This is a genomic window from Serratia sp. PF-27, from assembly GCF_030053255.1.
Taxonomy (GTDB): domain Bacteria; phylum Pseudomonadota; class Gammaproteobacteria; order Enterobacterales; family Enterobacteriaceae; genus Serratia; species Serratia bockelmannii.
Window position 1 is genome coordinate 412295 of record NZ_JASGBT010000023.1, and the last position, 93265, is coordinate 505559.

General features: G+C 59.5%; 86 protein-coding genes (1 of these 86 only partly in view). 49 read left to right on the plus strand and 37 right to left on the minus strand.

What is annotated here, in order from left to right:
- Window positions 1-734: the 5' portion of a class I fructose-bisphosphate aldolase gene (locus QMZ29_RS25335; protein WP_261423603.1), read on the minus strand. 109 nt of this gene lie to the left of the window's left edge; 734 of the gene's 843 nt are visible here — the first part of the coding sequence; its start codon is at window positions 732-734; its stop codon lies beyond the left edge, outside the window.
- Between the two features lie 484 nt (window positions 735-1218).
- On the opposite strand from QMZ29_RS25335, the gene QMZ29_RS25340 reads away from it, so the two are divergent.
- The 5 genes from QMZ29_RS25340 (at window position 1219) to QMZ29_RS25360 (ending at window position 6654) form a co-directional block, all read left to right on the plus strand.
- Entirely contained in the window at window positions 1219-2148 is a 930-nt protein-coding gene (locus QMZ29_RS25340) for a sugar ABC transporter substrate-binding protein (protein WP_025302465.1), read from the plus strand.
- Between the two features lie 75 nt (window positions 2149-2223).
- On the plus strand, window positions 2224-3708 hold the full coding sequence (locus QMZ29_RS25345; protein WP_025302466.1) for a sugar ABC transporter ATP-binding protein: 1485 nt from the start codon (window positions 2224-2226) through the stop codon (window positions 3706-3708).
- 15 nt (window positions 3709-3723) lie between these two features.
- A complete protein-coding gene (locus QMZ29_RS25350) occupies window positions 3724-4764 on the plus strand; it encodes an ABC transporter permease (RefSeq protein WP_049204184.1) in 1041 nt (346 codons plus the stop codon).
- A 65-nt stretch (window positions 4765-4829) separates the two neighbouring features.
- Window positions 4830-5750, plus strand: a complete 921-nt coding sequence (locus tag QMZ29_RS25355; RefSeq protein WP_043141597.1) for a sugar ABC transporter substrate-binding protein — start codon at window positions 4830-4832, stop codon at window positions 5748-5750.
- Between the two features lie 139 nt (window positions 5751-5889).
- Window positions 5890-6654, plus strand: coding sequence for an SDR family oxidoreductase (locus tag QMZ29_RS25360; protein WP_049204173.1), 765 nt, complete (start codon window positions 5890-5892; stop codon window positions 6652-6654).
- 46 nt (window positions 6655-6700) lie between these two features.
- Here the strand turns inward: QMZ29_RS25360 and metQ are convergent, their stop codons facing one another.
- Window positions 6701-7516 carry a methionine ABC transporter substrate-binding lipoprotein MetQ gene (gene metQ / locus QMZ29_RS25365; RefSeq protein WP_060559320.1) on the minus strand — a complete coding sequence of 272 codons (816 nt, stop codon included), beginning with the start codon at window positions 7514-7516 and terminating at the stop codon, window positions 6701-6703.
- Between the two features lie 237 nt (window positions 7517-7753).
- Here metQ and QMZ29_RS25370 point away from each other — a divergent pair, with 237 nt between their 5' ends.
- Together QMZ29_RS25370 and QMZ29_RS25375 are read left to right on the plus strand one after the other, a co-directional pair.
- On the plus strand, window positions 7754-8272 hold the full coding sequence (locus tag QMZ29_RS25370; protein ID WP_049202527.1) for a hypothetical protein: 519 nt from the start codon (window positions 7754-7756) through the stop codon (window positions 8270-8272).
- Between the two features lie 147 nt (window positions 8273-8419).
- The gene (locus tag QMZ29_RS25375) at window positions 8420-8845 is read left to right on the plus strand and encodes a universal stress protein (protein ID WP_015377548.1); all 426 of its coding nucleotides are present in this window, start codon (window positions 8420-8422) and stop codon (window positions 8843-8845) included.
- Between the two features lie 43 nt (window positions 8846-8888).
- Here the strand turns inward: QMZ29_RS25375 and ygjK are convergent, their stop codons facing one another.
- A complete protein-coding gene (gene ygjK, locus QMZ29_RS25380) occupies window positions 8889-11252 on the minus strand; it encodes an alpha-glucosidase (protein WP_261423602.1) in 2364 nt (787 codons plus the stop codon).
- A 17-nt stretch (window positions 11253-11269) separates the two neighbouring features.
- Complete coding sequence (gene ygjJ, locus QMZ29_RS25385; RefSeq protein WP_261423601.1) at window positions 11270-12340, minus strand: protein YgjJ; 1071 nt, start codon at window positions 12338-12340, stop codon at window positions 11270-11272.
- 337 nt (window positions 12341-12677) lie between these two features.
- On the opposite strand from ygjJ, the gene ebgR reads away from it, so the two are divergent.
- The 7 genes from ebgR (at window position 12678) to QMZ29_RS25420 (ending at window position 20308) form a co-directional block, all read left to right on the plus strand.
- A complete protein-coding gene (ebgR, locus tag QMZ29_RS25390; RefSeq protein WP_141969382.1) occupies window positions 12678-13658 on the plus strand; it encodes a transcriptional regulator EbgR in 981 nt (326 codons plus the stop codon).
- A gap of 166 nt (window positions 13659-13824) precedes the next feature.
- Complete coding sequence (gene ebgA, locus QMZ29_RS25395) at window positions 13825-16914, plus strand: beta-galactosidase subunit alpha (protein ID WP_261423600.1); 3090 nt, start codon at window positions 13825-13827, stop codon at window positions 16912-16914.
- Entirely contained in the window at window positions 16911-17363 is a 453-nt protein-coding gene (locus QMZ29_RS25400) for a beta-galactosidase subunit beta (protein WP_197769324.1), read from the plus strand. The genes ebgA and QMZ29_RS25400 overlap by 4 nt, the downstream gene beginning before the upstream one ends.
- 58 nt (window positions 17364-17421) lie before the next feature.
- Entirely contained in the window at window positions 17422-18924 is a 1503-nt protein-coding gene (locus tag QMZ29_RS25405) for an amino acid permease (protein WP_049204167.1), read from the plus strand.
- A 104-nt stretch (window positions 18925-19028) separates the two neighbouring features.
- Window positions 19029-19343: an ArsR/SmtB family transcription factor gene (locus QMZ29_RS25410; RefSeq protein WP_025302473.1), complete on the plus strand. Its 315-nt coding sequence runs from the start codon at window positions 19029-19031 to the stop codon at window positions 19341-19343.
- Window positions 19340-19669 (plus strand): SRPBCC family protein, encoded by a 330-nt coding sequence (locus QMZ29_RS25415; RefSeq protein ID WP_025302474.1) that lies wholly within the window; start codon window positions 19340-19342, stop codon window positions 19667-19669. Before QMZ29_RS25410 ends, QMZ29_RS25415 begins: the two co-directional genes overlap by 4 nt.
- A 45-nt stretch (window positions 19670-19714) precedes the next feature.
- A complete protein-coding gene (locus QMZ29_RS25420; RefSeq protein WP_049209211.1) occupies window positions 19715-20308 on the plus strand; it encodes an ATP-dependent Clp protease proteolytic subunit in 594 nt (197 codons plus the stop codon).
- A gap of 43 nt (window positions 20309-20351) precedes the next feature.
- On the opposite strand, the gene QMZ29_RS25425 is transcribed toward QMZ29_RS25420, so the two are convergent.
- Window positions 20352-20768: a hypothetical protein gene (locus tag QMZ29_RS25425; protein WP_046686881.1), complete on the minus strand. Its 417-nt coding sequence runs from the start codon at window positions 20766-20768 to the stop codon at window positions 20352-20354.
- A gap of 621 nt (window positions 20769-21389) precedes the next feature.
- Between QMZ29_RS25425 and QMZ29_RS25430 the strand changes: the two genes are divergently transcribed.
- From QMZ29_RS25430 to hutU, 8 genes are all read left to right on the plus strand, one after another.
- Entirely contained in the window at window positions 21390-22466 is a 1077-nt protein-coding gene (locus tag QMZ29_RS25430) for an LLM class flavin-dependent oxidoreductase (RefSeq protein WP_072271514.1), read from the plus strand.
- 45 nt (window positions 22467-22511) lie between these two features.
- The gene (locus QMZ29_RS25435; protein ID WP_261423599.1) at window positions 22512-23126 is read left to right on the plus strand and encodes a cysteine hydrolase family protein; all 615 of its coding nucleotides are present in this window, start codon (window positions 22512-22514) and stop codon (window positions 23124-23126) included.
- On the plus strand, window positions 23123-23980 hold the full coding sequence (gene trpD / locus QMZ29_RS25440; RefSeq protein ID WP_261423598.1) for an anthranilate phosphoribosyltransferase: 858 nt from the start codon (window positions 23123-23125) through the stop codon (window positions 23978-23980). The genes QMZ29_RS25435 and trpD overlap by 4 nt, the downstream gene beginning before the upstream one ends.
- Window positions 23919-24212 (plus strand): hypothetical protein, encoded by a 294-nt coding sequence (locus tag QMZ29_RS25910; RefSeq protein WP_283003196.1) that lies wholly within the window; start codon window positions 23919-23921, stop codon window positions 24210-24212. Before trpD ends, QMZ29_RS25910 begins: the two co-directional genes overlap by 62 nt.
- Window positions 24172-25392, plus strand: coding sequence for a phosphoribosylanthranilate isomerase (trpF, locus tag QMZ29_RS25445; RefSeq protein ID WP_197769325.1), 1221 nt, complete (start codon window positions 24172-24174; stop codon window positions 25390-25392). Before QMZ29_RS25910 ends, trpF begins: the two co-directional genes overlap by 41 nt.
- Window positions 25393-25409: 17 nt before the next feature.
- Window positions 25410-26642 (plus strand): MFS transporter, encoded by a 1233-nt coding sequence (locus QMZ29_RS25450; RefSeq protein WP_049204159.1) that lies wholly within the window; start codon window positions 25410-25412, stop codon window positions 26640-26642.
- Window positions 26643-26654: 12 nt separating this feature from the next.
- The gene (locus tag QMZ29_RS25455; protein WP_197769326.1) at window positions 26655-28067 is read left to right on the plus strand and encodes a UbiD family decarboxylase; all 1413 of its coding nucleotides are present in this window, start codon (window positions 26655-26657) and stop codon (window positions 28065-28067) included.
- A 79-nt stretch (window positions 28068-28146) separates the two neighbouring features.
- Window positions 28147-29841, plus strand: a complete 1695-nt coding sequence (gene hutU / locus QMZ29_RS25460; protein WP_147823380.1) for a urocanate hydratase — start codon at window positions 28147-28149, stop codon at window positions 29839-29841.
- A 140-nt stretch (window positions 29842-29981) separates the two neighbouring features.
- On the opposite strand, the gene QMZ29_RS25465 is transcribed toward hutU, so the two are convergent.
- Genes QMZ29_RS25465 through QMZ29_RS25490 form a run of 6 tightly spaced genes read right to left on the minus strand, consistent with a single transcriptional unit; the run spans window position 29982 to window position 36922 of the window.
- Entirely contained in the window at window positions 29982-30854 is an 873-nt protein-coding gene (locus tag QMZ29_RS25465; protein WP_261423597.1) for a hypothetical protein, read from the minus strand.
- Window positions 30855-30900: 46 nt separating this feature from the next.
- Window positions 30901-31653 carry a fimbrial biogenesis chaperone gene (locus QMZ29_RS25470; RefSeq protein ID WP_261127631.1) on the minus strand — a complete coding sequence of 251 codons (753 nt, stop codon included), beginning with the start codon at window positions 31651-31653 and terminating at the stop codon, window positions 30901-30903.
- The gene (locus tag QMZ29_RS25475; RefSeq protein WP_197769328.1) at window positions 31653-32993 is read right to left on the minus strand and encodes a fimbrial protein; all 1341 of its coding nucleotides are present in this window, start codon (window positions 32991-32993) and stop codon (window positions 31653-31655) included. Before QMZ29_RS25475 ends, QMZ29_RS25470 begins: the two co-directional genes overlap by 1 nt.
- 28 nt (window positions 32994-33021) lie before the next feature.
- A complete protein-coding gene (locus tag QMZ29_RS25480) occupies window positions 33022-35556 on the minus strand; it encodes a fimbria/pilus outer membrane usher protein (RefSeq protein ID WP_197815020.1) in 2535 nt (844 codons plus the stop codon).
- A gap of 20 nt (window positions 35557-35576) precedes the next feature.
- The gene (locus QMZ29_RS25485; protein WP_230490452.1) at window positions 35577-36329 is read right to left on the minus strand and encodes a fimbrial biogenesis chaperone; all 753 of its coding nucleotides are present in this window, start codon (window positions 36327-36329) and stop codon (window positions 35577-35579) included.
- A gap of 59 nt (window positions 36330-36388) precedes the next feature.
- Complete coding sequence (locus QMZ29_RS25490) at window positions 36389-36922, minus strand: fimbrial protein (RefSeq protein WP_049209198.1); 534 nt, start codon at window positions 36920-36922, stop codon at window positions 36389-36391.
- A gap of 375 nt (window positions 36923-37297) precedes the next feature.
- On the opposite strand from QMZ29_RS25490, the gene QMZ29_RS25495 reads away from it, so the two are divergent.
- Window positions 37298-37978, plus strand: a complete 681-nt coding sequence (locus tag QMZ29_RS25495; protein ID WP_261127633.1) for a helix-turn-helix domain-containing protein — start codon at window positions 37298-37300, stop codon at window positions 37976-37978.
- Window positions 37979-37985: 7 nt separating this feature from the next.
- Here the strand turns inward: QMZ29_RS25495 and QMZ29_RS25500 are convergent, their stop codons facing one another.
- On the minus strand, window positions 37986-38480 hold the full coding sequence (locus QMZ29_RS25500; RefSeq protein ID WP_197769330.1) for a winged helix-turn-helix transcriptional regulator: 495 nt from the start codon (window positions 38478-38480) through the stop codon (window positions 37986-37988).
- Window positions 38481-38646: 166 nt separating this feature from the next.
- On the opposite strand from QMZ29_RS25500, the gene QMZ29_RS25505 reads away from it, so the two are divergent.
- Window positions 38647-39093, plus strand: a complete 447-nt coding sequence (locus tag QMZ29_RS25505) for a tautomerase family protein (protein ID WP_197769331.1) — start codon at window positions 38647-38649, stop codon at window positions 39091-39093.
- A 134-nt stretch (window positions 39094-39227) separates the two neighbouring features.
- Window positions 39228-39449, plus strand: a complete 222-nt coding sequence (locus tag QMZ29_RS25510) for a hypothetical protein (protein WP_072070360.1) — start codon at window positions 39228-39230, stop codon at window positions 39447-39449.
- Between the two features lie 73 nt (window positions 39450-39522).
- Here the strand turns inward: QMZ29_RS25510 and QMZ29_RS25515 are convergent, their stop codons facing one another.
- Together QMZ29_RS25515 and ychF are read right to left on the minus strand one after the other, a co-directional pair.
- Window positions 39523-40065 (minus strand): hypothetical protein, encoded by a 543-nt coding sequence (locus tag QMZ29_RS25515; protein ID WP_197769332.1) that lies wholly within the window; start codon window positions 40063-40065, stop codon window positions 39523-39525.
- Window positions 40066-40340: 275 nt separating this feature from the next.
- Window positions 40341-41432 carry a redox-regulated ATPase YchF gene (ychF, locus tag QMZ29_RS25520; RefSeq protein ID WP_049211448.1) on the minus strand — a complete coding sequence of 364 codons (1092 nt, stop codon included), beginning with the start codon at window positions 41430-41432 and terminating at the stop codon, window positions 40341-40343.
- Between the two features lie 334 nt (window positions 41433-41766).
- Between ychF and QMZ29_RS25525 the strand changes: the two genes are divergently transcribed.
- Window positions 41767-43296, plus strand: a complete 1530-nt coding sequence (locus tag QMZ29_RS25525; protein WP_025302490.1) for a SulP family inorganic anion transporter — start codon at window positions 41767-41769, stop codon at window positions 43294-43296.
- Between the two features lie 37 nt (window positions 43297-43333).
- Here the strand turns inward: QMZ29_RS25525 and pth are convergent, their stop codons facing one another.
- A complete protein-coding gene (pth, locus tag QMZ29_RS25530; RefSeq protein WP_004941053.1) occupies window positions 43334-43924 on the minus strand; it encodes an aminoacyl-tRNA hydrolase in 591 nt (196 codons plus the stop codon).
- Window positions 43925-44225: 301 nt separating this feature from the next.
- Between pth and ychH the strand changes: the two genes are divergently transcribed.
- On the plus strand, window positions 44226-44504 hold the full coding sequence (gene ychH, locus QMZ29_RS25535) for a stress-induced protein YchH (protein WP_025302491.1): 279 nt from the start codon (window positions 44226-44228) through the stop codon (window positions 44502-44504).
- A 185-nt stretch (window positions 44505-44689) separates the two neighbouring features.
- Here ychH and prs read toward each other — a convergent pair whose 3' ends face one another.
- From prs to lolB, 3 genes are all read right to left on the minus strand, one after another.
- The gene (prs, locus tag QMZ29_RS25540) at window positions 44690-45637 is read right to left on the minus strand and encodes a ribose-phosphate diphosphokinase (protein WP_004941061.1); all 948 of its coding nucleotides are present in this window, start codon (window positions 45635-45637) and stop codon (window positions 44690-44692) included.
- A gap of 174 nt (window positions 45638-45811) precedes the next feature.
- Window positions 45812-46678, minus strand: a complete 867-nt coding sequence (gene ispE / locus QMZ29_RS25545; protein WP_049207164.1) for a 4-(cytidine 5'-diphospho)-2-C-methyl-D-erythritol kinase — start codon at window positions 46676-46678, stop codon at window positions 45812-45814.
- Window positions 46675-47298 (minus strand): lipoprotein insertase outer membrane protein LolB, encoded by a 624-nt coding sequence (gene lolB, locus QMZ29_RS25550; RefSeq protein ID WP_025302493.1) that lies wholly within the window; start codon window positions 47296-47298, stop codon window positions 46675-46677. Before lolB ends, ispE begins: the two co-directional genes overlap by 4 nt.
- A 467-nt stretch (window positions 47299-47765) precedes the next feature.
- On the opposite strand from lolB, the gene hemA reads away from it, so the two are divergent.
- The 6 genes from hemA to kdsA are packed head-to-tail and all read left to right on the plus strand — an operon-like array spanning window position 47766 to window position 53140.
- Complete coding sequence (gene hemA, locus QMZ29_RS25555) at window positions 47766-49028, plus strand: glutamyl-tRNA reductase (protein ID WP_025302494.1); 1263 nt, start codon at window positions 47766-47768, stop codon at window positions 49026-49028.
- A gap of 31 nt (window positions 49029-49059) precedes the next feature.
- A complete protein-coding gene (gene prfA / locus QMZ29_RS25560; RefSeq protein ID WP_016928099.1) occupies window positions 49060-50145 on the plus strand; it encodes a peptide chain release factor 1 in 1086 nt (361 codons plus the stop codon).
- Window positions 50145-50978: a peptide chain release factor N(5)-glutamine methyltransferase gene (gene prmC / locus QMZ29_RS25565; RefSeq protein ID WP_127146177.1), complete on the plus strand. Its 834-nt coding sequence runs from the start codon at window positions 50145-50147 to the stop codon at window positions 50976-50978. The genes prfA and prmC overlap by 1 nt, the downstream gene beginning before the upstream one ends.
- A gap of 41 nt (window positions 50979-51019) precedes the next feature.
- Entirely contained in the window at window positions 51020-51421 is a 402-nt protein-coding gene (locus QMZ29_RS25570; protein WP_169541429.1) for a SirB2 family protein, read from the plus strand.
- Window positions 51418-52227 carry an invasion regulator SirB1 gene (gene sirB1, locus QMZ29_RS25575; protein WP_016928096.1) on the plus strand — a complete coding sequence of 270 codons (810 nt, stop codon included), beginning with the start codon at window positions 51418-51420 and terminating at the stop codon, window positions 52225-52227. Before QMZ29_RS25570 ends, sirB1 begins: the two co-directional genes overlap by 4 nt.
- Window positions 52228-52285: 58 nt before the next feature.
- On the plus strand, window positions 52286-53140 hold the full coding sequence (gene kdsA / locus QMZ29_RS25580) for a 3-deoxy-8-phosphooctulonate synthase (RefSeq protein WP_025302497.1): 855 nt from the start codon (window positions 52286-52288) through the stop codon (window positions 53138-53140).
- 47 nt (window positions 53141-53187) lie between these two features.
- Here kdsA and dauA read toward each other — a convergent pair whose 3' ends face one another.
- On the minus strand, window positions 53188-54876 hold the full coding sequence (dauA, locus tag QMZ29_RS25585; RefSeq protein ID WP_060442610.1) for a C4-dicarboxylic acid transporter DauA: 1689 nt from the start codon (window positions 54874-54876) through the stop codon (window positions 53188-53190).
- 232 nt (window positions 54877-55108) lie between these two features.
- A complete protein-coding gene (locus tag QMZ29_RS25590; protein ID WP_282980752.1) occupies window positions 55109-55561 on the minus strand; it encodes a heme-degrading domain-containing protein in 453 nt (150 codons plus the stop codon).
- A gap of 198 nt (window positions 55562-55759) precedes the next feature.
- Between QMZ29_RS25590 and QMZ29_RS25595 the strand changes: the two genes are divergently transcribed.
- Complete coding sequence (locus tag QMZ29_RS25595) at window positions 55760-56860, plus strand: GGDEF domain-containing protein (protein ID WP_043141520.1); 1101 nt, start codon at window positions 55760-55762, stop codon at window positions 56858-56860.
- 32 nt (window positions 56861-56892) lie between these two features.
- On the opposite strand, the gene mfd is transcribed toward QMZ29_RS25595, so the two are convergent.
- Together mfd and QMZ29_RS25605 are read right to left on the minus strand one after the other, a co-directional pair.
- Entirely contained in the window at window positions 56893-60366 is a 3474-nt protein-coding gene (gene mfd, locus QMZ29_RS25600; RefSeq protein WP_261423594.1) for a transcription-repair coupling factor, read from the minus strand.
- A gap of 10 nt (window positions 60367-60376) precedes the next feature.
- Window positions 60377-60637, minus strand: a complete 261-nt coding sequence (locus QMZ29_RS25605) for a hypothetical protein (protein WP_016928090.1) — start codon at window positions 60635-60637, stop codon at window positions 60377-60379.
- A gap of 38 nt (window positions 60638-60675) precedes the next feature.
- On the opposite strand from QMZ29_RS25605, the gene lolC reads away from it, so the two are divergent.
- From lolC to cobB, 5 genes are all read left to right on the plus strand, one after another.
- Window positions 60676-61878 (plus strand): lipoprotein-releasing ABC transporter permease subunit LolC, encoded by a 1203-nt coding sequence (lolC, locus tag QMZ29_RS25610; protein WP_261423593.1) that lies wholly within the window; start codon window positions 60676-60678, stop codon window positions 61876-61878.
- A complete protein-coding gene (gene lolD / locus QMZ29_RS25615; protein WP_004941120.1) occupies window positions 61871-62575 on the plus strand; it encodes a lipoprotein-releasing ABC transporter ATP-binding protein LolD in 705 nt (234 codons plus the stop codon). The genes lolC and lolD overlap by 8 nt, the downstream gene beginning before the upstream one ends.
- Window positions 62575-63822: a lipoprotein-releasing ABC transporter permease subunit LolE gene (lolE, locus tag QMZ29_RS25620; RefSeq protein ID WP_025302503.1), complete on the plus strand. Its 1248-nt coding sequence runs from the start codon at window positions 62575-62577 to the stop codon at window positions 63820-63822. Before lolD ends, lolE begins: the two co-directional genes overlap by 1 nt.
- A gap of 53 nt (window positions 63823-63875) precedes the next feature.
- Entirely contained in the window at window positions 63876-64793 is a 918-nt protein-coding gene (gene nagK / locus QMZ29_RS25625) for an N-acetylglucosamine kinase (protein WP_060432902.1), read from the plus strand.
- Window positions 64794-64884: 91 nt separating this feature from the next.
- Entirely contained in the window at window positions 64885-65721 is an 837-nt protein-coding gene (cobB, locus tag QMZ29_RS25630; protein WP_016928086.1) for a Sir2 family NAD+-dependent deacetylase, read from the plus strand.
- A gap of 48 nt (window positions 65722-65769) precedes the next feature.
- Here cobB and potD read toward each other — a convergent pair whose 3' ends face one another.
- Window positions 65770-66813, minus strand: a complete 1044-nt coding sequence (potD, locus tag QMZ29_RS25635; RefSeq protein WP_049207158.1) for a spermidine/putrescine ABC transporter substrate-binding protein PotD — start codon at window positions 66811-66813, stop codon at window positions 65770-65772.
- The gene (locus tag QMZ29_RS25640) at window positions 66743-67060 is read right to left on the minus strand and encodes a hypothetical protein (RefSeq protein ID WP_127146172.1); all 318 of its coding nucleotides are present in this window, start codon (window positions 67058-67060) and stop codon (window positions 66743-66745) included. Before QMZ29_RS25640 ends, potD begins: the two co-directional genes overlap by 71 nt.
- Here QMZ29_RS25640 and QMZ29_RS25645 point away from each other — a divergent pair.
- Entirely contained in the window at window positions 67050-67760 is a 711-nt protein-coding gene (locus QMZ29_RS25645; protein ID WP_049295425.1) for a MurR/RpiR family transcriptional regulator, read from the plus strand. The genes QMZ29_RS25640 and QMZ29_RS25645 overlap by 11 nt on opposite strands.
- Before the next feature lie 17 nt (window positions 67761-67777).
- Here QMZ29_RS25645 and QMZ29_RS25650 read toward each other — a convergent pair whose 3' ends face one another.
- From QMZ29_RS25650 to QMZ29_RS25675, 6 genes are all read right to left on the minus strand, one after another.
- Window positions 67778-69163, minus strand: coding sequence for a family 4 glycosyl hydrolase (locus tag QMZ29_RS25650; RefSeq protein WP_049207157.1), 1386 nt, complete (start codon window positions 69161-69163; stop codon window positions 67778-67780).
- A gap of 24 nt (window positions 69164-69187) precedes the next feature.
- The gene (locus QMZ29_RS25655; RefSeq protein WP_025302508.1) at window positions 69188-70747 is read right to left on the minus strand and encodes a PTS transporter subunit EIIC; all 1560 of its coding nucleotides are present in this window, start codon (window positions 70745-70747) and stop codon (window positions 69188-69190) included.
- A 217-nt stretch (window positions 70748-70964) separates the two neighbouring features.
- Entirely contained in the window at window positions 70965-71747 is a 783-nt protein-coding gene (potC, locus tag QMZ29_RS25660; protein ID WP_141969331.1) for a spermidine/putrescine ABC transporter permease PotC, read from the minus strand.
- A complete protein-coding gene (gene potB, locus QMZ29_RS25665; RefSeq protein ID WP_025302510.1) occupies window positions 71744-72604 on the minus strand; it encodes a spermidine/putrescine ABC transporter permease PotB in 861 nt (286 codons plus the stop codon). The genes potC and potB overlap by 4 nt, the downstream gene beginning before the upstream one ends.
- Window positions 72588-73703 carry a spermidine/putrescine ABC transporter ATP-binding protein PotA gene (gene potA / locus QMZ29_RS25670; protein WP_060432905.1) on the minus strand — a complete coding sequence of 372 codons (1116 nt, stop codon included), beginning with the start codon at window positions 73701-73703 and terminating at the stop codon, window positions 72588-72590. Before potA ends, potB begins: the two co-directional genes overlap by 17 nt.
- A gap of 25 nt (window positions 73704-73728) precedes the next feature.
- Window positions 73729-74001 (minus strand): hypothetical protein, encoded by a 273-nt coding sequence (locus QMZ29_RS25675; protein ID WP_101456414.1) that lies wholly within the window; start codon window positions 73999-74001, stop codon window positions 73729-73731.
- A 57-nt stretch (window positions 74002-74058) separates the two neighbouring features.
- Here QMZ29_RS25675 and pepT point away from each other — a divergent pair, with 57 nt between their 5' ends.
- The 5 genes from pepT (at window position 74059) to QMZ29_RS25700 (ending at window position 80639) form a co-directional block, all read left to right on the plus strand.
- Window positions 74059-75288 (plus strand): peptidase T, encoded by a 1230-nt coding sequence (pepT, locus tag QMZ29_RS25680; protein WP_004941154.1) that lies wholly within the window; start codon window positions 74059-74061, stop codon window positions 75286-75288.
- 313 nt (window positions 75289-75601) lie between these two features.
- A complete protein-coding gene (locus QMZ29_RS25685; protein WP_060432907.1) occupies window positions 75602-76729 on the plus strand; it encodes a tail fiber domain-containing protein in 1128 nt (375 codons plus the stop codon).
- Between the two features lie 157 nt (window positions 76730-76886).
- Window positions 76887-79031: an S-type pyocin domain-containing protein gene (locus QMZ29_RS25690; RefSeq protein ID WP_230201379.1), complete on the plus strand. Its 2145-nt coding sequence runs from the start codon at window positions 76887-76889 to the stop codon at window positions 79029-79031.
- Window positions 79031-79288, plus strand: coding sequence for a hypothetical protein (locus tag QMZ29_RS25695; RefSeq protein ID WP_060432908.1), 258 nt, complete (start codon window positions 79031-79033; stop codon window positions 79286-79288). Before QMZ29_RS25690 ends, QMZ29_RS25695 begins: the two co-directional genes overlap by 1 nt.
- Before the next feature lie 262 nt (window positions 79289-79550).
- Window positions 79551-80639: a malate/lactate/ureidoglycolate dehydrogenase gene (locus tag QMZ29_RS25700; protein WP_049188248.1), complete on the plus strand. Its 1089-nt coding sequence runs from the start codon at window positions 79551-79553 to the stop codon at window positions 80637-80639.
- Between the two features lie 41 nt (window positions 80640-80680).
- Here the strand turns inward: QMZ29_RS25700 and QMZ29_RS25705 are convergent, their stop codons facing one another.
- The 3 genes from QMZ29_RS25705 to phoP form a co-directional block, all read right to left on the minus strand.
- The gene (locus QMZ29_RS25705) at window positions 80681-81802 is read right to left on the minus strand and encodes a ribosomal protein uL16 3-hydroxylase (RefSeq protein WP_004941161.1); all 1122 of its coding nucleotides are present in this window, start codon (window positions 81800-81802) and stop codon (window positions 80681-80683) included.
- An 84-nt stretch (window positions 81803-81886) separates the two neighbouring features.
- Window positions 81887-83344 carry a two-component system sensor histidine kinase PhoQ gene (gene phoQ / locus QMZ29_RS25710; RefSeq protein ID WP_033638202.1) on the minus strand — a complete coding sequence of 486 codons (1458 nt, stop codon included), beginning with the start codon at window positions 83342-83344 and terminating at the stop codon, window positions 81887-81889.
- A 5-nt stretch (window positions 83345-83349) separates the two neighbouring features.
- Window positions 83350-84021 (minus strand): two-component system response regulator PhoP, encoded by a 672-nt coding sequence (gene phoP, locus QMZ29_RS25715; protein WP_025302513.1) that lies wholly within the window; start codon window positions 84019-84021, stop codon window positions 83350-83352.
- Between the two features lie 378 nt (window positions 84022-84399).
- On the opposite strand from phoP, the gene QMZ29_RS25720 reads away from it, so the two are divergent.
- Window positions 84400-85419 (plus strand): ADP-ribosylglycohydrolase family protein, encoded by a 1020-nt coding sequence (locus QMZ29_RS25720; protein WP_025302514.1) that lies wholly within the window; start codon window positions 84400-84402, stop codon window positions 85417-85419.
- A gap of 4 nt (window positions 85420-85423) precedes the next feature.
- Here QMZ29_RS25720 and QMZ29_RS25725 read toward each other — a convergent pair whose 3' ends face one another.
- The 4 genes from QMZ29_RS25725 to QMZ29_RS25740 all read right to left on the minus strand — a co-directional run bounded on the left by QMZ29_RS25725 (window position 85424) and on the right by QMZ29_RS25740 (window position 90093).
- Window positions 85424-86188 (minus strand): GntR family transcriptional regulator, encoded by a 765-nt coding sequence (locus QMZ29_RS25725; protein ID WP_060432909.1) that lies wholly within the window; start codon window positions 86186-86188, stop codon window positions 85424-85426.
- Window positions 86189-86303: 115 nt separating this feature from the next.
- Window positions 86304-87578: a c-type cytochrome gene (locus QMZ29_RS25730; protein WP_025302516.1), complete on the minus strand. Its 1275-nt coding sequence runs from the start codon at window positions 87576-87578 to the stop codon at window positions 86304-86306.
- A 17-nt stretch (window positions 87579-87595) separates the two neighbouring features.
- Window positions 87596-89374 carry a GMC family oxidoreductase gene (locus tag QMZ29_RS25735; protein WP_025302517.1) on the minus strand — a complete coding sequence of 593 codons (1779 nt, stop codon included), beginning with the start codon at window positions 89372-89374 and terminating at the stop codon, window positions 87596-87598.
- A 2-nt stretch (window positions 89375-89376) separates the two neighbouring features.
- Window positions 89377-90093 carry a gluconate 2-dehydrogenase subunit 3 family protein gene (locus tag QMZ29_RS25740; protein ID WP_025302518.1) on the minus strand — a complete coding sequence of 239 codons (717 nt, stop codon included), beginning with the start codon at window positions 90091-90093 and terminating at the stop codon, window positions 89377-89379.
- A gap of 299 nt (window positions 90094-90392) precedes the next feature.
- Here QMZ29_RS25740 and pdxR point away from each other — a divergent pair, with 299 nt between their 5' ends.
- The 3 genes from pdxR to QMZ29_RS25755 all read left to right on the plus strand — a co-directional run bounded on the left by pdxR (window position 90393) and on the right by QMZ29_RS25755 (window position 93201).
- Window positions 90393-91913, plus strand: coding sequence for a MocR-like pyridoxine biosynthesis transcription factor PdxR (pdxR, locus tag QMZ29_RS25745; RefSeq protein ID WP_173888656.1), 1521 nt, complete (start codon window positions 90393-90395; stop codon window positions 91911-91913).
- 115 nt (window positions 91914-92028) lie between these two features.
- Window positions 92029-92481 carry a GNAT family N-acetyltransferase gene (locus QMZ29_RS25750; protein ID WP_049295429.1) on the plus strand — a complete coding sequence of 151 codons (453 nt, stop codon included), beginning with the start codon at window positions 92029-92031 and terminating at the stop codon, window positions 92479-92481.
- A gap of 15 nt (window positions 92482-92496) precedes the next feature.
- A complete protein-coding gene (locus tag QMZ29_RS25755; protein WP_261423590.1) occupies window positions 92497-93201 on the plus strand; it encodes a GNAT family N-acetyltransferase in 705 nt (234 codons plus the stop codon).
- Window positions 93202-93265: the final 64 nt, after the last annotated feature.

Genomic DNA, 93265 nt, shown 5'->3' on the forward strand with positions numbered 1-93265 from the left:
CGGCCATAGACCATGCCGGAAGCGCCCTGGGCCATCAGCGCGGCGGATTTTTCCAGCACCGGCCCCAGCTCCCCCTTGCCGCCGCCACGCACCAGCGTCGGGCAGCGCGCCGCTTCCACCACGCGGTGGAAGTCTTCCACCCGTTCGGTCGGGTCAGCCTTGATGATGTCGGCGCCCAGCTCGCGCGCCAGCCGCACCAGCGGCACGATCTTCTCCACGTCACCCAGTGAACCGTAGGCGGCGCCCTGGCCGGCCGGCGCCATCACCAGCGGTTCGATCATCAGCGGCATGGCGTAGCGATCGCAGGCGTGGCGCAGGCGGCCGATGTTCTCCACGCACTGGCGGAAAATACCAGGCTCATCCGGGATCATATACAGATTGACCACCACCGCGGCGGCGTCCATTTGCAGCGCCGCCAGGATCGGCGCCTCCGGGTTGTGCAGCACCGCCCACATTTCGCGGTGGCGCGCGGCGTTATAGGCGTTGCCGACGTCGGTGCGCATCACCAGCGCCGGTTTTTCGCGCTGCGGCGCGCGCTGCAGCAGATCCGCCTGACCGTAGTTGACCTGAATGGCGTCGGGGCGCGCGGCGATCAGGTTGCCCATCACTCGTTCGATATCTTCCAGACCGATCAAGAAATCCGGTTCGTTGGCGATGCCGTGATCGATCGCCACATCCAGGCATTTGCCGTTATTGAACAGGCGGTTCATCCGCACCTTACTGCTGAGCTGCATGTCAGGTCCTCCTGAGATAGGGATATGTCCATTATTGCCGAGTAAGGATGGTCAGGAAACGCGGAAACCGCAAACTGCGTGGCCGCTCGCAGTTTTTGCCGGCGCACGAAAGGGGAACGCTCGCCGGCGGCTTTCATTTCATTTGTTAGATCCGTGTCATGTTTTTGTTAATAAGCCATTCCAAAATGCATGTTTCGCTTGTTTGGGTTAAAAAGTTTCAATAATCTCAATTATGAAATAAACATTTAAAAGCGCGCTAAAGACGCCGTTTGTTATGCCAGGGGTTTATTTCAATTGATTGTTTTTAATCTATTTTGAGATATCGATCACCATTTTGTCTACGGCCTTAATACGGCGATAACACGGTAAATTCGCCGTATCAAAGGGATAACACCGACCGTAATGTTGTTTGAATGTAAAAAATATTTTTCATTAGCTGTCAACCAACAGACCTCTTCATTCTAACGATTAAAGGGTAACGAACATGAAGCTGAAGAAACTGATCGCCGCCTCGGTATTGATGTGCATGCTGCCGGCCAGCGTGTTGGCGAAAGACATCAAGATCGGCGTTTCCATGGCTTACTTCGATGACAACTTCCTCACCATTCTGCGCCAGTCGATGCAAAGCAAAATGAAGGCCGACGGCAACGTCAGCGGCCAGTTCGAAGACGCCAAGGGCGACATCGCGCAGCAAATTCAACAAATCGAAAACTTCGTCAGCCAGGGCGTCGACGCCATCATCCTCAACCCGGTGGATACCCAGGGCGTTAAGCCGATGATCAAGCTGGCCGAGAAGGCCAAGATCCCGCTGGTGTTCGTCAACCGCAAGCCGGAAGTGGCGCTGCCGGCCGGCATGGCCTACGTCGGCTCCGATTCCAAGCTGGCCGGCAAGCTCCAGATGGAAGAGCTGGCCAAGCTGATGAACGGCAAGGGCAACGTGATGATCCTGATGGGCGAGCTGTCGAGCGAAGCCACGCGCGACCGCACTCGCGGCGTGGAAGAGGTGGCGGCCAACTACCCCGGCATCAAAATAGTCGACAAACAAACCGCCAAGTTCTTCCGTAAAGAGGCCGTGGACGTCACCACCGACTGGATTTTGTCCGGCCAGCAGATTGACGCCATCGCCTCCAACAACGACGAAATGGCCATCGGCGCTATTTTGGCGCTGAAGCAAGCCAAAAAATCCGGCGTGTTGGTGGCCGGCGTTGACGGCACGCCGGACGCGCTGGAGTTCATCAAGAAGGGCGATCTGGCGTTGAGCGTATTCCAGGACGCCAAAGGCCAGGGTGAGGGCGCGGTGCAGACCGCCGTTCAGCTGGTGAAAGGCGAGAAAGTGGAGAGCAACGTGCTGATCCCTTACCAGCTGATCACCCAGGCCAATTACCAGCAATTCGCCGATAAAAACAAGAAATAAGCCTTGAAGCCCGCCGCGGGCGCCGGTGTGGGGCGATCGCGGCGGAAAACGTGGGTCAGTGCGGAGGTAAGCGGTATGTACCCTTATGTTCTTGAGGCCGAAGGCATCAGCAAGCAGTTCCCCGGCGTCAAAGCGCTGGATAAGGTCTCGATTAAAATCAAACCCGGCAGCGTGCACGCGCTGATGGGGGAAAACGGCGCGGGCAAATCGACGCTGATGAAATGCCTGATCGGCATCTACCACCCGGACGAAGGCTCGATCAAAATCAAAGGCCGGCCGGTCACCTTCAGCGACACGCTGCAGGCGCTGCATTCGGGCATTTCCATGATCCACCAGGAGCTGAACCTGGTGCCTGACATGACGGTCGCGGAAAACATCTGGTTGGGGCGCGAGCCGGCGCGGCTGGGGTTCGTCAACCACGAGCAGCTGAACGAACAGACCCGCGAGCTGCTGGCGCGGCTGAACATCAAACTGCAGCCGGATACGCTGGTGGGTGAGCTGAGCATCGCCAATCAGCAGATGGTGGAGATCGCCAAGGCGGTGTCCTACAACGCCGACGTCTTGATCATGGATGAACCGACCTCGGCGCTGACCGAAGGCGAAGTGGTGCACCTGTTCGCCATCATCCGTGAACTGCGCGAGCAGGGCAAAGGCATCATCTATATCAGCCACAAGATGGACGAGATCTTCGCCATCACCGACGAAGTGAGCATTTTCCGCGACGGCACCTTCATCGCCTGCGACAAAACCGAAAACCTGACCAAACAGTCGCTGATCACCATGATGGTGGGGCGCGAACTGACGCAGATGTTCCCCAAATTCAACAACAATATCGGCGAGGAAGTGCTGCGGGTGGCGGGGCTGCGCCGCAGCGGCTGGTTTCATGACGTGTCGTTCAGCGTCAAACGCGGCGAGATCCTCGGCGTCGCCGGGCTGGTGGGCGCCGGGCGCAGCGAAGTGATGGAAAGCCTGTTCGGCATGCACCCGGCGGACGGCGGCGAGATCTTTATCGAAGGCCAGGCGGTGAAGGTGGATTCCCCGGCGAAGGCGATCGAGAGCGGGCTGGCGTTTCTCACCGAAGACCGCAAGAAATCCGGCCTGTTTCTGGTGCTGTCGGTGGTCGAGAACATGAGCATCGTCAACCTGTCGGAATACATCGGCAAGAACGGTTTCGTCAGCCATGTGCAGATGGCCAAAGACTGCATGGATCAGATCAAAAAGCTCAACATCAAAACGCCGACCATGGATCAGATCATCAATAACCTCAGCGGCGGCAACCAGCAGAAGGTGCTGATCGCGCGTTGGCTGTTGGCGCAGCCGAAAATCCTGATCCTCGACGAACCGACGCGCGGCATTGACGTGGGGGCGAAAGCGGAAATCTACCGCCTGATCAGCGAGCTGGCCAACCGCGGCGTCGCCATCATTCTGGTCTCCTCCGAGCTGCCGGAGATCCTCGGCATGAGCGACCGGGTGATGGTGATGCACGGCGGCCGCATCACCGGCATTTTGGACAAAGACGACGCGGACCAGGAGAAGATCCTGGCGCTGGCCTCAGAATAACGAAGGGTGAACATCATGAGTAACGTAAAGATTGAGAAGCCGCTCTCCGCCGATTCAACGGGCAAGGGAGGGCTGTTCTCCGGGCTGAGCGGCAAAATGCCGAAGGACACCGGTATCTTCATCGTGATGATCGGCATCGCGCTGATCTTCGAAATCCTCGGCTGGTACATGCGCGATCAGTCGTTCCTGCTGAACCCGAACCGCCTGCTGCTGATCGTGCTGCAGGTGGCGATCATCGGCATCATCGCGGTGGGCGTCACCCAGGTGATCATCACCACCGGCATCGATCTCTCCTCCGGCTCGCTGATTGCGCTGACCGCGGTGGTGGCGGCCAGCCTGGCGCAGACCTCGGACAGCATCTCGCCGATGTACCCGGGGTTGCTCGATCTGCCGGCGGCGATCCCGATCGGCGCCGGGATTGGGGTGGGCATCGTCTGCGGCTTTATCAACGGCTTCCTGATCACCCGCACCGGCATTCCGCCGTTCATCGCCACGCTGGGGATGATGGTATCGGCGCGTGGCCTGGCGCAGTACTACACCAAGGGGAACCCGGTCAGCTTCCTGTCGGACGGCTTCACGTCAATCGGCCAGGGCGCAATGCCGGTGATCATCTTCCTGGTGATTGCGGTGATCTTCCATATCGCACTCAAACACACCCGCTACGGCAAATACATCTACGCCATCGGCGGCAACATGACCTCGGCGCGGGTCTCCGGCATCAACGTCAATAAGTACCTGGTGACGGTTTACACCATCGCCGGCGGCCTGGCGGGGTTGGCGGGCGTGGTGCTGGCGGCTCGCGTCAGCAGCGGCCAGTCGAGCATGGGGATGTCGTACGAGCTGGACGCCATCGCCGCGGCGGTGATCGGCGGCAGCAGCTTGATGGGCGGCGTCGGGCGCATTACCGGCACGCTGATCGGCGCGGTGATCCTCGGCCTTATCAAAAGCGGCTTCACCTTTATCGGCGTCGACTCTTACATTCAGGACATTATCAAAGGCGTGATTATCGTCGCCGCCGTGTCTATCGACATGCGGCGCAACCGCAAAAAACACTGATTGCCGTGAATTGCCGCCGGCGCCAAGGTGGGCCGGCGGCGTTTTTTTACCCGGGGGAACACATGATGAATTACCTGAAAGGGCTGTGGCTGGCGGTGGCGCTGTGTGCGTCCACTTCGGCATGGGCGCAAACCATCGGCGTATCGATGGCCTATTTTGACCAGAACTTCCTCACCATTATCCGCCAGGCGATCGACAAGGAGGCCAAGGCGCGCGGCATTACCGTACAGTTCGAAGACGCGCGCGGCGACGTCGGCCGCCAGACCGATCAGGTGCAGAGCTTTATCAGCGCCGGGGTGGACGCGATTATCGTCGATCCGGTCAACTCGGCCAGCACCCCGGTGATGACCAAAATGGTCCAGGCCGCCGGCGTGCCGCTGGTGTACGTGAACCGCACGCCGGGCGACGCCAAACTGCCGCAGGGCGTGGTGTTCGTCGGCTCCGACGAGCGGGAGTCCGGCACGCTGCAGATGGAAGAGCTGGCGCGGTTGGCTAACTATCAGGGCAACGTGGCGGTGATGATCGGCAACCTGACCGACGCCGGCGCGCTGCAGCGCACCAAAGACGTGGAGCAGGTGGTGGCCAAGTACCCGAAAATGAAGGTGGTGCAGAAGCAAAGCGCCAACTATTCACGCAGTGAAGGCATGGATCTGATGATGAACTGGCTTACCAACGGCGAAGCGATCGACATCGTCGCCGCCAACAACGACGAGATGGCGATCGGCGCGATCATGGCGCTGCAGCAGGCGGGCAAGGCGGATAAGAAAGTGCTGATCGGCGGCATCGACGCCACGCCGGACGGCCTCAAGGCGCTGGCCTCCGGCAAGATGCAGGTCACGGTGTTCCAGGACGCGGTCGGCCAGGGCAAGGCCTCGGTCGATGTGGCGCAGCGCATGATCAACGGTGAAAAACTCGAGCCGTATTACTGGATCCCGTTCGAGCTGGTGACGCCGGCCAATCAGGGGAAATATGCGGCCAGGCCGTAAGTTAACCGCCAGGTTCGCGTTGCCGGGGCGCTGCTTGCAGCGCCTTTCTTATTGGCGCCAGTTACATGTCCGCTTGCGGCCAGCGCGGCGCCGAATCTTGCCTCACACTGAGGATCTTTAAACAGCGAGAGGATGGGCGATGAACGCATTAAACGGCAAGGTGGCGGTGATCGGCGGCGCCAGTTCGGGGATCGGCAAAGCGGCGGCGCTGCTGTTTGCCCGGCAGGGCGCAGCGCTGGTGTTGGGCGCGCGGCGCGAGCCGCTGTTGGCCGAGCTGGTAGAGGACATTCGGCGCGAGGGCGGCCGGGCGTTGGCGGTAGCCGGTGACGTGCGCGACGAAGCCTTCGCCGAACGGTTGACGGCGACGGCCGTCGATGAGTTCGGCGGGCTGGATATCGCTTTCAACAACGCCGGCACGTTGGGGCCGCTGGGGCCGTCGCTGGCGCTCAGCGCGTCAGAATGGCGCGACGTGCTGGAAACCAATCTATCCAGCGCTTACTACAGCGCCAAATATCAAATCCCCGCCATGCTGGCGCGCGGCGCAGGCTCGGTGATCTTCACCTCCACGTTCGTCGGCCACACCGCGGCGTTTCCCGGTACGGCGGCCTATGCGGCCAGCAAATCGGGGCTGATCGGCCTGACGCAGGCGCTGGCGGTGGAGTTCGGCGGGCGCGGCATTCGGGTGAACGCGCTGCTGCCGGGGGGCACCGACACGGCGATGGGGCGGCAGATGAGCAATACCCCGGAAGCGCTGGCGCAGGTGGCCGAACTGCACGCGCTGAAGCGGCTGGCGATGCCGGAGGAGATCGCGCAGGCGGCGCTGTATCTGGCGTCTGACGCCTCCTCATTCGTCACCGGCACCGCGATGCTGGTGGACGGCGGCGTTTCCATCCAGCGCGGCTGAGGTTGGCAGGGCCCGTGGCCGGGCGCCACGGGCCCTACGTGAGGCGTTACCAGCCTTTGACGGCGTCGCCCTTGTAGATGTCGGCGGCGCTGGCCGCCACTTCGTCGGTCTGATAGGCCTTGACCAGATCCTTCACTTTCTCGCTGTCTTTATTGTCGATGCGGCTGGCGAAGATGTTGACGTACGGCGAGTTTTTGTCTTCGACAAACAGCCCGTCCTTGGCCGGCGACAGGCCAATCTGGCTGGAGTAGTTGGTGTTGATGATCGCCAGCGTCACCTGTTGGTCGTCCAGCGCGCGCGGCAGCTGCGGCGCTTCAATCTCGACGATCTTCAGCTTTTTCGGGTTGCTGACGATGTCCAGCGCGGTCGGCAGCAGGCCGACGCCGTCTTTCAGAGTAATCAGCCCCTGTTTTTGCAACAGCAGCAGCGAGCGGCCCAGGTTGGTCGGATCGTTCGGCACCGCCACCTGCGCGCCGTCCGGCAGTTGGCTGAGTGCGGTTATCTTCTTCGAATAGCCGGCGATCGGGTAGACGAAGGTGTTGCCTACCGCCGCCAGCTTGTAGCCGCGCTCCTGCATCTGTTTGTCCAGATACGGTTTGTGTTGAAAGGCGTTGACGTCCAGATCGCCGTTGTTCAGCGCTTCGTTCGGCAGCACGTAATCGTTGAAGGTCACCACCTCCACGTCCAGATCGTATTTCTGCTTGGCGACCTTTTGTACCACCGCCCACAGCGACTGATCGATACCGGCGCTGATGCCGACCTTGATGTGGTGATCGTCCTGTGCCGTCGGGCCACAGGCGGTCAGCAGCAGCGTGCCGGCGGCGGCCAGCGCCAGGGTGAGGTTTTTCAGCGTAAATGTCATTTTCCCCAGGGTCCTTGTCAACATTGCCTGCTAATTTTGGCGGGCAGAATAGTGGCAGTGACTGTAGGTAATCGCTGGGCTAAAACAAAATACTGATTCACTATGACTCATAGCGATTAGCTATGAGCGGCCGCCGCCTGGCGCGGTGCGGATTGTTTTGACGGCGAATCGGCGGGCTTATTATGATAGCCGTTGGCCCGTGAGGGCAGACTGGGTACTGAAACGAAGGAAAAGACAATGCGATTGAACACTTGGAGCAAGGCGCTGCTGCCGCTGGTGGTGTTGGCCTGCGTCTCGGCGACTCAGGTTCGGGCGGCGGAGAGCGATACCGGGCCGATCCCCAAACAGCTGCTGGGCAACTGGCGCGTCAGTAAAATTGTGCCGACCCAGACCACCGGCTGCTGGGATCAACAGCAGGCGCAGAGCCTGATCGGCGGCAAAATCAGCTACAAAGCGGATGCGTTCAGCTGGAACGGCACGGCGCTGAAAAGCGAAGGGGCCACCGTCAGCACCGTAGAAGCGCAGGAGTTTGTCGAGGACAATTCCGGCAGCAGCTCCTACATCGATTTCCCGATGCTGGGCATCAGCACGCCGTCGGTCGAACGCGTGGCCATTCAGCACGCGGATACCGCCATCAAAGGCATCACCGATCAGGGCACCGATGGGGTGCCCGGCGATAACGTGCTGGTGAAAGACGCCAACACGCTGATCCTGTCGCTGTGCAACGTCTGGTTTGAGGCGCAGCGCGAGAAGTAATTTTTGCCTTCAGCCCCGGCAACGGGGCTTTCCCACCGCGTCGCCACCCGTCATACGCGCCATTTCTGAACTAAAATTAACCATAACGATATGACCCCGGTGTGATATCGGAGCCTCGGCTCTACCGAGTCCATGACAGGAGGCGCTATGTGTTACCACCATATTGTCATCGCCACCGATCTGAGCGATGACGGCAAACGGCTGGTCGAAAAGGGGGCGCTGCTGGCGGAGGCGCTGCAGGCCAAACTCTCACTGATCTATGTGGACGTTCACTACGACACCTACCACGCGGCGATCGGCTTTTCGGAGCGCAGCTATGACGGTGTGCCGTTCGAAGAGAAGATCCGCAAAGAGCTGGAGCCCACCACGCAAAACGTCAATTACCCGATCGCGGAAGTGATTATCGGGCGCGGCGGCTTCGTTGACGAACTGCGCACGGCAGTCGTGGATAAGAACATCGATCTGCTGGTGTTCGGCCATCACCACGATCTGTGGAGCAACCTGTTCTCTTCCACCCGCAATGCCATCAACCAGTTGAATATCGACGTGCTGGTGATCCCGATCCGTTCATAAACGCGGGCCACCGCCGGGTAACGATGGCGGTGGCCGCTGCGGCTTATTGCGTGAAGAAGTCGTTATACAGCATGTACAGGTGCGCCGCGCTCCAGGAGAAGTTCGGCGCGCCTTGCTGCTTGCCGGTGAGCGGGTTGTAGTTCTCGCGGATCGGCCCGTCGGCGACCAGACCGTCGGCGTGGCGGAAGAAGGCCTGCGCCATCGCCACCGCGTCGTCGCGATAGCCGTAGCGCTCCATGCCCTTGAGACCGAAATACACCTGATCGACCCACACGCGGCCGCGCCAATAGATATCCGCGCCGAACGCCGGATTGGTCAGCGCCGCGGTGCCGAGCGGCACGTAGGTATTGAACTCGCGCGGATCCTTCATCACCTTGACCACCGCATCGGCGTGCGGTTGGCTGGCTGCGCCGTTGAACAGCGGCGACCAGCCTTCCGGCCCTTTGCCGCGTTCGACGATCGGTTTGCCGGCGCAGCCGTTGGCCAACGGCCGGCTTTCGATGCGGATGTCATAGAAGAAACCGCTCTGCTTGTCGAACATGCAGGTGTTGATGTAGGTCGCCAGCCGGTCGGCTTTGGCGCGGAAGGCAGCGGCCTCGGCGCCGCGGCCCAGAATATCGGCCATCTCCGCCAGGTAGCGGTTGTCGCTGTACATGTAGCTGGCCTGATCCACCGATTCCTGCAGCAGTGAGTAACCGAGCAGCGTGCCGTCCGGCGCGCGGTTTTCGGCGAATTTTACCTGCCAGTCTTCGCGTTTACCGCCTTGTGCCACGTAGCGCGCCAATTGATCCGGATCGATAAAGCCGAATACCGCCGCGTCGTCGCGGCCCGACTCCCATGAGGCGGCGGTCTGCGCCGGGATCTCGATGCTGTCGTACCGCCCCTCGCGCACGATGCGATCGTAATTGTCGAGGCCGGCCAGCGTTTGCTCGCGCTGCCCACGCTTGACGGTGAACAACATGCGCCCGTCGGGGGTATTGTGCGCTTTGTCGCGAGTGGCGCCGTACTCCGGCACGCCGTTGCCGTTGTGGTCACGGTTGCGCAGCCACCAGTCATGGTAGGCCACCAGCCTCGGGTACATCTCCGCCAGCCAGCCCTTATCGCCGGTGACGCGATACACCTCCATCACTGCCCAGGCCGCCAGGCTCGGTTTGGTGTTGCGTTCGTTCCAGTTGCCGCCGTCGCCGCCGCGCTCCGGGCTGGGGTTGTAGGCGATAAGGTCGGGCAGAAAACCGGTATCCCACGGGCGCAGGGCGTCGCCCGGCCGGATCTGGTAGGCGAACACCGCGCGAATGTTGTCCTTGGCCACGTCCGGGTTGAAGTGCGCCATGGCGTAGGCCTGTTTCCAGGTGTCCCACGGCCAGGTTTGGTTGCCGGAGAACCAGCGCCCGGTAACCGACGGGGTGACCGAGTCGAACTTCATCGCCCCGGCTGCGCCGCGCCAGTTGCCGTTCAGCGTTTCTATCGCTTTGACCGCCACGCGGGTTTGTTCCGCCGTGGCGTGTGGGTTGCTGAGCCCAGTGGCGAGATAGCGTTCCCAACGCTGGGCCGACGCGGCCATATAGCGCTGCGGGTGAGCGAGGATGTCGGCGATAGTGCGCTGTTCGCGCTGCGTCTCTTCGGCGGTGAGCAGGTGCGAGTAGGTGGTATACAGCGTGGTGGAGCCGGCGATGCGCGCCGTGGCGCGGAAGCGGTGGCCGTCGACCGTGGTGCGCTGCGGCAGCGATTTGTGGATCTGATACTCGGACTGCCCGGAGGTCATCAGCTGCGACGGCGCGCGCACCTTGCCGAAGGTGACGCGCAGGCCGTCCGCCGTCGGCACAATGCGGCGCGTGTAGTTCGGGAATGCCTGCTCGAGGGTCGCCGGCGGCAGCGGTTTTTGCTCTTTGGCGGCGTAGCGCTCCAGCAATTCGCCGTCCCACACCAGCTCCAGCGGCGCGTCGGTCAGGATCTGGGTTTCCAGCAGCGAGGTGCGCGCGGCAGCGAAGCGCAGCGTCAGGTTGACGGTCACGCCCGGCGCGCTGAGCCGCTGCACCAGGGCGCCGGGCAGGCTGTAGGCCGTCATGGTGAAATGCACCGGTTTACCGTTTCGATAGACGGTGAGCCGATCGAAATTGTTGGCCATAAAGTTGATGTACTCTTCGGTCAGCAGCGCCGGGCCGGGGAAGCCGCCCATGCCTTCCGGCCCGCTCGGCAACAGGTGGCCGTGCCAGGCGCCGAGATCGAAGAACGGATTGAAGCGCTGGTGATCGTCGAAGTCGTAGTCGAGCATAAAATGCGGCGCACCGTGGCGGTCGATCACGTTTGGGTAGCGCTCGGCGAGCGGGGCGTCGGGCGTTTTCGGCGCGCAGCCCGCCAGCATCAGCACGAGGGCAGTGGCCAGCGGGGTCAGGGGAGTCATGTTCATCGTAGGAGCCTCAACGGTTACCAATAGAAATATTGCATCAGAAACACCGAGTTGCTGGCGCCGGTGCTGTCATTGCGCATAAAGAATTTGCTGTCCAGTGCGGTGGCCAGTTTGCCGCCGGCGTATTCGTACCAGACGCCAAACTGGGCGTAGGAGGTGGCGGTATCCGCCGTGTTATCAAACCGGTGGCGGGCGTAGCTGTAGGCGGTGGAGAGATACAGCCCTTTGGCGGTTTCCGTCATCGCGCTGAGCATCAGGCCCGATTCGCTGCCGGGGTGGCCGCCGCTGTCGCCTTTGCCGGTGTGGTGCCAGACGCGGCCAGCCAGGTGTTTGCCGCGCAGCCCCAGCAAAAACAGCTGCCCCAGGCCGCCGGTCACTTCCAGGCCGTTCAGCAACGTCAGATTGTCCTGCAGATCGTATTGGGTGTAGCCGTTGACCATCGCCCGGTAGGTATATTTGTCGGAATAGCGGTCGTATTTGCCGAAGTGCAGCAGCGCCTTGCTCTCGTCGATGCGGCTTTCCGGCGCCGCCGTCACGCTGTAGCGAAAGCGCCCGGTCAGGTTTTGCAGCTTGGCGGCGTAGCTGAGATCGCGGGTATTGGGGATCACGTAGCCATACTCCGGCGTGAAGTCGCCCCACCATTGCAGATCGTCGAGCGACGAATCGTTGCGTACGCTAAGCATCATCTCGGTGCCGTCGTCGGTGCGGTAACCGCCGTAAAAGCGGTTTAACCCACCCTCGAAGCCACCCCAGCCGTGGCCTGGCGTCCAGGCATGGCCCTTGCTGTCCGCCTGCACGGTCCAGCCTTCACCGTAAATCAGGCCGAACCAGTGGCCCCGTTTGATCTCCAAGCCGCCTTCGATATAGGTGCCGTCGCTGTATTGATGCTGATGTTCGCCGTTCAAATAGACGCTGCCACCGATGCCGAGCTCGCCGTAAAAGCGCAGGGCGGTCGCGGCGGTTTCGGACAACGGCGGCGGCGGCAGCTGATTGCGCTCCGCCGGGGTGACAGGTTCTTGCTCCGCCCAGACGGGCGCGCTAACGAGCAGCAACCAGGGCAACAGGGCGTGATGATTTAGTGATTTCATGGGGCATAGGCCTGGTGTTGGATGGAACGGAACGTCAGCCGAGCGGCGGCTCACGCGAGGTCGCTCCCGGATCCCTGGGAGAAGAGAAAACGTCCGCCCGTAGAGAGCGGTAAACGGCAGGTATATTAGTAAAATATTTAGTAAAAAATACTCTTTAATCAGTAAAGCGTTAACTTGATCACAGCGGACGAAATGGGTATCTTTCGCTGCAGGCGCCCGGCAACGGCTGGCATGAGCGTGCTCTGGCCCGATTTGGGAAGGAGAGGGCGCGGGCGGCGCTGTACGCCGCGGCGCTATCCGATTAAGCTACCGTTTTTCGTCTGTGCATTGGGACTCTATGGCCACACTGAAGGAAATTGCTGAAGCCGCTAATGTGTCCGTCGCCACCGTTTCGCGCGTGTTGAATGACGACCCCACCCTGAGCGTGAAGGCGCAAACCCGCCAGAAGATCCTGGAAGCGGCGGAGCGCCTCGAATACAAGATTGCGCCTTCCAAACGGCAAAGCGGGCAACGCCTACAATTCGCCGCGCTGTTCACCTATACGCAGGGCGTGGAGATCAACGATCCCTATTACCTGGCGATGCGTTACGGCATCGAAACGCAGTGCGAAAAGCTGGGCGTGGCGCTGAGCGCCGGTTACGACTTCAACGGCGACAAGGCGCTGCCGTCGGCCGACGGCCTGCTGGTGATCGGCCGGCCGCAGCCCGCGCTGTATGAGCAGCTCAGGCAGCAGGAAACGCCGGTGGTATTCATCGACGGCGTGGTGGACGACGAGCGTTTCGACTGCGTCAATGTCGACCTGTACAAGATCAGCCGCAAGGTGATCGACTACTTCATCGGCCGCGGCTATCAGCGCATCGGCTTTATCGGCGGGCGCGACGATCCGGCCGGTATCGACCAGCGCGAGCAGGCGTTCGTCGAGTATGGGCGGCAGCAAAACGTGGTACGGGCGCAGGATATTTACCACGGCGATTTCAGCAGCCAGTCGGGCTACCAGTGTGCGAAAGCGATGTTGCAGAGCAAGGCTGGCTATCCGCCGGCGCTGCTGGTGGCGACCGATTCGATCGCGATCGGCGTGCTGCGCGCGCTGCATGAACACGGCATTCAGGTGCCGGGGCAGATCGCGCTGATCAGCGTCAATGATATTCCCACCGCCCGCTTTATTTTCCCCGCCTTGTCCACGGTGCGCATCCCTTCGGAAACCATGGGCGCACAGGCCGTCAACCTGCTGGCGGAGCGGCTGCGCGATGAGCGCACCGTGCCGCTGTCGATCTTTGTTCCCAGCTCGCTCCAGCTGCGCGACACCACCGTCGCCTGATTGGCCCCCGCCTTGGCGGGGGCGTTGGCGCTCAAAATTAACGTCATGATAAAAAAAGGCATTTGAGATTTATTGTGATCCTGTCGTCATTTGGTAAATATCAACTGTAGTTTTTACTAAATATTTACTATCGTTTCCGCATTGCACAGGTGTCGGGAGACGTGACGTGAATAATTGGGAAAACATTGAAAAACAGTCTGAGCACCGGTTGGCGCCGCGTGCGAGCTTCTTCAGCTATGCGGACGCCGGGCAGGCGCTGAGCTTCGATCGCAACGCCAGCCGACGCTTCCAGCTGCTGAGTGGCCGCTGGCGCTTTCGCTTCTTCGAGCACCCGGCGCAGGTGCCGGCGGCGTTTTACCGTGAGCCGATGAGCGACTGGGGCGATATGGCGGTGCCGGGCATGTGGCAGTTGGAAGGGCATGGCCACCTGCAGTACACCGACGAGGGCTTCCCGTTCCCGATCGACGTGCCTTACGTGCCGACCAATAACCCCACCGGTGCCTATCAGCGCCACTTTACGCTCGACGCCGGCTGGCAAGATCAGCAAGTGCTGATCAAATTCGACGGCGTGGAAACCTACTTCGAGGTGTACGTCAACGGCAACTATGTCGGCTTCAGCAAGGGCAGCCGGCTGTGCGCCGAGTTCGATATCAGCCCCTATGTGCGGCAGGGCGAGAACCTGCTGTCGGTGCGGGTGATGCAATGGGCCGACTCCACCTATATCGAAGATCAGGACATGTGGTGGATGGCCGGCATCTTCCGCGACGTCTATCTGATTGGCCAGAGCGCCACCCACATTCACGACCTGACGCTGGTCACCACCTTCGATGAACGCTACTGCGATGCGCTGTTGGCGATCAACGCCGAACTGCATCATCTCGGATCGCAGGCCGCCGAGGGCTGCCGCCTGCAGGCGCAGCTGTTCGACGGCGATCGCTGCGTGGCTGAGCAGTGGCGCGACGATCTGCGCATCGAGCAGGCGTTGAACTGCCGTTTCGAGCTGCCGGTCAGCCGCCCGCAGCAGTGGAATGCGGAGAATCCCTATCTGTATCAACTGCTGCTCAGCCTGTATGACGGCGTCGGCAACCTGCTGGGCGTGGTGCCGCAGCGGGTGGGCTTCCGTGAGATCGCGGTGCGCGACGGGCTGATGTACGTCAACGGCCGCTACTTCAAACTGCACGGCGTCAACCGCCACGATCACGATCACCTTAAAGGGCGCGCCGTCGATATGGCGCGGGTGGAGCGCGATATCGTGCTGATGAAGCAGCACAACATCAACTCGGTGCGTACCGCCCATTACCCCAACGATCCGCGCTTTTACGAGTTGTGCGATCTCTATGGCCTGTTCGTGATGGCGGAGACCGATCTGGAAAGCCACGGCTTCGCCAACGTCGGTGATCTCAGCCGCATCACCGACGATCCGCGCTGGGAACATGCCTACGTCGAGCGCATCGAGCGCCACGTGGTGGCGCAGAAAAACCACCCGTCGATCATCATCTGGTCATTGGGCAACGAGTCCGGCTACGGCTGCAACATTCGCGCCATGGCCCGGCGCTGCAAGGCGCTCGATCCGACCCGTCTGGTCCACTATGAAGAAGATCGCGACGCCGAAGTGACCGATGTGATCAGCACCATGTATTCCCGCGTGGCGATGATGAACGCCTTCGGTGAATACCCGCACCCCAAACCGCGCATCCTGTGCGAATACGCCCATGCCATGGGCAATGGCCCCGGCGGGCTGTTCGAATACCAGTCGGTGTTCAACCGCCACGCCAGTTTGCAGGGGCACTACATCTGGGAGTGGTGCGATCATGGCCTGCTGAGCCACGACGAGCAGGGACGCGAGCGCTACCAGTACGGCGGCGATTACGGCGACTACCCGAACAACTACAACTTCTGCATGGACGGCCTGCTCTACCCGGATCAGCGCCCCGGCCCCGGCCTGCGTGAATACCAGCAGGTGCTGTGCCCGGTGGAGGTGACGGCGGAAGAGGGCGCAGGCGACGTGCTGCGGGTGAAAAACCGCTATTGGTTCAGCTCGCTGGCGGACATCACGCTGAAGGTCAGCGTCAAGACCGACGGCCGCCAGGTGGCAAGTTACGAATTCAAGCTGCCGCATCTGCAGCCGGGCGAGAGTGAAGACATGCACCTGCCGGTATTGGCGCTGGGGCAAGGAGAAACGCTGATCGACGTGGCGGTGCATAAGGACAGCGCCACCCGTTACAGCGAGAGCGGCCAGCGGCTGGGGCATTATCAGCATCTGCGCCAGACGGCGACGCGGCTGCCGGCTCCACCGCTGGCCGATGCGCCGGCGCTGCAATGCCGCGAGGAGAATCATCAGCTGATCGTCAGCGGCGGCCGGTTCCAGCTGGCGTTCTCGCTGCTGAGCGGCGAACTGCTTTCGTGGCGGGTAGACGGTGAAGACGTGGTGGGGCGCGCGCCGCGCATCACCTTCTTCAAACCGGTGATCGATAACCATAAACAGGAATATGAGGGAATTTGGCTACCGCATCATTTCCCCATCATGCAGCAGCACTTCCGCCGCCTTAGCCGGCAATGGCAGGGCGAAGATCTGCTGCTCGAGGTACACAGCCTGATTGCGCCGCCGGTATTCGACTTCGGCATGCGCTGCACCTACCGCTGGCGCATCTCCCCGCGGGGCTACGTCAGCCTGGATCTGGCCGGTGAGCCTTACGGCGATTTCCGGCAGATTATCCCGAAAATCGGTCTCGATTTCGGCATCAGCCGCCGCTTCGAGCAGGTGGAATACTACGGCCGCGGACCGGGCGAGAACTACCGCGACAGCTGCCGGGCCAACCTTATCGGCCACTACCGGCAGCGCGCCGACGCGCTGTTCGAACACTATCCGTTCCCGCAGGACAACGGCAACCGGCAGGATGTGCGCTGGCTGAGCCTGCTGGACGCGGCGGGCAAGGGGATCTTCATCCAGCCGCGGCGGCCGATCAATTTCAGCCTGTGGCCTTACAGCGCCGAGAGGCTGCACCAGGCCCAACACATCAACGAGCTGGAACCGAGCGACTGCCTGACGCTGAACCTGGACGACCAGATCCTCGGCCTTGGCTCCAACTCCTGGGGCTCCGAAGTGCTGGATACCCACCGGGTTTATCTGGCGCCGTTCAGCTACGGCTTCACGCTGGTGCCGTTCGACGGTCGGCAAACGCAGGGCGCCGCGCTCGCCGGTTATGACTTCACACCCGCTCATCACCACCCGCAGTCTGCGGAGGAAAACGCATGATCATTCTCGAATCCCTGGCGGAATTTCAGCGCATTTATCACAGCGGCAAGAAGTGGCTGCGCTGCATGGAGGCGATCGCCAATGTCGATCGCATCAGTCCGAACGTATGCCACTCGATCGGCGACTCGCTGACGTATCGGCTGAGCGTCGGCGCCGGCCGGCAGCACGGCTGGCTGGAGGGCAACCGCCGTTACTTCGACGTGCACTATTACCTCGACGGGGAAGAGACCGTCGAGGTCGCCGACAAGCGGGCTCTGGTGACGGTGGCGCCCTATCAGGACGAAACCGACCGCGAGTTTTTCAGCGGCGAAGGCGAGCGGCGCCGGGTCGGTAAAGGCAACGTGGTGATTTTCGAAAACCACCAGGCTCACCGCTTCACAGAAAGCGGCAAGATAAAAAAAGTCATTTTAAAAGTGACGGTGGAAGACAGCTATTTCGTCAATAAATAGCGCGCCCGCCGAACAATAACAACAAACCGAAGTCCCCTACACCATTCGGAGAATCTCTATGGCTGCGTCGAACAGAAACACCATCGGCAAGTTTGGCCTGCTGTCGATGACGTTTGCGGCAGTGTTCAGTTTCAACAACGTGATTAACAACAATATTCAGCTCGGGGTCGCTTCGTCGCCGGTATTCCTGGTGGCGACGATCATTTACTTCATTCCCTTTTGCCTGATCATCGCCGAATTCGTCTCGCTCAACCGCAATTCCGAGGCCGGCGTCTATGCCTGGGTGAAAAGCGCGCTCGGCGGGCGCTGGGCGTTTATCACCGCCTACACCTATTGGTTCGTGAACCTGTTCTTTTTCACCGCGCTGCTGCCGCGCGTCATCGCCTACGCCTCTTACGCGTTTTTAGGCTATGACTACGTGTTTACGCCGCTGACCACGGCGATCATCAGCATCTTCCTGTTCGCCTTCTCGACCTACATCTCCAACAGCGGCGCAAAACTGCTGGGGCCGATGACCTCGGTGACCTCGTCGCTGATGCTGCTGCTGACGTTTTCCTACATCATCTTGGCGGGCGCGGCGGTGCTGGGCGGCATTGAGCCGGCCGATCCGATCAACGTGCAGGCGATGACCCCGAACTTCAACTGGGCGTTCCTCGGCATTACCGCCTGGATCTTCCAGGCGGCGGGTGGGGCGGAATCCGTGGCGGTGTACGTGAACGATGTGAAAGGCGGCAGCCGCGCTTTTGTTAAGGTGATCATCGTTTCCGGGCTGTTCATCGGCGTGCTGTACTCGGTGTCTTCGCTGCTGATCAACGTGTTCGTGCACCGCACCGACCTGCACTTTACCGGCGGTACGGTACAGGTGTTCGAAGGCCTGTCGGCGCACTTCGGCCTGCCGACGGTGCTGATGAACCGCTTTGTCGGCATTGTTTCCTTCACCGCCATGTTCGGTTCGCTGTTGATGTGGACGGCGGCGCCGGTGAAGATTTTCTTCACCGAAATCCCGAAGGGCATTTTCGGCGAGAAAACCATTCGCCTGAACCGGCACGGCGTGCCGACGCGCGCGGCCTGGATCCAGTTCTTCATCGTTATCCCGCTGATGCTGATCCCGACGTTGGGTTCCAGCAGCGTGCAGGATTTGATGAACACGCTGATCAACATGACCGCCGCCGCCTCGATGTTGCCGCCGCTGTTCATCATGCTGGCCTACCTGAATCTGCGGCTGAAGTACGACCGTGTGGCGCGCGATTTCAAAATGGGCTCGCGGCTGCAGGGCATCGCCATCGTCAGCGTGCTGATCGCCATCTTCACCGTCGGTTTCTTCGCCTCGACGTTCCCGACCGGCGCCAGCATCATGACTATCGTGTTCTATAACGTCGGCGGGTTGGTGGTGTTTCTGGGCTACGCCTGGTGGAAGTACAATCGCTACTCGAAGACCCTGAACGCCGAGGCGCGCTACCACGAAGACATGCCGCTGGCGCGCCTCGCGCTGGAAGCGCAGGAAGGGGCGCCGGCCGGGCAACCCACGTTGACCACGCCCGCTTGCAATAAGCCGCTGTAATCTCTCCTCTATCGGCTCCGCGTTCCGGCGCGGAGTCTCGTTTCACGGAAAAAATTCCTGCCCCGGCGCTTGCATAATACATAAGTAAATACTAATGTGTTTGTATGAACGAAAATGACATCTTCAAGGCGTTGGCCGATCCGACCCGCCGCGGCATCTTCGACAAACTTGCCGCCGGCAGCATGAACGCCAGCGCGCTGCGCGAAGGGCTGACCATCAGCCAGTCGGCGATGTCGCAACACCTGGCGGTGCTGCGCAATGCCGGGCTGATACGTGAGGCGAAGCAGGGGCGCTGCGTTAATTACCAGGTCGACCCGGACGGGCTGGCGCAGATCGCCCAGTGGCTGGCGAAGTACCGCGCCTATTGGCCGGCGCGCATCGACGCGCTGCAAACCTTGCTGAAGGACATGGATCAATGAATAAACGGGTTGAGCCGCCGCCGCGCGATCGGCTGGTATTGGAGTATGCGCTCGAGGCGCCGCCGGAAAAAGTGTGGCGGGCGCTCAGTATTCCCGAACTGCGCGAGCAGTGGCTGCCGCCGGGGGATCTGGCGCAGGCCGAGCCGTTGGCCACTACGCCGGGCGAAGCCGTGAGCTATCGCCTGCGCGACGACCAGCCGCCGTTTCTCGAAAGCGTCGTCACCCTGCAGATCGTGCCGGATGCCGGCGGCGGCAGCCTGTTGCGGGTGATCCACCGGCTCGACGCCGTCAACGACGGCCCGACGATGATGATGCGCGCCGCCTGACGCGTTAAACACATTTCTCTTTGTTGCCAACCCAGGAGTTCACCGATGCGTGAGAAGATGATGCTCGTCCCGATGGTGGTGGAGCAGACCAGCCGGGGAGAACGTTCCTTTGATATTTATTCGCGCCTGCTGCGCGACCGGATCGTGTTCCTTAACGGTGAGGTCAATGACGACGTGGCCGAAATGCTGTGTGCCCAGTTGCTGTTTCTGGAGGCGGAAAACCCGGAAAAACCGATCCACCTGTACATCAACTCGCCGGGTGGGGCGATCACCAGCGGGCTGGCGATTTACGACACCATGCAGTACATCCGTGCGCCGGTGCATACGCTGTGCATGGGCACTGCGCGTTCGATGGGCTCGTTCCTGCTGATGGCCGGCGAGCCGGGGCACCGTATGGCGCTGCCCAATGCCAGCCTGCACGTGCACCAGCCGCTGGGCGGCTTTCAGGGGCAGGCGTCCGACATTCTGATCCAGGCAGAGGAAATGAAACGCACCAAAGACCGGGTGATCCGGCTGTATGCCCAACATTGTGGCCTGAGCGAAGAGGAAGTGGAGCGGGTGTTGGATCGCGATCGCTTTATGACCGCCGACGAAGCGGCGGCCTGGGGATTGATCGATCGGGTATTGCGGGCGCGGTGAGTGTCGGCTCCGATAGCGGAATGAAGGGGGCAATATCACTCGATTATTGGTAGGTGAGCGCCGTTGAGGTGATCCAGCCACGCTGACCGGCACATTCGCCGGTAATGATGGAGATTTCTTTCCATTCCGCATTGCCGATGTCCATTGCAGCGCTTTTACCTGTCAATGCGACCTGTGTGCCGGCGATGAGCTGGCAAATATGTTTGGTGGGTTCCAACAAGTTACCCATATTGGGTTGAGCAATTAAAGGCATCGGCCGCTTCAGCACTAGCTGAGGCGCCTTTTCACCCGGTGTGTTAGTGATGGTGATATTTCCGCTATTACTACCAATCGTCGTATTCGCGCTGCCATTAACGAACTGACTGCGTGTTTCCGTTGAAGATGAAAAGGCAGAATAACCAGCGAAGAGGGTGCCGATAATTGTGGCTATGCCCGCGAGGATGGTGAGTTTATTTTGCAAGATATTTCTCCAGAGATATTTATTATATTGATGTTTGGTAAATATACCTTTCTCAATAAAATGGGTAAAGCGTAAATAAAAATATAATCCATCATATTTAAAAATGCATTTATGTTTAATTATTCACTTGGAATATAACTACAAATGCGTGTCATTCTAATTATTGTATTTGGTTGTTTCCTTATGTTAATAAACCAAGTTGGGAGAAATGTTTCATCTTTCTCACAATCATTCACGCGGGGATGTTTGTTTTTTCTTTATTTAACAGTAAGGTTAGCCATTTTTTGTCTCACTTTTGCACACTTCACGTTGCCTCTTTTTTTGAACCAGTAATGTCTTTTTTTCTTCATGGCTAATTGTTATAAATTTGTTATTGATCACAAATTAAGCAATTCCGTGTTGCCATTGCCTTGTCTATACAACTATATACTTAAGGGGAAAGTAATGTTCAATAATCATCTTAACTTTTCGTGGTTAACTTTTTCAGGTGTTTAATTTTACGACTTAATAATGTCTAAGTATTAATTCATTTTTAATTTGAATGAAATTGATGGGTTGAATGTCAATTTGCCGTATATCACGTGCTAATCGGGATTTTACGCTTCAAGGAGATAATCGAACATGAAACTTGGCGCATTTTTAATGCCGGCACATCCGCGTTATCGCTCGTTGCACGATGGGCATTACCACGATCTTGATACCTTGAGGTTTTTGGACAAAATCGGTTTTGATGAGGCCTGGATTGGCGAGCATTATACGATGCCGGCTGAACCGTGCCCTTCTCCAGATTTGCTCATCGCTCAAGCCATTTTGCAGACTGAGCGCATAAAATTGGCGCCGGGCGCCTTTATGCTGCCGTTTCATCATCCAGCCGAGTTGGCTCATCGCATTTGTTGGCTGGATCATATATCGAAGGGGCGATTAATGGTGGGAATTGGCGCCAGCGGTACCACGTTGGATCTCGACATGTTCGACATAGATCATAAGTCGGGTGTGCATCGGGAGATGACGGCAGAATCGATAGCGATCATGATGCGATTTTGGAATAGCGATGGGCCATTCGAATTTAAAGGTAAGTATTGGACAGCGCGTCGGCCGGCGGATCAGTGGGATAAAACCTCCGGTTATCACCTCAAGCCCTATCAATCACCCCATCCGCCAGTAGGCGTGACCGGCCTTTCACCTTCATCCTCGACGTTGAAGATTGCCGGTCGTAATGGCTGGATCCCTATCAGCTTTTGTTTTACGCCGCAGTATCTCCATACCCATTGGCAAGTTGTTGAAGAGGGCGCCGCATTGAATGGAAGGGTTCCTCCGGCCAGGGATACATGGCGTGTCAGTCGTCCTATTCTGATCGCCGACACAGATGCGCAAGCATGGCGGCTTGCTGTCGAAGGCGAAATGGGACGTTACTTTCGTGAGGATTACTTGCCGATGATCGCCGGCAACAAGGCGCTTGGTTTGTTCAAACATCACCCGGATGTACCCGACAGTGAAGTCACCGTCGAGTATTGCGCCAAGCATTGCTGGCTCCTTGGATCGCCGGAGACGGTACGTGAACGCATAGAAGAAATGCAATCGCTGTCTGGCGGATTCGGTGTGTTGCATGTCATGGGGTTCGATCATTTGGATGAATTGAAACCCGTACGTGAAAGCCATCGCGCATTGCAAGAGATCGTCACGACGTATTTCGCCTGACCCAGACCGAATATCGGCACCGTGCGGTCATTCATGGAGAGAAAGATGCAACGTCAAAAAGCAACTCAGCCCCCCAATCGGACACGTCGATTTGCCGTTTTGGTGATCGACATGCAATACGACTTTCTGGATGAAGATGGTCCTGTTCCTTGCGAAGGAGGGCGGGAGATTATCGCGTCGCTTCAAGTTTTGTTGAGCTTTGCGCGCGGTGCGGGCATCCCGGTGATCTATACCCAGGAAAGTCACCGCGTCAACCGTGTGGACTTCGGCCGGGAGCTTGACTACGGCGAGACACTTCATTGCCTCGAAGGGAGTCGTGGCGTTGAGATCATCGCAGACTTGTCCCCACAGGTTGGCGATCAGGTATTAATCAAACGCCGTTACAGTGCGTTCTTCGCCACCGACCTGGATCTTCTGCTGCGTGGAATGGGGGTAGATACCGTCGTTCTGACCGGTGTTGCCACGGATGTTTGTGTTCGTGCGACTGCTCAGGATGCCATGCAATTAGATTATCGCGTCATCGTGCCGCGCGAGTGCGTCGCGGGGACGCGTCATGTGCGACATGAGGCGGCGCTTGAGAACATCGGTTATGTATTTGGCCGTATTCAGAGTTTGACTGAGGTTATGAATCTCTTGCGGGCGGGATTGGAGGAGACATGAGCGCAACGCTGTCGATAAAACCGCTGGAAGAGAGATTCAGAAACGTCTTGCAAATCTTGGTTGAAAAACGGCTTAGCTTGAGCCGGGAACAGACCCGAGATCTGGTCCAGGCCATGCTGGGACAGCAATTGGATGATATGCAGATCGGCGCGTTGCTCGTCGCTATGGCACAAAAGGGCGAGTCCGCTGACGAGATAGCCGGTGCGGTTGACGCAATAGCGGCACGTTGCCGGCCATTGGTAAGCGGTTTGCCGCTTACGTTGAATATCGGTGGTACTGGAGGAGACCGGAGCGGGACCTTCAATATTTCCACAACGGCAGCCTTGGTTGTGGCCGCAGCTGGTGTGCCAGTGATCAAGCATGGCAATAGTCGCGTGACCAGCGTCAGCGGCAGCAGCGACATGATGTCGGCGTTGGGCATTGATGTTTCGCGCAAGGGTGATGAAGCGTGGCTGCGGCGATCGTTGGCAACGAGCAACTTCGCGTTTCTCTCTACTTCGTCTTGGTATGCGTTTCCTGAACGGCTGACTGCTGTACGGCGCGCTTTGGGTGTTCGTAGCCTGTTTAATCTGAGTGGGTCGTTGGTTCATCCTGCTAACGTGACGCACCAACTGATAGGCGTTGCGCATGCTTCGCTTTTGTATCCCATGGCTGAGGCGCTGGTGAGGTTGGGCGAGGTGACGGCTTTTATCGTACATGGTGCCGGAGATTTGGATGAAGTCAGTTGCTTGGGAGAAACCCAGGTCCTGTGTGTAAGTGATGGCTGTATAGGTCGGTTTTCCGTGCGGCCGGATGATTTTGAGGTCCCTGCCTGTGAATTACGGGCGTTGCGAGGGGGGGGCTGCGGAGCGTAACGCGAAAATCTGCCTGGCAGTGCTTAACGGCGAGCGGGGGGCCTATCGCAACGCGACTATAGTGAGCGCCGCGACGGCGCTGGTGTTGGCCGGCAAGACGCGCTCCTTTGGCGAGGCGGCGAAACTCGTGCGGCAAGTATTGGATAACGGGCGGGCGTATCAGGTTCTTAAACGATTCAAGGAGACGATGAATGAGAACGAGAGTGAAAGTCTGCGGCATCACGCACCTTGAGGATGCTCTGGCGGCATTAAACGCGGGGGCCAATGCATTGGGGTTCATTTTTTCACAAAGTCCACGTCAGGTTTCGCCCGACGAAGCCCGTTCGATCATTGAACGATTGCCGCCTTTTACTCAGGTGGTCGGCGTGTTTGTCAATGAACCCAGGGAATGGGTGCAAAACATTATATGTTATTGCGGCCTGGCAGCGATTCAGCTTCAGGGTGACGAAACGAATGAGTATTGCCAGGCATTTGATGTTCCGGTCATTAAGAGTTTCCATCTCGACAGCACTTTGGCGCTGGAGAGGATAAACGGTTATCAAGTCAGTGCATATCTATTGGACACGCAGGTTGAGGGGATAAGCGGCGGTTCTGGAAAGCCATTCGACTGGGCTTTATTGAAAAACAAAACATTTGTGCGGCCGGTAATTGTTGCGGGCGGACTGCATACCGGCAATGTCAGCCATCTGATTCAGCACTGCTTCCCCACGGCCATTGATGTCTGTTCTGGCGTCTCCCGGTCCGCGCGCCGTAAGGACCCTGTGCGACTCCAAACCTTTTTTGACGCTGTCGCCGATGCCGATCGCCTTCGCGTGCAGGTGCCGGCTGAGAGTGGGCAAGGGGACATCCTCAAGGCGTCTTTTGATCGGCAGCCTTTGGTGGAGATTCAAGGGCGGCGATTTCTGCTGAATGCTCTGACGGAACAGATCCCGGCAACCCCGGCTGAACTCTTGCGTGAAGCAGCCAGGCGAGTCTGTTATGCGGCGCAATTTCCACCTGGTACCAAGTTGGTGGGGGAAGAAGACAAAGGAGGCGGTTTATTGGCTGCCGTTTCGCTGCTTTCAGGCCTGCCATACGGCATTGCCCGCTGGTACCCATCCGGTCTTGAAGGACAGGTTCAGGTTGATTTCGATTGCGAATATACCGACGGCAGCCTCTTTTTGAACGGCGTGGAGCCCGGCGATAACGTTTATATCGTGGACGATCTCATCAGCACTGGCGGAACATTGGTGGGGTTGGTTTGTGCAGTGCGGAAAGCAGGGGCTGATGTATCAGGCATCTTATGCGTGGTGGAAAAACGCAATTATGGTGGAGCCAGGCGCGTGTTCGAGGCGACGGGGATCTCGGTGCAATCGCTTATTGAAGTGGATGTGAGCGGCGAGCATTCGGTCGTTGTCGGCGTCAATTATTAAATAAAAAGGAGGCTGTGATGATCAAGGAAAGGAAATTCCGCGGTTGGTACATGGTAGGCGCCGTTCATCTTTTGCTGGCGGTTATTTTCGGTGCGGCCTATTCATTTGGCGCATTTTTTACTGCATTACAGGCGAATTTTGACGCGGGGCGTTTCTCTACCGCCTCAATATTCTCGTTGACGGCGTTAATTTACTACGTCGTCGGCGTATTTTCCGGTGCCTGGAGCGATCGTACTTCAGTAAGGACGGTAACCGGCATCGGTATTTTACTGCTTTCCCTAGGCTTTTTGGGCAGTAGCCTGCTGGCGTCGACACTGACGGCGTTTTTGTTCACGTTTTGCCTGTTGGTTGGCGGGGGAGTCGGGTTGGTTTACGTGCCGGCGGTTTCAACCATTCAACGCTGGTTCGTCGTTCATCGAAGTTCGGCTTCCGGCTTAGCGCTGGCTGGCACCGGTTTGGGAACGCTGGTGGGGCCGATGGTGGCTGGTGGGTTGATGCAGCATTTGTCCTGGCAAAGCACCCTACAAGTTTACGCCGTCGCTATCGCTGCGCTGGGATTATCTGCCGCCTTCGTCTTGCGAGGCAGGCCAGAGGACGTGGGAGAATATCCCGATGGGCTTCGTCCCGTAGAGGTGGCATCAATACCGGGTTCCGCGTTTAACGGTAGCGTTACGTTGCGAGAAGCGGCGAGACAGGCTCAGTTTTGGTGGTTTTTTATCGCGATATTTTTCGGCTCTATCGGACTGTTCCTGGCGTTGGTTCATATTAATCCTTATGCACAACAACAGGGGCTAAATGCAACGCAGGCCAATCTGCTCATCGGTTTGATCGGCGTGGGCAATATCGGCGGCCGTCTGGTTTTGGGGCGGATAGGCGACCGTATGGGCGCGCGGCGTTTTTTGGTTATCGTCACGTTGAGTTTGGCCCTGTTATGCGGTTTTTGGAGTGTCGCGCACAGCTTTACCGCGCTGGCGATTTTCGCGCTGCTGTTCGGCGCGGCCAACGGCGGCTGTATTGCGCTGTACCCGGCAGTGGCCAGTACATGGTTCGGCACCGCCAATCTGGGCGCCATTCTGGGGGCATTGTATATCGCCGTGGGGATCGCCGCCGTTGGCGGGGGTAGCGCCGCCGGTTGGCTGTATGACCTGTATCAGAGTTACACGTTGTCTATTGCGTTGGCCGGCATGGCGGCGCTGCTGTCTGCGTTGGGGATCGTCTTGGCTTCTCGCTGTACTTCCCGGATGGGATGAGGGAGGAGTCAAATGCTATTGCCTAATGACTTGCGCTCTGCCTTGGCGTTGTTGCGGCAAGCAGTGGATGAGATTACCCCGGTGGAGAGATCGATTTCTCCCGAGGTGGAGATGATTGAAGATTTTCTCGATGCCTATCGCCAGCCTGGCGGTTCCTGGTTTGCCGATGAGCAACCGTTACGGCTTTATCGACGACCAACACGGGGCGAGTTTCCCGTTTTGATGGGGATGTTTGGCAATCGTCGCCGTTGTAGGTTGTTTTTGGATCCCTTCGGACGTTATTCCGCAGACATATCAAATGCTCAGTTGTTGCTGCAGGCGGCGAGTAGGCCGATAGCGCCCAGATTACTGGGCGGGGAGGAACGCAACTTTCACAACGTGCGTAAGCCTGCTGAAATCCTGGCTTTGTTGCCGATCCTACGTTATCTGCAAGATGATCCTGGGCCGACGGTGACGTTGGGGTTGATCTATGCACGCGATAATCGAACCGGAGCCGCGAATTGTTCTTACCACCGAATTACCTTCAAAGAGGATTCGGTAGTGGTGGCGATTGACTCTCGTGGTCACTTGCAACGTATGCTTTCGGCACATCTGGCGCGCGGAGAGCAACTGCCTATTTCCGTCAATATCGGGCTTGATCCTGCCATTTATCTGGCTTCGGTATTGACTCGGCCTTGTCTTTCTTACGGTAGCGACGAGTTAGGCGTTGCGGGGGCTCTGCGCGGCAATGCGGTGGAGGTTGCGCCATGTTACGCCAATACGGGGCGATATATCGCCCATGCCGAGATCGTTATAGAAGGGATGTTGGGTGCGGAAAAAGAACCGGAGACAGCGGAGGTGGCCGGTTTTACCTTACCTGAGTATCTGGGTTATCGCTCGCCATGTGGTATGGCCACAACACTGGAGGTTCAGGCGGTAAGTCACCGCGCCGGGGCGATATATCAGACGCTGTCGGGTCCTGGTGTGGAGCAATCCATTTTACTTGGTTTAGGCCAAGAGTGTTCGCTGCTCGCCCGACTAAAAACAGAGGGACTTGAGAGGCTGTTTTGTCGCGTCGCGGCTCTGCCTTCCGGCGGCGGTCACTTGTTTACCGTATTGCAAGTCGCTAAACGCGCTTGCGGTGATGACCTGCGCGTTATCGACGCAGCTAAGAGATTGCTCGGCGAGGTGCCATCACTCAAAAATGTGTTACTGGTGGATGAGGATGTTGACCCTTATTCGGAGCGTGATGTCCTCTGGGCTATGAGTACGCGCGCCCGACTTGAACACGATATTCACGTCAGCGCTTTGCTGCCCGGCACTTCCCTTGACCCCTCGCAATTGCCGCTTTATGGCGGGAGTGATGCGAATGGGCTCGTCAATAAATGCGTCGTTGATTGTACGGTTCCTTTTAGCTCTCGGCGGCGTTTTCAACGGGCGTTTTAATGTGAGCGGTACGCCTTTCTGTAGCCTGCCTGACCAGGCTGGCGAACCATGATGTCTGTCATGTTGAAGGAGACAAACCATGACGAATACTCTCGATCCTCGTTTCGATTCCACCCGGAATATTTGTGCCCCTAGGGGCAACGAATTGACCTGCAAAAATTGGCTGACCGAGGCGGCCTATCGCATGATTCAAAATAATCTGGATCCCGACGTCGCCGAAAACCCGCAAGGGCTGGTTGTGTATGGCGGTATCGGTCGCGCTGCGCGCAATTGGCAATGTTACGATCAGATTTTGGCCTCACTTAAAGAGCTCAATGAAGACGAAACTCTGTTGGTTCAATCCGGAAAACCGGTTGGAGTATTCCGCACCCATACTGATGCTCCCCGAGTGTTAATCGCCAATTCTAATTTGGTTCCACAGTGGGCCAATTGGGAACACTTCAGCGAGCTTGATCGCAAGGGATTGTTCATGTACGGGCAAATGACTGCCGGTAGTTGGATCTACATCGGTAGCCAGGGCATTGTGCAGGGTACGTTTGAAACGTTTGCCGAAGCGGGCCGCCAGCACTATGGCGGGGATCTGACCGGACGCTGGATCCTCACCGCCGGGCTGGGGGGGATGGGCGGGGCGCAACCGTTAGCAGCGACATTGGCCGGCGCGGTTTCGTTGAATATAGAGTGTCAGCAGAGTAGCCTGGATTTTCGTTTGCGTACGCGCTATCTCGATAAACAGGCAAAAGATCTGGATGAAGCTATCGCCTTGATCAAGGAGCACACGGCGGCCGGACAGGCGGTTTCTATAGGCCTGCTAGGCAATGCCGCAGAGGTGTTACCTGAACTGGTCAAACGCGCGCATGCAGGCGGTATCCGACCCGATCTGGTTACCGATCAGACGTCTGCGCACGACCTGATCCACGGTTATTTGCCGGTGGGATGGAGCGTGGCGCAGTGGAAAGCAGCGCAACGCGATCCGGGGCAGCATGCCAGGTTGGCTGACGCCGCAGCCGCTAGCTGCGCCATTCATGTGCAGGCAATGCTTGATTTCGTTGACATGGGTGTGCCGGCTGTTGATTACGGTAACAATATTCGCCAGGTCGCACGCGATATGGGCGTGGAAAATGCTTTCGATTTTCCTGGCTTCGTACCGGCTTATATTCGCCCCCTGTTTTGCGAGGGCAAAGGGCCGTTTCGCTGGGTGGCGTTATCTGGCGATCCGGAAGATATCTACAAAACGGACGCCAAGGTTAAAGCGCTGTTTCCTGAAAACCAGCATATCCATCGTTGGCTGGATATGGCGCGTGAGCGCATTGCTTTCCAGGGATTGCCGGCGCGTATCTGTTGGTTGGGGTTGGGCGAGCGTCATCTGGCAGGCCTGGCTTTCAACGAGATGGTGCGTAGAGGGGAGCTTAGCGCGCCGGTTGTTATCGGCCGAGATCATCTGGATACTGGCTCCGTCGCCAGCCCCAATCGTGAAACCGAAAGCATGAAGGATGGAACCGATGCCGTTTCCGATTGGCCGTTGCTGAATGCATTGCTCAATACTGCGGGCGGCGCTACCTGGGTGAGTTTGCATCATGGTGGCGGTGTGGGGATGGGATATTCGCAGCATTCGGGAATGGTGATCGTGTGCGATGGCAGTGAGGAGGCTGACCGGCGGCTTGCTCGGGTGTTGGTCAACGACTGCGGTTCCGGCGTGATGCGCCATGCCGATGCTGGCTATGAGCAAGCCGTTGCTGCCGCGAAAAGGTTTGGATTGAAACTGCCGATGCTTTGAGAATAAGAGCATATTGAGGCTTTATAGCGGTTCTTATAAGGTAGAACCGCTATTTCTCTATAGGATGATTTTTACACTGTATTGCCTGTCTTGTGAGTATTTCACCTCTTGGCATGTGACGATTTAGTCTTGGCGTCAACTTACGGTTTTGCTGTCTGGCCTTCTTGCCAGTTTTGCCAAACCCATTCAAGCCCGCATTCGACCATCGCGAAATAGAGGCTGAAGTAGCGCTCCGCCATGATAAAGAACGAGCTGTTGAGTTCGATCACCACGTTATTGGTGGTGGTCAGCAGGCCGGATTTTTCCGCCGCCTGCAGAATGCGATTCACGTGCGCGCGTGAGACGGAGCACGACTTGGCGATTTTCGCCGAGGAGAGCAGCAGAAAGGGGGAGTCCTGCCGGATGCTTTCGATATGCAGCATCAGCAGCACCATGTGGCCGGCGTCCTTGCTGATAAACAGTCCGGATTGCGGCACCAGATCGATCAGGTAGATCTCCTTGAGCATCAGCTGCCCGTAGGCGGCGAAAAAGGTGGGCAGAAAGTCGGGCGCCGCCAGCAGCGTCGCGATGGGCATCTGTGGCGCCAGCGCCTGATAGGGCCGCGCCATGGAGGCGATCAGCGCCTGAGTTTCCGCCAGCGCGTGCGGCGTAGGTTTATAGCGCAGCTGGCGTTTGTCATGTTCGCAGGGTTTGACCTCCAGTCTACGGCCGACCCGCAAAAAAAACAGAAAGGAGTCCAGGGAGTTCTCGCTGATCAAATTTTTCCCTTTAAAAAAGGCTTTGATGTCTTTCAGCCCGGCGGCGGGCTGGTGGTAATAAATGGACAGGATAGTGGAGCAAATGATGAACCGGCTGTTCCTGAAGATGATTTTATAAAACAGCGGATGTTTCTTGTAGGTCTCTTTTAATAACTCCCCGTGTTTGACGATGGCGGCGTGAAACGCCGGTGACTGCCTGATGATGTTGGCCTGTTTCTCCAGGTGAAACTGTAGCTGGAATCTGCTTAGACTCATTTTCCCTATTTCCTGTACTTAAAAAAAAATGTGCTGCTTTTTATCGTTATGGGTTTGCTGTGTATGACTTGACGATCTGTTGGCCTTGGTCGTTGATGAGGGTGGCCTGAACGGTGATCTGAGAGGGGAGCCCCGACGCCGCAACGCCGTCGAGGTGATAATCCCGCGTGCTGAATGGCGCGGTCATCATGTCGCTTTCTTGCTGCACCGGGGCATCGCGCCTGTCGGTTTGCACGGCGATGCGAGCGAAGGAGAGATAAAACGCCGACCGGTTGTGACAGCGCAGCAGATAGCCACGCGGTGATTTTTGCAGCGTGAACGAAACGGCCTCGGCCGCGTTGTCGGCGTTACCCTTCAGCGCTTTGGGGCGGTAGAAGATTTTCATCTGCGTGTTCATCGCCAGCGTCACGTGCGACGCCAGCGGCGGCGTGGTCGGTCGGCTGGGCGGGATCTCATACAGGTTAAGCCAGAACACCGATTCTCTGTCGGTGGGCAGGGCCGCGCCGGCAAACAGGATCCGCAGCCCTTTCAGCGCCGAAGGCTGCAGGGCGAATACGCTGGGCAGGGTGACAAACGGTGCGCGGGACAGTTCGGGTGCGGCGTTGACATCGCCGTTATCGACCCAGGTTTGCGCTACGATCGGATAGCCGTTGGTGTTGAGTAACATCAGGGTTTTTTCCGTGTCTCCCTCGCGGAAAATCACCCGGGTGGCCGAGGCGATGATGCCCGCCTGCGCGCCCATGGCCGTCAGCGCCAGCAGCAGAGCGCATCCCATCGTCAGATATTTCTTTCTCATCATTATTGCACCTTAACCCAGACGTAGGCCCTGGCGTCCACTTTGCCGGCGGTGACAGTTTGCCCGGGCAGCCGGGCGAGCGTGGCGGTCAGTTGAGTGGTGTAGTGGGTGAATCCCGCCGCGGTGCTGCCGCCGCCGCTGGCGCCGTTGAGCACCGGGTACCAGCCGGCGTCGTTGCCCTGCGGGCATTGCCCGGCGCTGCAGCGCGCCCAGCCGACGAAGTTCATCGGCGCGCCGTTGCCGGCGTTGGCGAGCGCGATACCCACGCCGGTGGCGACGCTGCTGTCGGTGCCGTAGCCGCTGGAGAGCAGGTAGCTCACGCCGCCGTTGGCACTGACCAGCCCGAGTTGCTGCGCCGCGACATAGCTTTCATACGGCACCTGCAGGCCGAGGGCGGTATTGTTGCTGCTGACGCCGGAGACGGCGGCGTTGTCACATTCGATATTGATGGTGAACTGCGCCTGTGAGGTTTGCCCGGCGGTCAACTGGCTGATGGAGAGGGTCGGCAGGATCACCAGCGGCGTGACGTTGCGCGCCACGCAGGTGGCGGTATAGGTCAAGGAGGAGATCGGTGCGGTGCCCATGCCCATCGCGTTCCAGCGCCCGGTGCCCCAGGTGGCGTAGTTGGTGGCGGAGTCGCTGCCGATAGGATCCGAGGCGATGCCGGGCCCCTGAAAGGTGACATAGCCGTTCGGCTGCGTGCAGGTATAGTTCGAATTGCCGGTGGTCGAGGCCATGCCCACCAGCGGGTTGCCGGCGCTGTAGCCACAGTAGTTGCTGGCACCCGCGCCCGGCAGCGAACTGATGCGGATCAGGTCGGCACGGATGGCGCTGAAGTCTTTCACCCGGATCTGAATTTTGCTGCCGACGGTGGCGTAGCGGGTAATCGGCGCCGACTGCCAGTAGCGGGTAAAAACCTTGCCGGAATCCAGGTGGGTCAGGCGGATACCGACGTAAGGGAAGTAGGTGGCGTAGTAGTTGGGGTTGCCGTCTTGGGCGCCCAGATCGTAATAGCCGCCGACGCGATCGTCGCCGTTGGTGGCGAAGACTTCATAGATCTGCCCCGCATCGCTGGCGTCGCACTCATACAGCACCTTGTTGGGATCCGGATAGCGCGTGCCGGACGTAAGATCGAACACGCTGGTGCCGAGCGGCGTACCGACGGGCTGCAGGTAAGTGCTGGTCAGATTGACCCGGCCCAGCGCCGTGCCTACCCCGCAGGGATCGCAACCGGAATCGATCCAGGGGGCGACTCGGGTGCATTGGGCCAGCGCGGCGGGCGCGCCGAACAGCGACAGAGCAAGCAGCGCCAGGGCGGCGATCGGGTAAGCAATACGTTTCATCGTCTCTCCTGAGAATACGTTTAATGGGCTAGCGACATGGGGCGCTGAGCCGCTGAATCGGGCCGTCTTCCCCGGCGGGCAAGCGGTAATGCAGCGTGCACTGCTGGCTGGGCGCGTCGCCCCAGTTCAGTGTCAGTTCCCCGGCGCGCTTATCGCTGCGCAGATATACCTGATTGGCCTGGCCGACCATGCCCACGCTGTTGCCTGCCGCGTCAAAGACGTTGGCGCCCATCGGGATCGGTGCGTTATCGGGCCGCTGCGCGGTGATCAGCAGCGCCTGGCCGCGCACGGTGTTGAAGTGCAGGCGCACCGTGGCGCCGGCGTACGGGGCGACGCGGCGCTGGCCGTCTTCCAGTTCCGCTTTGTCGTTCATGCCCTCGGGGTTCAGCGCGACGGTGTTGTAGTGATAGGGCACCAGCGACGGCGCCAGGGCGTAGCCGAAGCGATCGACGCGCGCACCCTGGCCGTCCATCACCCGTGCGCCGCTGGCGCCGGGCGCCTCGATCAGGGCGAAGGTGTCGCCGACATACGGCCCTAATGTCACGCCGCCGCGGTGCGCCACCACGGCGCCCTGCAGCGACAGGGAGCCTTGTCGGTACTGGCGCGCGGTGGAGAACGAGCCGGTGACGTTGGCGTAAGGCAGGCGGGTTTGCAGGTTGCCGCCCCAGATGCTTTGTTGGCGATCGTCGTCGGTGGTGAAGTTCAGGCCGTAGCTGACCGGCTGCTCGTCGCCGACGCTGCCCGACAGCGCAGCCTGATAGTTGCCGCCCTGACCCTGGCTGTGGTTGGCCAACAGCGAGACGCTGGGGGCGGATGATGAACGTCCGAGCGGGAAGCTCAGCGACAGGGCGGTGACGGTTTGCGTGTTCTGCGCCAGCGGCGCACTGTAGACGTTGTCCAGCGGCCTGTAGCCGCGGTAGTCGCCGTTGCTGTCGCCCAGGCTGCGGGTGCGCGTGACGGAGAGGTTAAGCGCCACGCCGTTGCCGAAGGTTTTTCCCCAGCCCAGTTGGAGCTGATTGTCGCGGCCGCGCTGATCGCGGTAGTCCTGGGTCGAGCCGGACATCGTCAGGCTGCCGAATGCCCCCATCCCCTGATTGACGGCGACCTCGAAACGCGAACGTTGGCGGTAGGAGTCGGACTGCCAGTTTTGGCCAGTAGTGGCGGCGCGCCGCACGCCGAGCACGTCGCTGAGATCGCGAAAGCCTTCAGTAGAGTAGCGGTAGCCGGCGATGGATAAGGTGGTGTCCGTCGGGCTGAAGGTTCGGCTGTAAGAGAGGTGCAGCATCCAGCCGGAGGCGCCGCCGTCCGGCAGGCTGGCGTGGGAATAGGTGGTATCCATGCCGAAGGCGCCCAGCCAGCTGCTGTACACGCCGCCCAGCATCATCGCCTGGTAGCCGTCCGCCAGCTGGTTGCCGAGGTTGAAGGTCAGGGCGTTGGTCAGGCCGTGCTGCCAGGTCACTTCGCTGAACAGATCGTTGTCGCCGACGTAGCGGGAACGGCCGACGATCGCGGAGTAGCGCGACTGGCCGGGGCGGATGGATTCCGGCACCGCGGCGAACGGCACGGTGAAGGTGCTGACGCTGCCGTCGGCTTCGGTCACCACCACGGTGAGATCGCCGGCGTAGTTGGTGGCGTACAGATCGTTGATGGCGAACGGCCCCGGTGCGACGGTGGTTTCATACAGCGTGCTTTTGCCCTGCAGCACCGTCACGCGCGCGTTGCTTTTCGCCACGCCGCGCACCACCGGCGCATAGCCGCGCTGTGAATCCGGCAGCATGCGGTCGTCCGAACTGAGCTGAATGCCGCGAAAGCCCAGGCCGGAGAAGAAGTGCCCGTCGGTAAACCCTTCGCCCAACAGCATTTCGCTGCGCCAGGGCAAGATCGCGCGCTGCACGTAGCGGCGGCTGGTGTCCAGGTGGCCGCCGAACTCCCGATCGTAGCGGTAGCTGGACTGCTGGCGGTAGCGCCATAGCCCGAGGTTGAACCCGCCGTTCAGGTTGGCGTAGGTCGAGTCGAGATCGCGGGTTTGCCCCTGTCGGTAGCTGACGTGGTACTGGTTGAGGTTGTAATTGACGAAGGCCATCGATTCGCCGCTGTCCAGGCTGGCGGGATTGACGCTGCCGCGCGGCTGGCCGTTCAACAGCGCCTGCGGAATGCTGAGATCCAGCCGCAGCCGCGAAATGTCCGCGCTCACCGCGATGTCCTTCAGATCCCGCCCAGGCAGCAGGCATTCTGCTTCGGCGGCCGCCGGCGGATTTTTCAGCCCGAAGCGCGTCAGCTGCGGCCGATCGAAACAGGGCAACACCTGCTTGCCTTCGCGCACGAAGCGAATTTGATCGCGCTCGAGAAACTGGCCGTTGAGATACAGATCGATCTGATAGCTGCCGGGGGCGACGGCGTCCTGTTGGTTGAACTGGCTCAGGGCGCTGTTGCTCAGCACGCTGCCGCGCAGCAGCGTGGGATCGAAGGTATAGCCGTCGGCGGCGGCGCAGCCCAGCGGCAGCGCCAGCAGCGCGCAACACCAGCGTGCGGGCAGCGGCGTCGCTTTGCGAGCATCGAACATGAAAACCTCCCTGTCTGGCGTCAGCGCGCGACGCTCAGGGTGCGTGTGATTTCCACCCCATAGTCATTGATGACGCGCAGTGCGACCTGCCGCACCTCCCCGTTCACCGGCCAGCTGGCCTGCGAAAACGGCGGGATCAGATCCGCCTGCGGGATCACGGTGCGTTTCGCGCCGCTGAGGATCGCGGCCTGGCTGACGTTGGCGTAGTAGCCGGTCGGGTTGTCGACGTGCAGCGCGTTGCCGGCCTGGCGCAGGCTGAGCCGATCGATAACGTGGTTGGCGTCACCGGCCAGCCCGGCGGGGCGATAGAACACCTTCAGCCGATTGGTGACCACCAGCAGCAGTTTGTTTTTGTCGCTGTCCGTCTGGCGCACCGCGGGCACCTGCAGGAAGTTGAGGTAGAACAGCGATTCGCGATCGCGCGGCAGCGGCTGGCCGACGAACGACAGCCGCACCATCTGCCCGCTGTGCGGATTCATGCGGAAGATTTGCGGCGAGGCGACAAAGGGCGCATCGGCGTTTTCCGGCGTGGATTTGGGGTTATTGATGTCGAGCCAGATTTGCATCAGCGCCGGGGTGCCGTCGTCGTTGGTGAACTGCAGCGTTTTTTCCCGTGCCTCGGCGGGGTAGATCACGCGGTTGCCGAGCAGCGTCACGCTGGCCGACGCGTGGGTAGCGGCAAAACTTATCAGGCAAAGCGACAGGGCGGCCCATCGGCGGGCGGAGCGGGTTATCTGCGGCATAAACGTGAACCGATAAAGGGAGCGAGTCATTCAGCGCCGCCCGGCGAAGGGCGGCGCTGGCATCAACAGGTATGGCGCCTGACGCCGGCTTATTTGTAGCTAATGGCGAACTGTGCGGTGGCGATCACCGAACCGGCCGCCACGCCGGTGTCTTCCGCGTAGTAGCGGGCCACCAGGTTCTGCGAGGTGGAGGTGGCGTCTTTCGCCAGCGTCATCGCCGACGTGGTGACGGTCGAACCGCTGGCGAATGACAGCGGCGTGGTGGCGTCACTGTCCAGCAGTTGAATGGACACTTTGGCCGCATCGCCCGCGTTGCCCAGGTTGCCGTTGGTGGTTGGGTTGTTGCCCGCCAGCACGGTTTTGATCGCCGTATCGCTGGTTGCGGCCGCACAGCCGGTCACGTTGACGGTAAAGGTGGTGTCGCCGGCGGTGGCGCCTTTGGCGGCGAGCTTGCTGGCGGCGACGGTCGGCAGCAGAACGACCGGGTTGGATTGGTTGCCGTTAATATTCACCGAGCAGGTTTGCGTGCTGACTTCGCCTTTAAATTGCACCGTATTGGACGAAGCGGCCGCACAGGTGCCGGAGAGAGCCAGCATGGATAATGCGACTAATTTAACATTCATGTGAAATGCCCTTTAATTTACTTTAGAGAAAAGCTTTCCTGACAGTAATAAATTACTGACGTGCGGTTGTGGGTTAATCATGTTGCGCAATTGTTTTTTAAACGCGTCGGCAAACATGGATTTTCATCCTAACAAACTAAGAATTTTCCCTATAGGTGTTTTGAATAAGGCAATAAGACGAGAAAGCCTGCTGTTACATTTTTTTTCATTTGCGCTTATATCATACAAAATAGAAAATAGATCTATATCATCGCGTTGCGATTTTATTGGATTACCAGTTTTTGTGATTGAAATAATTTGAAGCATTCATGCCTTTTTTGCGTATTAATCAACGTGCTGACGGTTGCCTGATTATTTGAAAAACATGTTATCAAGATGTTTTATATCGGTGTGCTTTGCAGGCGAATTACCCCAAAAAAGAGCAGCGACAAGCCGCCTGAGATGTGGAAGCATGCGTCCATGCTGATAAGGAGAATTAAAGTGAGAGTGATTTATATCGACGGTTCACCGCTGTGCCGGTTGGGCATGAAAACATTATTAGGCGGTGGGGTGATAACCTTATCTTCGCCCAATATTAACATCGTTAAAAATATAAGCCCGGCGCCTGATTTAATTATCATGGATTTTCCCCATGAAATTTATCGATTCGAAGCCTATTTGACGTTTATTCACCTTTGCCGCGCTGAATATAAAAATGTCCGGATATTGTTCTTCGTCGATAAGACTTCGCCGCTGATCCTGGAATTTATCGCGGCGGCGCAGCCGGATGCGATTTTGCACAAACGGGAAGCGCTACAGGTGGTGCGAGAGACCTGCGCAACGCTGGCCCACCAGGAGACGAGCGAACGGCACGTGGTGAACCGGCAGCGGGCGGCGGCGATCACGCCTGGCGAAGCGGCGGTGCTGTGTGAAACCGCCCGCACCGAAGATATCCGCCTGACCGCTCGGCGGCTTAACCTGCACCCGAAAACCGTTTATTCGCACCTCAACAATGCCGGCAAAAAGTTCGGCATCCGCAATCGGGTCGAACTACTGAAGATGATAGCGCTGTTGTAGCGCACCGTTAGCGGGTTTTGCCGACGGCCAGCCGCCATTGCGTCATTTCGTCGGCGCCCGGCCCGGCCGCCAGCGCCAGGTTTTGCGCCGGCAGCGATTCGCCGGTCACGGCATCCACCGCGCGCAGGGTGGCAGGGTGGCCGGTTACGCGGTCAACCACGCGCAGCGGCGGCCCGGCCAGCTCGGACAGATTCCATTTATCGCCAATCTGAATCATCGCCATCACCAGCAGCCCGAGATCTTTTCCCTTCTCCGTCGGCAGGTACTCGTAACGATCGGGGCGCGTCTGGTATTGCCGCTTTTCGATAAGGCCATGGTTTTCCAGGGCCTTGAGCCGATCGGTCAGCGTATTGTTGGTGATACCGGTCGACTGGCGCAAATCGTCATAGCGCGAGAGCCCCAGCAGCAGATCGCGCATGAGGATCGCACCCCAGCGATCGCCCAATGCCGACAGCACGTGCGCCACCGAGCACGTCATGCCTTCAAACCCTTTTGCTTTCACGTTGCCTTACCTCTGTTTGACGCCCGAATGCGGATAATTTTATCGCCTCGGCTTGATAACTTCAATAATTGGAGTTATTACTCTTATTATTGGAGTATCTATTTAACAGCGGCTGATGGCCTGAACGCCGGCCGGAAACCCACGCCTTCACCGAGGAGAAAACGTTATGCCACTGTGGCAGATTTACCATCCTGAGCCGGCCTTCAGCGCCGCCGATAAACGCGCGATTGCGCAGAAGGTCACCGCCCTGTACCAGGATTTTTTGCCGCGCTTTTACGTCAACGTGTTCTTCCACGCGCTGCCGCCAGGTTCGGCCTATCTCGGCGGCGAACCGGCCGATGATTTCGTACGGGTGACCATCGACCACATCGCGCGCGCCATGGACAACGACGCGGAGCAGCAGCAATTCCTGGCGGCCTGCACCCGCATCCTGCAACCCTACATCGCCGCCCGCGGGTTGCGCTGGGAACTGCACGTCGACGAAACGCCGTTCTCGCTGTGGACGATTGACGGATTAAAACCGCCGGCGCCGGGGACGGCGGCAGGCGAGAAGTGGCGCAGCGAGAACCGGCCTTCGGTATGGGAGTGGGATAACCGCGAGAAATGGACATAATGAGCACCGGTAATGCTTGTGGACTATGAAATAATGCGTACTGTATCTGCCGAAAAAAATTGAAAGGCAGCCTCCAAGAGGCTGTTTTTCGGAAGTGTTAGAATGGATAAAAATGTCGCTTGCAGGGAGAAGCCATGTCTCATTCATCAGCGAGGAAAAAAGTGTTGAATACAGCAATGTCGCTGGCACACAGAGCGTCTCACGCGCGCAGTTGTGCTAACCATGTGGCGAACCGATTGGGAATGACTCGCAGTGAGCTTCTGATAAAAGTTGAGAAAGAGTCAGGCTCAAATCTGGAATCACCGTTAACTGAAGAAGAGCTGATGAACGCATTCAACTATATGGAAAGCCTTTAGCTGAGGCCGCTGTGGGTGATATACGGACTCCACATTCAGCGTTCAAATTGAAAAGAAGTGGAGGGCGCGTTGATTAAGGATTAATCATGGGTATGGGATACTTTAACTCTATTTCAGGCGCATCAGCTAAATGCCTGCCAGAGCGGGCCATTAAATAGCCGGCAATCTCTTCGGTTGTCAGGTCAACATGGAACATATCAGGATCCTGGAACCATTCATCCGGCCAAAAAATGAGGTCTGATGGATTGCCATCAAAATTTTTCTCAAGCAGTGCAAGAGCGAAATTTTGTTCGGATTCCTTACTTTTGGCATCAGACACACAGCGAAGTGTTTGAACCAATTCATCCCAGGTAAAATCCACATAGAATTTTTCCAGATTGAAAGCCATGCGGGTGAACTCCTTGGCACTGGTCCAGGAGGAGAAATCTCTGAAATCTGAAAACGCATAGGGGCATGCAACCTGGCTGTTCCATTCGACTATCATTGCTTCTAAAACGGAATCTTGTTCGTCAAAACCTTCGTCAATTCTTGAAAGTATCTGCTTAACTTTGTTTGCCAGCTCATTGATCTTTTTGCTACTGACTTTTGTGGGTCTCATTCGGTTAGGTAGAGGCATCGCTATTATCCCTGTCTAGCTTACTCATATCCAATAGGGAACTATTTTACTGCAGTTGCGGAAGTATTAAGTAGCATAAAATTCAATCATGCTGGATGAGGGGCTCTACTAAATAAAACTGTCCGTTGCTCATCGTAACGTTCAGTGCGTTGTGCCTTTGACATTAGATTCTTATCCAGAGCGCTAACACGCGGAATCGCGAGACAAAAAAAATCCACGCCGAAGCGTGGATTTTTCCGTTTCCGGCAGCGGAGAAAAACGCTGCGGGGAAGGAATTAGACGTTGAACAGGAAGTTCATCACGTCGCCGTCTTTGACGATGTAGTCTTTACCTTCTGAGCGCATTTTGCCGGCTTCTTTGGCGCCTTGCTCACCCTTGTAGGTGATGAAGTCGTCAAAGGCGATGGTTTGCGCGCGGATAAAGCCTTTCTCGAAGTCGGTGTGGATCTTGCCGGCAGCCTGCGGGGCGGTGGCGCCGACCGGGATGGTCCAGGCGCGCACTTCTTTCACGCCGGCGGTGAAGTAGGTTTGCAGGTTCAGCAGCTCGTAACCGGCGCGGATCACGCGGTTCAGGCCCGGCTCTTCCAGGCCCAGTTCTGCCATGAACTCGTCGCGATCTTCGTCTTCCAGCTCGGCGATGTCGGATTCCACGGCGGCGCACACGGCAACCACCACGGAGCCTTCGGCGTCGGCGATTTTACGCACGGTGTCCAGGTACGGGTTGTTCTCGAAGCCGTCTTCGTTGACGTTGGCGATGTACATGGTTGGCTTCAGGGTCAGGAAGCTCAGGTATTTGATCGCCGCTTTGTCTTCGTCGCTCAGATCCAGCGCGCGCAGCATGCCGGCGTTTTCCAGGTGCGGCAGGCATTTCTCCAGCGCCGCCAGCTCGGCTTTGGCGTCTTTGTCGCCGCCTTTGGCTTTCTTCTGCACGCGGTGGATGGCGCGCTCGCAGGTGTCCAGGTCAGACAGCGCCAGTTCGGTGTTGATCACGTCGATGTCTTCGGCCGGATCGACCTTGTTGTTGACGTGAATGATGTTGTCGTTCTCGAAGCAGCGCACCACGTGGCCGATGGCTTCGGTTTCGCGGATGTTGGTCAGGAACTGGTTGCCCAGGCCTTCACCCTTGGACGCGCCTTTCACCAGGCCGGCGATGTCGACGAATTCCATGGTGGTCGGCAGAATGCGCTGCGGCTTGACGATCTCGGCCAGCTTATCCAGACGCGGATCGGGCATCGGCACCACACCGGTGTTCGGTTCAATGGTGCAGAACGGGAAGTTGGCTGCTTCAATGCCCGCTTTGGTCAACGCGTTGAACAGGGTGGATTTGCCTACGTTAGGCAGGCCGACGATACCGCATTTGAATCCCATGTTGTAATCACCTTAAATATCTTAACTATCAGTCGGTTAGATTTAACCAACTGCATAAAGGGCAAAATAATGCCGCTATTATACACGTAATGGGCGTTTATCTCGATCAGACTTGCTTGGCCGGGGCGAATGCAGCGCGGGCGACCGGTTTTTGATTGAGATTTGGATCACATTTAACCATACTGGCCGTTCCGATTAACCGACAGGAAACGCGCCGGATGTATTTCTTGCCTACGCCACCCTGAGCTGTGCCCGCCTGCAGTCTGCCGCCCCTTGCGGTACCCCATACCCGCTACGCGGGGAGATGATGTCATCTGTCATAAGTGAATAATGCATGTTTAACCTGAGTAACGTCAGGATCGCGGACGTTAAAAATGAAGTCCTGGCGGGCTTTGTGGTGGCGGTTTCGATGATCCCCGAGGCGGTCGGCTTTTCGCTGGTCGCCGGTCTTTCGCCGATCGTCGGTTTACATACCGCGTTTATTATCGGCCTGGTCACGGCGCTGTTCGGCGGCAAGCCGGGCATGGTTTCCGGCGCCGCAGGTTCCATTGTGGTGGTGCTGATGAGTCTGGCGGCGCAGTACGGCATGGGTTACGTGCTGTGGGCCACGCTGTTTGCCGGGGGGATTCAAATCCTGATCGGCGCCTTCCGGCTGGGCAAGTTCATTCGCCTGGTGCCGCTGCCGGCGATCCACGGCTTCGTCAATGGCCTGGCGATCGTCATCATGCTGGCGCAGCTGAAGATGATCGCCGGGCAGGGGCCGCTGATGTACGGCCTGGTGGCGCTGGCGATTGCGGTGGTGGTGCTGTTCCCGCGCCTGACCAAAGCCATTCCGTCTTCGCTGGCGGCGCTGCTGGTGGTTTCGGCGTTGGCGATCGGCCTCAATCTGCATACGCTGCGGGTGGGCGATCTGGCGGACATTTCCGGCGCGCTGCCGCACTTCAGCCTGCCGACGGCGCCGTTTACCCTGGAGATGGTGCGGGTGGTGCTACCCTATGCAGTAGTGATTGCCCTGGTCGGTTTGATTGAATCGCTGCTGACTATGACGGTGCTGGATGAAATGGGCGGCAAGAAGGGCAACGGTAACCGCGAAAGCATCGCGCAGGGCGCCGGTAACGCGGTGTGCGGCCTGTTCGGCTGCTTCGCCGGTTGTGCGATGATCGGTCAGTCGATCATCAACTTCACCTCGGGCGGGCGCGGGCGCATCTCCGGCACGGTGGGCGCTATCCTGCTGATTTTATTTGTGGTTAGCCTGTCGCGCTATATCGGCCTGCTGCCAGTGGCGGCGCTGGCCGGGGTGATGCTGGTGGTGTGTTACAACACTTTCGAGTGGAGTTCGCTGCGCCGTTTGCGTCGTATGCCGAAGGCGGACGCGCTGGTGATGATCGCCGTCACGTTGATCACCATCTTTACCGATCTGGCGGTGGCGGTGATCAGCGGGGTGATTATCTCGGCGCTGGTGTTCGCCTGGCAGCAGGCACGCATCCGCGTGCGCCAGCGGCAGGTGACGGGCGACGTGGCGGTGTATCGGCTCGATGGTCCGCTGTTCTTCGGCTCGGCCGCGGCTTTTGCCGAGCTGTTCGAGCCGCAAGGCGATCCGCAGAACGTGGTGCTGGACTTTGCCGGCACCCGGGTGATGGATTCCAGCGGCGTAGAAGCGATCGATAAGCTGACGGCGCGTTATCTGGCGGCGGGGAAAAGCATTCGTCTGCGCCACCTGAGCGGTGACTGCGTGCGCCTGCTCAAGCGCGCCGGGCCGTTTTGCAGCCATGAACTGGACGATCCGCAGTATTACGTGGCGGAAGAGGGGTTCGCCGCCGATGATCGCCGCGTGGGCGAGGAGACCTTCAACCCGCGCGGCTAAAAGCCGGCAGCGGGCAGGGCGCCCGCTGCGGTAAGGTTCAGGCCTGCGCCTTGAAGCTGTGCAGGCGCTGAACGGTTTTTTCCAGCCCGTCCTTCATCAGCATCTCGGTGCAGCGCAGCGACTCGTCGATCGCTTCGTCAATCATCTTCTGCTCGCTGGCCGGCGGCTTGCCGAGCACGAAGCCCACCACCTTGTTCTTGTCGCCCGGATGGCCGATGCCGATGCGCAGGCGGTAGAAGTTCGGGTTATTGCCGAACTTGTTTTGGATGTCTTTCAGGCCGTTGTGGCCGCCGTTGCCGCCGCCGAGCTTGATTTTTGCCACGCCGGGCGGCAGATCCAGCTCGTCGTGCGCCACCAGGATCTCGTTGGGTTCGATGCGGTAGAAATTGGCCATCGCCAGCACCGCTTTGCCGCTCAGGTTCATGAAGGTGGTCGGCACCAGCAGGCGCACGTCGTTGCCCGCCAGATTCAAACGGGCGGTGTAGCCGAAGAACTTGCTCTCTTCTTTCAACTGCTGATTGTGGCGCTGTGCCAGCAGATCGACGTACCAGGCGCCGGCGTTGTGGCGTGTCTGGGCGTATTCCGCGCCCGGGTTGGCCAGGCCGACTATCAATTTAATACTGCTCACTGGGAGATTCACTATGATCAGGGTAATGGAAAGGGCCTTAGTCTACCTGTCGGGGCGGTGAATGACAAAATCCGATCTCTGCCTTCGGCGTTGGTAAGAAAGACGAATGATTCATTAGCTGAATCATTCAATTTGTCTGCTAATTTTCAGTGGCGTGTTAAGAAGTGTCAATAATTCTTTACCATTTGTGATCGCCTCCGCAATCCCCTTGCCATAACAAGGACTATACTTAACTTATCAAAGTGGGTTAACAAGTTGCAGCGTTATCCCGGTTGGCACATGGCAATCATGGAGGTGGCATATGAAACGTAGAAGCGCGGACAGAATGGGCAACTTTTTTATGGGGCTGGGGCTGGTCGTGATGATCGGCGGCGTTGGATACTCCATTATTGCTGAAGTTTCCCAGTTCAATTTACCGCAATTTTTCGCCCACGGCGCCATCATGAGTATCTTCGTCGGCGCGCTGTTATGGCTGGTGGGCGCGCGTATAGGCGGCCGCGAGCAGGTGGCGGATCGCTACTGGTGGGTAAAACACTTTGATAAACGGTGCCGTAACGACCAACATCGTTCGTCGCATTGATTAAAAAATCAGAAGGGAAGCAAGAGCAGGGCAAGGGAATATCTGCCGTGCATTAAGGTCTGAGGTCATGTTGGACTACGAGTAGAAAACCCGTTGTTGCTCACGCACCAACGGGTTTTTCTTTTTCTGCTGTCGGGCTCGCTATCTTTCCGGCACGGTGGGCACCGCACCGGAAAGACGACGAATCAATGCTCGAACATCGCAGAGATCGACTCTTCGTTGCTGATGCGGCGGATGGCTTCAGCCAGCATGCCGGACAGGGTCAGAGTGCGAACGTTTTTCAGTGCCTTGATTTCCGGCGACAGCGGAATGGTGTCGCAGACGATCACTTCATCAATCACCGAGTTCTTGATGTTGTCCACGGCGTTGCCGGAGAAGATCGGGTGCGTCGCGTAGGCGAATACGCGCTTGGCACCGCGTTCTTTCAACGCTTCAGCCGCTTTACACAAGGTACCGCCGGTGTCGATCATGTCGTCGACCAGCACGCAGTCGCGGCCTGCCACGTCACCGATGATGTGCATCACCTGAGAAACGTTCGCGCGCGGGCGGCGTTTGTCGATGATGGCCATGTCGGTGTCGTTCAGCAGTTTGGCGATGGCGCGAGCACGCACTACGCCGCCGATGTCCGGGGAAACCACGATCGGGTTTTCCAGGTTCTGCTGCAGCATGTCTTCCAGCAGGATCGGGCTGCCGAACACGTTGTCTACCGGTACGTCGAAGAAGCCTTGAATCTGCTCAGCATGCAGATCCACCGTCAGAACGCGGTCAACCCCTACGCTGGAGAGGAAATCGGCAACCACCTTGGCGGTGATGGGTACACGCGCGGAACGCACGCGGCGATCCTGGCGGGCATAGCCGAAGTAAGGGATAACGGCGGTAATACGACCTGCGGAGGCGCGACGCAGGGCGTCGACCATCACAACCAGTTCCATCAGGTTGTCGTTGGTCGGGGCACAGGTGGACTGGATGATGAAAATATCACCGCCGCGTACATTTTCGTTGATTTGCACGCTCACTTCGCCGTCGCTAAAACGACCTACAGCGGCGTCACCAAGGCTGGTGTACAAACGGTTGGCAATACGTTGTGCTAGTTCCGGGGTGGCGTTACCAGCAAAAAGCTTCATATCAGGCACGAGAAGAACCTCAGGCTTGCGTCCAGAGAAGATATTGTCATGCGACATCGCCAAGGGGCAGTCGGCGACGCCGGCGCAATATACATACGGGTATGTAAAACTAAAATTGAGACCGCAGGCAGCGCAGGGATAACAGGGCCAGGTGTGCATGACCCTGCGCAGCGAAACGTTGGGCTACGACTCAAACCGCCCGGAACGAATGCGATGTAGTGGGGAGACGTTAACGCCGCGCGCTACAAAACCACACAACCACTCCGGGGCTTGATTTAACACCTGACGGGCGGCGATTTCTGTGTCGAATTCAGCAAACACACAAGCACCTGTGCCAGTCAGGCGTGACGGGGCGTATTCTAACAGCCATGAAAGAAGCTGTTCAACCTCGCGAAAACGTTTTCTTGCGATCGGTTCGCAATCATTTGCGTACGGCGCCTGCAACAGCTCACTTAAGGAGCGAACCGGGGTGTTTCTTTTTAATTCGGGGTCGCCGAAGATAACCGGCGTCGGGATGCCGACGCCAGGATGCGCCACCAGATACCATTTTTCCTGCGGCTCGGCCGGCTGCAGGCGCTCGCCGATGCCTTCGGCGAAGGCGGCGTGGCCGCGCACGAACACCGGCACGTCGGCGCCGAGGCTGAGCCCCAGCGCTGCCAGTTGGTCGTCGCCAAGACCGCAGCGCCACAGTTCGTTCAGCGCCACCAGCACGGTGGCGGCGTTGGAGGAACCGCCGCCCAAACCGCCGCCCATCGGCAGGCGCTTGTCGATGCTGATGTCGGCGCCGCGCGGCGCGGTTTGCAGGCCGCGTTCATCGCAATAGCGCTGCAGCAGGCGGGCGGCGCGCACGATCAGGTTCTGCTCGTCTGGAACGCCGTCGACCGGCGTCAGCAGATGAATGCGGTCGTCCTGGCGAGGGTCGATGGTCAGGGTATCGCCGTAGTCCAGAAACTGGAACAGCGTCTGCAGCAGGTGATAGCCGTCTTCACGACGGCCGGTGATGTACAAAAACAGGTTGAGTTTCGCGGGGGAGGGCCACTGGCGGATCATTTGAGCGTCCAGTTATCCATCTTCAGCTTGATGCGCTGGTCGCCCTGCTGCAGCTCCAGGCGGTTCGGCAGCGTCGGCTGCACCTCGTTGCTGTAGCCCTGGTAATCCACTTTCCAGGTCTGGCCGCCTTGCTGGTAGGTCAGCTTGCTCAGGCGATATTGGTCATCCAGCGCAAAATCGCTGGCTTCGCCCGGCAGGCCGAGCATCCACTGGCGCAGGTTGTTCAGCGGGATCGCCATGCCGGTCAGCTTGCGGATCATCTCTTCCGGGTTGTCGCTGACGTAGCGTTTGCCCTGGTTGTCGGTCAGCTGCACCACGTTTTTCTGCACGTTGAGATCCATTTCCGTGCTGCCCAGCGGGTTGGTCAGCAGCAGGCGGTAGCGCTCCGGCGAGAACTGCTGCCAGAAGAAGCGGGCGTAGACTTTTTTCTGATCAGACAAGTAGGCGAAGGAGCCGCGGGTCTGATAGGTGCTGAGCTGTTGCACTGCCTGCTCATGGGCGCGCCACTGCGGTGAAGTCGGGCTGGTGGCCGGGCCGGTCGGCTTGGTGGTGGTACAGGCGGCCAGCACCAGGCTGGCCAGCGGGATCAGACGGAGCAAACTAACTTTGCGTATTGGCATAACTTTCTCTTGTCCTTTTGTCCTTGCGGGCATGCGCGACGAAACCCGGATTCAGCGCTCACGCTAACGGGGCGGCGGCGGCGCGTCAATTTTTTGCTGCATCGCGTTGAATCTTTCCGCTTTTGCCGGCGCAATGCCAACCCGGTACGCGCGTCGGGGTCGCCATTAAGCGTAACACAATCGCCTAAAGGCGGGGAGGCGCGCCCGATAAGCGGTGCCGGAGTTGCGCAAACGCCGCCGTTGCGTACGCCGAATAGCGTGCGCGTTATCGCAAACTGCGCTAAAATTTAAGCAATCAACCTAGCCTATGACTATTTATCCCGCTGTATTTATTGCTTATTCATTAATTGATGTCATCTATGACAGCGATTGAACGGAAGATGCGGTTGTTACTTTTATTGATCCCGCGCATCAAGTAGAATGCCGTTCAACGAGAACCCGTACCAAGATAAGTATTACTCGAAGCAATGACCCTGCTGGCGTTAGGTATAAATCACAAAACCGCTCCGGTTTCTCTGCGTGAAAGGGTGACCTTCTCGCCAGAGTCCATCGATGAGGCGCTGACCAGCTTGCTCCAACAACCGTTGGTGCAGGGCGGTGTCGTGTTGTCCACCTGCAACCGCACCGAGCTGTACCTCAGCGTAGAGCAACAGGAACACATGCACGAGCAGCTGGTCGCCTGGCTGTGCGCATATCACAACCTGCGCCCGGAAGAGGTGAAGAAAAGCCTGTACTGGCATCAGGGCAACGACGCGGTCAGCCATCTGATGCGGGTGGCCAGCGGGTTGGACTCACTGGTATTGGGCGAACCGCAGATCCTCGGCCAGGTGAAAAAGGCCTTCGCCGAGTCGCAACGCGGCCAGTCGCTGTCCGGCGAGCTGGAGCGTCTGTTCCAGAAATCCTTCTCCGTCGCCAAGCGCGTGCGCACCGAAACCGAAATCGGCGCCAGCGCGGTCTCCGTAGCGTTTGCTGCCTGTACCCTAGCGCGGCAGATCTTCGAATCGCTGGCCGATCTCAACGTCTTGCTGGTGGGCGCCGGTGAAACCATCGAGCTGGTGGCGCGCCACCTGCGCGAACACAAAGTGCGGCACATGATCATCGCCAACCGCACCCGCGAGCGCGCGCAGCTGCTGGCGGACGAGGTGGGCGCAGAAGTGATCACCCTGCCGGAGATCGACGAACGCCTGGCGGACGCCGACATCATCATCAGCTCCACCGCCAGCCCGCTGCCGATCATCGGTAAGGGGATGGTGGAGCGCGCGCTGAAGGCGCGCCGCAACCAGCCGATGCTGCTGGTGGATATCGCCGTACCGCGCGATATCGAGCCGGAAGTCGGCAAACTGGCCAACGCTTATCTGTACAGCGTGGACGATCTGCACGCCATCATTCAAAGCAACCTGGCGCAGCGCAAAGCGGCGGCGGTGCAGGCGGAGTCGATCGTGCAGCAGGAAAGCATCAACTTCATGGCCTGGCTGCGTTCGCAGGGCGCGGTGGAAACCATCCGCGACTACCGTTCGCAGGCTGACCAAATTCGCGCGGAAATGGAGGCCAAAGCGCTGGCCGCCATCGCGCAGGGCGCCAACGTGGAGCAGGTTATTCACGAGCTGGCCCATAAACTGACCAACCGTCTTATTCATGCCCCTACCAAATCCCTCCAGCAGGCCGCCGGCGACGGCGACGTGGAGCGGTTGCAGTTATTACGCGACAGCCTCGGGCTGGATCAGCATTAGTTTTCTCTATTAACAGGGTTTATTACCACGCATGAAGCCTTCTATTGTTGCCAAACTGGAAGCGTTACAAGAGCGCCATGAAGAAGTGCAGGCGCTGCTCGGCGATGCCGGCGTCATCGCCGAGCAAGACCGGTTCCGCGCGCTGTCGCGAGAATACGCGCAGCTGACCGACGTCAGCCGCTGCTTCCTGGAATGGCGTCAGGTGCAGGAGGATCTGGAGACGGCGGAAATGATGCTGGACGATCCGGAAATGCGCGAGATGGCGCAGGAAGAGCTGAAACAGGCGCGGGCGACCAGCGAAGCGCTGGAGCAGCAGCTGCAGGTGTTGCTGCTGCCGAAAGATCCGGACGATGAGCGCAGCTGCTTCCTCGAAGTGCGCGCCGGCACCGGCGGCGATGAGGCGGCGATCTTTGCCGGCGATCTGTTCCGCATGTACAGCCGCTATGCGGAAAGCCGCCGCTGGCGTGTCGAGGTGATGAGCGCCAACGAAGGCGAACACGGCGGTTTCAAAGAAGTGATTGCCAAAGTTTCCGGCGATGGCGTGTACGGTCAGCTGAAGTTTGAATCCGGCGGGCACCGCGTGCAGCGCGTGCCGGAAACCGAATCCCAGGGGCGCATCCACACCTCCGCCTGTACCGTGGCGGTGATGCCGGAAGTGCCGGAAGCCGAGCTGCCGGACATCAACCCGGGCGATCTGAAAATCGACACCTTCCGCTCCTCCGGCGCCGGCGGCCAGCACGTTAACACCACCGACTCGGCGATCCGCATCACCCACCTGCCGACCGGCATCGTGGTGGAGTGCCAGGACGAACGTTCGCAGCACAAAAATAAAGCCAAGGCGATGTCGGTGCTGGGCGCGCGCATTCGCGCCGCCGAGATGGCCAAGCGCCAGCAGGCCGAGGCGTCCACTCGCCGCAACCTGCTGGGCAGCGGCGATCGTTCCGACCGCAACCGCACCTACAACTTCCCGCAGGGGCGGGTAACCGACCACCGCATCAACCTGACGCTCTACCGTCTGGACGAAGTGATGGAAGGCAAACTGGACATGCTGATCCAGCCGATCGTGCAGGAGTATCAGGCCGATCAGCTGGCTGCGCTGTCCGCCGAGCAAGAGTGATGGATTATCAATACTGGCTGAAAGCCGCCGCCGCGCGTTTGACCCACAGCGACAGCGCCCGGCGCGACGCGGAAATCCTGTTGGGTTTCGTGACCGGCAAGGCCAGAACCTTCCTGATGGCGTTCGGCGAAACCCTGCTGACGCCGCCGCAGCAACAGCAGCTGGAGACGCTGCTGGCGCGCCGCGAACGCGGTGAGCCGGTGGCCTATCTGGTGGGCGAGCGCGAGTTTTGGTCGCTGCCGCTGTCGGTTTCGCCGGCGACGCTGATCCCACGCCCGGATACCGAATGCCTGGTGGAACTGGCGCTGGCGCGCCTGCCGCCGCAACCCTGCCATTTCCTCGATCTCGGCACCGGCACCGGCGCCATCGCGCTGGCGCTGGCCAGTGAGCGCCCGGATTGTTCGGCTATCGGCATCGATGTGCAGCCGGAGGCGGTTGCGCTGGCGCAGCACAATGCGCACAAGCTGAAGATCGACAACGTCCGATTTCTACAGGGCAGCTGGTTTGCGCCGGTGGCGGGGCAACGCTTCGCGCTGATCGCCAGCAATCCGCCCTATATCGACGCCGCCGATCCGCATTTGTCGCAGGGCGACGTGCGCTTTGAACCCGGTAGCGCGCTGGTTGCCGCCGAGCACGGGCTGGCGGATCTGGCCGCCATCGTGCGCCAGGCGCCGCATTATTTGCAGTCGCAGGGCTGGCTGCTGTTGGAACATGGTTGGCAGCAGGGCGAGAGCGTGCGCGCGCTGCTGCAGGCCGCCGGATTTTCCGCTGTCGCCACCCACCGTGATTACGGCGACAACGACCGCGTGACGCTCGGCCAATGGCCGGGATAAGCGCCACTCATAATAACGACGCCCGGGCCATTTAAGGGAGCATCATGACTGCATACACCGCGTTGAAACATTTCCATTTGCTGACGGTCGCCATCAGTATTACCTTGTTTGTGCTGCGTTTCTTTTGGCAGTGGCGCCGCTCGCCGATCATGGGCCGCCGCTGGGTCAAGGTAGCGCCGCACCTGAATGACACGCTGCTGTTCGTCAGCGGCATCGCGTTGGTGGTGACGTTCGGGTTTTATCCGCTGCTGGGTATGGACTCATGGCTGACCGAGAAGCTGTTTGGCGTTATTATCTATATCCTGCTTGGCTACGTCGCATTGGGCAAGAAGACCAAAAGTCAGCGGCTGCGAACCGTGGCGTTCATGCTGGCGTTGGGCTGTCTGTATCTGATAATTAAACTTGCCACGACGAAAATACCGTTTCTGATGGGATACCTATGAGTAGCATTGCTGATTTTGAATTTAACACCTCGCCGCTGAGCGAAGGGGTGATCCTGGTGTCGCAGTCGGTGCGGCGCGATTTTCCCGCTGCCGACGTGGAGCGCAAGCTGCAACAGCTGGTGGATGAAGCGCGTGCGGCGGTGCCGGTCGATATCACTCAGGAGCAGCAACTGGATGCGCTCATCGAACTGTTCTACAAAACCTGGGGGTTCGGCGGCGCCAGCGGCGTTTACCGCCTGTCGGACGCCATCTGGCTGGACAAGGTGCTGGAAGGGCGGCAGGGCACGCCGGTCTCGCTAGGCACCATTTTCCTGCACATCGCCAACGCGCTGGATCTGCCTCTGTTGCCGGTGATTTTCCCCACTCAGCTGATCCTGCGCGCCGATTGGCTGGACGAAGAGCTGTGGCTGATCAACCCGCTGAACGGCGAAACCTTGAGCGAGCACCAGCTGGAAGTGTGGATCAAGGGCAACCTGGGGCTGGGCGCCGAACTGGAAGACGACGACCTCGACGAGTCGGAGAACATCATGGTGGTGCGCAAGATGTTGGATACGCTGAAGGCCGCCCTGATGGAAGAAAAGCAGCTGGAAATGGCGCTGCGCACCAGCGAAACGGTGCTGTGCTTCGATCCGGAAGATCCTTACGAGATCCGCGACCGCGGGCTGATTTATGCCCAGCTGGAGTGCAACCACATCGCGATTTCCGATCTCAACTATTTTGTCGAGCAGTGTCCTGAAGACCCGGTCAGCGAAGTGATCAAAGTACAGATCCACTCGATTGAGCCGAAACAGGTGACGCTGCATTAATTCAATGACTCCGTGCAGTTTGCAAGGCGACGGTTACAACCTTAACAAAGGCGAAAGCATGAAACAGAAAGTGGTTAGCATTGGCGACATCGACGTAGCAAACGACCTGCCGTTTGTGCTGTTTGGCGGTATGAACGTGCTGGAATCGCGCGATCTGGCGATGAGCATCTGCGAGCACTACGTCACCGTGACGCAAAAACTGGGCATTCCTTACGTATTCAAAGCCTCTTTCGACAAAGCCAACCGTTCTTCCATCCACTCGTACCGCGGTCCGGGCCTGGAAGAAGGGATGAAGATCTTCGAAGAGCTGAAGAAAACCTTCGGCGTGAAAATCATCACCGACGTGCATGAAGTGGCGCAGGCGCAGCCGGTTTCTGAAGTGGTTGACGTGATCCAACTGCCGGCCTTCCTGGCGCGTCAGACCGATCTGGTGGAAGCGATGGCGAAAACCGGCGCGGTGATCAACGTCAAGAAGCCACAGTTCGTCAGCCCGGGGCAGATGGGCAACATCGTCGACAAATTCAAAGAAGGCGGCAACGACCAGGTGATCCTGTGCGATCGCGGCAGCAACTTTGGTTATGACAACCTGGTGGTCGACATGCTGGGCATCAACGTGATGAAGAACGTGACCGGCGGCCATCCGGTGATCTTCGACGTGACCCACGCGCTGCAGACCCGCGATCCGTTCGGCGCCGCATCCGGCGGCCGCCGCGCTCAGGTGGCCGAGTTGGCGCGCGCCGGCATGGCGGTTGGCCTGGCCGGCCTGTTCCTCGAAGCGCACCCGGATCCGAACAACGCCAAGTGCGACGGTCCTTCCGCGCTGCCGTTGGACAAGCTGGAGCCGTTCTTGGCGCAGATGAAAGCCATCGACGACCTGGTGAAGAGCTTCCCGGAGTTGGATACCAGCAACTAAGCGCTCGTCGCCATAAAAAAAGCCCGACTCGTCGGGCTTTTTTACGTTTAGGCGCCGGTGGCCGCCAGCGCTTCCGGCAGCGTCGGGTAGAACTGCAAGCGGCCCTCGATCGGCTGCACCCGCGCACGCGCCAGGGTTTTCAGCGGCTGGAACGGCACGTCGGTGATCACCAGTTTCTTGTCCGCCGGCAGCACGTCGATAAAGCGACGCAGGGCGCTCAGACCGCCGGCATCGAGCACCGGCACCGCATCCCATTGCAGCACGATCGTGCGGTAACCTTCGCTGCGCGCCAGCAGTTCGGTAAAGATGCGCTCGGCGGCGGCGAAGAACAGCGGGCCGTTCACCCGCAGCACCAGGCGGCCGTCGCCGGCACTCAGCTCGCTCAACCGCGTCATGCGGGCGATGCGGCGCATAAACAGCAGCGAAGCCAGCACGATGCCCACGGTAATGGCGATCACCATGTCGAACAGCACCGTCAGCGACATGCACAGCAGCAGCACCAGAATGTCGTCCTTCGGCGCCCGGCGCAGCAGGTAAACCACCTTGTGGGCCTCACTCATGTTCCAGGCGACCATCAACAGCAGCGCCGCCATGGCCGCCAGCGGCAGATAAGAGAGCCACGGCGCCAGCACCAGCAGCGCCAACAGCACCAGCAGCGCGTGGATGATGGCGGATACCGGTGAGGTGGCACCGGCGCGCACGTTGGCCGCCGAACGGGCAATCGCGGCGGTAGCGGTGATGCCGCCGAAGAACGGCGCGATGATGTTGCCCGCGCCCTGGCCGATCAGTTCGCTGTTCGAGTTATGCTTCTTGCCGGTCATGCCGTCGAGCACCACGGCGCACAGCAGTGACTCGATCGCGCCGAGCATTGCCATCGAAAACGCCGCCGGCAGCAGGGCGGAGACGGTTTGCCAACTCAGAGTGAACGGCTGCCCGCCGCCGCCCGGCAGATCCCAGGGCAGCAACAGCTGCGGCAGGATCGGCGGAATGCCTTGGCCGCTGCTGCCGTCGGCCAGCAGGTAGCTGAAGCGCGAGCCGATGGTTGCCACCGGGTGGTCAAACAGCGCCAGCAGCCCCATCAGCGCGGTGCCCGCCAGCAGCGCCGGCAGGTGGCCCGGCACCCGCAGGCCGAGCTTGGGCCAGAAGATCAGGATCAGCAGCGTCACCGCGCCGATTAGGGTATCGCCGAAATCCAGCGTCGGCAGCGCCTGCAGCAGGGCGTACAGCTTGCCAACGTAATTTTCCGGCGTGTGCGCCAGCTGCAGGCCGAAAAAGTCCTTGATCTGCATGGTGGCGATGGTGATGGCAATGCCGGAGGTAAAGCCCAGCGTCACCGGCAGCGGAATGTATTCGATCAGCCGGCCAAAGCGCGCCAGCCCCATCAGCAGCAGAAATACCCCGGAGATCAGCGTGGCGACCAGCAAGCCGGCCAGGCCAAACTGCTGCGAGACCGGATAGAGGATCACCACGAAGGCGGCGGTGGGGCCGGAGACGCTGTAGCGCGAACCGCCGCTGACGGCGATGACGATGCCGGCGATGGCGGCGGTATACAGGCCGTACTGCGGCGGCACGCCGCTGGCGATCGCCAGCGCCATCGCCAGCGGAATGGCGATAATACCGACCGTCACCCCGGCGATGGCGTCTTTCAGCAACCGCGCCAGGCTATAAGGTTCCCGCCAGCAGGCATCTATCAGCGCGCTGAAGGGGCGAATTTTGTTTATTTCATGCGTTTTCATCTACGGTGCGTACCAAATCTTCAAAAGTGAAAGGAATGGCGGGCCCGATGAGGTCCGTCTTGTCACGTGACAGATACCATACGCCTTTTGTTCAGCGGATTACCAGACCTGCGTCAATTTGGCACAGGAAATCAGAGAGTCGTCGTTTTATCCGGCGCTAAATGCCGTTAAGAGGTAAGTAAGCCGCAGATTCTGCGGCTGAAAAAGAAAGGAATCATCAAGGTTTTGGCGGTTAGTGCAGAGCGGGTAGGGATAAGCCGAGAAAGTGGGCTAAAGTGCTTACCAACAGCTGGTGATCTTCCTTCTGCGGCGCGCCGGAAATGCTGATGCTGCCGACGCAGCCGAGGCCGGTCAGGGTGAGCGGGAAGGCGCCACCGTGCACCGAATAGTCGCGCACGCTCAGCCCGTAACGCTGGCCGATGGCGTAAGAACTTTTGTGAAAATGGTTCACCAGATTGCGCTTGCGCCGCACCCAGTCGGCGATGTCCGGCGTGGCGCCCGGCATGGCGTAATAAAACAGCGTCTGCCCGGCCAGTTGGATTTCGATGGCGATGCTCAGGCCGCGTCGCTCGGCGGCGGTTTTCAGCGCCGCGCCCAGCTCCCAGGCGGTGGTGGCGTCAAAATGGGTAAAGGCCAGCGTCGCTTCCTGTTCGCTGAGCGCCTGCAGTTCATCGTCGATATTCATGCGTTTCTCCCCCGATATACAAAGGACAGAGTAGCCTGAAGCGAGCATCGTGAGATAGACGGCTTGGCGATAAGATAGAACTGCTACTCTATTAATAGACTGTGTAAAATGGCCGCCGCCGAAGCGGAGACGACAGGGATGCGTTATTCAACGTCTTTACATTACCCCTGGCGATCCCGAGGAGCGCGCTGACTATTTATGACATACATTGCGTCCATTTCCACCCTTTACAGCGACGCTTGCATCACCTATGCCACGCTGTCGGTAAGCTATTTCGTTCTCAGCAAGAATGCCCCGTTTTCCTACCGTTCCGCACTGTGGAAGCGCGTCGTGTTCGGCCTGCTGGCCGGGGTAGCGGTGCTGTATTTGAGTCAGGATCGGCTGGTGTTGACCGATAAGGTACATTACAGCTTTGCGATGATCCCGATGATACTGGTGACGTTCTTCGGCGGCGGCGTCAGCGGACTGGTGAGTTTTCTGTTCGCCATGGCGCTGACCGGCGGTTTCACCGTCGATAACCTGTTCATCGCCTCGATCATCGCGCCGCTGCTGCTGTCGCAGGTGTGGCTGAAAAAATCCCACCGGACGTTTTACCTGACGATCGGCATTATCGCGCTGTATCGCATCGCGGTGGTGTGGCTGCTGGTGGACATGAGCGGGCTGTGGCCGGATGTGTTGCTGTACCAGGCGGTCTCCGCGCTCTGTCTGGCGATTTGCTATCATGCGCTGAATTTCAAAGAGCGCCACATCTACGCCTATTTTGCGATGCGTGCGCGTGCCACGACCGACAGTGTGACCCACATCAACAACCGCGCCAGCGTCGATTATCAGCTGATGCTGCAGCGTGCCGAGCGCCGCCCGTGCGGGTTGATGATCCTCGATTTGGATAACTTTAAAAGCATCAACGATACCTACGGTCATCCGGCCGGTGACGTGCTGCTGGCCAGCGTCGGCCGGCTGCTGCAAAACAGCGTGCGTAACGAGGACTTCGTCGGGCGCTACGGTGGCGAGGAGTTTATGGTGATCACCGCCAGCTACGATCCGCAGGTCATCGGCGGGGTGGCGGAGCGCATTCGCAGCGCGGTGGAAAGTTCGACGTTCTTGCTGAATGCACACGACGAAGCGCACATCACGATGTCCATCGGCGTGTCGCTGTATCTGCCCGGCATGACGTTGGACAAGGCAATCGCCATGACCGACGAAGCGTTGTACGAGGCGAAGCGCAGCGGCAAAAACCGGGTGGTGACCAGCCGCGTGATGCAGCTGGCGCCGCTGGGCGCCGGTTTTCCGCGCGGATAAGCCGCCCCCGTTGTAGCGACGGGGGCGTTGCCTTAGGCCGCCAGCGTGTGTTCGCGGAAGGCGTTCAGCAGCTCTTCGGTGAAAGTCAGGCGTTTTTGGCGATCGGCCAGATCGAGCGTGAACTTCAGCTTGCTCGGGCCGTCCAGGCGGTAAACCTGCGGATTGCCCTGCAACAGGCCGATCAGATAACCCGGATCGACGCGGTTGTTGTCGCCGAACTCGATAAAGCCGCCGCGCTCGTTGCTCTCAATGCGTTTGATCCCCAGTTTCTGCGCATGCAGGCGCAGCGCCGCGCACTGCAACAGATTGCGCGCCGCATCCGGCAGTTGACCGAAGCGGTCGATCAGCTCGACCTTCAGCTCGTCAAGCTCACCGTCGTTTTTCGCGCTGGCGATACGCTTATACAGTGACAGGCGGGTATTGACGTCGGGAATGAAATCTTCCGGCAGCAGCGCCGGCATGCGCAACTCTACCTCGGTCTGGCTGCTGGTGAGATCTTCCAACGACGGTTCTCGGCCGTTTTTCAACGCGTCGACGGCGCTTTCCAGCAGCTCCATATAGAGCGAGAAGCCGACGGTGGTCATCTGGCCGCTCTGATCTTCTCCCAGCAGCTCACCGGCGCCGCGGATCTCCAGATCGTGGGTGGCCAGCGCGAAACCGGCGCCGAGATCTTCCAGCGACGCGATGGCCTCGAGCCGTTTATGAGCGTCGGTGCCCATGGCTTTCGGGTTTGGCGTCAGCAGATAGGCGTAAGCCTGGTGGTGCGAACGCCCGACGCGGCCGCGCAATTGATGCAGCTGCGCCAGGCCGAAGCGATCGGCCCGCTCGATGATGATGGTGTTGGCGCTGGGGATATCGATGCCGGTTTCGATGATGGTGGTGCACACCAGCACGTTGAAGCGCTGGTGGTGGAAATCGTTCATCACCCGCTCCAGATCGCGTTCACGCATCTGGCCGTGGCCGATGGCGATGCGCGCTTCAGGCACCAGCTCAGCCAGGCGCTGCGCCGCTTTCTCGATGTTTTCCACGTCGTTGTAAAGGTAGTAAACCTGGCCGCCACGCAGCACTTCGCGCAGGATCGCCTCGCGCACCACCAGGCTGTCGTATTCGCGCACGAAGGTCTTCACCGCCAAGCGGCGCGCCGGCGGAGTGGCGATGATCGACAGATCGCGCATGCCGCTCATCGCCATGTTCAGCGTACGCGGGATCGGCGTGGCGGTCAGCGTCAGGATATCGACATCGGCGCGCATCGCCTTGATGCGCTCCTTGTGGCGCACGCCAAAGCGGTGCTCTTCATCGACGATCAGCAACCCCAAATCCTTCCAGTGCAGATCGCTCTGCAGCAGTTTGTGGGTGCCGATGATGATGTCCACTTTGCCTTCGGCCGCGTCGTCCAGCACCTGTTGCTGCTCTTTGGCGCTGCGGAAGCGCGACATCATCTCGATGCGGATCGGCCAGGTGGCGAAGCGATCGCGGAAGTTGTCGAAGTGCTGCTGCGCCAGCAGCGTCGTCGGCACCAGCACCGCCACCTGCTTGCCGTTTTCCACCGCCAGGAAGGCGGCGCGCATCGCCACTTCGGTTTTGCCGAAGCCGACGTCGCCGCACACCAGGCGGTCCATCGCCAGCGGCTGGCACATGTCGCTCAGCACCGCGTTGATCGCCTGTTCCTGATCCGGCGTGGTTTCGAACGGGAAGCTCTGGCAGAACAGCTGGTACTGCTCGCGGTTGTGTTTGAAGGCGAAACCGGCCTTGGCGGCGCGCTGGGCGTAAATATCCAGCAGCTCGGCCGCCACGTCGCGCACCCGCTCGGCGGCTTTCTGCCGCGCGCGCGTCCAGGCGTCGCCGCCCAGTTTGTGCAGCGGGGCGTTTTCGTCCGCGCCGCCGGCGTAGCGGCTGATCAGATGCAGCGATGACACCGGCACGTACAGCTTGTCCTCACCGGCGTAGGAGAGGATCAGGTACTCGGCCTTGATGCCGCCGGCCTCCAGCGTGGTCAGGCCGACGTAGCGGCCGACGCCGTGTTCCAGGTGCACCACCGGCTGGCCGGGATGCAGCTCCGCCAGGTTGCGGATCAGGGTATCGGTGTTGATGGTGCGCCGGTTGTCCTGCCGGCGGCGGCTGACGCGCTCGCCGAGCAGATCGCTTTCGCAGATCAGCGCCCGCCGGCGCAGGCCGTCGAGGAAGCCGTGTTCGGCGGCGCCGACCATCATGTAACGGCCCGCCGTTTCCGCCTGATCGAGGCGCTGAATCAGCGCCGGCGCCAGCTTGATGCGGCCGAGCAGATCCTGCAGCGTTTCACGCCGCCCCTCGCTCTCGACGGAGAAAATCACGCTGCCGTCGAAGCCTTCGATAAAGCGCCGCAGATTATCCAGCGGGGATTTATGCTGCGCCTGCACCGCCAGATCGGGCAGGGTATGGTAGTCCAGATTGGTATTGCCGGCCTTGGCCGGCAGCTCATCGGTTTTTAGCGCGATGCGCGGCCAGGCCTTCAGCTCGCCGAACAGTGCGTCAACGCGCAGCCACAGCGTATCCGGCGCCAGCAGCGGGCGCATCGGATCGACGCGGCGGCTTTCGTAACGCTGGTTGACGTCCTGCCAGAAGCGCTCGGCGGCGCCCTCCAGATCGCCGGTGTTGACGATCAGCGTATTGCCTGGCAGGTAGCTGAACAGCGACGGCAGCGGCTGGCTGAAGAACAGCGGCTGCCAGTATTCGATACCGGCGGGCCAGGCGCTTTTGCTGACCTGCTGATAGATGTGTTCGGCGTCGCGACGCACCTCAAACTGCTCGCGCCACTGGCTACGGAACAGCTCGATGGCGTTCTTGTCGGTGGGGAACTCGTGGGCCGGCAACAGATTGATGGCCTCGACTTCGCTCAGCGTACGCTGGGTATCGACGTCGAAGATACGCAGACTGTCGATTTCGTCATCGAAAAAGTCGATGCGGTAAGGCTCATCGCTGCCCATCGGGTAAAGATCGAGCAGCGCGCCGCGGGTGGCGAATTCGCCGTGCTCCATCACCTGATCGACGCTGCGGTAGCCGGCCTGTTCCAACTGCGCGCGCAGCTTGTCGCGCGACAGGCGCTGGCCTTTCTTCATCACCAGCGCGTGGCCGTGCAGGAATTCGTGCGGGCAGACGCGCTGCATCAGGGTGTTGACCGGCAGAATGATCACGCCGCGCGCCATGGTCGGTAGGTGATACAGGCTCGACAAACGATCTGAGATGATTTCCTGGTGCGGCGAGAAGCTGTCGTACGGCAGGGTTTCCCAGTCGGACAGCGTGGTCACCATCTGGTCAGTGAACTGCTGGATCTCGTCGCGCAGCCGCAGGGCGTTTTGCATATCCGGCGCGATCAGCATCACCGGGCCAGGGTGGCGTTCGACGATCTCGGCGCATTCCACGGCACAGGCCGCGCCGGTCAGTTGCCCCAGTTGGCGCAGATCGCCCGCGCGATCGGGCAGAGAATAACGAGGGGATGAAGAACGGTTACGGCTATCGGCAGTGCTCATTCAGGTATCTTTAATCAATGTGTTGGATGGCGTCCCGGCACGGATAACCCAGCGCCTTTATGCTGTTTATAGTAGCCCAGCGGCCGGCAAACTGACACAGCAAAAAGCGCTGCTCATCAATTTTCTGCCGGTTATTTAACCGGTTAATGCCGTCTGTTTTTTGCGGCTGAGGATAAATAACGCGCGAAGCTGCCGCCGTCTCCCTCTTCGCCGCCACGCAATAAAAGGCCGTCGGGTGTTCCCTAAACGAGGGAGAGCCTTTATTATCCATGATCACTTTGCTTAAGCCACGGCTATCAAACGGATTTCATGTATCAACCTGTCGCGTTATTCATTGGCCTGCGCTACATGCGCGGGCGAGCCTCAGACCGCTTCGGGCGGTTTGTTTCCTGGCTTTCCACCATCGGCATTACGCTGGGGGTGATGGCGTTGGTCACCGTGCTGTCGGTGATGAACGGTTTCGAAAAGGATCTTGAGAACAACATCCTCGGCCTGATGCCGCAGGCGTTGGTCACCAGTCCACAGGGATCGGTCAACCCGCAGCAGCTGCCGGCCTCCGAGGTGCAGAAGCTGCAGGGCGTCACGCGCGTTGCGCCGCTGACCACCGGTGACGTGGTGCTGCAAAGCGCCCGCAGCGTGGCGGTTGGGGTGATGCTTGGCGTCAATCCCGACGAGGCCGATCCGCTAACCCCCTATCTGGTCAACGTCAAGCAGCAACAGCTGCAGCCGGGCCAATACAACATCATCATCGGCGAACAGCTGGCGGGGCAACTGGGCGTCAAGCGCGGCGATTCGCTGCGCTTGATGGTGCCGAGCGCCAGCCAGTTCACACCGATGGGCCGCATCCCCAGCCAGCGCCTGTTCACCCTCATCGGCACCTTCCATGCCAATAGCGAGGTGGACGGCTATCAGCTGTTGGTCAACCAACAGGATGCCTCGCGCCTGATGCGTTACCCGGCCGGCAACATCACCGGCTGGCGCCTGTTCCTGCAACAGCCGCTGACGGTCGATACCCTCAGCCAACAGGCGCTGCCGGCGGGCACCGTCTGGAAAGACTGGCGCGATCGCAAGGGCGAGCTGTTCCAGGCGGTGCGCATGGAGAAGAACATGATGGGGCTGCTGCTCAGCCTGATCGTGGCGGTGGCGGCGTTTAACATCATTACGTCGCTCGGCCTGCTGGTGATGGAGAAGCAGGGCGAGGTTGCCATTCTGCAGACCCAGGGGCTGACCCGCCGCCAGATCATGTCGGTATTCATGGTGCAGGGCGCCAGCGCCGGCATCATCGGTTCGCTGCTCGGCACGCTGCTCGGCGTGCTGCTGGCCACCAACCTGAATAACCTGATGCCGATCCTCGGCGCCTTGATCGACGGCGCTTCGCTGCCGGTGGCGGTCGATCCGCTGCAGGTGACGATCATCGCCGTGGTGGCGATGGCGGTTTCCCTATTGTCCACGCTTTATCCTTCATGGCGCGCTGCCGCCGTACAACCCGCTGAGGCTTTACGTTATGAGTAACCATCTTTTGTTGCAGTGTGACAACCTGTGCAAGACCTATCAGGAAGGCAACCTGCACACCGACGTGCTGCGCAACGTCAGCTTTGCTATGCAGCAGGGCGAAATGATGGCGATCGTCGGCAGCTCGGGTTCCGGCAAGAGCACCCTGTTGCACCTGCTGGGCGGGTTGGACTCACCGACCTCCGGCGAGGTGATTTTCAAGGGCGAATCGCTGAACGCCATGTCTTCGGCGGCCAAGGCTGAGCTGCGCAACCGCCAGTTGGGCTTCATCTATCAGTTCCACCACCTGTTGCCGGACTTCACCGCGCTGGAAAACGCCGCCATGCCGCTGCTGATCGGCGGCGCCAAACCGGCGCAGGCGCAGGAGAAAGCGCGGGAGATGCTGGCGGCGGTCGGGCTGGAAAAGCGCAGCAAACACCGTCCGTCCGAGCTTTCCGGCGGCGAGCGTCAGCGCGTAGCGATCGCCCGCGCGCTGGTCAACAACCCGGCGCTGGTGCTGGCGGACGAACCGACCGGTAACCTGGATAAACGCACCGCGGACAGCATCTTCGATCTGCTGGGCGAGCTGAATGTGCGTCAGGGCACCGCGTTCCTGGTGGTGACGCACGATCTGCAACTGGCCAAGCGTCTGAGCCGCCAGCTGGAAATGGCCGACGGCCACCTGCAGGCGCAGCTGACCCTGATGGGGGCCGAGTAATGGCGGGAGCCTCACTGTCCTTCCTGACGGCCCTGCGTTTCAGCCGCGGCCGTAAACGCGGCGGCATGGTGTCGCTGATCTCGGTTATCTCCACCATCGGCATTGCGTTGGGGGTGGCGGTGCTGATCGTCGGCCTGAGCGCGATGAACGGCTTTGAGCGCGAGCTGAAGAACCGCATTCTGGCGGTGGTGCCGCATGGCGAACTCGAACCGGTCAATCAGCCGTTCAGCGGCTGGCCGTCGATTCTGCAACGGGTGGAAAAGGTGCCGGGCATTGTGGCCGCCGCACCGTACATCAACTTTACCGGCCTGATGGAAAACGGCGCGCAGCTGCGCGCGGTGGAAGTCAAAGGCGTTGATCCGCAGCAGGAGAGCCGGCTGAGCGCGCTGCCGCAGTATGTGCAGGGCGACGCCTGGGCCAACTTCAAGCCCGGCGAGCAGCAGGTGATCCTCGGCAAGGGCGTGGCCGACGCGCTGGGCGTCAAGCAGGGCGCCTATGTCACGGTGATGATCCCCAACAGCGACCCGGAAATGAAGCTGCTGCAGCCGAAGCGCATTCGCCTGCATGTGACCGGCATTTTGCAGCTCAGCGGCCAGCTCGATCACAGCCTGGCGCTGGTGCCGCTGGCCGATGCGCAGCAGTATCTCGACATGGGTGACAGCGTCACGGGCATCGCCCTCAAGATGAACGACGTGTTCGCCGCCAACAAACTGGTGCGCGACGCCGGCGAAGTGACCAATTCTTATATCTACATCAAAAGCTGGATCGGCAAGTACGGCTATATGTATCGCGACATCCAGATGATCCGCGCCATCATGTACCTGGCGATGGTGCTGGTGATCGGCGTAGCCTGCTTCAACATTGTCTCCACGCTGGTGATGGCGGTGAAAGACAAAAGCGCCGATATCGCGGTGCTGCGCACCCTGGGCGCCAAAGACGGTTTTATCCGCGCCATCTTCATCTGGTACGGGCTGCTGGCCGGGCTGCTGGGCAGCCTGAGCGGCGTGGTGATCGGGGTGATCGCCTCGCTGCAGCTGACCAACATCATCCGGGGCATCGAGAAACTGGTCGGCCATTCCTTCCTGTCGGGCGATATCTACTTCATCGACTTCCTGCCTTCCGAGCTGCACTGGCTGGATGTGCTGATCGTGCTGGCGACCGCCATCGTGCTGAGCCTGCTGGCCAGTTGGTATCCGGCGAGGCGCGCCAGCCGCATCGATCCGGCGCGGGTGCTGAGCGGACAATAAAACCCACGGGGAGGCAGCGATGCCGCCCCGTTTTTTTAGCCTGGGGATGGGTTATGTACTACGGTTTCGATATGGGCGGCACCAAGATTGAGCTGGGAGTGTTCGACGACAACCTGCGGCGCATTTGGCAAAAGCGGGTGCCGACGCCGCGCGACGATTATCGGCAACTGCTGGCCACGCTGTGCGATCTGACCCTGGAGGCGGATGCGTTTTGCGGCCGGCGCGGCAGCGTCGGCATCGGTATTCCGGGCCTGCCCAACGACGATGACGGCACGCTGTTTACCGCCAACGTGCCGGCGGCGATGGGGCGTCCGCTGCCGCGCGATCTGGCGGCGCTGATCGGGCGCGAGGTGCGGGTCGATAACGACGCCAACTGCTTTGCGCTGTCGGAAGCCTGGGACGACGAGTTCCGCCGCTACCCGACGGTGCTGGGCATCATCCTCGGCACCGGCGTAGGCGGCGGCCTGATCGTCGACGGCAAGACGGTGCCTGGGCGCAACTATATCGCCGGCGAGTTCGGCCATTTGCGCCTGCCGGTGGACGCGCTCGAGGTGCTGGGGCGTGATGTGCCTCGCGTTGCCTGCGGGTGCGGCCATCAGGGTTGCATCGAAAATTACATATCGGGCCGCGGTTTCGAATGGATGTACGCCCATTTCTATGGCCGGCGCTTGCCTGCCACCGAGATCATTGCGCATTATCAGGCGGGTGAGCCGCAGGCGGTGGCCCACGTCGACCGCTTTATGGACGTGCTGGCGATCTGCCTGGGCAACCTGCTGACGGTGCTGGATCCGCATCTGGTGGTGATCGGCGGCGGGTTGTCGAACTTCGACGCCATTTATCAGGCGTTGCCGCAGCGGCTGCCGGCTCACCTGCTGCGGGTGGCCCGGCTACCGCGCATCGAGAAAGCGCGCTATGGCGACGCCGGCGGCGTGCGCGGCGCAGCGTTTCTCAATTTGGCTCGCCCAAAGTAATGGGCGTTGCGGCCAGGCGTGAATATATGCAGCCAACAACGCCGCAACGTCCAGTAAGAAGGGTAAACAGGGAAAAGTAAGGAGAGAGTTAATGCACACTCGCCATCGGCTGTGTCAGTTTCGCAAGAGTAAGCATGTGCTGCATCAGCGCTTTCGTTCACGTATTTTTCACCGTGACACCATGGCGGCGGCAGAGCTGAAAAAGCCGTTTGTGGTGGTGTTGACCGGGGCCGGCATTTCGGCCGAGTCGGGCATTCGCACCTTCCGCGCCGCGGATGGGCTGTGGGAAGAGCACCGGGTGGAGGACGTCGCCACGCCGGAAGGTTTCCAGCGCGATCCGGCGCTGGTGCAGGCGTTTTACAACGAACGCCGCCGTCAGCTGCAGACGGAGGAGATCGTCCCGAACGCCGCGCACCGCGCGCTGGCGGATCTGGAAGAGTGGCTGGGAGACAACTTCCTGCTGGTCACGCAAAACATCGATAACCTGCATGAACGCGCCGGCAGCAAGCGGGTGCTGCACATGCACGGCGAATTGCTGAAGGTGCGCTGCACCCAGTCGGGGCAGGTGTTCGAATGGCCCGGCGATCTCAGCGTCGACGATCGTTGCCACTGCTGCCAGTTCCCGGCGCCGCTGCGGCCGCACGTGGTGTGGTTCGGTGAGATGCCGCTGGGCATGGACGACATCTATCAGGCGTTGAGCAAGGCCGATTTCTTCGTCGCCATCGGCACCTCAGGCCACGTCTATCCGGCGGCCGGCTTCGTGCATGAGGCGCGGCTGGGCGGCGCCTATGCGATGGAGCTGAACCTGGAGCCGAGTCAGGTGGAAAGCCAGTTCGACGAGAAACACTACGGTCTGGCCAGTGAAGTGGTGCCGCGTTTTGTGCACAAATTCCTGGTGGGCAAGGTGGCGCGGGCCGACAGGCCCTGAGAAAGGCATCAGGGCGCACTGCGCGCCCTGATGTGATGGCGGGGCGTATTAGCGCCCGGCTTTCAACTTTTGGAAGTAGCTTTCGTACAGCGTGCTGGCGTCGCCGACGTCGTTTTGCCACTCGCCGTGCTCAATCACCGTCTTATCCGGGTAGAGAGACGGATCGTTGGCGATCTCCGGCGACAGCAGCTTCTTCGCCGCCAGGTTCGGCGTCGGGTAACCGATGGTCTCCGCCACCTGCACCGCGATTTCCGGCCGCAGCAGGAAGTCGATCAGCTTCAGCGCCCCTTCGACGTTGCGCGCGTTGGCCGGAATGGCCAGGCTGTCCATCCAGAAGATCCCGCCTTCCTTCGGCCAGACGATCTCCAGCGGCGTGCCGGCCTGGCGCGCCACAAAGGCCGAACCGTTCCACACCATGCCGACGTTGACTTCCCCTTCCATAAACGGGTTGCCCGGGTTGTCGGAGTTGAAGGCCAGCACGTTTGGCATCAATTTTTGCAGTTCGTGGTAGGCGGCTTCGATCTCTTTCGGGTCGGTGGTGTTGCCGGAATAGCCCAGCTTGAGCAGCGCCATTTGGAACACTTCGCGTGCGTCGTCAGTCAACAGCAGGCGGCCCTTGTACTGCGGTTGCCACAGATCGGCCCAGGCGGTAACGGTAGAGGGATCTTGCGCGTCGCTGTTAACGCCGATGGCAGTAGCGCCCCAGATGTAAGGAATGGAATAGTCGTTGTTGGGATCGAACGGCTTGTTCAGCAGGGTGGGATCGAGATCCTTGAAGTGGCTGAGCTTGCTCTTGTCGATTTTTTGCAGCATGCCTTCCTTGCTCATCTTGGCGATGAAGTAAGTGGAAGGCACCACCAGATCGTACGCGCCGTCTTTGTAGGTTTTCAGCTTGGCGTACATGCTTTCGTTGGATTCATAGGTGGAATAGATCACCTTGATGCCGGTTTCCTTGGTGAACTGCTCCAGCAGCCCCGGCGGGACGTATTCAGTCCAGTTATAGAAGTACAGTGTCTTGCCGTCAGAGGCGTTTGCAGAGCAGAAACTCAGCGCCATCATCCCGGCTGCGAGCAGATGTGACCACTTTTTCATGCAGCGTATCCTTCAGCAGTAGTGAGCCGAACCCGTATGGGCTGCCGTTTTCGGCCGCGCCATACCCCAGAAAGGGGCCATTATAGGGGCCGGGGCGGGGTGGGTAAAGGCGGTTATCCCGTTGGCAAATCAAGGGGTTCGGCGGCTTAAAGCGCATCACAATTTGTGTGTCTCGCGCTGGACAGGCGGTGAAGCGCGTGCGAAACAATAATTTTGGCGAATAAACGAGGGCGGCGATGAATTTCAAACAGGTCTTCAGCCAGGCGGAGCTCAGCAAGACGGATCTGACGATTTTGCACTGCATTCTCGACAACCCGGACGCCTGCATCGACGACGGCATCCGCGCGGTGTCCGCACGCTGCTACAGTTCCCCCTCGACGCTGGTGCGGCTGGCTAAAAAGCTGGGCTTTCGCGGCTATCTCGAACTGGTCTATTTCATCAAGTTCAACCTGACGATGGCGCCGGCCTACCAGGCGGCACGCCCTACGTCGGCGGCACCGCCGGCCCAGCAGGCGCAGTTTCTCGATCTGCTCGACAGCGGCAAGATCCTGATCCACGGCAGCGGTTTTTCACAGCTGGTGGCGCAGTATATGTACAACAAGTTTATGACGCTGGGCGTAGACAGTTACCTGTCGCTGTGGCCGGATTTCGACATTCTTGACCGCGAGACGCGCTTTCGCTTCGACATGGTGATCGTGATTTCAAAGTCGGGCAACAGCGGCTCGGCGCTGAGCTGGAGCGAAGCGGTGAAGCGTAATCACATTCTGCTGGCGGCCTTCTGCGGCGACGGCGACAGCCCGCTGGCGCAGCAGGCCGATATGACCTTTCTGTTTGAGGATCGGCAAAAATACGATCACGATATCTACTATCCCAACCCATTTTTCGGCCACTGTCTGTTGGGATTCGAGAATGTGATCACCGCCTGGTTTGAACGACGCGGCCGCTGACGGCCGCATCGCACCGTTTAGCGCCAGTGCCTGGCATACTGACGGTGGGCCAGCAGGTACTCCTCCACCAGCGTTTTCGCCAGCGAGTAGGAGTTGACCAGCGGGTGCACCATCAGCGCCTTGATGGCCAGTTGGCGGTTGCCGGTCAGGATCGCCGCCACCGCCAGCCGTTCGTACTCTTTCACCTGCGAAATCAGGTTTTTCTGGGTGTCGGGAATATCGCGCATTTTGACCGGCTGAATCCCGGCGCTGCTCAATTCGCAGCTGATTTCGATCACGTCTTCCGGGTGCAGAAAATCGAGCGTGTCGCGGTTTTGCATCGATACCACCACGCGTTTTTGCCGGCCGCTGTTGACCGCCTCCAGAATGTCGATCGCCACCCCGGCATAGCCGCCGCTGTCCGGCTGCTCGATAAACTGTTGCAGCGTCAGCATCTCACGTTTTTTCACCTTGCCCTGGTTGGACTCGCGCTGCATGTAGGAGTTTTCGCGCTGCAGATAATGGCTGAAGTAGACAGAGAAGGCGTGTTCCAACTGGTGGGGGATGTCCAGCTCGCCTAACTCTGACAGCATTTGGCGGTTGATCGCCGCGATTTGTTCGCCGCGGGTCTCGCCGCCCGCGACGATGGCGGCGATCGCCTGCTCACGGTAGTAGTAATAGTAGAGATACTCGTTGAGCATCAAATTGTCCGACAGCGCCACCAGCTCCGGCGAGAAGTATTTCATGCAGGTATCGCGATACAGGCGCGGATCCGCCAGCAACTGTTCCGTGACCGGCTCGCCGTTGACGCGCGCATTGCGGAACCAGGAAAGATGGTTGAGGCCGAAGCAGTCGACGCTCAGTTGGTCTTCGCGGCAGTCCAGCAGCTCGGCCAGTTCGCGGATAAACTCGCTGGGGGCGTCGCAGATGCCGTAGACCCGGCGCTGGAAGCCGGATTTGATGATCGCCTCGGTCACCATGCCGGAAGGATTGGTGAAGTTGAACAAGACCGCCGCCGGCGAGGAAACCTGCTCGATCAGGCGGCAATAGTCGAGGATCGCCGGAATTGAACGCATCGCCATGGCGAAGCCGCCGGCGCCGGTGGTTTCTTGCCCGAGCAACTGGTGATTGAGCGCGATGCGCTCGTCATGGATGCGGCCTTCCTCGCCGCCGATGCGCAGGGTGGTGATGATGTAATCGGCGTCTTGCAGCGCCTGGCGCGGATCGCTGCTGAGGCTGAAAGCAATGTCGCCGCGAATGCGCTGGAATACGCCCTGCGCGAGGGCGCCGTAGATCGCCAGATGGCGCTCATCGGTATCCATAAACACCACTTCGGTAATGCCGATGCGATGGGCGTTATAGGCGATGGATTTGGCGAGGAACGGGGAACGCACGCCGCCGCCGCCGAGAACGGTTAATTTCATTCGATATCTCCCATTAATAAAGCGTTAGAGTGCCGCTAAATATTTCTCTACCTGATTTTTGACCTTGCCGACCGTGACGCCGTAAATCACCTGCACTTCACGGCGATTCTTCACCACGCCTTTGGCGCCGGTACTTTTCAACGCGGCCTCATCCACCCGCGCCATATCCTTTAATTCCACCCGCAGCCGGGTAAAGCAGTTATCGACGGAAATAATGTTTTCCTTGCCACCCAGCGCGCGAATAATGATGCCGCTTGGCTCGTCCGGGGTATTTTTACGGTTCCGGTAATCCTGTTTGGAATAGAGTTTGACGTCCTGATCATCTTCACGGCCCGGCGTCTTCAGATTGAGCTTCAGCACCAGCGTTTTGAACACCAGGTAATACACCGCAAACTGCACCAGCCCGATGACCACATACAGCGGCCAGCGGGTGAGGGAGACCGGCAGTGGCAGGTTGTAGGCCAGGAACTCGACCAGCCCGCTGGCGCCCCAGGGGCGCACCTGGAACAGGTTGCAGGCTACCTGCGAGAGCGCGGTCAACACGGCGTGGATCACCCACAGCAGCGGAGAGATAAACAGGAAGGTGAACTCTATCGGCTCGGTGATGCCGACCAGGATCGAGGTGGTTATGGCCGGGATCAGAATCGCCTTGGCCAGCATTTTCTTTTCCGGTTTGGCGGTGTGATAGAAAGCCAATGCCGCGCCCGACAGGCCGAAGATGGTCACCATCCCTTGCTGCGAGAAACGCAGCGCCTCGTTCATCAGCGGCGAGATGCTTGGGTCGCGCATGTAGGCCAGGAAAATCGCCTGCGAGCCGGAGACGGTCTGGCCGTCTTGTACGATCGAACCGCCGATACTGGTGAGCTGGAACGGCGACCAGATAAAGTGGTGCAGCCCGGTGGGGATCAGAAATTTCTCGAAGAAGCCGTAGACGAATACCCCGAGCGAGCCGGCGCTTTTCATAAAGCCGGTAAGCGCGATCAGGCCCTGTGAGATAGCCGGCCACAGGTAGCTGAAGGCGACGGCGTACAGCATGATGATCGGCGTCATGGCAATCAGCACCAGCTTGGCGCCGCCGTAGACCGAGAACACGCCGTTGAGTTCGACGTTGCACAGGCGGTTATGCACCCAGGCAATCGTGACGCCGAGGATAAGACCGAGGAAAATGCCCATATCTACCACGGTAAATCCCAGCAGTTCCGTTTGCCCGGTGCCGTAATACTCACCGTTGATCTTGGCCGCGACGTGGCCGCTGAATTGCAGATAAGACGAATTGGCGCCGAGGAACATGATAAAGCACATCACCGCGACCAGCGCCGCTTCGCTTTTCTTGTCTTTGGCCAGGCCGTAGGTAATACCGATACAGAAAATCAGCCCGAGATTGCCGAATAACGGCCAGAAGGTATCGCCGATCATTTTACCGATAGAGAAGACGGCGGAATGTTCATTGATTAATGTGGCATTGGTAAGAATAGAACTGAGCGCCAGAATCAGACCGATTACCGGCAGGAAAAATATCGGCCCCATCATGGCTTTGGAGAAAAGCTGCAGCTTGTTTAAGATATTATCGATAATACCTTTCATGGCAGTTCCTTTTTATATTTTAATGGATGACGACGTTGCTGAATAAACTCCCTGAAAGCGAGAAAAATAAGGCACCTTGCCTGGATTCAGTTATAGGGGGAAGTTTTCGCCGCTGCAATCGGCGGGGCGGAAATAGGCACCGATGGTCACTGAGTGACAACCGGTGCCGGTTGTGAAGGGGATCACAACCGGGCGCGGCAGCGCCCGGCGGGAAGGATTATTCTGCCTTGGGCGAGCGATCGCGCATCACCCACTGGCTGGCGATCACCAGCACCAGCGACAGCAGCAGCAAAATGGTGGCCAGCGCGTTGACCTCCGGCGAGACGCCGACTTTCACCATCGAGTAGATCTTCAGCGGCAAAATCTCGTAGCTCGGCCCGGTGACAAAGGAGGAGACGACCACGTCGTCCATCGACAGGGTAAAGCTCAGCAGCCAACCTGCCGCCACCGCCGGCATCGCCAGCGGCAGGATGATTTTGCGCAGGATGGTGAACTCGCTTGCGCCGAGATCGCGCGCGGCTTCCAGCATCTTCACGTCGAAGCCTTTCAGGCGCGCGTAGACGGTCACTACCACGAACGGCAGGCAGAAGGTGATGTGCGAGAACAGCAGCGACCAGAAGCCGAGCGAAATGCCCAGCAGCATGAACAGCACCAGCAGCGAGATGGCCATCACGATGTCCGGCGACATCATCACCACGAACAGCATGCCGCCGACGAACGGCTTGCCGCGGAAGCGGTAGCGGTACAGCGCCACCGCGGTCAGCGAGCCGATCAGGGTGGCGAAGGTAGCGGAGAGCACCGCCATGGTCAGCGAGTGCCCCGCGGCCTGCAGCAGGCTGTCGTTATTCAGCAGCGTGCCGTACCACTTGGTGGTGAACCCTTGCCAGTTGATGCCAAAGCGCGAAGCGTTGAAGGAGTTGACGATCAGGATGACGATCGGGATATACAGATAGGCGTATACCAGCGTCATAAAGCCGCCGCGCAGCAGACGTCCGATCATGCCAGATCCTCCTTCTTGTTCAGCAGGCGGGCGGCCCGGTAATAGACCAGCAGCAACAGCCCCATCACCAGCGTCAGACAGATGCTGGTGGCCGCGCCGAATGGCCAGTCGCGGATATTGAGGAACTGGCTTTTAATCACGTTGCCGATCAATAGATTCTTGGCGCCGCCCATCAGATCGGCGACGAAGAACAGCCCCATCGCCGGCAGCACCACCAGCAGGCAGCCGGCGATAATGCCCGGCATGGTCAGCGGCACGATGATGCGGATAAAGGTCTGCAGCTTGCTGGCGCCGAGATCGCGCGCCGCCTCCAGGCAAGACTTATCGAGCTTTTCGATGCTGGAGTAGAGCGGCATCACCATAAACGGCAGCAGGATATACACCAGGCCGAGGATCACCGCTTCCGAGGTGTACATGATGCGCAGCGGCTTGTCGATGACGCCGATCCACAGCAGCGCGTCGTTGAGATAGCCGCGGGTGCTGAGAAACAGCTTCAGGCCGTAGATGCGGATCAGCGAGTTGGTCCAGAAGGGCACGATCAGCAGAAACAGCAGCAGCGGCCGCACCTTCTGCGGCAACCGCGCCAGGATAAAGGCGAACGGATAGCCAATCACCAGGCAGCACAGGGTGGCGATCAGCGCCATGTTCAGCGAGTGCAGCAGCACCTGGGCGTACAACGGATCGAACAAGCGCCGGTAGTTATCCAGCGTGAACACCATCTGCACCAGATTGGCGTCGTCGCGGGTCAGGAAGCTGGTGCCGATGATCATCAGATTCGGCATGAACACGAACAGCAGCAGCCAGGCGACGACGCCGACGATCACCACATTCTGGAAGACTTTACGCGATTTCTTCATCGGCCAGCACCACCTCCCAGCTTTCAACCCAGGTCACCGCCATTTTCTGATTGAGCGAGTGATCGACGTCCGGATCGTCTTCGTTGAAGAACTCGCTGACCATCACCGTTTTGCCGTTCTCCAGCTCGACCACCGACTCCAGCGTCATGCCTTTGTAGTTGCGCTCACGCACGTAACCGATCAGCCCGTCGTGCTGCGCGCTGTCGTTCACTTCTTCCACCCGCAGATCTTCCGGGCGCAGCAGCACCTTCAGCTTTTGGCCCGGCTCCACCGGCAGATCGGCATAGATGTCGCACTCGCGGCCTTCGACGTTGGCGCGCACCCGCTGTGAATCGAGGCGCTCCAAAACCACCGCGTCGAAGATGTTAATCTCGCCGATGAAGCTGGCGACGAACAGATTCTTCGGCTCTTCGTAGATCTCACGCGGCGTGCCGTCCTGCTCGATGCGGCCTTCGCGCATCACCACGATGCGGTCCGACATGGTCAGCGCTTCTTCCTGATCGTGGGTGACGAACACGAAGGTGATGCCCAGCTTGCGCTGCAGCGCCTTCAGCTCGTTCTGCATCTGCTTGCGCAGCTTGTAGTCCAGCGCCGACAGCGATTCGTCCAGCAGCAGCACTTTCGGCTTGTTGACCACCGCGCGGGCGATGGCCACGCGCTGCTGTTGGCCACCGGAGAGCTGGCCCGGCCGGCGCTTGGCGAACGTATCCAGCTGCACCATGCGCAGCGCCTCTTCGACGCGCGGCGTCAGTTCCGCCGCTGGCACCTTTTGCATGCGCAGGCCGAAGGCGACGTTGTCGAACACTGACATGTGCGGAAACAGAGCGTAGCTCTGAAACACGGTGTTGACGTGGCGATGCTCGGCCGCAATGGCGGTGATGTCCTGGCCGTCGAGCGCGATGCGGCCCCGATCGGCGTCTTCCAGACCGGCGATCAGGCGCAGCACCGTGGTTTTGCCACAGCCGGAGGGGCCGAGAATGGTGAGGAATTCGCCGTGATTAATCGTCAGATCCAGATCGGCAATGATGGTTTTGCCATCGAACGCTTTGCTCAGGGCATGCAGTTCAACAAGGGGAGTCGGAGAGGATGTCTCAGTCATTTATCGTATTACTCTATCCCGTGGGCTAATGCAGATAGAACCGCAACTGGAAAAGACTGCCGGAGCTTGCGGGATGCCCGCTGATCAAATGAAGCTCAAACCAGTTACGCCAATGGAAATTTTTCGAGCGCGCATGATAGACGCTGAATGCCGGAATTGAAAGCCGATCCGGCCCAGATGCCGCGTTTTTCATCATGATAGCGACAAATGACCCTGTGATGACAGTGTTATTTCCCTCAGAAATCATCACAAAGATTAATGATATTGGCGAATTCTGGTTAAAAATGACCTGACGCAATATTTGATCCTGATCGGTTCCGCATAATGAAACGCGATATTCTGAGGGGCCGCTACCATGGACAAATTACTTGACCGCTTTTTCAACTACGTCTCTTTCGACACCCAGTCCAAAGCGAACGTAAAGCATGTGCCGAGCACCGACGGGCAGTTGAAGCTGGCGCGTGCGTTGCAGCAGGAAATGATCGCGCTCGGCTTCGAGCGGGTGTCGCTCAGCGAACACGGCTGCGTGATGGGCACCTGGCCGGGTAACGTCGCCTGGCCGGTGCCGGCGGTCGGTTTTATCGCCCATCTGGATACTTCGCCGGATTTCAGCGGCAAACACGTCAATCCGCAGATCGTCGAGAACTATCGCGGCGGCGACATTGCGCTCGGCATCGGTGATGAAGTGCTGTCGCCGGTGATGTTCCCGATCCTGCACCAGATGCTGGGGCAGACGCTGATCACCACCGACGGCAAAACGCTGCTGGGCGCCGACGACAAGGCCGGCATCGCCGAGATCCTCACCGCCATGGTGCGCCTGCGCGCGCGCAAAATCCCGCACGGCGACATCCGTGTGGCCTTCACCCCGGACGAGGAGGTGGGCAAAGGGGCACAGCTGTTCGACGTGGCGGCCTTCAATGCCGAATGGGCTTACACCGTGGACGGCGGCGGCGTCGGCGAGTTGGAGTGCGAGAACTTCAACGCCGCCTCGGTGACGATCAAAATCCTCGGTAACAGCGTGCACCCCGGCAGCGCCAAGGGCGTGATGGTCAACGCGCTGTCGCTGGCCACCCGCATTCATCAGGCGCTGCCGGCGGACGAAGCGCCGGAGACCACCGAAGGCTACCAGGGCTTTTATCACCTCAGCAGCATCAAGGGCAGCGTAGAGCGCGCCGAAATGCACTATATCCTGCGCGACTTCGAGCGCGAGGGGTTCGAGGCGCGCAAACGCAAAATGGTGGACATCGCCCGCGAGGTCGGCAAAGGCCTGCCCCGCGATTGCTATATCGAAGTGAGCATCGAAGACAGCTATTACAACATGCGCGAACAGGTGGCGGAGCACCCGCACGTGATCGCGCTGGCGCAGCAGGCGATGCGCGACTGCGACATCGAACCGGTGATGAAACCGATCCGCGGCGGCACCGACGGCGCGCAGCTGTCGTTCCGCGGCTTGCCGTGCCCGAACCTGTTCACCGGCGGCTACAACTACCACGGCAAGCACGAGTTCGTGACGCTGGAGGGCATGGAGCAAGCGGTGGCGGTGATCATGCGCATCGCGGCGCTGGCCGCCGAGCGGGCGCGGTAAACCCCTTCGTTCCCCGGCCGGCTTGCGCCGGCCCGTATTCCTTTTTCTGATATGCCCGGAGGGGCTCAGCGCGCCCGCCGTTCTCTGCTTCTGTTCTCTTTATAGTTCCCGCCGCTTGGTTGTCCCGTTCATCACACAACCCGTGGTGAGGGAATCCCATTATTCTTCGAGATAAAGTTCTGGTTATGCATACAGTGTTGCTGTGTGCTTAACCGGTTTTACAGCTTCGGTGCGGTGAGCCCAGTGGCCGGGGAATGCTGGGGGAATGAGCGCTGTTAACCGCCATCAAACAGGACGTAAGAGGGTAACAATCATGGCAGAAGAAAAGAAAAATGCGCAGGTGATTAACGGCGTTAATGACGATATCGCGGAACTGAAATCGCTTTCTACGCTGCGCCAGCGCGTGGTCAGCGACGGTGAAATCGTCTCCAAATCGGCCAACGGTTTTCGGCTGGCAAATGGCAATACCGGCGTGATGCTGCGTAATGATGGACGCGATTTTTATGCGCTGACGACGCCGGGTGGCCAAGCGCTTAACGGACAGTGGAACACCCTGCGCCCGTTCTCGTTCAATTTGGCGTCTGGCCGGGTTGCCTTGCGCAATGGGGTGGACATTTCCGGCGGGGCGATGGTCTCGCACAACGCGGGTATCTCCACCTCGACCACTGGTCCGATCCCGCTTATCAATGGACAAATCTATTATTCTTCCCCTGTTGAGAGCAAGTTCACCAGCGGCGATAAGACCTCAACGATGCTGATGGGCTCACGGATTGTCGGCAATGAGCAGGATTACGGCCTGCTGTCTTATCGTGACATGAAAGGAAACTGGAACGAACTCCAGGTGAAGCCTAACGCTGAGCTTTCGGTGGGGCAATTGACCAAGCGCAATCCCAATGGCTGGTTCTGGGCTGAAGGGGTTGTCAAAAAAAATGACGCGTTAAGCGTCACCCATGGTCTGCACCTGCAGGGAAATGGAAGAGTCTATGCCAACCTGTACCTTGGCGAGCGGATACGGGAAAACCAGTTTGTGGAGATTCAGGTTGGTGATGACAAAAGCAGTGGCCTATTTGAATTCCGTAATAATGGAAACGCCTTCACCAACGGCGCTTGGCACAGCAGCTCCGACGCCCGCATGAAAACGGACATCACCCAAATTGACGGCGCATTGGACAAGCTGGCCAAGATAGGCGGCTACACCTACCTCAAACAGGGCGTGCCGGAGGCCGGGGTGATCGCTCAGGAAGTGGAGAGCGTATTGCCGCAGTCGGTAACCCAAACCGAATTGAAGCTCAACGACGGCAGCGTGCTGAAGGACGCGCGGGGCATCAATATCAACGGCGTGGTGGCGTTGCTGGTTGAGGCGCTTAAGGAAGAGCGAGCGGCCCGAGAAGGGTTGGAATCGCGGTTGGCGGCGTTGGAAGGCATGATTTCCAGCCAATAACGATAATAAAACGGCGATTTATTCAATCTCTCCAAACCGGGAATCAAATTGAGAACTCAGCGACGCGGAAATATTTTTGCATGTCGACGTTTGCCAGACAGGGAATAAATCGCCTTCAGTGCATCTGATGGAATAGTAATATCCAGGAGAAAATAATATGCCACAGGAACTGAATGGCCATGGTCCTACCGCTGGAGATTATATGGGCGGCAGCGGCGATAATCTCAATGCTCGACCTGATGGTTCGACGCCAGGCGGCTCGAACGGTAATGGCGGCAGAGACAGTAGTATCAGTGGGAACTCCCGAGAGGCTGCGAAGCAACGACAGGTCAATGCCATCAAAAATGACCCTAGCGTCAAGAGTATACTGGGTAGTTTGCTAAAAATAAGACGAGCCCTTGCACCTTATGCCTCAGTATCTTTGACGGGGTTGGATGATAGTGGCAGATTGCAGGTTCAGGTAAGTGACGTTCGCGCGGTTGATGAAATAGGTGTGCGTAACGCATTAAAGTCTGAGCCACAATTAAAAAATGTCATTGGTTTTGATTTTAATAAGTCTGGAGTGACCGGTTTTGTCGGTCATATTGATACTGGCCATAAGATCGGTAATTATCAGAGTGCACCCAACGGGAACAGTAATGGTAACAATTCTACCGCTGAAGATAAGGTGTCATTAGCCACCTATTCCGAGGTGCTTAATGGAAAAATCCCGCCGGGTTTCTGGCTTGATAATAATAGGATGATGACCGAAATTACGGAGCAATATGAAATCAACGGAGGCGGCAAAGGGGACGATCGCACAGGGTATCGGCAACGCAATGTCGAAGTACCTTCTTTGACCTCGGCCTATCAACAATTTAAACAGGTAGAACGAGAAGTGGCCGAAGAGGCCCGTAAAGCTGAGGAGGCCCGAAAGGCGGAAGAGGCCCGCAGAGTCGAAGAGGCTCGTAAGGCTGAAGAGGCTCGCAAAGCCGAGGAAGCCCGTAAGGCTGAAGAGGCCCGCAAGGTGGAAGCCGCCAGAAAAGCGTTGTTCGCTAAAGCGGGTATTATGGACGCTCCGGCGTATACGCCGGAAAAGCTAAAAGCGGCCAATGCGGCGCTGGCGGCGGCAGGCGCCATGGTGCTCAACCGCGCCCCCGCCATGCTGCAGACGTCGATGGTCGGGCAAGGTGTGATGACGACCACGAGCGAACTGGCCGGCTGGGCAGCGAGCGCATCGTGGCGGGCGGCCTACGAAGTCGGCAGTATACGCGCCGGCACCGCGGTCGCCGCCGGATCGGTGCTGGGGGCTTTTGCTCTCGGCTTCTACCCGACGGAGGTCGGTGCAGGGAGTGATCGGGTGCCCGGGCGGGATGTCAATCTGTTTGCCCTGCAGGCGAGCCTGGCGGCGGCGGGCAGGGCGACCATTCAGCCCGGCATGACCTCGGTCGATTTGCCGGTGCGCGGATTTATCACCACTGACGATAACGGGAGACAGAGCGTCAACTTCGTCAGAACGGGCGTCGGCGGCGTATCGCCGAGCGTGCCGGTATTCAGACCCGTTCGCGATGACCTGACGGGGCTGGACAAAATCACGCTGCCGGCGGTGGCGGGCGCGCCGGCCAGAACGATACTGATCAACCCGGTGCCGACCGGGCCGGCTGCGCCGGCGCATACCGGCAACGGCTCACCGGGGCCCAAATCGCCAGTGCATACCGGCACCGGCATCAGGCAGGCGGACAGCATCGTGGTTACCACCTTCCCGGCGGATGTGGTGCAGGATCTGCAAGATTTTATCCTGTGGCAGCCGGATGCGCTGGAAACCGGAGTTGAAGCTGTTTATGTGATGGTGAGCAAGCCCTATGGTGAAACCAACGCCAGGGGCAAATACAGCGGGCGTGAATACAACACCAATAAAGCAGGGGGCCCCATTCAGAACCTGGATTGGAAAGGGGCTAGCATCGACCGTGCCGGCGTGGATAAGGTGAAGCTGCATACAGGGCGTTTTGAACAGACTCCGGAAAACCAAGTGATGATTGACCGTTTGGATAAAATTTTGAAAGGGGAGCTACAACCTACTGACACTGATAGGCGATTTTATACTCATGAAATCAGAGAGTTGGAGAGGTACAGGAATCTTGGCATAAAAGATGGTGAGGTTCCGCACAGTGTTCAAGAACAGAAGGCCGTATGGAATAATACACATACTGCTACGCTTGAAGACTATAGAATAAATGAAAAGGAACAGGCGCTTTATACAGATGGGGCCCTACAAGCCGCATATGAACAGGAACTGAAAGATGCTATGGGAGGGAAGAAATAATGCCTTTAAAAGATATCGTTAAAAATGAAAGTGTAGAAGATGTGCTAACTTTTTTGGGGCCGACCGCTGATTACCGTAAATTGGATCGTCTATATACCTATAATCGCTTTGATGCAATTTCCAGCGGGGAGCTCTCTTCTACTTATGATGCATTATTCCAAAAAGGGGTGCTTCAAGATCAAAATGGAAAAGTAGTGAAAGGCCCCAACTGGAAAGAGCCGAAATTCGTAACCGAGAAAAAATACGGTATCGAATAGCCATAGTTATGGTCTGATTAGTGCATCTTTAACCCCCAGCAAACGAAAGTTTGTTGGGGGTTTTCTTTTTTGGCAGGTGGAAGGGCACCGTAACGAGAGCCTTTTGCCGGGGGCTAAAGTAGCGGCGCCCGCTATTTTTGTCGCAGGCTAACGTGCGGACACTGTAGTTAAAACGGGACGCTTGCGATCGGCATAATCGCTTGCCGCAACAAGGCGTTGCTCATAGTGTGGAGGCACATTCCCCACGCATAAGGACCGCATGATGAGCACCGAATACCGTATCGCCAGCCCGCATTTGGCGCAGTTCGTTCAGGCGATTTGGCGCCAGGCCGGCAGTACGGCGCGCGAAGCCGAGCTGGTGGCCGATCATCTGGTGCAGGCCAATCTGGCCGGGCACGATTCGCACGGCGTCGGCATGATCCCCAGCTACATGGCGTCGTTGGCGCAGGGGCAATTACAGCTCAATCAGCACGCCGAAGTGGTGCGCGACGCTGGCGCGGTGCTGACGCTCGACGGCGCGCGCGGCTTCGGTCAGGTGGTGGCCAGCGAAGCGATGGCGCTGGGCATTGAACGCGCCGGCAAGCTGGGCCTGGCGGCGGTGGCGCTGCACAATGCGCACCATATCGGCCGCATCGGCCATTGGGCGGAACAGTGTGCCCGCGCCGGTTTTATCTCGATTCACTTCGTCAACGTGGTGGGCGATCCGATGGTGGCGCCGTTCGGCGGCAGCGATCGCCGCTTCGGCACCAACCCGTTCTGCGCCATTTTCCCGCGGCCGGGCCGCACGCCGCTGCTGTTGGATTTCGCCACCAGCGGCATCGCCTTCGGCAAGACTCGGGTGGCCTATAACAAAGGCTTGTCGGTGGCGCCGGGCTATCTGATCGACGAACACGGGCAACCCACCACCGAACCGAAGGTGATGCACGAAGCGCCGTTCGGGTCGCTGCTGCCGTTCGGCTTGCACAAAGGCTATGCGCTGGCGGCGATGTGCGAGATCCTCGGCGGCGCGCTCTCCGGCGGCCGCACCACCCACGACGCTACGCTGAAAGCCGACAGCGACGCCATCTTCAACTGCATGACGACCCTGATCCTCGATCCTCAGGCCTTCGACGCCCCGCAAATGCAGGCCGAGGCCGAAGCGTTTATCGGCTGGGTGAAGGCGTCGCCGCCGAGCGGCGAACAGCCGATCGCGGTGCCGGGAGAATGGGAAGAGGCCAACCGCGCGGCGCGGCTGGAGCAGGGCATACCGATAGACGCCAATACCTGGCGGCAGATTTGCGCGGCGGCGGAGCAGGCGGGCATGGCGAATGAAGCGCTGGCCGGCTTTCGCGCGCAGGCGCGGCAGGCATAAAAAAAGCCACCCGATAGGGCGGCTTGTTCGCGTACTCGCAATCAGTCGTTAAAGTACCAATAGCCGCTGTTGACCAGCGCGGTCAGCAGCGCCAGGAATGACGGGTCGTCCACCGCGTCGCCGAGCAGGGCGGCGTCGACGCTGAAGTGCTGGCACAGGGCATCTGCGGCCTGCAGCTGGTCGGTGTCGATCAGTTCGCCGTTGACGAAGCAGCGATCGCCGACCCGCAGCACGCGCAACCCGCCCAGGCGCTGCAGCGCTTCACCCTGTTGCAGCAGTTCGTAGATTTCCCCGGCCTGATACGGCGGCTCCGGCGGCGCCAGATCCAGCTCGTGGCGCGACTGGGAGATGAACTCGCCGAACCAGTGCTGGAAGTGTTCCGGCTGTTGCACCAGATCCAGCATCATCTGCCGTAAGGCGTCCACTTCCTGCGGCAGGATCTCCGCCGGGTGTTCGCGCAGTTTAACGTCCGGATCGCCGTAGCGTTTGCTGCCCAGCTCGCGCGCCAGCACGTAATCGGCGAAGCCGCTCACCAGCTCGCGGCCGTTCGGCGCGCGGAAGCCCACCGAGTAATTGAGCGCGTTTTCCAGCGCGTAGCCTTCATGCGGGAAGCCCGGCGGAATGTAGAGAATGTCGCCCGGCTCCATCTCTTCGTCGATGATGGCGTCGAACGGTTCGACCTGCAGCAGATCTGGGTGCGGGCAGTGCTGTTTCAGCGGCGTTTTTTCCCCGACGCGCCAGCGGCGGCGGCCAGTGCCCTGAATGATGAACACGTCGTACTGATCGAGGTGCGGGCCGACGCCGCCACCAGGCACCGAGAAGGAGATCATCAGGTCATCCATCCGCCAGTCCGGCAGCTGGCGGAACGGGCGCATCAGCGCGGCGGAAGGCTCATGCCAGTGGTCCACCGCCTGCACCAGCAGCGACCAGTTGTTTTCGCTCAGGTGATCGAAGCTCTCGAAGGGGCCGTGCGCAACCTGCCAACGGCCGTCCTGGTGGCTGACCAGGCGGCTGTCCACTTCGTTTTCCATCGCCAGCCCGGCCAGCTCATCCGGGGAGATCGGATCGATAAAGTTTTTGAAGCCGCGCTTCAGAATCACCGGACGCTTTTGCCAATAGCGTTGCAAAAAATCGTTCCAGTCCAGATCTAATTGATAATCCATGTTCTATTCCAGGATAGAGGAGTGAGCCTGAGTGCGATTATAACGGAAGTTTGGCCCCGTGGATCGGGGCCGCAGCGGCATAATTTACTCGTTGTGGTGGGTGTCGTGCTGGCGGGCGAAGGTGACCTGCATGCGCGCGCCGCCGAGCGGACTGTCGCTGATGACGATTTCGCCGTCGTATTGCTCGATGATCTCCGCCGCCACCGACAGGCCAAGGCCCTGGCCGGGGCGCAGGGTATCCACCCGCTGGCCGCGCTGGAAAATCAGCTGGCGCTTGCTTTCCGGGATGCCCGGGCCGTCGTCGTCGATGACGATGGTGAGGTTTTTCTCGGAGTGCAGCGAGGTGATCTCAACGAACTCCAGGCAGTATTTGCAGGCGTTTTCCAACACGTTGCCCATCACTTCCATAAAGTCGTTCTTCTCGCCCATAAAGGTCACTTCCGGCGAGATATCCAGCGTGATCACCACCCCTTTGCGCTGGTAAACCTTGTTCAGCGCCACCACCAGGCTGTCGAGCAGCGCCGGCACCGAGTGGATCTCGCGCGTCAGCACCGTCTGGCCGGAGTTGATGCTGGCCCGGTGCAGGTAGTAACCGATCTGCTGCGAGATGCGCCCGATCTGATCCAGCATGATCGGCTCGGCTTCTTCGATGGTGGTCTGCTTGCCGCTGCGCAGCGAGCGCAGGGTGCTTTGCAGCACCGCCAGCGGCGTTTTCAGGCTGTGGGTCAGATCCGACAGGGTGGTGCGATATTTGGTGTAGCGCTGGCGCTCGTTGCGCACCAGAATGTTCAGATTGCGCACCAGGCCGCGCAGTTCGCTGGGCGGGTTCTCATCCAACTGATCGCGTTCGCCGTTCTCCAGTTCGCCCACCTGATTGACCAGCGCCTTGATCGGCCGTAGGCTCCAGTAGGCCGCCAGCCACAGCAGTGGCACCACCAGCAGCAGGTTGGCCAGCAGCACGTAGCTGAACCACTCCCACACCACGTCTGAGCGCTGCAGCTCCTGCGGAATGCTGTCGACCACCACGATGGTCAGCGCCGGCAGCCGAGGCGTGGCGGCATAGGTGTTGACCGCCACCGAGTGCGTCAGCGCGTTCTGATCGGTATCGTCGTAATTCTTCAGCTGATCCTGTGCCTTGGGGTTATCCCCCAGCACTTCGCTACTGACGCGGGTGTCGGTGTCAATTTCGTAGAAGCCGGACTCTTCCAGCCATTCCTTGTTGATCAGCTTCTCCAGCTCCGGCACTTTGCGCTGGCTCCAGAGCAGGTTGCCCTTATCGTCGTAGATAAAGACCAGCGTCGGGAAGTTGAGATCGATATCGGGGGGGATGGCGATGGTGAGCTTGTTGTCTTTCCACTGCGCCAGGCTGAAGAACAGGTTGCTCTCGCCGCGCAGCAGGCGGAAGGCGGTCTTGTCGAAGCTGACGATGTAGCCGACGACCGCCACCAAACCGTAAGAGAGCGACAGCGCCAGGATCACCCCGGCGGTCGCCATCAGGAAGCGGGCGCGCAGCGAAAACGGTTTTTTATTCTTGTTGAACATCATGTTCACTTCGCGTCAAAACGATAACCCTGGCCACGTACCGTGGTGATCACTTCATGCGGGTATTCCGCCTGCACCTTTTTACGCAAACGTCCCATCAGCACGTCGATGGTGTGGCTTTCGCGCAGTTCGGCGTCCGGGTAGAGCTGCAGCATCAACGAATCCTTGCTCACCACCTTGCCGGCGTTGCGGATCAGGGTCTCGATGATGGTGTATTCAAAAGCGGTCAGCTTGATCTGCCGATCGTTGACGCTCAGTTCGCGGCGCGACAGATCGATCTGGAACGGGGGCAGCACGATCACCTGCGAAGCCAGGCCGCTGTTGCGGCGCATCAGCGCCTGCATGCGGGCGATCACTTCTTCCAGGTGGAACGGCTTGGTGACATAGTCGTCGGCACCGGCTTCCAGCACCGCCACTTTGTCCTGCCAGCTTTCGCGGGCGGTCAGCACCAGGATCGGCAGTTTGGTCTGGTGCGCGCGCCAACGGCGGATCAGGCTCAGGCCGTCTTCGCCCGGCAGGCCGAGATCGACGATGGCAATATCCGGCGCGTGTTCCTGCAGGAAATAATCGGCTTCCTTGGCGTCTTCGGCCGCGTCGACCTGATGGCCCATCTCGCGCATCTGAACGGAAAGGTGGTGGCGCAGCAAACCATTATCTTCAACAACCAGTACTCGCATGGCGAACTCCTGTGACTGTGCGGGTGAACGTCCTGTCACCCACGCGATAAAAGGGAACACGCTCTGCGGCGTGTCAGGGGATAACGCGGCCACCTGAACCATTTTGACAAAAAGTGCTGAGGCTATGGTAGGTATAACCCGCCCGGCTCGCAAGAGAACCGAAGCAATGTATTAAAATAAGCGTTATCAATTTGTTCGCCGACATTATCGACAACTTCTGATAAACGTCGGATAAACAGCGACGGGGCAACGTTAAACGCAACTTAAACGCGCCAGGCATTGTCGCGAAAGCAAAATGTGAACCGGGGCGCTTGATAAGCTTTAAAGGTACTAATAAGGTATTATCGAGATATCGGCATATTTTCTCAGGAGCGACGGATGAAGCAGTTAACCCAGGCAGAACGCATAGCGGGCGCACTTTACGGACAGATGCTGGGCGACGCGCTCGGCATGCCTTCCGAGCTGTGGCCGCGCGAGCGGGTTAAGCGCCATTTCGGTTGGATAGACGGTTTCCTTGATGGGCCGGCGGAGAACTCGGCCGCCTGCTACTTCAAGGCCGGGCAATATACCGACGATACCGCGATGGCGTTAGCGCTGGCCGATGCGCTGCGGGAGGCGAAAGGCGAGGTGGTGCCAGAGTTGATCGCCCGCAACGTGATCCGCTGGGTGGACAGTTTTGACGCCTTCAACAAGAACATTCTCGGCCCCAGTTCCAAACTGGCGCTGAGCGAGCAGAAAGCGGGAACGCCAATCGCCGAGTTGGAAAACAACGGCATCACCAACGGTGCGGCAATGCGCATTTCGCCTTTAGGCTGCGTGCTGCCGTCTGCGCCGCTGGAGGAGTTCTGTCAGCAGGTGTGGCTGGCCTCCAGCCCGACGCACAAATCTGACATCGCCGTCGCCGGGGCCGTCGCGATCGCTTGGGCGGTTGCGCGGGCGGTGGAGGGCGCGGACTGGGCCTCGATTCGCCTGGCGCTGCCGGGCGTGGCGGAGTATGCCCAGCGCCGTCAGGAGACGACGTTCAGCCCCTCGTTGGCGGCGCGTATCGAGCTGGCGTTTCAGGTGGTGGATGAAGCCAGCGATCCCGAGCAGGCCTCCGAGCGGGTGTATCAACTGATCGGCGCCGGGGTCAGCACCATCGAGTCGGTGCCGGCGGCGCTGGCGATGGTGCAGCTGGCGCAAACCGACCCTACCCGGTGCGCCGTGCTGTGCGCCAACCTGGGCGGCGATACCGACACCATCGGTGCGATGGCCACTGCGATTTGCGGCGCGCTGCATGGCGCAGAAGCGATCGAAGCCGGGTTGCTGGCGGAGTTAAAACGGATGAATCCGCTGGATATCGAGGCTTACGTTCAGGCGTTCGTGCGCTTTCGCCGCCGCCGGCAGGGCGAGGCATAACGGATCAGCTTTCGCTGGTAAACTCGTACATGTCGCTGCGGCAGAAGCTTTCGCTGTATTCGATCGGCTTCTTGCTGTGGTCGAACAGCGTTTGACGCACGATCAGCAGCGGCATCGGTTCTGATAATTGCAGCGCCCGGCGGATGTCGTCGTCGGCCATCGCAGCGCTGACCTGGCTGCGCAGCGATCCCATTTCGACGTTATTGCGCCGGAAGTAGTCGTACAGCGAGATGCCGATCTCGTCGACGTTGGCAATCGCCGCCACCACCACGTAGGACACCGCCACCGACATCGGCCGCCGATCGATCAAGTGAATGCGTTTGAGTGTGTAGATCGGCGTTCCGGCCGCCAGCTGCAGCTTTTCAGCCAGTTCAGCGCTGGCGGGTACCCGCGCGCGGCTGATCCATTGCGTATCTGGCCGGCGCCCCTGCTGTAACACCTCGCTCGAGAATCCTTTGACGTCTGCCAAAGAATAGAACAGCTTCGGTTCGGGCCGTTGCAGTTGGATAAAGGTGCCGTAACCGCGTGAACGGCCGATGAGGCCGTCCTGCTCGAGGCAGGCCAACGCTTTGCGTACCGTGATGCGCGAGATGCCGAGCCGTTCGGTGAACAGGCGCTCGCTGGGCAAAAAATCCCCCGCATTCAGCAATCCTTGATCGATAGCCTGGCGCACCGAGGCGTTGAAGCGCAAATACAGCGGCATCGCGCCCGCGCTGGCCAGATCCTGCTGCAGTTTGTCCAGCAGACGCTGGTTGGTCTCCTTGCTCATAGCCGACGGAAATCCTGTAGCCGCATTGCGATGGCTTATTTAAGGGGATTTCGCCGGGCAGCGCAACTGCCGCCGCCCGGCGATAACGATGGGTGGGCATAGGATGCCCACTGGTTCATGGCTGAGACGGGTTATCGCCGGAGCGAATGTTTTTCACCTGATCGGCGCTGACCGCCGGGGCGCTGTTACCCCAACTGGTGCGCACGAAGGTCGCGAGCTGAGCGACCTGTTCATCGCTCAACCGCCAACCGAAGTCCGGCATGGTCAGGCCGGTAGGCGCACCGATGGTTACCGGCGTCCGTGAGCCGTGGAGGATGATGCTGATCAGCGACGACGGATCTTCGCTCAGCAACGCCGGATTGCGTGCCAGCTGAGGAAACGTGTTGCGATACCCCTGGCCGTCGCTACGGTGGCAGGCAGCGCAGTTGTCCAGGTAGGTTTGTGCGCCGGGCGTGTTGACCTTACCGGTGAACAACGCCTGGGCGATGCCGTCGTTGCGCGGCGGCGATGACTTCTCATCACCGGCAGGCAGCGATTTCAGGTAGACCGCGATCGCTTTCAGATCGTCATCGTTCAGATGTTGCGTGCTGTCCTGTACCACCTCCACCATTGAGCCGAAGGCGGCGAAACGTTGGGTATGGCCGGTTTTCAGAAAGCGCGTGATCTCCTGCGCACTCCAGTCCCCTAAGCCGCTGGCGGTATCGGCGCGCAGGTTAGCGGCATGCCAGCCCTCCAACGTCCCGCCGCTCAGATAGGCTGTATCGCTTTGGCTGAGCGCCTTTTCCTGGAAGCCGATACCGCGCGGCGTGTGACATGTGCCGCAGTGACCGAGCCCCTGAACCAGATAGGCACCGCGATTCCACTCGGCGCCGCGCTGCGCATCCAGCTGATAAACACCGTCTTCGCGAAAGATCAGATCCCACAATGCCAGCGGCCAACGCATGCTGAGCGGCCAGGGAATGTCGCTTTCCCGATTCGGCTGCGCCACTGCGCTGACCTTTTGCGTGAAATACAGATAAAGATCGCGGATATCGTCATCGTTGATTTTGGCAAACGACGGGTAGGGCATGGCCGGGTACAGCCGCCTGCCGTCGCGCGCGATGCCTTTGCGAAGCGCATCGGCGAACTCGGGCAGGCTGTACCCGCCGATACCGGTTTGGCGATCGGGCGTGATGTTGGTGGAGTAAATAGCGCCGATCGGCGTGGTCATCTTCAGGCCACCGGCGAAGAGGGCGCCGCCGGGCGCGGTGTGGCAGGCCGCGCAATCCCCTGCGCGCGCCAGATATTCACCGTGTTCAATTCGCGCCGTGGAAGGGAGGGCGTCGGCCGCCTTAACCGCACCTGCGGCGAGCAACAGCAGCACCGGCAATGTGGGTGTAAATCCTTTCATCTTGAGCTCCTTAGGCGTTATGCCTGCACCAGCGGGCCAGGGTTTTTCAGGTATTGCTCGCGGATCGCTTCGGCAGAGTGATAAGCCAGCGCGCCGACGATGCCGGTTGGGTTGTAGGCCAGGTTCTGCGGGAATGCACAGGCGCCAGTGACGAATACATTGGGCACGTCCCAGCATTGCAGGTATTTGTTCACCACGCTGGTGACCGGATTGTCGCCGATGATGGCACCGCCGGTAGTGTGAGTGGATTGGTAGGGGCGCACGTCATAATGATCGCCGGTTTTTCTTACCGAGATAGCCATCTGCTTTGGTTTCATAGCGTTGGCGATGTCCGCCATTTTAGCGGTGATATGCTGGGTCATTTTGATCTCATTCGATTTCCAGTCGAAGGTCATACGCAGCAGAGGCTGACCGTAGGCGTCTTTATAGGTGGGATCCAAATCCAGATAGCAATCGCGGTATGGCATCACCGATCCTTCCGAGCCGATGCTCATTGAGTGCGGGTAATTGTCGCGGATGCCTTGTTTCCAGCCGCTGCCCCAGTTCGGCGTGCCCGGCGGCAGCATCATTTGCTGGATAGGCCGACCGCCGGTGCGGGTGGCGGAGATGTAGGCGCCGCCGATAAAACCGAGATCGGCGTGGTCGAAGTTTTCCCCGTTAAGATCGTCGATCACCGTTCCGGCGGCACCGGCGCCGATAAAGGGATTGAAATGGGTATCGCGATCGTAAAAGAGAGAAATGCCGCTGTTCATTTGATAGGCGTAGTTCTTGCCGACCACGCCCTCACCAGTGACCGGATCATAGGGTTTTCCGATGCCGGAAAGCAGCAGCAGGCGAACATTATGGAGTTGGAAAGCGCTGAGGATCACCAGATCGGCGGGTTGCTCTACTTCACGCCCTTGCTCGTCGATGTAGGTGACGCCGGTGGCCTTTTTGCCGCTGCTGTCCAGATTGACCTTGATCACCTGCGCCTGGGTGCGCAGCTCAAAGTTTTTACGCTGTGTCAGTACCGGCAGGATGGTCGACTGCGGCGAGGCCTTGGAGTACATGAAGCAGCCGAAACGTTCGCAGTAACCGCAGAAGTTACAGGGGCCAAGCTGCACGCCGTACGGGTTGGTATAGGGTTCGGAACAGTTGGCGGCGGGGATAGCAAACGGATGGTAGCCTAGCGATTCGGCGGCTTTGCCAAACAGTGAGCCCGAGTAGAGCTGTTTAAGCGGCGGCGTCGGGTAGTCATTGCTACGCGGCCCTTCGAACGGATTGCCGCCCTTGATGAGCTCACCCTGCAGATTACCGGCCTTACCGGCGGTGCCGCACACCTTCTCGAACTTGTCGAAGTAAGGCTCCAACTCCTGGTAGCTGAGGGGGTAGTCCTGTAACGTCATGCCTTCCGGGATCCAGTTGGCGCCGTATTTTTCAGTGAGGGTGGTGTGCAGTTTGAGATCGGAAGGCAGGGCGCGCCAGTGCATGCCGTTCCAGTGCACGCCGGCTCCGCCGACGCCGTTGCCCGGCAAAAAAGAGCCGAGCTGGCGATAAGGCACCGCGAAATCCGCCGGCGTATGGCGCACGGTGACGGTTTCATGCGCCATTTCCTGCGCCAGCTTGAGGCGAATGCCGTAAGTCAGTTCATCGGCGATACGCGGATAAGCGAAATCAGGGTAGGTATCGCGCCGTTCACCGCGTTCCAGCGCCAGCACCTGCAGGCCGCTGTCGGTCAATTCCATTCCCATAATGGCGCCGGTCCAGCCAAAGCCGACGATCACCACATCTACCGGTGGTTTTTTTATTGTGCTCATGATTATGCATTCCTTTTGCTGGAGATACTGACCGGGTGAAGAGGATAGGGTTGGTTGGGTTTGTTGACCCAATCGGCGAAGTCCGCGCGCGCACCGGGGAAGCCTATCAATTTCCATGATGCCAGCGTTTGGTTGCCGCCGTGGATCGGATCGGCCAGATAACCTTCTTTGGTGTTTTGCAGCAGCTGTTCGAAGAAAGCTTTACCCGGCAAGGTATCCGCATCGAGTTGGCCGCTTTCCAACGCGGTCAACAGCTGTTCTTGCTCGCCATGAGACAGCTCGGCGAAAACTTTGCCGAACTGACGTTGACAGAGCTCATTGAACGCGAGGATACCGTTGCGATAGGTCTCGCGCGGCGTCAGTTTGGACTGATAGCCCAACTCCGGCGCCGATGGCACGAACGGCGGGTGCATGTACCACAGGCCGCCATGGCCGTAGGGTGTTTCCATTTGGCGATCGATGAATACCGGGACCCCCTGATCGACGGCTCCGGGGCCGTTCTCGTCGCTGGGGATCAGCCGATCGCAGGCCGCCAGCAAGAATCGCCACTCTTCGTTGTTGAAATAAACCGGAACGTAATTCGGCGAGATGCCCGCAGCCGGCGCTGCCTGGGCGTTTACCATCATGAGACCGTTACCGGCAGCGGCTAACGGGATCAGCGCCAGCGTTTTTTTCAAAAATTCACGCCGGGGCGGCGTAGGGATATGCTGTTGCGACATAATTCCACCTTGAACATGCTTCACAGTAATGCCCGCGCAGGTTTTGCATCACCTGCGCCGTCGCTCTCCAGCGACGGTAAACAGGCGGGGAAAGGAGAGGTCGTCTATCACCATATATAGTTAGCAAGCTACTTGTATGGTAATTAAGTCTAAGATCGAGAAGTGTGAAGAAACAATAAATGATCTGTTTCAAAACGTTTTTTTTACATTTCAGTTGATCGGGATCAATTTGTTAACATTCACGGTGAGCCGGCGAAGTGCAATAAGGTCGTGTTCCGCTTAACTCACATTGGAGTGCCATGGAAAACTGCATCAACGAGCCGTATGCCATAGAAGAGGCGATCGCGGCGGCTTTTTCGCCAGGTCTGCAACAAGGCCTGACCCGGCGTTCGGCGCTGCATCAGGCCCTGTTGCAGCTGATTGCCGCCGGAGAACTGCCCTGGCGGGCGAAGCTGCCGCCGAGCCGTGCGTTGGCGGCCCGGCTGACGGTGGCGCGCGACACGGTGGAACAGACCTACGCGCGGCTGGAGGCTGAGGGGTTCATCAGCCGAACGGTGGGGCGCGGCAGCTTTGTGCGTTATCGTAGTGACACGCTGCTCGGCCGTGAACTGCTGACGACGGCGACGGGGCAAGAGGCGCGGCTGGCGGAGCGCGAGCTGAGCGATCGCGGCCGGGCGCTGCTGGCGGTCAGCCATACGCCGCACACCTGCCGCCAGGCTTCGCTGACGCCTTCGCTGGCGGACCTGCGGGCGTTCCCCATCGAGCAATGGCTGCAGCAGGAAAAGCAGGCGCTGCGGCGGCACGGCGAGCGATTATTGGGGTATGCCGATCCGCAAGGGCTGCCGGAGCTGCGCGCGGAGATCGCGCACTATCTGCAGCGGGAGCGGGGCGTCAAGGCGACGGCGGAACAGGTGATCGTGGTCACCAGCTCTCAGCAGGCGTTGGCGCTGTGTACGCAGGTGCTGTTCGATCCCGGCGATGCGGTATTCGTCGAAGAGCCGGGTTACCAGGGGGCAAAAAAACTGGTGCAGTCGGCGGGGCTGCAGGCGCGGCCGATCGGCATCGATGAACAAGGGCTGGACGTCGGGCAGTTGATGCAGGCTTCGGGCGGCGGGCGGGGCGTTTACATCACGCCGTCCCATCATTACCCGCTGGGGTATTCGCTGAGCCTCGAGCGGCGGCTGGCGCTGTTGCAGTGGGCGCAGCGCTGCCGGGCCTGGATCATCGAAGACGACTACGACGCCGAGTTCAACTACGACCGGCAAACCAAGGCGGCGCTGCAGGGACTGGACAGCGGCGGGCGTACGCTGTACATCGGCACCTTCAGCAAGACGCTGTTTCCGGGGCTGCGCATCGGTTTCATGATCGCGCCGCCTCAGTTGGTGCGGCCATTGGTCGCCGCCAGGCAGTTTCAGGACGGCTACACGTCGGCGCTGGCGCAGATGACGCTGTTCCACTTCCTGCACGAGGGCGGCTACGCTGAGCATCTGCGCAATATGCGCACGCTGTACAAAGCGCGGCTGGACGTGCTGTACGACGCGGTGCATCGTCACCTTGCTACCTGGACGCGTCCGGCGCTGCCGCAGGGCGGGCTGCAGCTGGTTTGCCCGTTGGCGGATGCGGCGACGGAGCGGCGGCTGGTAGTGGCGGCCGCCGAAAGGGGGATACGGCTGTACGGCCTGGCGGACTTCTACACCGGCACACCGCAGCGCGGGGCGTTGGTGCTCGGCTTCTCGGCCTATACGCCGGATGAGATCGTGCGCTTTATCGCCACGCTGGCGCAGGTGTTCAACGCGCTGCCGGTGGAAAGCGATGGCTAAAATTGGTCTGCTCGGCGTTTTGAATTGGTCCGTATTGTACCGCCGCCATGCGGTGTATTCTGCCGCTATCCGATTATTTCCCTAATGGAAATAATATCTTACACCGTGAGGCGCTATGAACCCATCAAACCCTGAAGTGACTATCCGCAGAATCAATGGCGACGACAAAGCGCAATGGCTGGCGCTCTGGCAGGGCTATCTCGACTTTTACCGCGCCGATGTGGCGCCGCAGGTGACCGATCGCACCTACGAACGCCTGGGGCAGGATGAACAGGTGTACGGGCTGGTGGCGGAGGATGCCAACGGCCAGCTACTGGGGCTGATGAACCTGGTGTTCCACCCGTCCACCTGGAGCGCAGTCGGCTATTGTTATATCGAAGATCTCTATGTGTCGCCGCAGGCGCGCGGCCATAAGGTGTCGGAAAAGCTGTTCGAACAGGCGTACCGATTGGCAGAGACGCGCGGCAGCGATCGGGTCTACTGGATGACCCAGGAGTACAACGCGCCGGCGCGCTCGCTGTACGACAAAATCGGCAGAAGAAGCTCGTTTATCGTTTATACCCGTTAACCGCAGGAGGCGTGTATGGCAATGAATCGTTATGGTCAGTCGATTGGCGAACCGATGCCGGATTGGCAGCCGGCTCGCCGTCCGGGCGGCGCGACGCTCGGCGGGCGTTTCTGCTCGCTGGCGCCGCTCGAGCCGCAGCGGGATTACGCCGCGCTGTTCGAGGCGTTTCAACTGGCGCCGGACGGCCGCGACTGGACCTATCTGTCTATCGAGCGGCCCGATACGCCGGCGGCGATGCTGCAGCATCTGGAAACGCTGCAGGCCAACCCGACGCTGGTTAATCTGACGGTGTTCGACGCCGCCAGCGACGCGCCGGTGGGCACGGTGGCGCTGATGCGCATCGACGAGGCCAATGGCGTGCTGGAGATCGGTCACGTCAGCTGGTCGCCGTTGATGAAACAGCGCTCCAGCGCCACCGAGGCTATCGCGCTGCTGCTGCGCTATGCCTTCGACACGCTGGGCTACCGCCGCTGCGAGTGGAAGTGCGACAGCCATAACGCGCCCTCCCGCCAGGCTGCGCTGCGCTTTGGCTTTCGCTACGAGGGTAACTTCCGCTATGCGGTGATCGTCAAGGGGCGCAGCCGGGATACCGACTGGTTCGCCATCACCGCCGACCGGTGGCCGACGGTACGACAGGCGCTGGCGCGCTGGCTGAGCGCGGACAACTTCGATGCGCAGGGGCGGCAGATAGCTCGGCTGCAGGTGTTGCGCGGCGAATAATGACTAGTCCTGATATAGGTTGACACTTTTCAACCGGATAACGCCCGATGAACCTCATCGGGCG

Bases quoted from the DNA above. Each gene is read 5' to 3' on its own strand.
- QMZ29_RS25340 (WP_025302465.1), top strand. From the start codon at position 1,219: ATGAAGCTGAAGAAACTGATCGCCGCCTCGGTATTGATGTGCATGCTG.
- QMZ29_RS25345 (WP_025302466.1), top strand. From the start codon at position 2,224: ATGTACCCTTATGTTCTTGAGGCCGAAGGCATCAGCAAGCAGTTCCCC.
- QMZ29_RS25350 (WP_049204184.1), top strand. From the start codon at position 3,724: ATGAGTAACGTAAAGATTGAGAAGCCGCTCTCCGCCGATTCAACGGGC.
- QMZ29_RS25355 (WP_043141597.1), top strand. From the start codon at position 4,830: ATGAATTACCTGAAAGGGCTGTGGCTGGCGGTGGCGCTGTGTGCGTCC.
- QMZ29_RS25360 (WP_049204173.1), top strand. From the start codon at position 5,890: ATGAACGCATTAAACGGCAAGGTGGCGGTGATCGGCGGCGCCAGTTCG.
- metQ (WP_060559320.1), bottom strand. From the start codon at position 7,516: ATGACATTTACGCTGAAAAACCTCACCCTGGCGCTGGCCGCCGCCGGC.
- QMZ29_RS25370 (WP_049202527.1), top strand. From the start codon at position 7,754: ATGCGATTGAACACTTGGAGCAAGGCGCTGCTGCCGCTGGTGGTGTTG.
- QMZ29_RS25375 (WP_015377548.1), top strand. From the start codon at position 8,420: ATGTGTTACCACCATATTGTCATCGCCACCGATCTGAGCGATGACGGC.
- ygjK (WP_261423602.1), bottom strand. From the start codon at position 11,252: ATGAACATGACTCCCCTGACCCCGCTGGCCACTGCCCTCGTGCTGATG.
- ygjJ (WP_261423601.1), bottom strand. From the start codon at position 12,340: ATGAAATCACTAAATCATCACGCCCTGTTGCCCTGGTTGCTGCTCGTT.
- ebgR (WP_141969382.1), top strand. From the start codon at position 12,678: ATGGCCACACTGAAGGAAATTGCTGAAGCCGCTAATGTGTCCGTCGCC.
- QMZ29_RS25400 (WP_197769324.1), top strand. From the start codon at position 16,911: ATGATCATTCTCGAATCCCTGGCGGAATTTCAGCGCATTTATCACAGC.
- QMZ29_RS25405 (WP_049204167.1), top strand. From the start codon at position 17,422: ATGGCTGCGTCGAACAGAAACACCATCGGCAAGTTTGGCCTGCTGTCG.
- QMZ29_RS25410 (WP_025302473.1), top strand. From the start codon at position 19,029: ATGAACGAAAATGACATCTTCAAGGCGTTGGCCGATCCGACCCGCCGC.
- QMZ29_RS25415 (WP_025302474.1), top strand. From the start codon at position 19,340: ATGAATAAACGGGTTGAGCCGCCGCCGCGCGATCGGCTGGTATTGGAG.
- QMZ29_RS25420 (WP_049209211.1), top strand. From the start codon at position 19,715: ATGCGTGAGAAGATGATGCTCGTCCCGATGGTGGTGGAGCAGACCAGC.
- QMZ29_RS25430 (WP_072271514.1), top strand. From the start codon at position 21,390: ATGAAACTTGGCGCATTTTTAATGCCGGCACATCCGCGTTATCGCTCG.
- QMZ29_RS25435 (WP_261423599.1), top strand. From the start codon at position 22,512: ATGCAACGTCAAAAAGCAACTCAGCCCCCCAATCGGACACGTCGATTT.
- trpD (WP_261423598.1), top strand. From the start codon at position 23,123: ATGAGCGCAACGCTGTCGATAAAACCGCTGGAAGAGAGATTCAGAAAC.
- QMZ29_RS25910 (WP_283003196.1), top strand. From the start codon at position 23,919: ATGATTTTGAGGTCCCTGCCTGTGAATTACGGGCGTTGCGAGGGGGGG.
- trpF (WP_197769325.1), top strand. From the start codon at position 24,172: ATGAGAACGAGAGTGAAAGTCTGCGGCATCACGCACCTTGAGGATGCT.
- QMZ29_RS25450 (WP_049204159.1), top strand. From the start codon at position 25,410: ATGATCAAGGAAAGGAAATTCCGCGGTTGGTACATGGTAGGCGCCGTT.
- QMZ29_RS25455 (WP_197769326.1), top strand. From the start codon at position 26,655: ATGCTATTGCCTAATGACTTGCGCTCTGCCTTGGCGTTGTTGCGGCAA.
- hutU (WP_147823380.1), top strand. From the start codon at position 28,147: ATGACGAATACTCTCGATCCTCGTTTCGATTCCACCCGGAATATTTGT.
- QMZ29_RS25465 (WP_261423597.1), bottom strand. From the start codon at position 30,854: ATGAGTCTAAGCAGATTCCAGCTACAGTTTCACCTGGAGAAACAGGCC.
- QMZ29_RS25470 (WP_261127631.1), bottom strand. From the start codon at position 31,653: ATGATGAGAAAGAAATATCTGACGATGGGATGCGCTCTGCTGCTGGCG.
- QMZ29_RS25475 (WP_197769328.1), bottom strand. From the start codon at position 32,993: ATGAAACGTATTGCTTACCCGATCGCCGCCCTGGCGCTGCTTGCTCTG.
- QMZ29_RS25480 (WP_197815020.1), bottom strand. From the start codon at position 35,556: ATGTTCGATGCTCGCAAAGCGACGCCGCTGCCCGCACGCTGGTGTTGC.
- QMZ29_RS25485 (WP_230490452.1), bottom strand. From the start codon at position 36,329: ATGACTCGCTCCCTTTATCGGTTCACGTTTATGCCGCAGATAACCCGC.
- QMZ29_RS25490 (WP_049209198.1), bottom strand. From the start codon at position 36,922: ATGAATGTTAAATTAGTCGCATTATCCATGCTGGCTCTCTCCGGCACC.
- QMZ29_RS25495 (WP_261127633.1), top strand. From the start codon at position 37,298: ATGTTTTATATCGGTGTGCTTTGCAGGCGAATTACCCCAAAAAAGAGC.
- QMZ29_RS25505 (WP_197769331.1), top strand. From the start codon at position 38,647: ATGCCACTGTGGCAGATTTACCATCCTGAGCCGGCCTTCAGCGCCGCC.
- QMZ29_RS25510 (WP_072070360.1), top strand. From the start codon at position 39,228: ATGTCTCATTCATCAGCGAGGAAAAAAGTGTTGAATACAGCAATGTCG.
- QMZ29_RS25515 (WP_197769332.1), bottom strand. From the start codon at position 40,065: ATGCCTCTACCTAACCGAATGAGACCCACAAAAGTCAGTAGCAAAAAG.
- ychF (WP_049211448.1), bottom strand. From the start codon at position 41,432: ATGGGATTCAAATGCGGTATCGTCGGCCTGCCTAACGTAGGCAAATCC.
- QMZ29_RS25525 (WP_025302490.1), top strand. From the start codon at position 41,767: ATGTTTAACCTGAGTAACGTCAGGATCGCGGACGTTAAAAATGAAGTC.
- ychH (WP_025302491.1), top strand. From the start codon at position 44,226: ATGAAACGTAGAAGCGCGGACAGAATGGGCAACTTTTTTATGGGGCTG.
- ispE (WP_049207164.1), bottom strand. From the start codon at position 46,678: ATGATCCGCCAGTGGCCCTCCCCCGCGAAACTCAACCTGTTTTTGTAC.
- lolB (WP_025302493.1), bottom strand. From the start codon at position 47,298: ATGCCAATACGCAAAGTTAGTTTGCTCCGTCTGATCCCGCTGGCCAGC.
- hemA (WP_025302494.1), top strand. From the start codon at position 47,766: ATGACCCTGCTGGCGTTAGGTATAAATCACAAAACCGCTCCGGTTTCT.
- prfA (WP_016928099.1), top strand. From the start codon at position 49,060: ATGAAGCCTTCTATTGTTGCCAAACTGGAAGCGTTACAAGAGCGCCAT.
- prmC (WP_127146177.1), top strand. From the start codon at position 50,145: ATGGATTATCAATACTGGCTGAAAGCCGCCGCCGCGCGTTTGACCCAC.
- sirB1 (WP_016928096.1), top strand. From the start codon at position 51,418: ATGAGTAGCATTGCTGATTTTGAATTTAACACCTCGCCGCTGAGCGAA.
- kdsA (WP_025302497.1), top strand. From the start codon at position 52,286: ATGAAACAGAAAGTGGTTAGCATTGGCGACATCGACGTAGCAAACGAC.
- dauA (WP_060442610.1), bottom strand. From the start codon at position 54,876: ATGAAAACGCATGAAATAAACAAAATTCGCCCCTTCAGCGCGCTGATA.
- QMZ29_RS25590 (WP_282980752.1), bottom strand. From the start codon at position 55,561: ATGAATATCGACGATGAACTGCAGGCGCTCAGCGAACAGGAAGCGACG.
- QMZ29_RS25595 (WP_043141520.1), top strand. From the start codon at position 55,760: ATGACATACATTGCGTCCATTTCCACCCTTTACAGCGACGCTTGCATC.
- mfd (WP_261423594.1), bottom strand. From the start codon at position 60,366: ATGAGCACTGCCGATAGCCGTAACCGTTCTTCATCCCCTCGTTATTCT.
- QMZ29_RS25605 (WP_016928090.1), bottom strand. From the start codon at position 60,637: ATGGATAATAAAGGCTCTCCCTCGTTTAGGGAACACCCGACGGCCTTT.
- lolC (WP_261423593.1), top strand. From the start codon at position 60,676: ATGTATCAACCTGTCGCGTTATTCATTGGCCTGCGCTACATGCGCGGG.
- lolD (WP_004941120.1), top strand. From the start codon at position 61,871: ATGAGTAACCATCTTTTGTTGCAGTGTGACAACCTGTGCAAGACCTAT.
- lolE (WP_025302503.1), top strand. From the start codon at position 62,575: ATGGCGGGAGCCTCACTGTCCTTCCTGACGGCCCTGCGTTTCAGCCGC.
- nagK (WP_060432902.1), top strand. From the start codon at position 63,876: ATGTACTACGGTTTCGATATGGGCGGCACCAAGATTGAGCTGGGAGTG.
- cobB (WP_016928086.1), top strand. From the start codon at position 64,885: ATGCACACTCGCCATCGGCTGTGTCAGTTTCGCAAGAGTAAGCATGTG.
- potD (WP_049207158.1), bottom strand. From the start codon at position 66,813: ATGAAAAAGTGGTCACATCTGCTCGCAGCCGGGATGATGGCGCTGAGT.
- QMZ29_RS25645 (WP_049295425.1), top strand. From the start codon at position 67,050: ATGAATTTCAAACAGGTCTTCAGCCAGGCGGAGCTCAGCAAGACGGAT.
- QMZ29_RS25650 (WP_049207157.1), bottom strand. From the start codon at position 69,163: ATGAAATTAACCGTTCTCGGCGGCGGCGGCGTGCGTTCCCCGTTCCTC.
- QMZ29_RS25655 (WP_025302508.1), bottom strand. From the start codon at position 70,747: ATGAAAGGTATTATCGATAATATCTTAAACAAGCTGCAGCTTTTCTCC.
- potC (WP_141969331.1), bottom strand. From the start codon at position 71,747: ATGATCGGACGTCTGCTGCGCGGCGGCTTTATGACGCTGGTATACGCC.
- potB (WP_025302510.1), bottom strand. From the start codon at position 72,604: ATGAAGAAATCGCGTAAAGTCTTCCAGAATGTGGTGATCGTCGGCGTC.
- potA (WP_060432905.1), bottom strand. From the start codon at position 73,703: ATGACTGAGACATCCTCTCCGACTCCCCTTGTTGAACTGCATGCCCTG.
- pepT (WP_004941154.1), top strand. From the start codon at position 74,059: ATGGACAAATTACTTGACCGCTTTTTCAACTACGTCTCTTTCGACACC.
- QMZ29_RS25685 (WP_060432907.1), top strand. From the start codon at position 75,602: ATGGCAGAAGAAAAGAAAAATGCGCAGGTGATTAACGGCGTTAATGAC.
- QMZ29_RS25690 (WP_230201379.1), top strand. From the start codon at position 76,887: ATGCCACAGGAACTGAATGGCCATGGTCCTACCGCTGGAGATTATATG.
- QMZ29_RS25695 (WP_060432908.1), top strand. From the start codon at position 79,031: ATGCCTTTAAAAGATATCGTTAAAAATGAAAGTGTAGAAGATGTGCTA.
- QMZ29_RS25700 (WP_049188248.1), top strand. From the start codon at position 79,551: ATGAGCACCGAATACCGTATCGCCAGCCCGCATTTGGCGCAGTTCGTT.
- QMZ29_RS25705 (WP_004941161.1), bottom strand. From the start codon at position 81,802: ATGGATTATCAATTAGATCTGGACTGGAACGATTTTTTGCAACGCTAT.
- phoQ (WP_033638202.1), bottom strand. From the start codon at position 83,344: ATGTTCAACAAGAATAAAAAACCGTTTTCGCTGCGCGCCCGCTTCCTG.
- phoP (WP_025302513.1), bottom strand. From the start codon at position 84,021: ATGCGAGTACTGGTTGTTGAAGATAATGGTTTGCTGCGCCACCACCTT.
- QMZ29_RS25720 (WP_025302514.1), top strand. From the start codon at position 84,400: ATGAAGCAGTTAACCCAGGCAGAACGCATAGCGGGCGCACTTTACGGA.
- QMZ29_RS25725 (WP_060432909.1), bottom strand. From the start codon at position 86,188: ATGAGCAAGGAGACCAACCAGCGTCTGCTGGACAAACTGCAGCAGGAT.
- QMZ29_RS25730 (WP_025302516.1), bottom strand. From the start codon at position 87,578: ATGAAAGGATTTACACCCACATTGCCGGTGCTGCTGTTGCTCGCCGCA.
- QMZ29_RS25735 (WP_025302517.1), bottom strand. From the start codon at position 89,374: ATGAGCACAATAAAAAAACCACCGGTAGATGTGGTGATCGTCGGCTTT.
- QMZ29_RS25740 (WP_025302518.1), bottom strand. From the start codon at position 90,093: ATGTCGCAACAGCATATCCCTACGCCGCCCCGGCGTGAATTTTTGAAA.
- pdxR (WP_173888656.1), top strand. From the start codon at position 90,393: ATGGAAAACTGCATCAACGAGCCGTATGCCATAGAAGAGGCGATCGCG.
- QMZ29_RS25750 (WP_049295429.1), top strand. From the start codon at position 92,029: ATGAACCCATCAAACCCTGAAGTGACTATCCGCAGAATCAATGGCGAC.
- QMZ29_RS25755 (WP_261423590.1), top strand. From the start codon at position 92,497: ATGGCAATGAATCGTTATGGTCAGTCGATTGGCGAACCGATGCCGGAT.